This is a genomic window from Aestuariivita sp. (assembly GCF_021404545.1).
GTDB lineage: Bacteria > Pseudomonadota > Alphaproteobacteria > Rhodobacterales > Rhodobacteraceae > Aestuariivita.
Genome location: NZ_JAAWWD010000040.1, coordinates 1 through 94,899, shown reverse-complemented (window position 1 = coordinate 94,899; position 94,899 = coordinate 1). Strand labels below are relative to the sequence as shown.

The window sequence follows — 94,899 nt, the reverse complement described above, 5'->3', positions numbered from 1 at the left end:
CCTGACGGAGAGTCCCCCTTTTGCGCCCTGTCCCGCGCGGTGAACCTTGACAATTGTGCCGTCGATCATTGCCATCTCCATGTCGGGCTGGTCAGACAAGTCATTGAACATGCGTTCGAAAACGCCTGCTCTGGCCCAATCCCGGAACCGGCGATAGATCGTATTCCAGTTCCCGAAACCGGGCGGCAAATCGCGCCACGGCGATCCGGTGCGCGCAATCCAGAACACCGCTTCCATGAACAGGCGCGGATCACTGCCAGTGCGCCCAGGATGCGCCTTGAGCCCAAGGCAATGCGGTTCCATCTTCGCCCATTGATGATCGCGGATAACAAATCTGCTCGTGTCCATTCAGACCTCCCTTTTGGAAGGTTGAATCAGAACTCACGCTAGTTGGGAATCCTGAATCTCAACAGACCCCAGAGCAACGTGGATCGTTTGAGCTTTGGTTTGACCCGGAAATGGTCTGGGCACCGCCACCGGGCGGCAAGCGTGGTCGTCAACAGCTTTTCAGCGATGCTGCGATCCAGGCCTGCCTTACCCTGAAGGTTTTGTTCGGGATGCCGCTCAGGCAAACGACTGGGTTCGTGCAGAGCCTGTTGCGGCTGATCGGATTGGAGTGGGCGGTGCCCGATTACAGCATGCTATGCCGTCGCCAGAAGACCCTGAATGTCAGTTTGCCGTATCGCGGCGGTACGGGGCCACTGAACTTGCTGATCGACAGTACAGGCATCAAATCCGAGGGTGAGGGCGAGTGGAACGCGCGCAAGCATCCCTCTCATCGAAACGGCGCATCTGGCGCAAGATACACATAGGGATCGATGCAGAAACACTGGAGGTTCGGGCCGTGGAGGTCACCACCAGCACTATCGGCCCCTCTCGGCAGATTTCTTGCAGAAATCGCCTGCCGGGCAATGGACGCGCCCATGTTGCCGGAATTGCTCAACCAGATCCCGCCCGATCAGGATATCGGGTCCGTGACTGCCGACGGGGCCTATGACACGCGCAAATGCCATGACGCCATTGCCGCCCGCGATGCCCATGCCGTCATACCACCCCGAAAGAACGCCAAGCCATGGAAGCCCACCAGCCCCGGTGCCATCGCCCGCAACGATGCGCTCAACACGTCGCGCTATCTCGGTCGAACCATCTGGAAGCGCTGGAGCGGATACCACCGTCGGAGCCGCGTCGAGAGCAAGATGCATTGTGTGAAACGACTGGGTCAATCCTTGATGGCGCGAGACTTCGAGCGGCAGGTCGCGGAAATCCAAATCCGCATCGTGGTGCTCAATCGCTACACCACCCTTGGCATACCTGTCACTGTGACCGTAGGATAAATGCGTCCGGGGAAAGGGGAAGACCGCCCTTCAACCGATTTGTGCAACAAAGCCTCGTTCACCGTATCATGATGTCCAGATCACACGTTGGTTTGTCACGTGGTCAGACGCGTAGCGCCATTTATAGGCCATATCCCCGCGCATGAAATCGAACGTCTTGAAGCCCTTTGACCAGAGCCATTCGAAAATCTCCAAGTGCATGATACCGCCGGGAGAAAACCGGTTCAAACCGGTGTCGTGGGTGGGGCGGTAGCCAAAAAAGCAGCTGCAATTGAGATACCCGTAATAAAATCCGATCGGCTTATCATCCAATCTCAATTCAAACAGCGTGATCAATCCTGCACGCCCAAGCGGGCCAATTGAGTTGCGATAGAACCTCCGCATTACATGATCGTCGAAGGACAGGCCCCGGTCCTCGCGCCCGAACCATTGGCGCAGGTGCATTTGCATGAACGCATTGACGCGTTTTGCGATCGCATCGGGATCAGTGTGCACATGGCATTCAAGCTGTCCCATTCTTCTGAGACGGCGGCGTTTGATCAGATACTCCCGCTTGCCGACCGCAAGGTCATAGGCAGCGCCCTCAAGCGACAAGATCGGGCACACCGACGCGTCTTCGATGCGGTTCCTCAACTGAGCGTCCGCGCGCGCCACAGCAACGATGGAAGAATGCTCTGGCAGCTCATCAAGGACAATCGATCTGTATCGACCAGACGTCATTCCTGTCTTGAGCGCACCGACAAGGGCGGTTGAGACAGAGAAAGCATCTTCTGAACTGTCGATCACCACATCCAGATAGTCGGCCCATGGGTCGCCAAGAAACCGCAGCGTCTTGGCGCCACGCTCCAACATCAGAGGGGCGAGGCCCCGCACGACGCCATGACGTTCGACAACCAGAATCTCAAGGTCGTGGAGACCGCTTTTGGAGCCCACAAGGTGCCACCAAGCTCTGACCCACTGGTAGCTCTGGAACGGGCTGACCGAAGACGCCGACACCATCTGTTCCCAGGCTGCCTGCAGGTGGGAAAACCCGCTCTCGCTTGTGACGACCCGAACCGTCAGATCGGTTTCGATGGGAGCGGGCATGTTCTGGTCTCTTTGCTTGCCGATTGGAGCCTGTCAGATGCTGAAAACGCCTTGCCGTTTCTAAGCGGACACCTGTGTTATCCACCGATGTCCTGGAAAAAATGAGTGAGGGAGACTAATCGCCGTCGCGCCCGCCTGCAACATACTGCACCTCTTCGAATTCCCTGGCGATGTCATACACTTCGCCGCGCAACTGCGCGGGATCGGTATCGGCGAGAAGGCAGCGCTCCAAAAGCAACGCAATCTGCTGCATTTGCTCGCCTCCCATGCCCAACCTGGTGAGCTCCTGAACGCCCATCCGCAATCCTGGCTGGCCGGAGGATGGCAGAACAACAACTGTGCTCCGTATACCGGCGCGACAGAGCGCATGGCCCCACGGGATCGGATCTTGCCCCTCGGGCGGTTCGATCCAGACCTGGTGCGTTTCGCTGAATTCAAAATCGGACCCTGACACGCGAAAGCCTGTCTCTGAAAGGGCTGTCGCAAGCTTTTTTGCGTTCGACACGATATCCCGGCCGTATCTGACCCGATCGGGCTGAAGCTCGGAAAATGTTATCGCGAGGGCGCCAACATTATTGGCATGGGCACTTGAGACCTCAAATGGCATCCTGTCGCCCATCGCGCCAACGGCGTCTTCATCGTTGCTTATGAAGATGCCTTTCTGCGGACCGGGGAAAGTCTTGTGCGTACTGCCGGAAATCGAGGTGATACCTGTCTCGAGCCCGATGCGATGCGGAAAGGCCGGGACCAAACCCAGGATCTGAGAGGCATCAAGGCAGACCCTTACGGAGCGGGGTACCGCCTGACGGATTGCATCCATCCTTGGCAGTTTCAAAAGCGTCGAAACATCGAAGTACACCAGACTTGCCTGAGTTCTCTGGCAGTCCTGCGCCAAGGCGTCGATGTCGATTTCGCATCTCTGCCTATCGAAGGGGATGAAAGACGGCTTGAGACCAAGACGTTCACAGATCTCTTGCGTGGCGTAGTGACCTCCACAGCTGGGGTCCATGATCATCACTGCGTCTTCGGCACGCGCCATCGCCGATAACACCGATTTTGCCGCATGAAGCCCGGATAGGAAGTTCACAAACGCTGTATCAGCATCAAAGAACGCGCAAGCCAGCTCAGCGCAATGCTCATATAGCCGGTCAAGCGCGATGGTGTCTCCGTAAAAGAAACCAGGCCCTTCTGCCCCGGGATACCGCCCATAGGCAGCCGCACCGATTGCCTTCATCGCAGCGGGTGACATCCTGTTTTCGGTTGGAAAGAGACTTAGCCCTGGGCTGGTCTCAAGCAGCGATATCACATCGCTCGTGGACAGGCGCTGCACGGCAAAATCATCCCTCAATGTTATTGGGTTGCTGCGACAAACTCATGATATCGAGTTTTCCATCGTCGATCACACGTTCGATCTGAGCCTGCCCGTCATGGTTGCTTGTTTCGACGTCCTTTCTGAATGGACTGACTTCGGTGACATCGCAGGACGAAATGAAATACTCGAACAGATCGGGATTGTAGCTGTTCAGCTCCTGAATCAAATCAAGCGTTTCTTGCTCGCTTTGCTTGTCCATGCCGGGCACATTGACCATGAACGAGGCAAAGACCTGTATGCCCAGGTCCTGTACGGTGCGGACGAATTCGCGAACATTTTCGATATCCAGCCGTTTATTGGTGGCATCGGCAACCCTCTGCCCGCCTTCGACGCCAATCTTAACGGCATAACACCCATTCTCTGCCCAATGCCTCCAGAGGTCTCGGTCGACCGAACCATCAAGCATATAGCTGTCGGACCGCGTCAGAACCGCCCAGGGCAGGCCTGTCCGGCCCATGATGTCGCCATAGGCAATTGCATCGTCCCTTTGTCGATAAAAGTGGTTATCTGCGTCATCATAAAGCGACGTGACCCCGGGAAATGCCTCCACGAGCCCTTGAACCTCCCGCTCCAGCCGGTCTAGCGAAAAGAGTTTCTGGATCTGCGAACTCTTCGGCCAATAGGCGTGGATCCAGATGCAGAACTTGCACCTGTATTGGCATCCCCACATGCTGACAAACTGTCCTTGCGGCCCTTCAGGAGTGGTCTTGAAACGGGCCGAGTAACGCTCGAACAGGTCGGGATCGCGATAGGCAAAGGGCAAGGCATCCATCTGCTCGACGCCAAGAACTTCGCGTTGGCTGGCCATACCGACGCCTGGATTGGCCAGATAATCCGCAACGGATATCAGATACTCACCCGGGACCGCAGCCTTAACCCCTGGCCAGTTCAACAGATCCAGGCGATCCTTCTGCACATTCGGTCCAATCAACAGCACCGGCGCGATTGACGAAATCTGTTCAAGGATGACCGGATCGCTATGTTCGGTCTGCTCGCTGGTCTCGAAGATCACGATTTCCGGCTCAGAGGCCGCGACCATTTCCACAACCTGAGCGAGATCAAGCTTCATCAAACAGGCATCAACAGTCACAACCGAATGACCGGCTTTCTCAAGCAGGGAATGCAGATATGCCAGCAGGAATGGCCAGGGGAAGTACCCGGTCCCATCGTTCGCGCGGTCCGAGATCGTTGCAGGCCAGCGCGATCCGGACTTGTGCCACCATCGGGTCCCGTTGCTTGTTTGGCAAGGTTCCGGCAAGGCGTAGTTTAAGATGGTCACTCTCATGGATTTACAGCTTACATTGCTATGCCACTAGATTGATATGAGCTACTCAGGGTTATGTCCATGCTCTTTCTTACAGCCTGGGGTTGAATTGACGCCCAGTGCGAACCGATAGACCAAGCCTCGCCTCTTTGAAACCTGGCCATAACGATCTGTCCGATCCGGTCATCGCCACCTCGGTCGGCGATGCCTGATCATGACGCACCGACAAATGGCTAACGTGCAGCGGCGCGGCCCGCCGGGGACAACCGAAAGTGGAGTTCGATCTGAGCTTTGCCTGCCTTGGCAGGGTCGTTCTAGCCTGAGCCGCAGACTATAGCTGGCCTTGGTCATTCTGGTTCAACTCGACCAGATAACCATCCGGATCGCGTACGAACGCAATCACTTCATCACCAATCTCAAACGGCTCTTCGGCCACCTCAACACCCTCTGAACGCAGGCGCTCCGCCAAGGCTCTGGTATCCTGAACGGCAAAGGCGATATGCACGCCGGTTCGGACGGGTGCGGGCGCATCGCTTTCGTACCAGAGTTCAACGCCAGGCGAATTCCCGGTTGGCGAGACCTGAACGATCTCACCCTTCGGGATCGGATACCGAACGATCACCTTACAGCCCAGCTTGCCGCAGTAAAAATCCATGGCGCGGGCCATATCGGCGACATCCAGTTTGGCATGTAAGAACGCAAGAACATCCATTTCAGATCCCTTTTTGCTGTGATGGGGTCAGAACCGTGGTGGCAAACTCGAGATGATGTCCCGCAATGCGGCCGAAGCTTCGCAAAACGCGCTTTCGACACTGTTGCGCGCGCAGTGCGGCTCGATCGTGACCCAACCATCGTATCCCCTGTTGGCAAGGTCCCGCAGGATCGGTCTCCACGGCACAGCTCCGGCATCGAATGGACAGGTCTGATAGTGCCGCCCCTGATCCTGAAAAGACCGCCACCCTTGGGTGTCGATATCGGGACCGGCAATCTGAAGGGCATTTTTGGCGTGGACATATTTGGTATGGCGCGCCGTTGTCCGTGCGAAAATGAGTGGATCATTTCCGGCGATATAGGCGTTCGTCGGGTCAAGCGTCAGGCCGAAACGGGGTTCGGCCGCAGCCGCCATAAGCGCCGCCACCCCACCTGGGCGGCGCGTTGGATCACTTGCGGATGGGTCGTTCCCAAAACCGTCTGATTCATTCTCGATCAGAACGTTCACGGACGTAACGGGTGAAGAGGCCAACAGATCGGATAATCGTTCTGCATAAATCAAACTGGACCGCTCGTCGTCGCGCTTGCTTCGGTATCCGAAATAGGTGTTCACATTGGGCGCGCTCAGCGCCTTGGCTGCCAAGAGTGCGTCTTTCAGCGTGGCTGCATCCGGCGTCACGTCTGACCCCCGGCCCAGCTCGGTTGCGCTGGACACCGCAGCAACTTCCAGCCCTGCATCGGCCAAAAGAGAGGCCATCCGGGTCATGGAGTACGAGAAGTTCTTGGGGTACCACAATTCCACGCCGGAAACACCGCACCCCACGGCCAATTCGATAATGGCCTCCAACGGCTCGCCATCGTCGAGTTCTCCCGCCGATATCGCTAAGCGCATTTCACCCCCATTCGCGATCTCGCGTCACCGCATCAATCCACCGCTGTTTACCACAATGACATGGCCGGAAACGGCACGAGAGAGCTCGCTGGCCAGAAAAAGAACAACGTTTGCAACATCTTCCGGGTGCTGCGTGCGTCGCAATGCCCGGGCATTGGCGATCTCTTCCGAAAGGCTCATCAGAAATTCGCTGTCGCGCACGCTGTCGGACAATGTCAGCCCAGGTGCGACGCCATTTACCCGGATTCCGAATGGCCCCAGTTCGCGCGCCAAGCATCGCGTCATCGTATCCAAAGCACCCTTGGAAGCAAAATACGCCAGCTGACCTTCATATGCTGCCCAGATCGCATCACTGACCATATTGATGATGCAACCACCGTGCGTTTCCATCAGAGGTTTCGTCGCGCGTGCACACAGAAATGGTCCGCGCGTATTCACGGCGAAGATCCGATCCCAATATTCCGGAGACATGTCCCAGTAATCCTGGAACGGACGCTCACCCTGAACCATGATGGCGGCGTTGTTGACCAGGATATCGAGCCGCCCGAACGCGTCCCTGAGCACGCTAAACCCCTGGGCCACGGATTTCGGGTCGGACACGTCCATTGCCAGTGCCAGAGCGTTGCCACCCAGATCCTGCGCGGCAGCCGTGCAGGCCTCTTCCTCCCGATCCGCGATCGCAACGCGAGCCCCGGCATTCGCCAAGGCTCGTGCATGTGCCAGACCCATGCCCTGGGCAGCACCGGTGACCAGCGCGAACTTTCCGTCAAGTAATCCATTGATCTGAGCGGTTTGCATCATGAAGCCCCACAGGTCCGGGTTGGTTGGATGATATCGGTGAGCATTGCTGACAGCCGCGCTTCCACTGCCTGGGCATCCAAATCACCAGCAGCACATCCAAGCGCGATGTCATGTGTTTCGGAGATGATCCCCTTGACCTGGGTTTCGGGGCCAAAAATCTCCTGCGCCTGCTGTTGCTCTGGGGCTGAAGCTTCCTGCCACAGGCTGTCGTCAAACGCGATGTCCGGATCTGGCTGAACGAATTTCGGATCGTCCGGCCCAAGCCAGCCGCCCCACATCAAGGGACGGTCATTCACAAGGCTAAGAAGCGGGTTCTCGAACTGCCGACAAAGCTGAAAATGACCGAAATCAACGATCATTCCTGTGGGTGGATCGACCCCAAGCCCGGCTGCATATTGCAGGTTCACACCATCCAAGGACACCGGCGGTTTACGTCCGAGTTTTGCCAAAGCGTCCGACAGTTGCTGCGTGGTCGCTTCCAGCGGGAAGCCTGCATAACGTGCCGCCAGCCCTTTGTCGTCGTCCTCAAATATCTCCATCCGGCTGCCGGGGCTTGCACTGGTCAAGCCGTAACGCCGCAGCGCGAACTCGATCTGAAGCATCGCCCGCTGGAGGGCCGTGCCGCTGCTGGGCAATTCGACACCGTTCGGATGCCGCAGATGGGCCCTGCGCACCATAAAACCGGCGGGGACTTCTCCGCCACCTTGCCATTTCAGGTTAAACGGGCACAGCATGATTGCATAGGCGGGCAGACAGGTGAGTGGCGGCAGTTCCCGGCCGAGAACATGCGCCACCAGGCGTTGAACCACGATTTCCTCAAAAGCCTGCGACAGTGAAAACAGGCCGTTTCTATGCTCGCCATGGACCGGTTTTCTGCCAGGCTCGATGCCGCAGCCCTTTACATCCAGCAGGCCCGAAACCTGGCCCGCGGCGTTTGGAACAGTCACCACGGCTGAACGCCCATAGCGCGCGGGGCGAAACGCGCGACGCTCGGTCTGGCCGATGCGGATGTCGGTATTGACATCGTTCTTAACCAATTGCCCTTTGCTGATAACGCCCGCCATGCGTGCCATCCAGGCCCCCAGGAACGTCCGGCGCTCGGTAACGGACCGATAGTTTTCGAATGCATGGGTCGCCAGACCCGGGAAATCAGCCAAAATCGCAGCATCGTCGAGCCACACGCATCTGAGGCCGGGAAGGGTGTGCAACATCTCTTGCCGTACGCCCATGTTTACGAAGTTGTTGTATCCGGCGAGATGCAATTTTCTTAAACCTATTAATTGTGTTTAAGCTGGCAAGTTCTCCTTAAAGGGTAGGGGTGCCAGGCGTTTTTGGCAAGAGAAGCTCCTTTTGGCAGGCCAAGGCGATTCTCGAACCCGCCACGGGAAGAGGTGAATCACGGGCGCTTTTGTCCAGATCACCATCCCGTCTTGCAGTGACCCACCTCATCTCCGATTGCGTCTTAAGGTTGAGTTTAAGAGCAAACTTTCTGCTTATAAGGGGGTTTTCGTTGCAAAACCCGTCTGTTTCGGCCACTGTTAACCAATACATTCAGGAATTTTCACAGCAAATCCACCGGAGGTCCCCATGGTTGACGACAATACACAGAATGAAGCCGCGGCAGATGCTGCCGAAGCTGTTGTTGCAAGCGCCGAAGCCGCGCCCAGCACGACATCGCTCCGCGACATGCTGAATTCGGCGTTGGAAAGCCTGATCGCGCATGCAGCGGGCACGCTTGAAACAACCGGTGTCTCGGCAAAGGACACAGAGGTTATTCTGCAGGCACTGGGCGACAAGAAGTCCGAACTGGATCAGCAGCTTGGCGAAAGCCTTGCCGGTAACGGGTTCGTCGCCAGCGAGGCCGCAATCGCGCCCATCCTCGAGTCGCTGGCAGCTGAAGTGGCCCCAATGCTGGCCGCCGAGGCGCTTAACCTTGCAACCGCCGCAGAGCGCACAAATGTGCTGCGCGCCGGTTCGCTCAACCCCGAAGTGTCAGCAGCCATCCCGGCGGCAGAAATGACGGCCGTGCAATCGGCGGCTGAGATGACGGCAATGCAATCCGCAGCGGAAGTGATGGCAATGCAGTTAGCTGCGGAGATGATGGCTGGGCGCGCCGCCGCCGAAGCGTCGCCCTTTGCACCCGCCGCCGCAGAGATGGTTGCCAGTGAGGTAACTCCGAACATGATGGCGGCGGAACCGATGCCATTTGTTGCCGCTGAAGCGATGGGAATGTTGGCGGCTGAAGCCAGACGGCCTGTGGTGTTCTACGATTGAGTTCACTTCGCCCTATGTTCGCGCATCAGGATTTAGCATGACAGGCCCGGGGGTGCACTTTCTTGACGACGAGGAAATTGCCTGCGTGGTCGAAGTTCTTCGGTCGCGACAATTGTCGCGTTACCGGTTCAAAGGCGAGGGCGAGGCACAGACCTCTTACTCCAACGTCTCAAAGTTTGAGGCCGAGATGGCTGGCCAGCTTGGCGTGCCACATGCGATCGCTATGAACAGTGGCACATCCGCCCTCCTGTCAGCCCTGGTTGCCGCCGGTGTTGGCCCGGGCGATGAGGTGATCGTACCCGGATATACCTTTGTGGCAACGATGTCTGCCATCGTCCATGCCCGGGCCATCCCTGTCCTGGCCGAGATTGACGAAAGCCTGAATATCGACCCGCAGGATGTCCGACGACGGATCACGCCTGCGACCAAGGCCGTGATTGCGGTGCATATGCTTGGGGCGCCATGCGAGATGGACGCTTTGAAGGCGCTTTGTCACGAACATGGCCTTGTCCTGATCGAAGATGTGGCCCAGGCGGGGGGCGGCACCTACAAGGGAAAGGCGCTGGGATCCTGGGGGACTGCGGGTGCGTTTTCGCTCAATGTCTTCAAGACGTTTACTGCGGGCGATGGTGGCTTGCTCACCACATCGGATCCCGAGCTTTATCGCCGCGCTTTTGGATTTCACGATCAGGGATTTGAGCCCGAGCGTGCCGGGGTGCGTCCAGCTCCGGACCTGCCCTTTGGCTTGAACCTGAAGATGGCCGAATTGGTGGGCGCGGTTGCTTACGTCCAAGCAACAAAGCTGCCAAGGATCCTGGAGGCGACACGGACGCGCAAGCGCGCCTTTCTAAATGACATCGGCGACATCCCCGGTGCTCGGGAACGCGCGATACATGACCGGGACGGGGATTGCGGCACAGTGATCACCTATCTGTTCGACGACCCGAGGCAAGCTCACACCTTCGCCGAGGCGCTGGGGTGTCGTGTGCTAATCGAAACCGGACGGCACCATTACGCAAAAATGGAAGCCTTGATGAACCGTCAGGCCTGGAACGGCAAGGGCTGCCCATTTGACTGCCCCTCTCACCCCACCACGAGAAGCTATTCACAAAGTGACCTTCCCCACACGGATGATATTCTAGGCCGCGCCGTAGCGCTCTCGGTTGGTGTCAGCGACAGCTACCTTGGGCCGGGATTTGGCGTGACTCCCATGAGCTCCCCCGCAGAAATCAAGACCATCGCCGACGAGCTTCGAGAGCGTGTATCTACACGGATGGGCTGGTGAGAGGGTCCTTTGCATATTTGGACAATGCGGTTTCCGCTCCACTCGGGGAGGGGCGATCATGCCAATCGCAACACAGGGAGGGGTTTGCCGCCGCAGCGAAAGGGATCAGCGAGGTAAGGTTATGAAACTTGTCAGCATTCTTTGGCCCAGCAATTACCCTAATTTCGAAGCAGACAGCATTTTCGTTTTCAATCGAATGTTACTGCGGCACCTCGCCGAATTTCCGGGACTAGATGTCACGATTCTGGGCCCCCGGGGTATGCCCCCCGTCGCCGAGCAGGTCTCTCACCATACAATCGAACTGGGGCGCAACAAATTCTCGGTCCGGCTTGGATTCCCCTGGGCCGAGATGCGCGATGCATTGGCCGAGCTCAAGCCCGACGTTGTTTTCGTGAATATGCCTGAACAGGCCTTGGCTCTGCGCATTCTGGTGCGTGAAGAGCTGCGGCTGAACACTCGAATTGTAACTTATGTGCATTACGTGCCCGGCAATGTCACCGAAGGCAGTGGTGACATCGTCGTCGAACCAGGTATGGATCATGCCGGGGGCGGGCAATTGATTTTGGTCCGGTTACTGGAATGCCTATACGCCAGCGACCTGGTACTCACGTGCTCGAACTTCGCGCGAAACACCTTGATGTCAATGGCAGAACGCTTGTTCGGGCCAGATCAGACCAGTGCGCCTATCGAAGTCCTCCATCCCCCGATTGATCTTGCCGAAGTTGAAGCAGCCGGATGTCGTGACGAAAGCGGAGTTGCCCGGATCGTCTATAATCATCGCTTGTATAACGAATACGGCACCTGGGACATCTTCAATCTTCTGGACGAGCTCTATGACGAAGGCAACTCAGAGTTTCGCGTTCTGGTGACCAATCCAACCGGGGCCCGCAATCGGGAACGCGACACCATCAATCCGCAGGTCACCCGCAACATCGAGGTGTTGGCCAAAAAACCCTATGTGGACTTGCAGCATTTCGACCGGCGCAACGACTATTATGTGGCGCTCAAGCAATCGGTGGCCGGGATCGCTCCCATGAAGGCAAACGCGCTTTGGAGTATGAGCGTCGTCGATGTGCTGGCGGTGGGCCGACCGGTCGTTGCATTCAACATCGCCAGCTTCTCCGAGATAGGGCTACCGGTAAGGGATCTTGTCCCTGACGGATCGTCATTCAAGGCCCGCATCACCCAGATTTTGCATCAGAGCAGCAGTCATAAAAACCAACATGTCGAAGAGCTCACCAATCTGGCGAACCAGTACAGCGCCGAACGTGTTGCCTTTAGATTCAACAATCAGATTATGGCACTATGACCACGACCACCTCGAACACCGGGGACGGAACGGTCGTTCCGACCCACGCCAGATATGCACATGAATATGACCGCCGGTTGAGGGTCGGTCTGGTCGGTTGCGGCGAACAGAGTTTGCGCAACATTCTGCCCGCCTTGCGGTTCTGCCCGGTCGATCTGGTTGCGATGGCCGATATCATCCCCGAACGCGCGCGCAAAGTCGGGCAAAGCCTGGGAGTTGAACGCATCTTTGGGACCCACACTGATCTTGCGGAATCGAAAGAGGTTGACGTCATTCTGCTGGCAACCGGCTACGACACGGACGGGAGAGCCCTTCACGCCCGTCAGGCCGGAGACATCGTCGAACGAGGCTGTCACGTCTGGGCCGAGAAGCCACCGGCCTCGAATGCCGCCGAGATTGTGGCCCTGGCAAATCGGGCGGAGCGAAGCCGACGCAGTCTTGGCTTTGGGTTCATGAAAATGTTCACACCGGCGATGGCACAGATTCATCGGATTTTGGCCAGCCAACAGTTCGGTGCCGTTACCAGCGTGACCCTGAGGGACCCCGAACAGTTGATGGATATGTCGTCACGCAATGATCCTCAAAGGCTGAAATGGTTGCTCGATCATGTCGTGCATTCTCTCTCGGTCCTTGTTTCGACAGCCGGCCGAATTGAAAGGGTGATCGTGGAACGCGCCGACAACGGCGCCGCCGCGATCCTGCTGCGTTTCGAGGCCGGAGCAATTGGTACTCTGGTTCTGCCGTGGGGGCAGTCTGGCATGGCACCGAAAGAACGGCTTGAAATCGCAGGCCAGGGCGAAAGCCTGCTGCTGGAAAACACCACACGTCTTACCTATTACCGCGCTGGCGCATTGGGGCGTGGTGCGCCCGCCTATGGCAGGGTCGCAGACATGTACACCAGCTTCGAGGAAGCCCCGCTGCTGTGGGATCTGCAGACCTATTCCGGCGAACCCTACAACATGCATGTCTTCTACCAGGGCTACGCTCCGTGTCTGATCGCATTCTTCGAGGCTGTGATGGCCGGCCAACCGGTACGCCGCGCAGGGCTGCGGGACGCGCATCATATCATGGAAGCCTATGACGCCATCTTGAGATCAACTGACGGTGTTCCAGTCGATGTTTCAACCGGTGTCGACGTAAAGGATTGCTGACTATGTCGATGGGCGTTCAACTGGGTGATTTTTCTTGGCATCAGATATCTGAACGCCTGCAAACCGATTGCCGGTTGGTGCTTCCCCTCGGTGCCACCGAGCAGCATGGCGACCTGAGCCTGGAAACAGACAGCCGTACGGCAGAAGCTGCCTGCCAGGCTGCATGCAAGCGGTCTGGACTGATTATGGCTCCGGTGCTGCCATTCGGCGCCTCGGCTTTTTCTGTGAATTTCCCCGGCACAGTCTCTCTGCGAACCGCGACCATCTCCGCTGTGATCGAAGACATGATCGACGGCTTCTACCGTCAGGGGTTTCGTCGGCTCATCTTTGTCACCGGTCATGGGGGCAACGAAGTTATCACCGGCACGATCTCCGAAGCGATGCTGGATCGACCACAACTGGCGATCCACTATGTTTCGGTCTACGGCTGCATGGCCGACGAGGTCGCCGCTGTCGAACAGGGCTTGGGTGCCATACATCCCGGCGATCACGCGAGTTGGTATGAGGCATTGCCATTCAATCGTGTCGGCCCGATCCACCAGCAGGATGAAAGAATAGATTTCGATGCCGATTTCCCGGAGTTTCCGCTCAACCCGCGATTGGCACGCGCACGCCTGGGCAAAGGCGTTCTGAGCGGGCGCACCACCGCCCCTGACGCGGCGATCGAACGGGTTTGGCGAACCGCCATAGACAATCTGTGCGCATGCTTCGCGAAAATGCCGCCCGAACCACCGGAGGCCTAGAATGCCAATTGAATCCCTGACCGATATCACGGGCTTTCTCAATGCCCATGACACCCATCTCAACGCGTCTTTCGCGCTTGTCCCCAGCGAGAACCAACTGTCGCCGCTCGCTCGGATCGCTTATCAATCCGACGCCTATGCACGCTATTTCTTCAATGAAAAAGAGGTGTTCGGCCGCTGGAGCTTTGAGGGCGGAAGTATCGCGGGGAAAATTCAAACAGAGCTTTTGGTTCCGGGTTTGTGCAAAATCGGTGGCGCTAAACACGTAAACCTGCACGGGATATCGGGGTTGACCGCGATGATTGTTGCGCTGACCGCGCTGTCCGAAGAGAGCGGCGTGACCGTTTTGTCAGTCCCGGTCGAATTCGGAGGACATCCCGACACAGGCTATGTGGGTGCCAAGCTTGGCTGCCATATGAAACCGATCCCCTTCAGCGCGTTTGACCAACCTGATATCGATGCCTTGCATCAGGAATGCAAACGGTCCCGGCCGAAACTGATCTACATCGACCACGCAACTCACCTGTTTCCACTGGATTTGTCCAAGGTCATTTCGGCGATCAAGGATGCCAGTCCCGAAACAACGGTTCATGTGGACACCAGCCATGTGAACGGCTTGATATGGGGCGGGGTTTTGGACAACCCGCTGGATTGCGGGGCCGATAGTTATGGCGGCTCAACCCACAAGACCTTTCCCGGACCGCACAAGGCCGTGCTTTTCACCAATGACGATGATCTGAACATGAAGATCATCCTGACCGCGGTGAATATGATCAGCCACCACCACACTGCCTCCGTGATCTCATTGGCGTTTGCAGTGCACGAGTGGATCACGTGCGGAGGGGAGGATTATGCCAGGCAGATCGTCTTGAATGCCAAGGCCTTTGCCAAGGCGCTGGAAGAGCGCGGACTGGACATCGCGCAGCGTGACGGGCAGCATACCGAGAACCATCAAGTCTGGATGTCGGCGCCTGGCGCCTGGAATGCCTATGATCTGGCGTCAACCATGTTCCGGGCGGGTCTGGTCGTGAACCCGTTTAATCCGCTGCCGGGCTTCACTGAAGCGGCCATTCGGTTCGGAGTGGCTGAGCCGACAAAGCTCGGATTGAAGGAGGCCGACATGTCGGCGTTGGCCGATCTGGTGGCCGCTGTTTCGCTGGAGGGCGAGGACCCTGGAAAAGTCGCCGACCGAACCCGCGAATTGCGTTCGCGCTTCGAGTGCGCCTATTGTGTGCCCGCCGCCGAGGTCAAGTCTCTGAGGGACAAAATGCTTCCGTGAAAGGATCTCGTCACCCACACGCGCTGGGTGTTGTTTTCGCAGACAGCCAAACCAGGCCATGTCCGTGGGTACAATATCAGTCTCAGGTCCTCTCGTACCTCCGCATAGCACTGCAAGTGCTTGATAGACAGGTCCGGACAAAAGAGTTTTGACGGTCTCTCAGCAGACCATCGACAGTCAGGTTGCGAACCCATCCATTGTAGGACCCGGATGGTAGACAGGGCAGGCAGGTCCGTGACCGAGTTTTGAGCCGACCGTGTTGATTGGTTGGAGCATCACAAAACCGCCTTGCCAGAAAGGTTTGACGATTTCGGCTCCGGTTCAAAGTGACCATAGCAGAGGGATCGACCCGCTCTGGCTTTCTTTCTATAGCTTTTCGAGTTTAACTTGAGGCATCCATCATCATTTTTCGCGTTCGACCGAAGGGAGCGGCAGCAACCAAGGGGGTCAAGTTTTGACCGATACGCTTTAAGTCTTTGGAATATATGCAGAACGATAGCCGCACCGTGCGCGAAACAGTGCTGCGATTGACCCTTTCAGAACCTGCGCATACCGCTGGAATGAAGCTTATCGAACCGCCGAAACAGGCCCAACATTCAGGGCGTTGGCGGGTATTTCTAGACAAAATCTGAAATGGTGGGCGACCCTGGAATCGAACCAGGCGTGCGTCTCCGCGAGGGAGTTACAGTCCCCTGCCACACCTTGCGGCCTGTCGCCCACTGTTCTTGCGCATTGCGCTGAACGTGGAGGCGTGATTACAAGCGCGCCTGTGGGCCGTCAACAGGAAAAGTCAGGGTCGTTTGCAAACTGCCGACGCGGCGAAGGAAAGGGCGAAATCCCCATGAAGAAACCCAAATGGGTGGTTGAAAAAGAGCAGGCGAAGAAGGCCTCTGCGGCTGAAACCGTTTGGCTCTTTGGGTTGCACGCGGTCCGCGATGCGTTGGTCAATCCGGCCCGCGAAAAGCTGCGCCTGATCGTGACGCTGAACGCGCAGATCAAGCTCGCTCAGGCGATAGAAACGGCCGGCATGGCCCCAGAAATCGCAGATCCGCGGAGATTTCCCGCGCCTCTGGATCCCGGATCAGTGCATCAGGGCGCGGCACTTGAGGTCAAGCCGCTGGATTGGGGTACGCTGGAGGACCGCTGTTTTGATGCGCGCCGGGTCATCGTGCTGGACCGGGTGACAGATCCGCATAATGTCGGCGCGATCCTGCGTTCGGCCGAGGTGTTGGGCGCACAAGCCGTGATTGGCACGCGCCACCATTCGGCGCCGGAAACCGGCGCGCTGGCCAAGACCGCCAGCGGCGCGCTGGAGCGGCAGCCCTATCTGCGGGTGCGCAACCTGGCCGAAGCGATCACCCAATTGCAGAAAATGGGTTTTCTGGTGCTGGGGCTGGATGGAGAAGCCGATGACACAATCGAGACCGCGCTGATCGGGCTGTCGGACCGTCCGGTTGCGCTGGTGATGGGGGCCGAAGGGCCGGGACTGCGCCAAAAGACCCGTGAAACCTGCGACAAACTGGTCAGAATCGACGCCGCGGGCGGATTTGGCTCGCTGAATGTCTCCAATGCGGCGGCGGTCGCCTTATATGCGTCCCTAAAGGCGTGATCGGAGGCTGTCATCGGGTATCCTACAAGAATTGTGACCTGCTGCTATTGCGGCACGCGGGCGGCTTTGGTGCTGAAAGGCAAAGACCGTCATGAGCTGGCATGCTCGTCCTGCGGGGCGCCGCTGCATGACCTGAAGATGCTGCGCAAGGACCGGGACGGCCCGCGTGAGCTGGTTCCGCCCAGCCGGGTGCGTTCGGGGGCACCGTCCAAGCCGAAGAGGTCCAAGAAATCCCATCGCCCCAAGCCTGCGAAGCGCAAACGGCGCAAGGGGTTGATGAGCAAGATTTTCGAGGAAGCGTTCGACGTGATCGAGGATATCTTCGACTGACATCTTTCTCACGCGGTTTCAGAAGATGATCACATCACCGTGCAGAGCCTAGTCACATCGCCCCTTGCGATGCACCTTTGGCACGGGCCGTCTTTGCGTCCCGCCCAGATAGGAGGCTTGGACATGCACATCACCCGCCGCATTTTTCTGACGGCACTGACATCAACCGCCGCTTCGGTTGCGGTTCTGGGTGCGGCGACGCGCGCGCGGGCTGCGCAACCGTGGTTCTATCAGGCCGATGGCGCAGCCATCGACGGCTATGACGCGGTGGCCTATTTCGCCGAAGGCAAACCCTTGAAAGGCGAACGGTCCTTTTCTGTCATGTGGAAGGGCGCGAACTGGTACTTCGCCAGCGCTCAGAACCGCGACCGGTTCGAGATGGATCCACATGCCTATGCACCGCAATATGGCGGGTACTGCGCCTATGCGGTCTCGCGGGGGTACACCGCCCGGATCGACCCGCATGCCTGGCGCATTGTCGACGAAAAGCTCTATCTCAACTATTCGCGTCCTGTCCGTGCGCTTTGGGCGCGCGATATCCCTGGGAACATCCTCAAGGCGAATGCGAACTGGCCCGACGTTCTTGAGCGGTGATGGGCGATATTCCGCCTAACCAAACGTGAAAATCCGTCACGGCTGCGCGAGCGCCCCTTTTTTGTCTCTGAAACGCACCTATTTACTCAGGTATGACGCAGGGCCGGAACCTCTGCGATCACTTCACTGTCCCTCGTTCCGTGACTGGCGCTCAAGGCTTTTTCCTTGGGCGCTTTTTTCTTGTGCAGAACCTCGCTAGGGTCAAGTGATGACACAGTATTCCGACGATCTGCTGCGCCGCGTGCTGCGCGGAACCAAGACCATCGCGATTGTCGGTGTGTCGATGAACCCGGTGCGGCCCAGCTATTTCGTGGCGCGGTATCTGGATCTTAAGGGATTCGATATCATTCCGGTCAACCCGGCCTATGGTGGTGAGCGGATTTTCGGCAAACCGATCCTGAGCGACCTTTCGGAGATCGACCGGCCGGTGGAGATGGTCGATATCTTTCGCCGGTCCGACGCCGTGCCGGAAATAGTGGAGGTGGCGTTGGCGCATCTGAGCGGGCTTCAAACGATCTGGATGCAGATCGGGGTGAGCCATGCCGACGCAACCAGCAAGGCAGAAGCCGCAGGCCTGACCGTTATTCAGAACAGGTGCCCAAAGATCGAGTATCAGCGCCTTTTCGGTGAGCTGCGCATGGGCGGATTTGCCACCGGCGTGATCTCGTCCAAGCTCTGACGCGGTTCAAGGCGCGCGCGCGGCCTTTTCCTCCAGGCCGGAAGTTCCCTCGCGCCGGGCAAGTTCGCGCATGACTTCGTCGAGGCTGACATCGCGTGCGGCCAGCATCACCAGCAGGTGATAGAGCACATCGGCGGCTTCCGAGGTCAGCCTGTCGCGGTCCCCCTTGACGGCCTCGATGATGGCTTCGACGGCCTCCTCGCCGAATTTCTCGGCGCATCTCTCCGGGCCTTGGGCGAGGAGCTTGGCGGTCCAGCTGCTTTTGGGATCCGCGCCCTTGCGGGCGGCGATGGTGGCGGCCAGCGTGTCCAGAGCGGTCATGTCAGCCTCATCGGAATACCTGCGGCGGCCATGTGTTGCTTGGCCTCGCGGATGGTGTATTCGCCGAAATGAAAGATCGAGGCGGCCAGCACGGCGCTGGCGCCGCCCTCCCGCACGCCCTCGACCAGGTGATCGAGTGTGCCGACCCCGCCCGAGGCAATGACCGGCACATCGACCGCATCCGCAATTGCGCGCGTGAGCGGCAGATTGAACCCCGCCCGGGTGCCATCGCGGTCCATCGAGGTCAGCAGGATCTCTCCCGCGCCCTTGGCCGTGACGGTACGGGCAAAGGCCACGGCGTCGATGCCGGTGGGTTTGCGTCCGCCATGGGTGAAGATCTCCCATTGTCCCGGCGCCACGGTCTTGGCATCAATCGCGCAGACGATGCATTGGCTGCCGAACTGATCGGCGGCCTCGGCTACGACATCGGAGTTGGCAACTGCGGCGGAGTTGAAGCTGACCTTGTCCGCGCCCGCCAACAGCAGATCGCGCACATCGTCACGGGTCCGCACACCGCCGCCCACGGTCAGCGGGATATAGCATTGCTCGGCCGTGCGGGTGACCACGTCGTACATGGTGCCGCGGTTTTCATGGGTCGCGTGTATATCGAGAAAACACAGCTCATCCGCCCCGGCCTCATCATAGGCGCGGGCAGATTGAACCGGATCGCCGGCATCGACCAGATCAACGAAGTTCACGCCCTTGACCACACGGCCATCGGCGACGTCCAGGCAGGGGATAATGCGGGTCTTTAACATGGGGTCCGTTTACGGGGTCTGGGGCGGTTTGACCAGCGGTTGACGATGCGCCACGCGCGCCAGCGCATTGCGTACGATCAGGACGTGAAAGGGATAAATCAGCGCAAGGTAAGCCCGCCCGCCGAAATTGTGCGGATGCGCCCAGGTGGCCAGGGCGACACGCCCGTCCGATGCGGTGACCGAGACGCGGAAATCCAGATGCTTGTCGTCAAACCCCGCGATCAACTCGCTGTCGGTCATGGCCTCGACCGGGAAGATGCCGACCTTGTCGGGCACCTGCGGTCCTTCATTGTCGAGGCCGAAAGGGGCCGTCAACGCGCGGCGCAGCTGCACAAGCATTCGTGCCCAGCCCGGAAAGTCGGTGATCACTTCGGCGGCCTGCCGGGGCGCCATATCGGACGCCACGGCATAGCAGTCCAGAAAATCGCCCTGCCTGACGCGCCGATGCAGCGCACTGAATGGCGGCAGCGTTGCGGATCTTACGGATGCGGTCACGAACGGTTCCTTGACGGTCGGTATCGGAATGGATGAGAGCGCGCAGGGGCGGTCTTGCCCATGAGGCGCGGTGACGCGGCAAACCGGATGGGGCAGGGGATCACCCAAGCAGTGTGAGCGCTTCGGTCAGATCAATTGCCCCGTCATAAAGCGCCCGGCCCGAAATCGCGCCCGAGATCACCCCGGTGTCCCGAAGCGCGGCCAAATCCTGCAAGGATGACACACCGCCCGAGGCGATCACCGGGATCGACACGGCCCGGGCCAGATCGGCGGTGGCGGCGACATTGGGGCCCTGCATCGCGCCGTCCCGGTCGATATCGGTGTAGATGATCGCCGCCACGCCCGCATCCTCGAAAGACCGCGCCAGATCGGGGGCCATCACATCGGTTTCTTCGGCCCAGCCCTTGGTCGCCACGCGGCCCGCCCTTGCGTCGATGCCCACCGCGATCTGGCCGGGAAAGGCGCGTGCCGCGTCGCGGACGAGTGCTGGGTTTTCCACGGCAACGGTGCCCAGGATGACCCGCGCCAGGCCCTTGTCCAACCAGCGCTCGATCGTGGCCATATCGCGGATGCCGCCACCCAGTTGCGCGGGCACATGCGTGGCCGCCAGGATGGCCTCGACAGGGGCCGCATTCACCGGCGTACCCGCAAAGGCCCCGTTGAGATCGACCAGATGCAGCCAGGCGCACCCTGCCTCGACAAAGGACAGCGCCTGGGCCGCGGGATCATCGTTAAAGACCGTGGCCTGATCCATCTCGCCGCGCACCAGGCGCACGGCTTGTCCGTCTTTGAGGTCAATCGCGGGGTAAAGGATCATCGGCGCGCCCTATCTGGATGGTTTGCGCGCCCTTATCACGGGCCGCGTTTCGGAATGCAATGCGCGGCTACGTCAAGTCAGGCTTGCCTGATGGCGTGGTGCCGCGCAACATTGCGGCCCAAAGACGGGAGGACTGATGATGAAATCGACGATCTTGACCGCGCTGAGCGTTCTGGCGCTTGCAACACCGGCTTTGGCCGACCCGGTTCTGGGCACCTGGAAGACCCAGCCCGATGACGGCTCCTATGCGCATGTCGATATGACCCCATGCGGGGCGAATGTATGCGGAACCATCGCGCGCACATTCAACGACAGCGGCGAATACAGCTCGCCCAATATCGGCAGGCAGCTGGTGATCGACATGGTGCCCAACGGCGACGGCAGCTACGAGGGCAGCGTCTGGCGGCCGTCCAACGACAAGATCTATATCGGCAAGATGGATCTTGACGGCAATTCCCTGGCCCTGCGCGGCTGTGTGGCGGGCGGTCTGTTCTGCTCCAAGCAAACCTGGAGCCGGGTGAACTGAAAGCCGATCCGAACCGAGCGACCGGTAGAGGGAAGGGCAGAGCCGTTGCGCGTGTTTCGATGGTGCCGATACCCGTCGGGCCCGCGATGATCCTGATGGGCGAGGCTTGATGATCTGGCAGCGCGGGGCACCAGCCTTGGCAGGCTCCCAATCCGACCAGGAGCGTCCCTCGCCGGATCTGCGACACGCACGGCCCCATCCGGGATAGAACCCGCTATAAAACTCCAAATCCCGGCTTGCCCGGACCGGGTCGCGACCCCATATCTAGGACCATGCTCAAGGTCACACCGATCCTGCTTGCCGTGCTCTATGCGTTCGCCATGTACCGGTTTTCGGTCTGGCGCACCAATCGCGAGCTGAACACCCGCTCGACCGAATTGGCCGACCCCAAGCTCAAGGCGATGACAGACCGTCTGGCGCGGGCTCTCGACGTGCCCAAGGTGCGGGTGCATATCTATGAGATCGACCCGGTGAACGGTTTGGCGGCGCCGGATGGGCGGATCTTTATCACGCGGGGGTTTTATCGGAAGTTTCAGACCGGCGAGGTGTCCGCCGAAGAAATGACCAGCGTGATCGCGCATGAGCTGGGCCATGTCGCATTGGGCCATTCGCGCCGCAGGATGATTGACTTTTCGGGACAGAACGCGCTGCGTACGGCCCTTGCCATGGTGCTCAGCCGGTTTTTGCCCGGTATCGGCGTATGGATTGCCAACGGGCTGACAACCTTGCTGGCGGCGCGGTTGTCTCGTGGGGATGAATACGAGGCCGATGCCTATGCTGCGGCGCTCTTGACCAAGGCGGGTCTGGGCGTGCAGCCTCAAATCTCGCTTTTCCACAAGCTCGAAGCGTTGACCGAACAGCGCGCCGGCGTCGTGCCCGCCTGGCTGATGAGCCATCCCAAGACCGAAGACCGGATCTCGGCCCTGCAAGCGCTTCAGGCGCGGTGGCGATCCGAACTGACCTGATCTCGGCATGTCCGTGTGTCGGCGGAAGGGCTCAGCCCGCCAGTGCCTTGCCCAAGCGCGGCAAGCGGGCCTTTTTGAGGAGCGGCCGGATTTCCCAAGGCTCTCCGGAGAGCGCGCGCGCTTGCGCAAGAACCGCCGCGCCAACGGTTGCGATTGTGTCCGGATCGGCCTGCCAGAAATCCATCAGCACCCCATCGGGATCATAACGCTGCAATCCGTCCTCGGCCAGAAGGCCGCGCGGGAAATCCCTGGCATTCAACGTCACGATTCCATCCGCCGAGGAGGCCACCGCAACCGCCAGCACATGGATATCGCTTGGATCGGGCAACCAGAGCCGGGCCTCCAATCCCGGGGCAGGCGGCGCCTCGGCCTGGGGAAACGCGGCACGCGCAAGGGCGATCTCACCTCTGGCCTGCACCTTTTGCGCGGGGTTCAGGCGGGCTGCGGCGCGGGCCCATTCCTCCAGAATGCGCGCCGACCAGACGGGGGCAAAGAACCCGGCCTTGGCCGCGCCCAGCAACACCTCCCGCATCACGGTCGGATAGAGGACGCAGGCATCCAGCACCAGTTTCATAGACGGAAAAACAACGCCTTGAGATAGCCGCTCTCGGCCAGTTGCGGCAAAAGCGGATGGTCGGGGCCTGCCGCGCCGGTATGGATCAGCTGCGCCTGCCGTCCGGCCCGTCCGATGCCGCGCAGACAAGCGCCCCGGAACCGGGAGATTTCGGCGGCATGAGAGCATGAGCAGAGGCCCAGAAAGCCATTCCGCGCGACAAGCGGAGCGGCCAGCCGGGCGATCCGCTCATAGGCGCGCAGACCTGCCTCCAGCGCGGATTTCGATGGCGCAAAGGCTGGCGGGTCGCAGATCACAACGTCGAACTCCGCCGCCTCCGCTGCCAAGGCGGCCAGCACTTCGAACGCGTCGCCCTGGCGGATTTCAAACCTCTCATTCACGCCGCTTGCGTCCGCGCCGCCACGGGCAAGCTCAAGGGCTGCGGACGATCCGTCTACGGCCAGCGCGGAGGTGGCGCCGGCAGACAACGCAGCCAGTGAAAACCCGCCCACATGGGAAAAGACGTCCAGCACCCGCGCACCGCCACGGGCCAGACGGGCGGCAAAGGCATGATTGGGGCGCTGGTCAAAGAACAATCCGGTTTTCTGCCCCCCGGTCAGATCGGCCATGTAGGTGGCGCCGTTCATCGGCACCGGTACGGAGGCGTCGGGTGCGGTGCCACGTAATGCCAGGCTCAGGTCATCGAGACCTTCGAGCGCGCGCGTCCGCCCGCCTGCATTCTTCAGAACGGTGGTGACCCCGGTGACAGCGACCAGCGCCTCGACCAGATCGTCGAGACAGCGTTCGGCCCAGGCCGCATTGGGTTGTACCACGCAGGTCTCGCCAAACCGGTCGATGACCACCCCGGGCAGACCGTCAGCCTCGGCATGCACCAGCCGGTAGAATGGCGCATCAAACAGCGTCTCGCGCAGCGCCAAGGCGCGGCTCAACCGTGCAGCGAACCAGTCCGCGCCGATCTCCGCCGCCGGATCCGCTTCGATAAAGCGCGCAATGATCTTGGAGCGTGGGTTGATGGCGAACAGGCCCATCGGCCTGCGCTCGTCATCCTCCAGCACCGCCAACGTGCCTTCGGTCAAGGCACGGGTGCGTCGATCCGTGACCAGTTCATTGGCATAGACCCAGGGAAATCCACGCCGGATGGCGCGGGCATTGGCCTTGGGTTTCAGACGGATTGTCGGGCGGGAGGGGGATAAGGAGGCGATCATGGCGCCGTCCTAGTCATTTTCATCTGCCGGTGAAAGCACAGAACGTTCGGAAGGCGTCGATCGTCCTGCGTTTGGCTGCGCGGACAGGATCTGTCATAGGGCTTTGGCTGCGACACCTGGTGCGTCGCGCATGGGGCCACTCTCATGCTCAAAATGCATACCCCTCGGGCTCTGTGGCCGCGCACCTGTTGTCCGCTCGCTAACGTAGCTGCCTATCCGAGCGCGGGAACCGCCCACCGTTCTTCACGCAAAGCGTGCGGGCAAGGCGTTACCACCTCTGCCCCGGTCACTGACCGGTCAGATAGTGCCCCTGCACAAAGGGCGGTGTCGATCTTCCCGCACCGACCCGGCGTGGGACCAAGCGGGTTATGGTCAGGATCGTGTCCGGCTGCGCCAGCCGCCACGGCGTTTGGGGGTGGCCATGGTCACCAAGCCTTCGCGTAGCACGGCGTTCATCGGGTGATCCGGGTGATCCGCCTCGTATTGCCCCAGCAAGGCGCGCAAGGCGGTTGGGGTGTCAGAGCTGTCTGGCAGGCTCAGCGCCCAGTCGAGGAAAATCGACCGGCATTCGGGGGCGGTGATCCCCTCGATCCGGTAGCTTTCATAGATCAGCCCCTTTGGGTCCCGGTCCGGGTCACCTTTGATCATTGGTGTGTGGCCCTCTTGATTGCGGCATCGATGCATGCGGCACAATCCACATAACTTTGGCTCAGTTCGGCACGCAAGCCCTCAATGCTCTGCGCGCCGCTGACCCGCAGCAGGAACGCTGTGCCGCCCGCTCCGATGTCCTCATCCGATAGCGCATCGCCCGATAGCAGACGCGACGCGCTCTGAATTGTCCAATGCAGCGTGTAGGCCCGGGTGAGAGTGGCCGCCTCAGCCGTGCTCAGCCAACCGCTGGCTACCGCGCCATCCAGACCGGCGGAGACATCGCGGGCGGTCACTCCGGATGTCAGAGCCCCCGCCTGAGAGATCAGTTCGATATCCTGCATCCGGCCCGCGCCGGTCTTGGCGTCCCACACCCCGCCGGGCGCCTTGGCCGCCGCGATCCGGTCGCGCATATCGGCCACCGCCGCCAACACCGGCGCCGCCTCGCGGGGCTCGGCGATCAGGGCGGCGCGGAAGGCTTCGATATCCGCGCCAAGCCCGTCGTGCCCCGAAATCACACGCGCCCGCGTCAACGCCAGATGTTCCCACGTCCAGGCTTCGTCACGCTGGTAGTTGGTAAAGCTTTGCAGGCTGGTGGCCACGGGCCCCTGATTGCCCGAGGGACGCAGGCGCATATCCACGTCATAGAGCCTGCCCTGGGACATTCGGGCGGTCATCGCGGTGATCAGAGCCTGAGTAAAGCGCGCGTAATACGCCCGCGACGCCAGCGGCCGCGGCCCCTCCGACATCTCGATCCCGTCCGGGTCATAGATCACGATCACATCAAGATCGGACGCGGCGTTCAGCCGTCCCGCGCCCAGCGATCCCATGGCCATCATCGCAGCACCCCGTCCCGGCGGCGATCCGTGCTTGAGCGCGAATTGCGCCTGCACCACCGGGGTAAGGGCCGCGATGACGGCTTCGGCCAGATCGGCATAGTGCGCGCCTGCTGCGGTCCCGTCGATCAGGCCGCGCAGATGATGCACACCAATGCGGAAATGCCAGTCCTTTGCCCAGCGGCGCGCGGTGTCGAGCTGGGTCTCGTAATCGCGCTCGCGGGCCAATGTCCCGGCCAATTGGTCGCGCAGCGCAGTCATTCCGGGCCAGTCGGCAAAGAAATCTCCGCCGATCACCGCATCGAAAACAGACGCGTTGCGCGACAGATAGCTCGACAGCGATGGCGAGGTGCCGGCAATGTCGATCAAGAGGTCAATCAGCGTCGGGTTGGCCTGCAACAGCGAAAAGAGCTGCACACCGGCGGGCAAACCGCTGAGAAAGCCGTCCAGGGCCGCGAAGGTTTCTTCGGGTTTGGCTGTGGAGCTGAGCCGGGCCAGCAATTCAGGACGCAACCGGTCAAAAAGCGTCCGCGCCCGTTCCGAACGCAGCGCGGGATAGCTCAACCAGCGCGCCACCAGTGTCTGGTCGATTTCAGCGGGAATCTGGGTCATCTCTGGTCGGGGTGCCCCATGACCGGCGGCAAAGAACCCCTCGGTCAGCGCATGCACCTCGGTCAGCCGATCCTTGATCCGCGCCATCAAGGTGTCGCTGTCGCAATCCATCAGACAGGCGATCCGCGCGATCCCGTCAGGGGTATTGGGAACGATATGGGTTTGCGCGTCATGAACCATCTGAATGCGGTGCTCGACCTCGCGATGGGCGCGGTAATGGGCGCTGAGGGTGTCGGCGGCCTTGCCTTCGACCCAACCTTTCTCGGCCAGCGCCGCCAGACCGGGAACGGTTTTACGTGTGCGCAGGTCGGGATCGCGCCCGCCTGCGATCAACTGCCGGGTCTGGGTGAAAAACTCGATCTCGCGAATACCGCCCCGTCCCAGTTTCATGTCGTGGCCGGGCACGGTGATCGAGCCCACGAACCCTTTATGATCGCGGATCCTCAGACGCATGTCATGGGCATCCTGAATGGCCGCAAAGTCCAGATGCCTGCGCCAGACAAACGGGGTCAGCGTCTCAAGAAACCTGTCGCCCGCCATCAGATCTCCGGCACAGGGGCGCGCTTTGATATAGGCCGCGCGCTCCCAGGTGCGGCCCAGGCTTTCATAATAGCGTTCCGCCGCCTCCATCGCGATCACGACCGGGGTGACGGCGGGATCGGGGCGCAGCCTCAGATCGGTGCGAAACACATAGCCATTCGCGGTCCGGTCGCTCAGCATGGCGCACATCGCGCGGGTGGCTTTGACGAGGCCCAGGCGCGCCTCGAAGAAGTCGTCCGAGCCATAGCGCGTCTCGTCAAATAGGCAGATCAGGTCGATATCGGACGAGTAGTTCAGCTCATGCGCGCCCATCTTGCCCATGGCGATCACGCTCAGGCCCGCCGCCGTCTCCAGATCGTCCTGGGTCTGGCCGGGCAGCTTGCCGCGCGCGATCAGCGGGGCCATGGCGGCCTTGAGCGCCAGATCGCAGGCCAGACCGGCAAAATCGGTCAGCGTGCCGGTGACCTGTTCCAGCGACCATGCCCCGGCGAGATCGGCAAGTGCCGTCACCAGCGCAAAGCGGGATTTGGCCTGTCTCAAATCGGTTGGCAAACGGTCAGGCGGGGCCTCACGCAGTGCTGCGGTCTCGGCCGCCAGCGCGTCCAGAGGCGCGTCCAGCGCGCCCGGCAGCCATTGCGCTTGTGCCAAGATCAGGCCGTTCAGATAGGGGCTGGACCCTGCGGCGCCCTGGATCAGGTCGCGCATCGGGGCGGACAGATCCGGCACGGCTTCCGCCGCCACCCGGCCCAGGTCGGGATCGAAGGGGCGCGGGATGCGGGTGATTTCTGCGTCGAGACTCATGGCGCGACACTGGAGCTCCTGATGTGTCGCGTCAATTACCGCTCTGCCGGGGTGTCCTGGGAAAAGAGGTTCCGCCACCCCTCCGGGCCGCGTTGCCAGAGGGAGCTGACATACATCTCTTCCTGGGTGCGGCTGTCGGGGCGACGATACCGGGCCCGGTAGCTGAGCATCGCGTGATCGGCGCCAACCGGCAGGAGCCGCGCGTCGTGCAGGCTGAATGCGGCAATCGTCGGGCCATTGGCCATTTGGCCCGCGTGACCGTCGCGGTCGGAAAAGCCGCTGGGGTAGACGCCAAGAAAATCTGGCAGCAGAAGGGCGCGGTCGGCCTGTGCGTTGCCATCGGCAAGCGCCTGCCAGACCGTTGTCTCCAGCGTCAGAAGCTGGTCGAGGGTTGGCGTGACGGAGGTATCTGAATGGCTCATTTGGCCAAAGTCGGCCAGACCGTGCCGGGGGTCAAGGAGCTGATCGCGACCAAGGTTTGGGAGGAGCTTGCGGGCGATGCCGCGCAACTGGAGGCGCAGGCTTGGAAAGGGCCTGGCCGCCCCGACATCAGATTGGACAGAAGGACGGTCGGGGCGGGTGCGATGGGCTGAGCCAGGCGCGCCGAACATCCGGTCGGCTGATCCGCCTCTTCTCGACATTGCGGGGGATGTCAGCTCTCCCAGGCGACCGGCACGGAGGTGGGGCCCCGAAACGCCCAACCGGTGAAGGGGACCTCGCCCGTCAGGCGCAGCCCCGGCAGATGGGCAAAAGCAAGGGGCAGGGCGATCTCGGTGATCAGGCAACGCGCGGCAGCGGCGCCTGCGCAGAAATGCGGCCCCGCACCGAAGGGGATTGCGGGCGATGTGTCGCGGGCGATGTCGAAGCGGTCGGGCTCTTCGAAATGTGCCGCGTCCCGGTTACCGGAGCCGAACATCAAAAACACCCGGTCATCCCGGTCAAAGGCAACCCCTCCGACGGTGTCGGGCCGGGCCACCCGGCGGGGCGACATGCCGATCGGGCTTTGCCAGCGGGCGTATTCGGCAAAGGCATCGGCCCAGCTGGCCTGACCTTTTTGGATACGCTGCAACTGTTGGGGATGGGCAAGAAGCGCCCAGATGGCGCCCGCGATGGCATCGCGCGGCTCGTTCTGACCGCCTGAGATGATCAGTTTGATGTTGGCGCGGGTGCTATAGTCCGAGACACCGGCCTCGCGCTGGACCCTGAGCGCCGAAAACGCGGCGGCCCGGCCCATCATCCGGTCGATATGGGTGTCGATCAGGGCGGTGGCCTGATGGCAGCGGGCCTCGACTTCGGGCACGCCCGCGTAATTGGCGCAGCCGTCGATCATGGCCTGGCTTACGCCGTCCATGTCGGCGGCGGTCATTTCGGTTAGACCGGTGATCAGTTTCAGCGCCTCGGCGGAGACAGGCATCGCATAGTCGGTGACCAGATCGCAGGCGCCCTTGGGTCTGAGATCTCTCAGGATCTCCTGGGCCTTGGCCTCGAAGAGAGGTTTCCAGTGGGTGTTCACCGTGCGGGGAGAGACGGTGGGAAAAAGCGCGCGCCGCTCGCTCAGATGCGGGGCGCCGTCCTTGCGCATCATGTTTTGCCCCATCAGCACGGTCATCAGCCCTACTGGCTGATCGGAGGAGAACACATCGGTCCGTTTTTCCTGTTTGTGAATGTCATCGCGGCGGGTGATGAGCGTGGCCCCGAGCTGCGGCACGAAGGTGATCGGGGCGTCGGCGCGCATGGCCGCGAGGGTGGGGTAGGGATCGGCGGTAAAGGCCGCCGGGTCGATATCGGTGATGGGAGCGTTGGACATGGGCCGAGCTTAAGGGGCGATTTTGTAACTTGTAAGGGGGGTGGCCTGGAGGAGCGGCTGCGCCGCACATGTTTTATTTGCGCGGGGCCGCGCGGGCCTTGGGACGCTGTCCCAAACCCTGGGATATTTTCCGCCAGAAGAAGCGGGGAATGCGGATATCTTTCTTGAAGGATCTGGCGCGTTTGACCCACGTGTGTTCGAAGGTGGGATGCCCGGCATTTTCTGTCCGGACACTTGAAGGCTTGGGGCGTGGGTTCTGGGATCGATCCTTCGATGGGTCTGAGCCGAGCGTGATCCATGTCGAGATCGTTGAACGCGCCTGCAATGGGCTGTCGGCTACAGGTCCTGAGTGAATTCCTCGATCAGGTGTTTGACGACCGCAGGGCCGGGGGCGGCTCCACTTGCTTCGGCTTCTGCCCAGACACGGCGCTGGCGCATGGCGCTGGTGCCGCCCTCGACGATCTCCTTGAGACGCATGATCTCGTGCATGGACCCCAGGGCTTCGGCATCTTCGGCGACCATGCCGATCAACTCGTTGATCAGGTCCTCAATCGGGCGAATGCGGCGTTCGCCGAAGTCTATCAGTCCTTCGGCGGTGCCGTATCGCTGTGCCCGCCAGCGGTTTTCGGCAATGAGGAAGCGGTCATACTCGCGCCATTTCAGATTGCGCGCGCGCATCCGGCACAGCATCCGCGTGATCGCCTGGAGCAGCGCGGCAAGCGACAGCGTGTGTTCCAGCCGGGGCGAGACATCCATGATCCGCGTCTCAAGTGTCGGGAACCGGTGGGACGGGCGCAGATCCCACCAGATCTTGGTCGTATCCTCGATCACGCCCAGTTCGATCAGCGTGCCGGTGGTGCGCTGATACTCCGCCCAGCTGGAAAACTGCGGTGGCAGGCCGGTGCGGGGCAGGTTGTCGAACACGCTCAGCCGGTAGGATGCCAGGCCGGTATCCTCGCCTTGCCAGAACGGCGAGGAGGCCGACAGCGCCAGAAGATGCGGCAGGAAATAGCTGAGCTGCGGCATCAGGTCGGTGCGCAGCGTCTCGTCCTGCAGACCGATATGCACATGCATGCCCGAGATCAGCATGCGCCGCGCCACCCCACCCAGCGCCTTTTGCAGGTCCGAATACCGCTCTTTGTCGGTGTGATGCTGATCCTTCCAGTCGGCAAAAGGATGGCAGGACACCGCGATCGGGGCCAGGTTGAAGGCGGCTGCCTGTTCGGCAACGCAGGCGCGCAGGCGTCTGAGATCGTCGCGCGCATCGCCGATATCGGCGCAGACCTTGGTGCCGATCTCGATCTGGCATTGCAGAAATTCGGGGCTGACCTGCTCGTCAAGTTCGCTCTTGCAGGCCGCCATCAGGGCGTCGGGCGCCTCGACCAGGTCGAGACTGTCGCGATCCACCAGAAGGTATTCTTCCTCGATCCCGAGTGTGTAGCTGTCTTGCACTGATGGACCTCCCTGTTCCAGATGCCGCTCTGCAAATGGTAAACACCTGCCTAGCACGTGATCGGGACTGCGCAAAGGGACCCGGGGATCGGGAAGACGGCCTTGCAAGATCTTCGGATGATCGCATGGCCGGTCTGACCGGACATCAAACGCGCCCGCAGCGGCGGGCTGGGGCAGGTCTATGCAGGGATCAGCGGTTGGCTGCCCTCAGAGCAGCAGGACCTGGGTGCCGATGGCGGTCAGGCCGTACAGCTCTTCGATATGCGGGTTATAGAGACCGATACAGCCCGACGAGCTTTGCCGCCCGATCTTGCGCGTGTCATGGGTGCCGTGGATCAGATAGGCAGGCCAGCTCAGATACATCGCGTGGGTGCCCAGCGGGTTGCCGGGACCCGCGGGCATGAAGGCGGGCAGGGACGGGTCGCGTTTGCGCATATTGGCGGTGGGTGTCCAGGTCGGATCGGGGCGCTTGCGCACGATCGAACTGCGGCCCCGACGGGTCAGCTCATCGGTCATCGGCACCGACGAGGGGTAGAGGCGATAGGTACCGTCCGGGCCCCAGTAATGCACGGCACGGCTTGTGATGTCGCACAGGATCGCGCCGGTGCCGATCCTGTCAAAGTAATCCTGCCAGCGTTGGCTGCGGAAGGACGAGGTGTTGCGCCGCGCGGGCGGGCGGTCGCGGATCGCAGGTTCGGTCTGGGGAAAGGCTTCGTTCCACAATTCGGGGGTCTGTGCACGCACCAGTGCGGGCGTGGCCAGGACAGCTCCCGTACCGATCAGCATCGACCTCCGCGACATACGGATTTTCGACATGAGACGCTCCTGTGATGGCCTGTTTGGCTTTTCTCTTGCGCATATGTACAATCAACGGAGGGCGGCGAAAAGTTCCTTCTGAGTCACAATTCTGTGGGCGGTCCCCACCATCCTCACCCGTGAGGCACCGCAAAAAGGGGGTGCAGCCTGATGGCGCACCCCCTTGTCCTTGCAGGGTCTCAAGTGATCCGATCCTACAGCCGGATCCGTTTCACTCCATGACCGGAATGGAAAACTCGCCGCCCTCTTTGATCCCCGATGGCCAGCGCGCGGTGACCATCTTGGTCCGGGTGTAGAACTTGAACGCATCCGGCCCATGCTGGTTGAGATCGCCAAAGACCGATTTCTTCCAGCCGCCAAAGGTGTGATAGGCCAGTGGCACGGGGATCGGTACATTCACCCCGACCATGCCCACGTTGATGCGATTGGCGAAATCGCGCGCCGCATCGCCGTCGCGGGTAAAGATCGCGGTGCCATTGCCGTATTCGTGGTCCATGGCGAGGCCGATCGCCTCTTCATAGGTTTGCGCACGCACGGTGGTCAGGACCGGGCCAAAGATCTCTTGTTTGTAGATATCCATATCCTTGGTCGCGTGGTCGAACAGATGCGGGCCGATGAAGAATCCGTCCTCATAGCCCTGCAATTTGAAACCCCGCCCATCGACAACCAGCTTGGCGCCCTGGTCGATCCCGGTTTGAACCAGACGTTCGATATTGGCTTTGGCCGCGGCAGTGACCACAGGGCCGTAATCGACGTCCTTGCCCGCGGTGTAAGGTCCGACCTTGAGCTTTTCGATGCGCGGAACCAGCTTTTCGATCAGCCGGTCGGCGGTCTCGTCGCCCACGGGCACCGCCACCGAGATCGCCATGCAGCGCTCGCCGGCTGCTCCGTAGCCCGCGCCCACCAGTGCATCGGCGGCCTGGTCCAAATCCGCATCGGGCATGATGATCATGTGGTTCTTGGCACCGCCAAAACACTGCACCCGTTTGCCGTTCGCGCATCCGGTGGCATAGATGTATTCGGCAATCGGGGTCGAGCCGACAAAGCCGATGGACTGGATGACCGGATGGTGCAGGATGGCGTCCACCGCCTCCTTGTCGCCATTGACGACTTGCAAGATACCCTTGGGCAGGCCCGCCTCCTCCATCAGTTCGGCCAGCATCAGCGGGACCGAAGGGTCACGTTCGCTTGGTTTGAGGATGAACGCGTTGCCGCAGGCAATCGCGGGCGCGAACATCCACATCGGGATCATCGCGGGGAAGTTGAAGGGCGTGATGCCCGCCGTCACACCCAGGGGCTGGCGCATCGAATACATGTCGATGCCGGGGCCCGCTGAATCGGTGAACTCGCCTTTCAGCATCTGCGGCGCGCCGATGCAGTATTCCACGACCTCAAGCCCGCGCTGCACGTCGCCTGCCGCATCCGGCAGGGTCTTGCCATGTTCGCGGCTGAGTGCTTCGGCCAGTTTGTCCATGTCGCGATTCAGCAGATCCACGAATTTCATCAGCACCCGTGCCCGACGCTGCGGGTTGGTGGCAGCCCAGCCGGGCTGGGCGGCGGCGGCCAGTTGCACGGCCGCGTCAACCTCGGCGGCCGAGGCGAGCGGCGTTTGGGCCTGCACCTCACCGGTGGCGGGGTTCATCACATCGGCAAAGCGGCCAGACGTCCCTTTGACATGGGCGCCGTCCAGATAATGGGTCAGTTCCTGCATCGGTCTTCCTCCCGAGAAATGAGTGGCGAAACGATAGGCTTGCAATAATCCAATGAACAGAGGCAAGATTTCAAAAACACTTTGCAGAAATGACGGGATAGGGGGAGGGACATGGATCCGCATTGGGACGATCTGCGTGTATTTCTGTGTGTTGCGCGCGAAGAAAGCCTGTCGGGTGCGGGCAAGCGGCTGATGATGGATCCGGCCACGGTGGGGCGCCGCATCGCGCGGCTGGAAGCGGCAATAGAGGCGGCGCTGTTTCTGAAATCGCCCCAGGGCTATCTGCTGACGGCCGCTGGAGAGCGCCTTCTCGGCCATGCCGAAGAGGCCGAGCGCGCGATGCGCGCGGGTGTCGAGGCGCTGAGCGGTCCGGACGATTCGCTGGCCGGACAGATCCGGATCGGCGCGCCGGATGGCTGTGCCAATTACGTGCTCTCGCGGGTCTGCTCACGCGTGGCGCGGGCCAATGTCGATCTCGACATCCAGATCGTCGCCCTGCCGCGCGTGGTCAATCTCAACCGGCGCGAGGCGGATATGGCCATTACCGTCAGCCCGCCGACCGCGGGGCAGTTCCACGTCGAAAAGATCACTGATTATAAGCTGCACATCGTTGGCGCGCGGCCATATCTGCGCGCCCGCCCGGCGATTGAGACGATTGCGGACCTCAGAGCCCACCGATTCATCGGCTACATCCCGGATATGATTTACGATGCTGAGCTGGACTATCTGCGTGATCTGGAGCTCGACCGCTTGGCGCTGGCGTCGAATTCGGTGCTGGTGCAGCTCAGGCTGGCGGCTCAGGGCGACGGTCTGTGCGTCGCCCATGATTTCGCGCTGTCTGCGCATCCCGATCTGTGCAAGGTGCTGCCCGATCAGATCAGCCTCACGCGCAGCTTTTATCTGGTGCGCCACAAGAGCGACCTGCGCAGTGACCGGCTCACCCGGATGTCGGAGATTATCCGCTCAGAACTGCGCGATGAGGTGGCCCGGCTCGAGGCCGAGGCGTGAAATCCTTGACAGGTCGTGCCATTATGGCAACCCTTTGAGATAGGGACGGTTATTTCGGAGAGAGGCCATATGCGCGTTCAACAGATCCTCAAGTCAAAGGCCAGCGCCGATGTGTTCACGGTCAAGCCCGGTGCCCTGGTGTCGGAGGCGGCCGCCGTTCTGGCCGAAAACCGTATCGGCGGCGTGGTGGTGTCGGCCGATGGCGTGACCGCCCAAGGCATCTTGTCAGAACGCGATATCGTGCGCGAACTGGCCCGGACCGGTGCGGGCTGTCTGGCCCGGCAGGTGTCGGATTTCATGACCCGGGACCTGGTCACCGCCACGGTCGAGATGCGGGCCGATGAGGTGCTGGGCCTCATGACCGATGGCCGTTTTCGGCATATGCCCGTGGTCGAGGACGGACGGATGATCGGATTGATCACATTGGGCGATGTGGTCAAGGCCCGGCTGTCGGAACTGGCGATGGAAAAAAACGCTCTGGAAGGGATGATCATGGGCCATTGAGCCCGAGAGCGTCTTTGGCCATGTGCCCGTGAGGCAGCCACCCGGCCACGGCCTGCCAATCTGCCCTTGCACTGATCTGCCGTTCATGTTTGCGTGCGCGGCAAAATCAGGGACATGAAGGAAGACCCCATGCGCATCGGCCTTTATCCGGGTACCTTTGACCCGATCACGCTGGGACATATGGACATTATTCGCCGCGCCACGCCATTGGTGGACCGCCTGGTGATCGGGGTTGCGATCAATCGCGACAAGGGGCCGCTTTTTTCGCTGGAAGAGCGTGTGGCCATGATCGAAAGCGAATGCGCGGCGTTGTCCGAGCATACCGATACTGAAATCGTTGCCCATCCGTTCGAGAACCTGCTGATTGACTGCGCGCGCGATGTGGGCGCGCAGGTGATTATCCGGGGTCTGCGCGCGGTGGCGGATTTCGAGTATGAGTTTCAGATGGTCGGCATGAACCGCGCACTGGACAACAGCATCGAGACGGTCTTTTTGATGGCCGAAGCGCGCCACCAGGCGATTGCGTCCAAGCTGGTCAAGGAGATCGCACGGCTGGGCGGGGATGTATCGAAATTCGTGACCCCGCCGGTCAATACCGCGCTGAAAGACCGCCTCGGCAGGTAAGCGGATGCGGATGCCGGATGCGGTGCAGGCGGGCTTTCGGCCCTCATGCGTTTGACATTTGTGGGGGGGAGGCGTTGGCTCTGCACGGTTCTCCGGGCAGATCCTAGCGCCAGAAGGCCAACCACTCCAGAAGATCGGCGAATTTGCGGGCCAGAAACAACAGATGTTCGGTCTCGTAAAAGGCCACATCTATGGCCAGCGCAATCAGGATCAGGGCGCCCAATACGGCTGCGATGGGGTTTGTCATGGGCGGCGCGCCTGTTGAATAGCTCTGAGCGGGTATGCCTGAGCGGGCCGGTCTCTTCAAGCGCAACGGCCCGTAGGGCGGGGTTCACCCCGCCGCCCGTCCGGGGGGGGCGGGATAAATCCCGCCCTACGACATCAGCGCATTTGGTCAGGCACGGGCCATTGCCACGGCGACGTCGGCCATGCGCACCGAAAAGCCCCATTCATTGTCATACCACGCCAGAACCCGGACCAGACGTCCCCCAACGACCCTGGTCTGATCGGGCGCGAAGATCGAGCTTTCCTCGGTATGGTTGAAATCGATCGATACCAACGGTGCGGGCTCGTACCCCACCACGCCTTTCATCCGCCCTTCGGCGGCGGATTTGACAGCGGCATTGACCTCTTCGGCGGTCACGTCCCGCCCAGCGGTAAAGGTCAGGTCCACGGCACTGACATTCGGCGTGGGCACGCGAATGGCCGACCCGTCAAGCTTGCCCTTGAGTTCGGGCAGCACCTCGCCCAGAGCCTTGGCCGCGCCGGTGGATGTGGGGATCATCGCCATTGCCGCCGCGCGCGCGCGGTAGAGATCCTTGTGACGCCGGTCCAGTGTCGGCTGATCGCCCGTATAGGCGTGGATCGTGGTCATGATCCCGCTTTCGATGCCAAAGGCGTCATTGAGCACCTTTGCCACGGGCGCCAGGCAGTTGGTGGTGCAGGACCCGTTCGAGATCATCCGGTCCTGTGCTGTCAGCAACGCATCATTCACACCATAGACGATGGTCTTTTCGACATTCTTGGCCGGGGCCGAGATCAGAACCTTGCCCGCGCCTTGATCCAGATGCACGCGCGCCTTGTCGCCATCATTGAACTTGCCGGTGCATTCCAGCACCACATCGCAGCCCGACCAGTCCAGCTCGGACGGATCGTAGGTCGACATCACCTGCATCGGCCCACGTCCCAGATCGAGCGTGCCGTCGCCCACGGTGGCCGCGCCCGGAAAGCGGCCATGCACGCTGTCGTATTTGATCAGATGTGCGGCTGTCTCCAGCGGTCCGGTTGCATTGATCTTGGCCACACGGATATCGTCACGCCCGCTTGCGGCGATGTGAGACAGAGTGCACCGGCCAATACGGCCAAACCCGTTGATCCCGACAGTGATGGTCATCCCAGAGGTTCCTTTCGCGTGCGTTTTGGCAGAGTGTTGTGGCGGCGTATAGACAAGCCTGACCTGCCTCAAAAGGGCAAAAGAGCCATAATTTGAAGGTGGTAGCGCAAACTCTTTCCGATTGCGCTAACGAATGGGATCGCATCGAGGCCGATATGCGTTAAGCTGCGTCAATCAGGCGAAAGGGCAGGCGATGAGCGGACTATTGGCATTGTTGGATGATGTGGCCGCGATCGCCAAGGTGGCGGCGACCTCCATCGACGATGTGGCCGCTCAGGCGGCCAAGGCGGGGACCAAGGTCGCCGGTGTTGTGATTGATGACGCCGCCGTGACCCCCAAATACGTCACCGGGTTCGAGGCCAAGCGCGAACTGCCGATCATCTGGAAAATCACGCGCGGATCGCTTTTCAACAAGCTCGTGATCCTGCTGCCGGCACTTTTGGCGCTGAACGCGTTTGCGCCGTGGGTGATTACGCCGCTCTTGATGCTGGGTGGCGCATATCTGTGCTTTGAAGGGGCGGAGAAAGTGTTTCATTGGCTCTTTCCTCACCGCAGTAAACATGTCGAGGAAGACCTGGATGTGGGCGATCCGGTTCATCTGGAGGAGACGCGGGTCAAAGGGGCGATCAAGACCGATTTCATCCTCTCGGCGGAAATCATGACCATCATTCTCAGCAATATCGACGCCTCCAGCCTGTGGTTCGAGGCGGCCGCACTGGCGCTTGCCGGGGTTGCGGTCACTGCCTTTGTCTATGGCGCGGTTGCGCTGATCGTGAAGATGGATGATGTCGGGCTCTGGATGGCGCAGAACGCGCTCACCCGCGCGGGTCGGGGCGCCGGTCGCGCCCTGGTGCGAGGTATGCCAAAGCTCCTGACGTTGCTCACGGTGGTCGGGACGGCCGCGATGCTCTGGGTCGGCGGGTCGATCTTGATCCACGGCCTTGAGGTGCTGGGCTGGACCTGGCTCTATGACACAATCCATCATATCGCCGAAACCCTGGCCCATGTCGTCTCTCAAGGGGCCCAAGGCGTTGTGGAATGGGGGGCGACCGCGCTGATGGACGGCATTCTGGGGCTGGCCCTTGGCCTTGCGCTGATCCCGGTTGCACATAACCTGCTGGTCCCGGCCTATGAGGCCGTGACGGGCAAAACCTCCCGCGCGCCCCATTGATCAGCGCGCCCACCGCCACAGACCCCCGAGGCGCCTTTGTCGCGGTTTGGGGCCCGTGTCGCTGACCTGCGCCAGCAACTCGGCCTCGATCTCGTAGGGTTTCGGCGTGTGCTGAGGTTCCCACAGGCCAAGCCGCAGTTTCATCAAGACGGCGTTATCATAGTAAGACATTGTGCTCTCCTCTGTGTCGTGGGCTGAGAAGACCACATCCCCCCTGACAGACAGGTGTCAGGGGCGTGTGTTAACGTGTCAGCAGCGTCAGGGAGTTTTGTAATGCACCGCTCAAATCGTCTGTTTGAAATCATCCAGTTGTTGCGCGCCGCGGACCAGCCGCTGCGGGCAGAGGATCTGGGCGCCAAGCTGGAGGTTTCGACCCGCACGATCTATCGCGATATCGCCGCGTTGCAGGCGATGCGGACCCCGATCGAAGGTGAGTCGGGTGTCGGATACATGATGCGCCGGGGCTATGACCTGCCGCCGCTGAATTTCGACCGCGAAGAGGTAGAAGCGCTGTGGGTCGGCCTGTCGATGCTGACCCGGACGGGCGATATCGCGTTGCAACGCGCCGCGCGCCGCATCTGCGCCAAGATCGAGGCGCTGCACGACCCGGCGGATTGGTTGCAGGTCGCACCCTGGGGGGCGCCGCTGGACGATCCCGACAAGGGCTGCGTGCCGATGTCGCTGCTGCGCCAGGCCGTCCGCGAAGAGCGCAAGCTGCGCCTCACTTACCGCGACGACAAGGGGCACGAGACCACGCGCGACATACGGCCTGTCGCGCTGATCTATCATCTGGAATGTGTGATGCTGGGCGCCTGGTGCGAGCTGCGCGACGGGCTGCGCCATTTTCGCACGGACCGCATACTGGGCTGCGAGGTACTGGAGGCGCGGTTTCAGGGCCAAAGCGCCACGTTGAGGGCACTCTGGCTGGAGCAGAACGGCTGGAGCGATCCAAGCGCGGCTCTTTCGGGCTGAAACTCAGAGCCCGAGCAGCTCTTTCACCGCCGCGACAGTGGCCTCCGGTGTGATGCCGAACTCGTTGTAAAGCACGTCCGCCGGCGCCGAGGCGCCGAAATCATGCATGCCGACAAAGCTGCCCTTTTCGCGCCGTCCCCGCTCGCCATAAAGCCAACGATCCCAGCCAAAGCGCACGCCGGCCTCGATGGCGACCCGCACGGGGCCTGCGGGCAACACGCGTCTGCGATACGCCTCGCCCTGCTCCTCAAACAGTTCCCAGCAGGGCATGGAGACGACGCGGGTCCCGATCCCCTCGGCCTCCAGCAGCGCGCGCGCAGCCATGGCAATCGACACTTCGGACCCCGTCGCCATCAGGATCGCCTGACGCTTGGCCTCGGCGTCCTTGAGGACATAGCCGCCTTGCGCGGTCAGGTTCTTGGTCTTGTGCTCGGTGCGCACCGTGGGCACGCCCTGGCGCGTCAACGACAGAACCGACGGCGTTTGCTTGGAGGTCAGCGCCAGCTCCCACGCTTCTGCCGTCTCAATGCTGTCGGCGGGGCGGAACACGTGCATATTCGGCGTGGCGCGCAGCATCGCCAGATGCTCCACCGGTTGGTGGGTCGGGCCATCCTCGCCCAGGCCGATGCTGTCATGGGTCATCACAAAGACCGTCGGGATCTTCATCAGCGCGGCCAGACGCATCGACGGGCGCGCATAATCGGTGAAACACATGAACGTGCCGCCATAGGGGCGCACCCCGCCATGCAGCGCCATGCCGTTCATCGCCGCCGCCATGCCATGCTCTCGCACGCCGTAATGCACATAGCGGCCCTTGCGCGTCTCGGGCGTGAAGATGCCTAAATCGCCGGTCTTGGTGTTGTTCGAGCCGGTCAGATCGGCCGAGCCGCCCACGGTTTCGGGCAGGATCGGGTTGACGACCTCCAGCACCTTTTCCGAACTGGCGCGGGTGGCCAGTTTCGGGGCGCTCTCGCTCATCTGCTTTTTCAGCGCGCGGATCGTGGCCGAGAGGCGCTTGGGCACCTCGCGCGCGTAAACGCGGGTAAACTGCGCCTGGCGACTGGCCGAAAGCGTGGCAAAGCGCGCCTCCCAGTCGCTGCGGGCGGCAGCGCCCCGGCGGCCGATCTCTTCCCAGTCGGCTTTGACGTCGTCGGGCACCTCAAACGGTCCCCAGGTCCAGCCATAGGCCGCCTTGGCCTCCAGGAGCTGAGCCGGATCGGTCAGCGCCCCATGGCCTTTTGCGGTGTCCTGGGCCGCGTGACCCAGCGCGATATGGGTCTTGCAGGCAATCATGCTGGGCTGCGGGGTCGTCTTGGCCGCCGTTATGGCGGCATCAATCGCTGCCGGATCATGACCGTCGATTTCCTGCACATGCCAGCCCGAGGCCCGGAACCGCGCCACCTGATCGGTGCGATCCGCGATATCGACGGTACCGTCGATGGTGATGTTGTTATTGTCCCAAAAAACGATGAGCTTTGACAACTCCTGCCGTCCGGCCAGCGCGATCGCCTCCTGGCTGACACCTTCCATCAAACAGCCGTCGCCCGCGATCACATAGGTGTGGTGATCGACGATCTTGCGCCCGTACTGGGCACGCTGGATCTCTTCGGCCATTGCAAAACCTACGGCATTGGCGATGCCCTGACCCAAGGGTCCGGTTGTTGTCTCGATCCCCTTGGCATGGCCAAATTCGGGGTGGCCGGCGGTACAGGCACCCCATTGCCGGAAATCCTTGAGCTGCTGGAGCGTCATATCCGCATACCCGGTCAGGTGCAGCAGGGAATAGAGCAGCATGGATCCGTGCCCGGCCGACAGGATGAACCGGTCCCGGTCCGGCCAGTCGGGCGCTGAAGCGTCGAATTTCAGGTGTTTGCCATAAAGAACGGTGGCCACATCGGCCATGCCCATCGGCATCCCGGAATGACCGGACTTGGCGGCGGCCACCGCATCGAGCGTCAGCGCGCGGATGGCGGTGGCTTTGAACCAGTGATCGGGGTTTTCAGTGCGCAGGGCGGTCAGGTCCACGGGGGTCTTCCTTTGGCAGAGGGCAAGCTTGGCGCTGCATATCAGCCGCAGGCCAAAGATCAAGCGCCCTCGCGGCGCCCGGCTCATGGACTGGATGAGCCGCGCCATTCAAACCCTTGAAAGCAAAGGGGGCGCATTTCCTGTATGCATTGAGTAAACTGCGACCAGCGTGGCGTGGGGTATGATTCGACCCGACGGTGCGCGGAAATCCGATGAACAGGACCATCCAGGGGCACAAAGGACAGGGCATGAGCGAGATAGACGAGCTGCAACGCCGGATCATGGCCGCGATGGAGCGGATCGGCCAGGGGGCGGAGGCGTTGCAAAGCGCCCCTCCGGTCGTCGATACGGATGCGATAGAGGCGCTGCGCCAGGCACTCGATGAAGAGAAGCTGGTCACAGCCCAGCTCGAAGAGCGCATCAAAAAGCTGAAAGCCGCCCATGCGGCGGAACTGGCCGAGGCCACGGCCCAGGCGGCCGGGCCCGATCCCGAGAAACTGGCCGATCTGGACCGCGAATTGCAGCGGCTGCGCAAGGCCAATCAACAATTGCGCGACAGCAACGCGGCTCTGCGCGAGGCCAATGAGGCCGGGGTGGGCGAGCCGCATCTGATCAATAGCGCGATGCTGGCCGAGCTGGAAGGGCTGCGCGCCGAACGCGCCGCCGATGTGGCCGAGGCAAGTGCCATCATGGATCAACTGGTGCCGCTTTTGGAGAATGTGCGCGATCTGCCAGACGGGGAGGAGGTCTGATGCCCGAAGTGACCATTCATATCGGCGGCCGCGGCTTCGAGGTCGCCTGCCAGGAGGGTGAAGAGCAATACCTGCACTCAGCCGCCAAGATGCTGGATGACGAGGCGCAGGTGCTCTCCGATCAGATCGGCCGCATGCCCGAGGCGCGGATGCTGCTGATGGCAGGTCTGATGCTGGCCGACAAGACCGCAGCGGTCGAGGACAAGATCAAGGTCGTGGAAGCCAAACTGGCCGAGCGGGAGGCCGAGATCGACAACCTCAAGGCCATGCCCGCGCCGGAGCCCGAGCGGATCGAAGTGCCGGTGGTGCCCGACAGCGTCACCGACACGCTGGCCGAGCTGGCCGCGCGCGCCGAGGCGCTGGCCGCGTCATTGGAGGAAAAGGCAGGGGATGATCAAACACCGGACTCTGCCTGACCGTTGAGCCATTGGGCCAAGGCGCGGGCGGACGCGCCAAGACGGCGTGGCGCAAGAAGGTGGAACCCGTCCGATATCTCCAGCCGATCCGGTCGCGCCTGGACCAGGCGGCCGTCCCTGAGATCGCGCGCAACCAGGAACCGAGCGGCAAGTGCGATCCGGTGACCTGCCTGCGCCGCATCCAGACACAGCGCCGTCCAGCTGAAATGCAGCGATGCGGCGCGGTTTTCGGCGGTGTCGGCACCGAACGCCAGCTCCAGATAACGATCCTGCAACTCATGGCTGTCATGCAGGCGGGTGTGGTTTAGAAACAGATCGCGCGGCATCCGGTCCGCTCCGGGCGGCATCAGGATCGGAGCGCAGAGCGCGATTACCTCCGTGCGAAAGAGCCGCGTAGCGGTAAGTGAGGCCGGGAACGGTCCCTGACCCTGCCGGACCGCCAGATCGATGCCATCGCCGTGACATCCGGTCACGCGATCGGTTGCCTCCACGTGCAGGTCGATCCCGGGCAGAGCGGCGGTCATTTCAGGCAGGCGCGGGATCAGCCATTTGGCGGCAGAGCTGGGCGTGACGCTGATGGTTACACCGGTCGGCGCCGGACGCGGTGCCGCGACGCAATGCGCCCAGGCTTTCGCCCACCGCCAGATGACAGGCGCGCGCGGCGTCGGTGAGCGTGACCCCGCGCGGATGACGGTGAAAAAGGCGCAGTCCCAAATGTCCTTCCAACAGCCGGGTTTGCTGAGCAATCGCGCTTTGGCTGACACCCAGCTCTTCCGCTGCGGCCCGGACATTCAAAAGACGCGGCACTGCCTCGAACGCATGCAGGGCGTTGAGCGGGGGCAACGGAGCCTGTGTCATGACAACGGTTTTTCTACAGTCACTTCATAGCAAGACTGCCGCGCGCGCCGTCCGCAGGGGCATGGGGGCGGCGGCTGGCGGCAGATGGCCATGAGCGGGCCGTTCCGTCCTCGTCAGGCAAGGGAGAGGCCCTGGCCAGGGATCTGGGCGGGATCGGGGTGACCGGCTCGAACCTGGATCCGTGGGCTCTTTTGGATGGCGCGATGGAGGCCTGGGTGCGAATCGACGTTCTGGTCAATACCGCGGGTCACGGGCCAAAGGGCCCGATCCTGAATATCTCCGATGAGGACTGGCATGACGGGGTGGAGGTCTATTTGATGAACGTGGTGCGCCCATCGCGGATCGTCCCCCCGATCCTGATTGCCCAGAGCTGCGGAGCGATCAGTAACGTCTCGGCCTCCGCGGCGTTCGAGCCAGACCCGCCGTTCCCGACAGCGGGCGTGTTTCGGGCGGGTCTTGCAGCCTTTTCCAGGCTCTATCCCGAGAGATATGCCGCCGAGAATATGCGGATGAACACTGTGCTGCCCGGTTTCATCGACACCCTTGCCGGAGACGGAGGATCGCCGGGCGCGGATCGCAATGGGCCGATAAGGGCACACCGATGAGGGGAGCCCGCTTGTCGGCTGGCTGGTCGCAGAAGGGATTTATGTAACAGGGCAGACCTGGCGGATCGACGGCGGGGTGACCGCGTCGGTGTGATCCAATTGAGCGCGCTTTGCGCGCACAGGATTGATTTGGCGCGCAGATGCGCGCGGCCCGGCCTGTCAGACAGCACCCGGTAAGGTTTGCGTCGTGCTGGTGTTGTCCCTTCTTGGCCCGCAGGGGGGCAGGGCGGTCAGGTTCGCGCAGATCCGATGGCGGGCCGGGCGTTGTTTGTGGCAGATCCGCGTCCGAAGTTCAGGTGAGGGTATCCACCGCCCTACGGTCTATCTTCGCCGACCCGTCGAACGATCGCCGGCCGGGATGTGAAGGAGAGGTCCGCCATTTTGGCAAGCTTGCCTGCCTGAAGCGCGCCTTGGCCTGCGCAGAGGGCCCTCTTGCTGGCTGCCGATCTGTGGCCGCGCCGCTGAGCGCGGCGCGGGATCGGTCCGATCAGCCGTTGGCTTCGCGGATCTTGTCGGCGGCGTCCTTGTCATAGGTCACGCCGTTTTCTTCAAAGAGCGTGTCGAGCTCGCCCGACAGCGTCATCTCGGTGATGATATCGCAGCCGCCGACAAACTCGCCCTTGACATAGAGCTGCGGGATGGTCGGCCAGTCGGAGAAATCCTTGATCCCCTGGCGGATGCCATCGTCGCTGAGCACGTTCACATCGGCAAATTCGACGCCCATGTAGTTCAGAACGCCCGCGACCCGGCTGGAAAAGCCGCATTGCGGCATGGATTTGGTGCCTTTCATGAACAGCACCACATCATTGGCGGTAATGGTTTCTTTGATCTGGGTGGATGCGTCAGTCATTTCCGTTTCTCCCTTGGGACGAATCTTTTTGCGTATTCCTGTGGATCGCGTGGGATGGTGTAGGTGGTGGCATGCCCGCCCCCGCCCGCGCCCGAGCTGTAATCGGCCTCGATCACGTGATCGCCCTCGCCCGGAAGGCTGCCGCGCTCGGTGCCTTTTGTGCGTTTCAACGCCACTGCGCCAGTGATCACCGCGACCAGGGCGATCGCGAGTGACAGCAGCGTGATGGCGACGATATCCACGGATCTAGTCCGGAACCCGGGTGGTCAGAGCCAGCGCGTGCAACTCCCCGCTGGGGCCGTCCATCTTGCCTTTGAGCGCGGCGTAAACGGCGCGCTGTTGCTGCACCCGATTCTTGCCACGAAAGCTCTCATCGACGACCATGGCGGACATATGCACACCGTCCTCGCCCTCGACCACGATCCGGGCGTTGGGAAAGCTTTCGCGAAGCAGGTCTTCGATTTGTCGGGCGTGCATAGGCATGATCTGTGCTCCGGTCCTTGGCTTGGATTAATGATGTAATCTGCCCGTAGGTTTAAGGCAAGACGGGGTCAGGCCAATGCCTGTGCAAAAGCGCCACGATAAAGTGCCGCGAGGCTGTCGAGATCGGTCTCCGATCCGCCCATGCGCACGGACTGGCCGGTGAAGCGGCCGACGCTGGCAATCGGCACCTCGGCCTGACCGGCGGCGACCATGAGCGCCTCGGCCTGATCGAAATTGCACGCGATCAGATAGCGGCCCTGATCCTCGCCAAAAAGCGTGGGGGTGTCTTCGGCATCCAGGCAGACGCCGACGCCCGCGGCTTCGGCCAGCTCGAACGCGGCCAGCGCCAGACCGCCATCGGAGAGATCGTTGCAGGCCTTGATATGCTGGCGGTTGGCGCGAATGAATTCGCCATTGCGCCTTTCGGCCTCCAGATCGACGGCGGGGGCATCTCCATCCTCGCGGTTGAACAGTTCGGCCAACAGGGCGGATTGGCCCAGATGGCCGGCGCTCTCGCCGAGCACAAGCGCGACATGCCCGTCGCGCACCTCTGAGCCGATGATCTCCTCGGCATTGTCAAGCAGCCCCACGGCGCCGATGGTGGGCGTGGGCAGGATCGCCTGGCCGTCGGTCTCGTTATAAAGCGAGACATTGCCTGACACGATGGGCATATCAAGTGCTGCACAGGCCGCCCCGATGCCTTTGATCGCGCCCACGAACTGGCCCATGATGTCCGGTTTCTCCGGATTGCCGAAATTGAGGTTGTCGGTGCTGGCCAGCGGCCGCGCGCCGACGGCGATGAGGTTGCGATAGGCCTCAGCCACCGCCTGTTTGCCGCCTTCGACAGGGTTGGCTTTGACATAGCGCGGCGTCACATCGGAGGTGAAGGCCAGCAGTTTGTCGGTCCCATGCACCCGGACCAGCCCGGCGCCAAGCCCCGGTGTGCGGGCCGTGTCCGCCATGACCATGGTGTCGTATTGCTCATAGACCCACTGTTTGGCCGCATAGTTGGGCGAACTGATCAGACCCTTGAGCGCGTCGATGGGATCGATCTGCGGAACATCCGCCAGCGGCTCGATTGCAGGCGTTTCCACCCAGGGGCGATCATATTCGGGCGCGTTGCCCGACAGCGCCTTGAGGGGAAGATCGGCTTTGACGCTGTTGTTGTGCATCACCAGGAACCTGTCCTCGGCGATGGTCTCGCCGACGATGGCGAAATCGAGATCCCATTTGTCGAAAACCGCCTTGGCCTCGGCCTCCTTTTCGGGGCGCAGCACCATCAGCATGCGCTCCTGGCTTTCCGACAGCATCATCTCATAGGCGGTCATGGCCTCTTCGCGTACCGGCACCTTCTCCAGGTCGAGACGCACGCCCAGATCTCCCTTGTCGCCCATCTCGACCGCCGAACAGGTGAGGCCCGCCGCCCCCATGTCCTGGATCGAGATCACCGCACCGGTCTGCATCAGCTCCAGCGTGGCCTCCATCAGACGTTTTTCGGTGAAGGGATCGCCGACCTGCACGGTAGGGCGTTTTTCTTCGATCGTGTCGTCGAACTCGGCGCTGGCCATGGTGGCGCCGCCGACGCCGTCACGCCCCGTCTTGGCACCCAGATAGACCACCGGCATGCCCACGCCGGAGGCGGCGGAGTAAAAGATCTTGTCCGCATCGGCAAGACCGGCGGCAAAGGCATTGACCAGACAATTGCCGTTATAGGCGGGGTGAAACCGCACCTCGCCGCCCGCGCAGGGCACACCAAAGCAATTGCCATAGCTGCCGATGCCTTCGACCACACCATGCACCAGTTGCCGGGTCTTGGGATGCGCGGGCTCGCCAAAACTCAGCGCGTTCATCGACGCGATGGGCCGCGCGCCCATGGTAAAGACATCGCGCAGGATGCCGCCGACGCCGGTGGCCGCGCCCTGGAACGGCTCGATATACGAAGGGTGGTTGTGGCTCTCCATCTTGAAGACCACCGCCTGTCCGTCGCCGATATCCACGACGCCCGCGTTCTCTCCCGGGCCGCAGATCACCTGCGGGCCGTCGGTGGGCAGGGTGCGCAGCCATTTCTTGGAGGATTTATACGAGCAATGCTCGTTCCACATGGCAGAGAAGATGCCCAGCTCGGTGAAGCTCGGCGCGCGACCGATGATCTGAAGGATCCGCTCGTACTCATCAGGCTTAAGCCCGTGGGCCTCGATCAGCTCGGGCGTAATGGCCGGTTCCTGCATGTCTCAGTCGTCCCCCTTGGCAGTTGCCGCTGTCTTTAGCGGCTTACGCGGACGGGGGAAAGAGGGGGATCGCGCGGCAGCAACCTTGCCGCTTTTCCCAGGCGGGATGGCCTGTTAAGCAGGCGCATGCCGCTGCCAGATTTGATCCCGGACGCGATGCTGACCCGGTTCCGGATCAGCGATCCGACACTGATCGCCGAGACCGCGATTGCACGGATCTTCAAAGTGCGGCGCAGACAGGGTGGCGTCGCCGCGCTCAAGCACTACTGGCGGGGCCATATGGGCAATGAGACCGCCGGGCGCGCCGTTCTGGAGGCCTGGGACGGTCACGGGGTCGTGCGGGTTTTCGACCATGATCAGGCGGCGCTTTTGATGGAGTGGCTAGAGGGGCCGTCGCTGGGCGATCTGTCCAGACAGGGCCGGGATGCGTGCGCCGCAACAGAGTTGCTGAGCGTTGCGTGCCATTTGCACCGGTCGCCGGTGACCACATCACAGCCATTGCCCCGGCTGCATGCCTGGTTCGAGGGGCTTTTGGGATTGTCCTTTTCCGCCGACTGCGCGCCTCAATTGCGCCACGATATGCAACGCGCCATGAGGGTCGCCACGGAGCTGATGGCCAAGGCCGTCGATATGCACCCGCTGCATGGCGATCTGCACCATGACAATATCCGGGCCTCGGCGCGGGGCTATGTGGCCTTTGATGCCAAGGGTCTGTTCGGTGACAGGGCCTATGAGCTGGCCAACGCGTTCCGCCACCCGGCGGATCAACCGGATCTGGTGCGCGATCCGCGCCGCATCCTCAGCCTGGCCGAGCAATGGGCAGGCGGGTTCGACGTGCCGCGCGAACGGCTGTTGGGTTGGGCGGCGGCAAAATGCGCTTTGTCCATAGCCTGGCGCAATGGCACGGTTCTGCGCGCTGATCCCGAAGCCGATCTTCTTGCGGTTTTGCTGGAGTGTTCTGGGGCGCCTTGAGCGACCGCCAAAAAAAAGGCCGAGCACTAAGCTCGGCCGAAGTCCAACAGGGAGGTATGAAGATGATGTGCCGTTGGGCGCCATCACCTTCAATTGATGATTTAGGGTGCAGTCTGTGTCCGATCAAGAGATTTTCTGCCGCAGTTGCATCATGTCCGCCATGCGCTGGATGCATGGCTCAGAGCTTGCCAAGCTGCCTGAGCTGCTTGCGATGCTGGATGATCTCATCCTGTACGAAGTCCCGAAAGGCAGCGATCCGCTTGGATTGGCGCAGCTCTTCGGGGTAGGCCAGAAACACCGGCACCTCGGCGCTGGCCAGATCGGGCAGCACGCGTACCAGATCGGGGAAATCCTCGGTCACGTAATCGGGCAGCACGCCGATGCCCAGATGATGGATCACACCCTGAAGCACACCGAAATAGTTGTTCACGGTCAACAGTGACCGGATGTCAAATGTCATCAGGTGCTGGACCAATGACGCCCCGGCGCCCACCTGGGCCGAGCTGGGGCTTTGGCAGATCAGTCGATGATCAGCAATATCGTCGATCTCTTGCGGGGTGCCTTCACGGTCAAGGTAGTCGCGTGATGCAAACAGCCCCATGCGGATCGACATCAGTTTCTTGCGGATCAGGTCGGCCTGGCTGGGCTCTTTCATGCGGATGGCCACATCGGCTTCGCGCATCGGCAGGTCCAGGACCCGCTCCTCCAACATCAGATCGACCTTGAGGTCGGGGTATTTCTCGTAAAGCTTGGGCAGGCGCGGGGCGAGCCACAGCGCGCCAAAGCCGAATGTGGTGGTGACCCGCAATTCGCCAAACACCTCCTCCTCGCTGTCGCGGATGCGCGCGGCGGCGGCGTCGAGCCGTTTGGCCATCGCGGCGGTGGCGTCGAACAACAGTTCCCCCTGTTCGGTGAGAATCAGGCCCCGCGCATGGCGGTGAAACAGGGTGGCATTCAGCGCCTCTTCAAGTGCGCGGATCTGGCGGCTGACCGCCGATTGTGACAGATTCAGCTTGTCACCCGCATGGGTCAGGCTGCCCGCATCCGCCACCGCGTGAAATATTCTGAGTTTGTCCCAGTCCATGTTTGAAACTTTCTTATACTTCGTCCCGATTTATAGGAACGCTTTGCCAAGGTCAGCCCCGCCAGGGGCAAAGCTGCGGTTTTTTTGCAGGTTTTTGTGGTCGGGTCAGTATTTGTGACCTATTATCCATAGTAGAATATGCAAGTCCATCCGCGTTGGGAGGCGCAAGATGAGCACTCAAAAAATCTCGCTAAATGACCGGTTCGATCTTGAGAAAGATCAGGTTCTGTTGAACGGAACGCAAGCCCTTGTGCGGCTGATGCTGATCCAGAGAGAGCGGGATCGTGCCGCCGGGCACAATACCGCCGGTCTGGTGACCGGGTATCGCGGCTCTCCGCTGGGGGCGGTCGACATGCAGATGATGCGCGCCGCGAAACATCTGGCGGCACAGGATGTGACGTTTCAGGCCGGCCTGAACGAGGATCTGGCCGCGACCGCGATCTGGGGCAGCCAACAGGCCGAACTGCGCGGCGAGGGCAAGTATGACGGGGTCTTTGGCCTGTGGTACGGCAAGGGGCCCGGGGTGGACCGCACCGGCGATGTGTTCCGGCATGCCAATATGGCAGGGACCAGCGCTCTGGGCGGTGTGCTGGTGGCGATGGGCGATGACCATACCGGCGAAAGCTCCACCGTGCTGCATCAATCGGAATGGGCGCTTATGGATGCCTATCTGCCGATCGTCAGCCCCGCAGGCGTGCAGGAGATCCTGGATTACGGGATCTACGGCTATGCGCTGAGCCGGTTTTCGGGGCTCTGGGTCGGCCTGAAAACGATGAAGGACACGGTGGAGGCGACCGCCGTGGTCGATGGCCGCCCGGATCGGATGCGCCTTCTGGCGCCCGCCTTCGATATGCCCGAGGGGGGGCTCAACATCCGCCTCGTCGACGACCGGCATCAACAGGAAGAGCGTCTGGTGCGCCACAAACGCTTTGCGGCCGAAGCGTTCTCGCATGCCAACCAGATGGACAAGCGGATCTGGGGCAAGCCCGGTGCCAAGATCGGCTTTGTCGCGGCGGGCAAGAACTGGCTCGATCTGATCCATGCGATGTCGCTGCTCAATATCGACGCCAACGAGGCGGAGCGTCTGGGCATCACGCTTTACAAGGTGGGTCAGACCTTCCCGCTGGATATGAAAGGGTTCAACGACTGGGCCGAAGGGCTCGACCTGATTGTGGTGGTCGAGGAAAAGCGCAAGCTGATCGAGGTGCAGATCAAGGAAGCGATCTTTGACGACCGGCGCGGGCGGCGCGTCTATGGCTGGTACAAGGGCGGGGCGGGATCGCTGCACCGCGAGGAGCTGTTCCCGACCCATGGCGATCTCAACCCGCATCTGATCGCCCAGCAACTGGGCGATATCCTGCTGGAGGAGGGGCGCGAGACCGCTGGCATCCGCGCGGGTCTGGCCGAACTGGATGCGGCGCGCCGCTCTGACAATGCCGAGGAGATCACCTCGCGGCTGCCCTATTTCTGCTCGGGCTGTCCGCACAACACCTCAACCAAGGTACCAGAAGGCAGCCGCGCCTATGCCGGGATCGGCTGCCATTTCATGGTCCAGTGGATGGATCGCGAGACATTGGGCTTTACCCATATGGGGGGCGAGGGCGCCAACTGGATCGGCGAGGCGCCGTTTTCCAAGCGCGATCATGTGTTTCAGAACCTGGGCGACGGCACCTATAATCATTCCGGCGTGCAGGCGATCCGTGCCGCTTTGGCCGCGGGCACCAAGATCACCTACAAGATCCTTTACAACGATGCGGTCGCCATGACCGGAGGGCAGAGCAACGAGGGCGATCTTTCCGCCCCCCAGATCGTGGCCGAGCTCAAGGCGATGGGGGTCGAGCATCTCGCCGTCGTTTATGACGAGAAAGAGGATGTCGATCCCAAGGCCTTTCCCGCCGGTGTGCCGCTGCATGAGCGCATCGAGATGATGAAGGTCCAGCAGGAGATGGAGACCAAGGACGGCGTCAGCGCCATCGTCTATGTCCAGACCTGCGCCGCCGAAAAGCGCCGCCGCCGCAAGCGCGGCACCTTCCCCGACCCCGATCGGCGCGTCTTCATAAACACCGATGTCTGCGAAGGCTGCGGCGATTGCGGGGTGCAGTCGAACTGCGTCTCTATCGTGCCGAAGGAAACCGAACTGGGGCGCAAGCGCGCAATCGACCAATCCTCATGCAACAAGGATTTTTCCTGCCTCAAGGGGTTCTGCCCCTCCTTTGTCACGCTGGAAGGGGCCAAGGTGAAGAAAGAGGCGACCACGGCGCTGGAACTGCCCGAACTGCCGCTGGCCGAACTGCCCGTGATCGATGGCACCCATAACGTGGTGATCACCGGGGTGGGGGGCACCGGCGTTGTCACCATCGGCGCGGTGCTGGCGCAAGCGGCACAGATCGACGGCAAGGGGGCGGGCATGATGGAGATGGCAGGCCTCGCCCAGAAAGGGGGCGCTGTGCATATCCATTGCCGCATTGCCGAAAACCCCGACGATATCAGCGCCATCCGCGTGGCGACCGGCGAGGCGCATGCCCTGATCGGCGGCGATCTGGTGGTCAGCGCAGGATCCAAGACGCTGGGGCTGACGCGCACCGGCCAGACCGGAGCGGTGGTCAACAGCCATGAGATTATCACGGGCGATTTCACCCGCGACACAGAATTTGCCCTGCCTTCGGATCGGTTGCAGGTGGCCTTGCAGGCCCGGTTGCAGGATCGTGTCGATCTTTTCGATGCGTCGGATCTGGCCAAGGTGACGATGGGTGATTCGATCTTTTCCAACATGATGGTCTTTGGCGCGGCCTGGCAGCGCGGCCTGATCCCGCTCAGCCTCGATGCGATCCAGGCGGCGATTGATCTCAACGGGGCTGCGGTCGAGAAAAACCTGCGCGCCTTCGATATCGGACGCTGGGCGGTGCTCTATCCAGCCGAGGTCGAGAGGATCCTGAAACCCACGATCATCTCCCTGCCCAAGACGCTGGAGGAAAAGATCGCCTATCGCGCCGATCATCTGGTGGCCTATCAGGGCAAGCGGCTGGCCAAGCGCTATGCCAAAATGCTGGGCCAGATCGGGGATCCGGCGCTGAAAGAGGCGGTGGCCAAGGGCTATCACAAGCTGCTGGCCTATAAGGATGAATATGAGGTCGCGCGGCTGCATCTGTCGACCTATGAAAAGGCGCGCGCCGAATTTGACGGGGATTTCCAGATGAAATTCCATCTTGCCCCGCCGATCTTGTCCAAGATGGGGCCCGAGGGACGTCCGCTGAAAAAGGAATACGGGCCGGGCATGATGCGCAATTTCCGCATCCTGGCCAAGCTCAAGGGTCTGCGGGGCACGCCGCTCGATCCGTTTGGGCGCACGGCGGAACGCAGGATGGAACGCGCGCTGATCAAGCAATATGAGGCGGATATGAAAGAAGTTCTGCCCAAACTGACCGATCAGACCCGCGAGGCGATCATCGCGCTGGCCGAGCTGCCGCTACAGATCCGGGGCTTTGGCCCTGTCAAGGAGGCCAACGAAGCCAAAGCCGCCAAACGCCGCGAAGAACTGTTGAGCGTGATCCGGCAGGGCGGGCCGCAGATGGCAAAGGCTGCCGAGTAATACCGTCACACGGATGTCACAGGGGCTGGGCAGAACGTGATTTCAATCGTAAGAAGCGGTTGAGATAACGGAGGGCGGCTCATGCCCGCACGTCGGCACATCGCCCGCGACATCAGCTATGCCCATTCCGCCGAAACGCGGGGTGGTCGGGTTATGATCCGCCTTATGGAAAACACCACAGGGCGGCTGCGGCTGATCAAGCGCGCGGATGGGTACGAGCGTGAAGTGGCCAAGGGCCGTGATTTCTGGGAGGTGATGACCGACCGCTATGGTCTGACGCTTGATGTCGCGGGCGGCGCGCTGTCGAACATTCCCCAGGACGGGCCGCTGGTTTTGATCGCGAACCACCCTTACGGCATTCTGGATGGCCTGATGATGGGCCATATCCTGAGCGAGACGCGCGGCGATTTCCGTATTCTGGCGCACCGGGTGTTCCGCAAGGCCGAGGATCTGAACCGGATCATTCTGCCGATCTCGTTTGACGAGACCAAGGAGGCCGTCAAACAGAACCTGAAGACGCGCAAGAGCGCGTTGAATTACCTTTCGGAGGGGGGGGCCATCGGGATCTTTCCCGGCGGTACGGTCAGCACGGCGGCCAAGCCGTTCTCGCAGCCGATGGATCCGGGCTGGCGCGGGTTTACCGCGCGGATGATCGCCAAGAGCCGCGCCACCGTGGTGCCGGTGTTCTTCGAGGGGCATACCTCGCGGCTGTTCCAGATCGCCAGCCACATGCACAACACGCTGCGGATGGGTCTGTTGATCAAGGAGTTCAAGAAACGTGTCGACACTCCGGTGCGGGTGGTGGTGGGAGAGCCCATCGGTCGCGATATTCTGGATCCGATGTCGAAAGACACCAAATCGCTGATGGATTTCCTGCGAAAAGCGACGTATGAGCTGTCGCCAGAGCCGCTGAGGTCTTATGACTACGGCTATGAATTCGAGGAACGGCATCGCGCCTGAACACCATGGCTGTTGGTATTTTTGATTCCGGTCTGGGCGGTCTGACCGTTCTGGACGCCGCGCAAAAGCGCCTGCCCGAGATGGAGTTCCTCTATTTCGCCGACAGCGCCCATGCCCCCTATGGTGTGCGCGATGCCGACGATATCCATGATCTGACCCAGACGGCGGTACGCGCGTTGTGGGACCGGGGCGTCGATCTGGTGATCCTGGCCTGTAACACGGCCTCCGCCGCCGCGCTGCGGCGCATGCAGGAGGGCGGTCTGCCCCCGGGCAAGCGCGTGCTGGGCGTGTTCGTGCCGTTGATCGAGGCGCTGACCGAACGGCAATGGGGCGACAACTCCCCCCCGCGCGAGGTCGCAGTGCAGCATGTGGCGCTTTTTGCGACCCCCGCCACGGTGGCGAGCCGGGCGTTTCAGCGTGAACTGGCCTTCCGCGCCATTGGCGTGGATGTAGAGGCGCAGGCCTGTGGCGGCGTGGTCGACGCCATTGAAGAAGGCGACATGATCCTGGCCGAGGCGCTGGTACGTTCCCATGTGGATGCGCTCAAACGCAAGATGCCCGATCCGCAGGCCGCCGTTCTGGGCTGCACGCATTATCCGCTGATGGCGGACGTGTTTCAGGATGCATTGGGCGCGCATGTCAGGGTATTCTCTCAGGCCGATCTGGTGGCCGACAGCCTTGCCGATTATCTGACCCGGCATCCTGACATGCTGGGCAGTGGCGATGCCGGGTTCCTGACCACGGGCAATGCGCGCAAGGTGTCGGATCGCGCGACGCAGTTCTTGCGACGACGGATCGCTTTTGACCCGGCCTGATGGCCTCTTCCTGCTTTTTGACAGTTGACCTGACGCTGGACCTCATTCAGCGCATCCGAGAACGGACACGAACATGACCCATAACGTCGCTATTCTGGGCGCCTCCGGCTATACCGGCGCCGAACTCATCCGGCTGATCGCCGGACATCCCACGATCGAGATCGCGGCCCTGGCTGCGGACCGTAAGGCAGGCATGCACATGGCGCAGGTTTTTCCGCATCTGCGCCATATGGAGCTGCCAAAGCTCTGTAAGATCGACGAGATCGACTTTGCGGCGATTGACCTGTGTTTTTGCGCGCTGCCCCACAAAACCAGCCAGCAGGTGATTTCTGCCCTGCCTGCGGATCTAAAGATCATCGACCTTTCGGCGGATTTCCGGCTGCGCGACCCGGAGGCCTATGCCACATGGTACGGCAACGCCCATAGCGCGGTGGAGATGCAGCGGGAGGCGGTTTACGGGCTGACGGAGTTCTACCGCGAACAGATCGCGCAGGCCCGGCTGGTGGCGGGCACGGGGTGTAACGCGGCCGCGGGGCAGTTCGCCCTGCGGCCGCTGATCGCCGCCGGTGTGATCGATCTCGATGAGATCATTCTGGACCTGAAATGCGCAGTGTCGGGGGCAGGGCGGTCGCTGAAGGAAAACCTGCTGCATGCGGAACTGTCCGAGGGCTATCACGCCTATGCGGTGGGCGGCACGCACCGGCATCTGGGGGAGTTCGATCAGGAGTTCTCGCGCCTCGCGGGGCGGCCCGTGCAGGTTCAGTTCACCCCGCATCTGATCCCCGCCAACCGGGGCATTCTGGCTACGGCCTATCTGAGGGGCGAGGCGCAGGCGATCCACCGGGCCTTTGCCGAGGCCTATGCCGATGAGCCGTTTCTTGCCGTGCTGCCTCTGGGCGAGACACCTTCGACCCATCATGTGCGCGGCTCGAACTTTTGCCATATCGGCGTGGTGCCCGACCGGATTACGGGCCGGACCATCGTGGTCACGGTGCTGGATAACCTGACAAAAGGTAGCAGTGGGCAGGCGTTGCAAAATGCTAACCTGATCTTAGGTGAGTCGGAGACGGAAGGGCTGTTGATGGCCCCCCTGTTCCCATGAGGGTGACATGAAGAGCTTGAAGAAACAGCGGCGGATCCAGGTGATCGCGGTGGCGACCGTGGCGCTGATCCTGTCGACGGCAATGATCGGCTATGCGATGCGCGACGGCATCAACTTTTTCCGCGCACCCAGTCAGATCATGGCCGAACCGCCGGGGCCCGATGAGGTATTTCGCATCGGCGGGTTGGTCGAGGAAGGCTCGATCATACGCGGTGAGGGCAAGACCATTCGGTTTTCGGTGACCGATGGCGGGGCCTCGGTGCCGGTGACGTTCACGGGGGTCCTGCCGGATCTGTTTACCGAGAATGAAGGCATGGTGGGCACAGGAAGCTATATCAACGGTGTCTTTGAAGCCACGGAAATCCTTGCCAAACATGACGAAACCTACATGCCCGCCGAGGTGATCGACGCGCTCAAGGAGCAAGGTATCTACAAAGAGCGGGGCTCGGAGGGCGCGGGTTACGGCGAGACCGGGTATGGGGCGGCCAGCGACAGCTGAATGGCCCCTGCGGGGCCATGCCTTCGGCGCGTATTTTTGGCAAGAAGAAGCAGGGGACTGTTTGAAGCGCGCGGTGCTCTAGCCGCGCGTTAATCATTTTTGGGCAGCGTCGGGCCGTGAAAACACGGGAGCTGCGCGATGATGACAGTACGGCAGATTGCCGAAGAGATTGTTGACCGGGAGGGCGGGTTTGTGAACGATCCCGACGATCCCGACGATCCCGGCGGGGCGACCAAGTTCGGTGTCACGATCCACACCATGCGGCGGTTGGGTTTGGATCTGACCGGCGATGGTGAGATCGACGTGGCGGATATACGTGCGCTGAGCCGGTCGCAGGCGGTCGAGATCTTCATCACGCATTACTTTGACAAACCGCGGATCGGCCTTCTGCCGGAGATTTTGCGGCCCAGCGTGTTTGACATGTATGTCAATGCGGGCGGCAACGCGGTCAAGATCCTGCAACGGCTTTTGCGCGACATGGGTTACGCGGTAGCGGTCGATGGCGCGCTTGGCCCCCAGACGGCCGGGGCGGCGCAGGATGCGGCAGCGCCCGATCCGATTGCGCTGCGCGATGCCTATGGGGTGGCGCGGCGCAACTATTACTTCCGCATCGCGGATCGCCGTCCGGCCAGCCGCAAATACGCGCGCACCCGGGCGGGCGGCAAGGGCGGATGGATCACGCGCGCCGAAGAGTTCCTGAGCCCACGTTATCATCTGAGTGGGGACGCGTTCCGCGCGCGGGTGGCGTCATGGGTCTGATCGGGCGTCTGTTAAGCGCGCTGTTTGGAGATGGGCGCAATGTGGTGGTTGAGACGGCGGAGGTCTTTCGCGAAAATGCCGAGGCCGGAGCCGCGCGCGCGGTGGCGGCGCAATCCCAGGCGATGCAGCAATTCGGGGCGGAATTCGCGGGCGCCCGCCGCGGCGGGTTCGACCGGATCATGGATGCGGTCAACCGGGTGCCGCGCCCTGCGCTGGCACTGGGGACCTTGGGATTGTTTCTGGCCGCGATGATCGACCCGCTGTGGTTTGCCGAGCGGATGCAGGGCATTGCCCTGGTGCCCGAGCCGCTTTGGTGGTTGCTGGGGGTGATCGTGTCGTTTTACTTTGGGGCCCGCCACCAGACCAAGTCCCAGGATTTTCAACGCGAACTGGCAACAACCATCGCGCGGGTGCCAGAGGTCATGGCCAATATCGGCACATTGCGCGAAATGCGGGCAGACACACCCGGCGTTGCCGGTACCGGCGTCGATGCCGATCTGGGCGTTGCGGCGATGCGCGCGGATGCCAATCCCGCCTTGGATGCCTGGAAGAACGCGCGCCTGCGCTGAGCCTGCCCGCGACAATGTGATCTATTCGCACCGAAAGCGTTTGGCGCGGCCTGCGGCGGTCTCTATATTCGCCATATGATTACAGAGCTTGGACATTTCGCGCTCATCCTCGCCTTTATGGTGGCGATTGTGCAGACCGTCGTTCCCCTGGTCGGGGCGCATAAACGCTGGACAGGGTGGATGGCGGTGGCCGAACCGGCCGCGATGATCCAGTTCTTGTTGACCGCCTTTGCCTTTGCGGCGCTGACCTGGGCTTTTGTGACTTCGGATTTCTCGCTCAGACTGGTGACGCTGAACAGCCATTCCGCCAAACCGATGATCTACAAGATCACCGGCACATGGGGGAACCACGAAGGGTCGATGCTGCTTTGGGTGCTGATCGTTGCCCTCTTTGGGGCGATGGCTGCATGGTTCGGGGGGAATCTGCCGCCCACGCTCAAGGCGCGGGTGCTGGCGGTGCAGGCGTCGATCGGCGTTGCGTTTTTCGCCTTTATCATCTTTACCTCGAACCCGTTTTTGCGACTGGCCGTGCCGCCGCTGGACGGGCAGGATCTGAACCCGCTTTTGCAGGATCCGGGTTTGGCGTTTCACCCGCCGTTCCTCTATCTGGGATATGTCGGCCTTTCGATGGCGTTCTCCTTTGCGGTGGCTGCCCTGATAGAGGGGCGCGTGGACGCCGCCTGGGGACGTTGGGTGCGCCCCTGGACACTGGCGGCCTGGGTGTTTTTGACCATCGGCATCGGCATGGGGTCCTGGTGGGCCTATTACGAGCTGGGCTGGGGCGGTTTCTGGTTCTGGGATCCGGTCGAGAATGCTTCGTTCATGCCCTGGCTGCTGGCGGCGGCGCTGCTTCATTCGGCGATCGTGGTGGAAAAACGCGAGGCGCTGAAAAGCTGGACCATCCTGTTGGCGATCCTGGCATTCGGGTTCAGCCTTGTGGGGACGTTCATCGTCCGCTCGGGGCTGCTCACCTCGGTGCATGCCTTTGCAAATGACCCTGAGCGGGGCGTCTTTATCCTGATGATCATGGTGTTCTTCACCGGTGGCGCGCTGACCTTGTATGCCCTGCGCGCCCGCGCGATGGAGGCCAAGGGCGTCTTTGGCGTCGTCAGCCGCGAGAGCGCTCTTCTGGCCAATAACGTCCTGTTGGCGGTGAGCTGTTTCGTGGTCTTTGTCGGCACCATGTGGCCGGTGATTGCCGAGATGTTCTTTGACCGCAAGCTGACCGTCGGGCCGCCGTTCTTCGACATGGCGTTCACGCCGTTCATGGTGGTGTTGGGTCTGATCCTGCCGGTTGGGGCGATGATCCCCTGGAAACGCGGATCGCTGGGCAAGGCCTGGCGTCCGTTGCGCATTCCCTTTGTGTTTGCGCTGGCCCTCGGTGCGCTGGTCTGGGCAATCCAGACAGATCGCAGTGCGCTGGGTCCGCTGGGCGTCTTTATGGGCGCATGGATCACCATGGGTGCGGTGATCGATCTGTGGTCGCGCACAGGAAAAACCCGCGATCTGAGCCGGTTGACCCGTCTGCCGCGCGCCGATTGGGGCAAGGCTACCGCGCATTTCGGCATGGGTGTGACCTTTTTCGCCATCTGTGGGCTGGTCGCATGGAAACAGGACGACATCCGCGTGGTCCAGATCGGCGAAACCTTCGAGGTGGCCGGGTTCACCATGACGCTTGACGATGTGCGCGATGTTCAGGGACCCAATTACTACTCCACGATGGGCTTTATCACGCTCGAAAAGAACGGGCGCGCGCTGGGTCAGCTGCGCCCGGAAAAGCGGGAATATCCAGTAGCCCAGATGCCCACAACCGAAGCGGCGATTGATTACCGCGTGTTCCGCGACGTTTATGTGGTGATCGGCGATCCGCAGGCCAATGGCGGCTGGGTGATCCGGACTTACGTCAAACCGTTCGCGAACTGGATGTGGGCAGGCACGCTTCTGATGTCACTGGGCGGGCTTCTCAGTCTGACCGATCGGCGGTTCCGGGTGGCGGCAGGGGCGCGCAAGGTGCCGGACGGGGTGCCCGCGGAATGAGGGGCTGGATCCAAGCGACGGTGCTGGGCCTTGTTCTGGCGTTGCCGGTTCTTGCAGTACCCGTGCAGGCCGTTCAACCCGACGAGATCCTTGCCGATCCGGCCCTTGAGGAGCGAGCGCGCGAGCTTTCCAAGGGGCTCAGATGTCTGGTTTGCCGGAACGAAAGCATCGATGAAAGCAATGCCGATCTGGCCCGTGACCTGCGCCTTTTGGTGCGTGAACGGCTGGTGGCCGGAGACGATGATGACGAGGTGATCACCTTCGTGGTCGACCGGTATGGCGAATATGTGCTGCTTCAGCCCAAATTCACCGGCTCGAACTGGCTTTTATGGGCGGCGGGGCCCTTCATGCTGCTGCTGGCGGCGGCGGTCGCGTTCACCTATCTGCGTGGCCGCGAAAAGGCCGAACCCTTGCAGGAGGCCGGGCTGAGCCCGGAAGAGAGCGCGCGGCTCAAACGTATTCTAGAGGAATGACGCGCGGTTGGGCTGGCGCTCCGGCGCGCGATCCGTAGAGTGTCCCCCGAACGACAAGGATCGCAGGGGAGACCGGTCATGGACTACCAGACCATCACGCTTGAAACCACCGACGGCGTGGCCGTTCTGACGCTGAACCGGCCGGAAAAGTACAACGCGCTGACCACGCAGATGCGGGCCGAGGTCGCCCATGCCGCCAGGGCGGCGGGGCAGGCGGCGCGGGTGCTGGTGATTACCGGCGCAGGCAAGGCCTTTTGTTCGGGCCAGGATCTGGGCGACCGGGCAAGCGCCGCAAACCTCGATCTGGAACGGACGCTGCGCGATGAATACGGTCCGATGCTGCGCGCGATCTATGATTGCCCGGTGCCGACGATCGCGGCGGTGAACGGTGCGGCTGCCGGGGCCGGGGCCAATATGGCGTTGGCCGCCGATGTGGTCATCGCGTCCGAAGAGGCCTATTTCCTCCAGGCCTTTACCCGGATCGGTCTGATCCCCGATGCGGGCGGAACCTATTTCATGCCGCGCCAGATGGGATCGGCCAAGGCGATGGGCGCGGCCCTGTTCGCCGACAAGATCACCGCGCGTCAGGCCGATGACTGGGGCATGATCTGGGAAGCGGTGCCTGCGTCGTCATTTGAGGCCAGTTGGAAGGCCCGGGCCGCCCATCTCGCATCGGGTCCGACCGAAGCCTACAGGGCGGTCAAGGAGGCCATTCGCGGCAGCTGGGACAACACGCTCGATGCACAGCTGACCCAAGAGGCGAAATTGCAAGGTGCCTGCGGCAAGTCGCGCGACTTCAAGGAAGGGGTCCTGGCCTTTACCGAAAAACGCCCCGCCCGGTTCGAGGGGCGCTGAGGTCTCGCTCATCGTGGGATGATCTGCCGTTGCGCCCGGGTCAGTCAGACCGGGCGCGCATGGCAGTGCGCACATCGCGCCGATAGCTGCGCCCGACGGGAATCGCTTCACCTGATCTGAGCATCAGTTTCGGCGCGCCGTCGCGGTAGACCACCCGGTCCATTTGGGCAAAGGCAACCCACCAGGATTTATGTACGCGCATTCCAAGCGGGCCCAACGCGTCTGCGGCCTGGGTCATCGAGCTTCGGACAAGCGCCTCTCCAAGGGTGGTTTGCGCTCGGACATAGTGATCCTGCGCATGCAGCAGGATCAGGTCCTGCCCGATCTGCGCTGGAAGCCGTGCACGCCAATCGGGGCCAGTCCCGAGGGTTTCGGGGTGCGGGGGAGGATCTGCCTGCCTTGTCGCGATCACCTCGTATAGCCCCGCGATCATCACGGCGATGATGCAGGCATTGGGCAGCATCCGCCAGGTGGCGCCCAGGAATGGGTCGCCGGAGAACACGACCTCCAGCCCACCCAGCAGGACCGCGATCGCGCCACCCCCACCGAGCCCGCCAAGACCGATGGAAAGGTACGGCCCAAGCCCCAGATCCTCAAGCCACGTGGACAGGGTCATCGACGTGAGCAGGCCCAGCCAGAACCCGCCCAAGGCAGCGCAGGTCCAATAGAGCACGCGCTCGGGCAGGGACATCGACAGATAGGTGCCAAAGGGCCCGGTCAGCGCGATGAGGGCCGTCACCGTAAAAAGGATCAGCCAGAAGCGCGCGCTTTGGCCCAGCGTTCGCGCCTCGCTCAGGGCAAAGCGGATCGGCGTATCGTTCACGAGATTCTATATGTCATTGACGACTCGCCGCTTTGAAAAGGGATTGCGCGATCATACCCAAAGGCCGGACATGACCAAAAGCACGAAAGGCATACAAATATCGCGAAACGCCTGGCCCTGCGCATCGGCCTCGGCGTTCTTGGCCTTCTCCTCATTCTCGCGATCGGCGGCGGGATCTGGCTGCGAGATTCGCTCTATTGGGCGGGCAATACGCAGTTCTTCGAGGCGAACAGGGTGGAGGCTTTCCGCGCTATGGACAGGGCCTTGCCGTATCGCGACGTTCAGGCAAGGCCGTCTGTCTTGGGGGGGTGAGAAGGCCACGCACCCCGTGCCAGAGACATATGTCTATCATGGCGAACCTCACCAGATCTCCGGGTTTCTGGACGAGACGGTCACAACCGGTCTCTTGGTCATCCGGCAAGGCGCCATCACGCATGAGGAGTACCGGATGGGCGTGACGATCCGCGATGCGCTGACCATGTCCTCTGGCGTGGCCTTCGACAAGGCCTATGACAGTCCGATTTCGGATGTGAACCGGCTCTTTTTCACGTTGGCGGTCGGCATACCGATGACAGAGACGCTGGCCGGGTTGGAGCGCGTGCGTGTGCCTGGCGCCTATAACGACCATATCAGCTCAGACAGTATTGCCTTGGGCCTGGTGCTGGAGGCCGCGACAGGCATGCCTGCGCAGAGCTATCTCGAAACCCGTCTCTGGGGGCCGATGCGGACGCGTTCTGGGGCACCGGGCGGGCCGGGGTTGTTCTGCTGTTTTGCTGTCTGAATGCCGCGTTGCGCGATTACGGTCGGTTCGCGCGCCAGTTTCTGGAGGACGGTGGGCGGGACGGCACGCAAATCGTGCAACGCGATTGGGTCGCGCGGTCGACCCGGCCCTTTGCGCCGCATCTGGAGCCGGGCGACAACCCGGCCTCGTCCTGGACCTTTGGGTAGGGGTATCACTGGTGGGTGCCCGAAAACCCGCGTGACGAGGTCCTCGCTATCGGTATCTGGGGCCAATACCTCTATGTGGACCGCACCCGCGCATTGGTGATCGTAAAAACCAGCGTGGATTACGATTTCGACATCCGCGATCACGAAACGGTCGAGGTCTTTCGCGCGATTGCCGGGGCCGGGGATCCAGGGGGGGGTAGAGGTCCGGCGCGGCGGGCCCTTCCGGACAAGGAAAAAAGCCGCCCCAATCCGGGACGGCTTTCAGCGCTTTGAGAGGTCGATCAGCGGTTCTCGATATCCACATAATCCCGCGCGGTCTCGCCCAGATAGAGCTGGCGCGGACGGCCGATCTTGTTTTGCGGATCGGCGATCATCTCTTTCCACTGGCTGATCCAGCCCACCGTGCGGCTCAGCGCGAAGATCGGCGTGAACATCGACGTGGTAAAGCCCATCGCCTCAAGAATGATGCCGGAATAGAAGTCGACATTGGGGAAGAGCTTCTTTTCGGCGAAATACTCATCCTCCAGCGCGATCCGCTCCAGTTCCTTTGCGACCTGCAAAAGGGGGTTGTTCTCGATCCCCAGCAGATCCAGAACCTCATCGGCGGATTGCTTCATCACTGTCGCGCGCGGATCGAAGTTCTTATAGACCCGGTGGCCAAATCCCATCAGGCGGAACGGGTCGTCCTTGTCCTTGGCCCGCGCTATGAATTCGGGGATCCGGTCAACCGTCCCGATTTCCTTGAGCATTTCCAGACAGGCCTGATTGGCACCGCCATGGGCCGGGCCCCAAAGGCAGGCGATGCCTGCCGCGATACAGGCAAACGGGTTGGCCCCGGAACTGGACGCAAGCCGCACGGTCGAGGTCGAGGCGTTCTGCTCGTGATCGGCATGCAGGATAAAGATGCGGTCCATCGCGCGGCTGAGGATCGGATCGACATGATATTCCTCGGCCGGGACGGCAAAGCACATATGCAGGAAGTTGGCCGCATAATCGAGATCGTTGCGCGGATAGACGAAAGGCTGGCCGATGGAGTATTTATACGCCCAGGCGGCAATTGTGGGCATCTTGGCGATCAGCCGGTGCGAGGCAATCTCGCGCTGCTGGGGATCGGCGATATCGGTGCTGTCATGGTAGAACGCGGACATCGCGCCCACGACACCCACCATGATCGCCATCGGATGCGCGTCACGCCGGAAGCCGCGGAAGAAATTCACCATCTGTTCGTGCAGCATGGTGTGCCGGGTGATCGTCAGCTCGAAATCTTCGAGCGCGGCGGCAGTCGGCAATTCGCCGTAAAGCAACAGATAGCAGATTTCGAGGTAATGTGATTTGCTGGCAAGCTGATCAATCGGATAGCCGCGGTGCAACAGCTCTCCCTTGCCGCCATCAATGAAGGTGATGGTCGAATCGCACGATGCGGTCGATGTGAACCCCGGATCATAGGTGAACACGCCCGCCTCGCCATAAAGCTTGCGGATATCGATCACGTCCGGCCCTGCGGTGGGCGAGAATATCGGCAAGGCATAGCTTTGATCGCCAATTGTCAAAGTGGCGGATTTCTTGGCATCAGTCATGGCTGTCCCTTTCTTTGTCCAGCGGCGCGGCCCGGCCCCTGCCGGTCCCACGCTTGGGCCAATATCGCGCCAAAAAACTCAGACGCATGGCCGGTGTTACTGTGGCAGTGTGAACGGTTTGTTACGCACCGCCCTGTGCCGCCTGTGCCAGACGGGCGAGGCTTTCCTCTTGTCCCAGAACCAGCATCATGTCGAAAACCGAAGGGGTCACTGATCGTCCGGCCAGCGCAGCCCTCAGCGGACCTGCCAATTTGCCGAACTTGGTTCCCTGCGCCTCGGCAAAGGCATTCAGAACCTCCTCCAGGTCGTTCCGCGTCCAGCTAGCACTTTGCAGATGCGGCGTCAATTCTGACAGTATACCACGGGATACTGAATCAAGGGCCTTGGCGGCCTTCTCATCCGGTTCAATCGGACGTGACGCCAGAACAAAGTGTGCCTTTTCAAGGAGTTCTGAAAAAGTGCGCGCGCGATCCTTGAGGCAATACATCGCACGGCCCAAATCGGTTACCTGAGCCTCGGTCAGGGCGTTTTGCCCAGCCGCATGCAAATAGGCGACGATGTCACGCTGCAATGCAGCATCATCCGTGATTGCGATATGCTGGCCCGACAGGTTTTCCAGCTTCTTGATATCGAAACGTGCGGGGCTTTTGCCGATGCCATCCAGATCGAACCAGTCGCGGGCCTGGGCATCGGTGAAGAACTCGTCATCTCCGTGGCTCCAGCCCAGCCGCGCAAGATAGTTGCGCATGCCTGCCGCCGGGTATCCCATGGCCTGATACTCCTGCGCGCCCAGGGCGCCGTGGCGTTTGCTCAGTTTTTTGCCGTCGGGTCCGTGGATCAAGGGAATGTGCGCCCAAACGGGGATCTCCCAGCCCATCGCCCGATAGATCATCATCTGCCGCGCCGCGTTGTTGAGGTGATCGTCGCCCCGGATCACATGGGTCACGCCCATATCGTGGTCATCCACCACAACCGCCAGCATATAGACGGGCGTTCCGTCCGACCGCAGCAATACCATATCGTCCAGCTGATCGTTGCGGATCGTCACATCTCCCTGCACCTGATCGGCGATCACTGTCCTGCCCTCTTGCGGGGCCTTGATGCGAAGGACGAAGGGCGCATCGGGATGGGTCGCGGGATCGGCGTCACGCCAGGGCGAGCGATAGAGGGTCGAGGTTCCCTTGGCCCGGGCAGCCTCGCGAAAGGATGTAATGTCCTCCTGGGTGGCAAAGCATTTATAGGCATGGCCCTTGGCCAGCAGATCCCGCGCCACCTCCGCATGCCGGTCGGCGCGTGCGAACTGGCTGATCGGGTCCCCATCCCAGTCAAGTCCCAGCCAGCTCAACCCCTGAAGGATGGCATCCGTCGCTTCGGGCGTCGAACGGGCGCGGTCCGTATCCTCGATCCTGAGCAGGAATTTGCCGCCCCGCCCCCGTGCGTAAAGCCAGTTGAAAAGCGCCGTGCGCGCGCCGCCGATATGCAGAAATCCGGTGGGCGAGGGAGCAAAACGGGTGACGACAGGCGCGGACATGAGGCGAGTTTACCTTTTGATAACCATGTGGGGAGTAGGGTCCGGAACTGTCTAGCGATCCCGGCCTTTGGGGGCAAGTATGCGTCTTGTTGCGCGGTTGGATCTGATCCTGCTGACCCAGCGCGGGCATCTCTTTCCGTGGGCGCCGATCTGTTTGGCCTGCGGCATCGGGGTCTTCTTCGCGCTGCGGTTCGAGCCGGGGCCGATCCACTATGCTGTGGCCCTGTGTGTGGGGGTGGCCGCGGCGCTGCTGGCGCTGCGCTGGCCTGGTGGCCTTGCGGCGCTGGGATGGGCCGTCTGCCTTGCGGTATTGGGGTTTTCGGCGGCCGGTCTGCGCACCCATGCCGTCGCCGGTCCGGTGCTCGACTGGCGCTATTATGGCCCGATCGAAGGGCGGGTCGTGGGTCTGGACCGCTCATCCTCGGACGCAGTGCGCGTGCGCCTGGACCAGGTCGTGCTGGAGCGTGTCTCGCGGGCCAAGGCCCCGGATCAGGTACGCATTGCCCTGCATGGGGACGCGCCCGGATTTGCGATCCGGCCCGGTCAGCGGATCATGACCACAGGTCACCTTTCGCCCCCCGGCGGGCCGGTGGAGCCGGGAGGGTTCGACTTTCGCCGCCATGCCTGGTTTCAGGGACTTGGGGCCGTCGGATATACGCGTAACCCGGTTCTGCTGGCCGCCCCGGCGCAAGAGGGACGCGCGGGCGTGCGGGTGCTGGCGCTGCGAATGGCGGCATCGGCCCGCATCATCGAGGTGCAGGGCGGCGATATCGGCGGGTTTGGCGCGGCAGTCACGACCGGTGATCGCAGCGGGGTCAGTCAGGAGGCGCTGGATTGGCTGCGGGCGTCCAACACTGCGCATCTGCTGGCAATCTCGGGGTTGCATATGGGGCTGTTGGCCGGGTTCGTCTATGCCATCCTGCGCTATGGGCTGGCGCTGATCCCCTATCTCGCACTGCGCTGGCCGACGCGCAAACTGGCCGCAGGCGGTGCATTGGCCGCCGCTGCGGGGTACCTGACGCTTTCGGGCGGAAATGTCGCGACCGAGCGGGCCTTTGTCATGGCCGCCGTCATGCTGGTGGCCGTGATGGTCGACCGCCGGGCCTTTTCCTTGCGGTCGGTGGCGTTGGCGGCGCTGATCGTGCTGGCTTTGCGCCCCGAGGCGCTGATGGGGCCAGGGTTCCAGATGTCCTTTGCCGCGACGACCGCATTGGTTGCGACCTACGGGGTGATGCGCGACCAGAACTGGAGCCTGCCGGGCCCCGGTTGGCTGCAGGCCGCTCTGGGCGTGCTCCTGTCGTCGTTCATTGCGGGGGCGGCGACGGCACCGGTGGGGGCGGCGCATTTCAACGCCATCGCGCATTATGGTCTCTTGGCCAATTTCCTCTCAGTGCCGCTGATGGGGACCGTGGTGGTGCCGGCGGCGGTGCTTGCGGTGTGCCTTGCCCCGTTCGGGCTCGAGGCAGTGGGCCTGTGGGTCATGGGGTGGGGGATCCGGTGGATCCTCTGGGTGGCGGAACGTGTTGCCGGTCTGGAGGGTGCGCGGTCGTTTGTGGCCAGCCCCGATGGCCCGGTGCTGCCGCTCCTGGCTCTGGGTGCGCTCTTTGTGGTGCTCTGGCAGGGGCGGGCGCGGGCCCTGGGGGTTGTGCCGATGGGTCTGGCGGTCCTGTTGTGGGCGGCGTCGGAGCGGCCCCAGGTCCTGATCGCCGAAGGCGGGCAGTTGATCGGCATCATGACCGAGGCGGGGCGGGCTGTCTCAAAACCGCGCGGGGCAGGATTCGTGGCGCGGACCTGGCTGGAAAACGATGGTGATCCGGTGCCGCAACCGACGGCCGCCGCGCGTTGGGCCGACAGTGGTGGCGTCGCGCGTGCACGGGTCGGCGGATGGGAAGTGATCCACCTGACCGGCAAGCGCGCCGCACGCGGGTTCAACGAATGCAGGCCGGGTCAGCTGATCGTGAGCGCCGCCGAGGTCACCGTTTCGGGCGCCTGCGATCTTTATGGCCCCGCGCGTCTGAAATCACTGGGCAGCATGGCGCTGCACAATGGTATGCTGATCACGGCGCGGGAGGTGACGGGAACCCGCCTCTGGAGTGGCACACGCGCCCCTGCAGGGGCCTTGCGGACTGCGTCATCGGGCTCAGGCGGCGATCAATAGGTGCGGATCAGACCCACGAGCCGACCTTGCACCTTGACCTTATCATCGGGCAGCAAGCGCGGTTCATAGGCCGGGTTGGCTGCCTCCAGTGCTATGGCGTTGCCTTTGCGGAAAAAGCGTTTCAGCGTTGCCTCCTGATCCTCGACCAGGGCCACGACGATATCGCCATTATCGGCGGTCGAGGTCTCGCGGATCACCACCACATCGCCATCGTTGATCCCGGCGTCGATCATCGAATCGCCTTTGACTTCAAGCGCATAGTGATTGTCCGAGCCCGACAGCATCTGTGCGGGCACCGCGACCTGATGCAAGACCTCACTGATGGCGGCAATCGGCACACCGGCGGCGATCCGTCCCATGACAGGCAATTCGACCGCATGAATGTCCACAGGCTGTGCATTGGCGGGCGTGGTATCGGGCCGATCCCCCTCGATCACACGCGGGGTAAAGCCTGCGCGGGCGTTTCCACTCAGCGAGTCGGGCAATTTCACAATCTCAATCGCACGGGCGCGGTGCGCGAGACGCCGGATAAAGCCACGCTCCTCCAACGCGGTAATCAGGCGATGGATGCCTGATTTGGAGCGCAGATCCAGCGCCAGTTTCATTTCATCAAAGCTGGGCGGCACACCGTCGCGCTGCACGCGCTTGTGGATGAATTCCAGCAGATCCAGTTGTTTCTTGGTAAGCATGCTCGGTTACCTCATCTGAGTGGGTTACCGTTTGTTCTAGTCATGTTCACGGTTTGTGTCAACTTGGGATGTTGAGATCCGTATGGATGAACCGACAACGTGCCAGGAAGGGCGCCGCACCCGCGATCAAATGGGCATATAGTGCACAATCGTTCCGGTCGCTTGCGCAGGATCATGGGGCGCGCGGATCAAAAGGGCATTGGCGCGCGACAGCACTGTCAGCAGGCTGGAATCCTGGCTGTCAAAGGCCGTGACCTCTGCGTTCTCGACCACGGCACGCATGTAATGCATGCGCGGACCGTTTGGCCCCAGCGGTTCGGCCAGCCTGGCTGAGTGCAGGGCAGGGCGCGCCTCTCCCAATCCCAGCATCTTGTGGATCACCGGCGCCACGAAGACATGGCCGCAAACCATGGCCGAAACCGGATTGCCAGGCAGGCCAATCATCGCCATGTCGCCCAATCGCCCGGCCATCAACGGTTTTCCCGGGCGCATGGCGACTTTGTAAAACGACCGCTCCATCCCCAGTTCGGTCGCGACCCGGCCCACCAGGTCGTGATCGCCCACCGACGCCCCACCGATGGTCAGAACGAGATCGGCGCCCTGCGCCAGATCGAACGCCATGTGCAAAGAGGCTGCGGTATCGCGCGCGATGGGCAGCACGCGTGGCTGGGCGCCCATCGCCTCCAGCATCGCCTTGAGTCCGAATGTGTTCGACGCAATGATCTGATCGGGGCCGGGATCCTGCCCTGGCAGGACCAGCTCATCCCCGGTGGAGATCAGCGCCACATCCGGTTTGCGCGTCACCGGCACCAGCGGCACATTCATCGAGGCCAGAAGGGCCACGTCCTGCGCGCTCAGCCTGCGGGGTGCGTCGATGGTTGTGCCGGTGGTGAAATCGACACCGGCCGGGCGGATATTGGGTTTGGCGCCGGGCTCGTCCGTGATCGTGATCAGATCCCCGTTGCGCGTTACATCTTCCTGAATAACAACGAAATCCGCGCCTTCGGGCATCGGGGCGCCGGTAAAGATGCGCACCGCCTGGCCTGGCCCTACGGGGGCTGGGAACCGGCGTCCTGCGGCGGCCTCTCCGATCACCTTGAATTGGGCATGACGTTCCGCTTCGGCCGCCTTGATCGCATAGCCATCCATGGATGACGCCGCGAACGGCGGCTGATCCCGCCGCGCGATCACCGGCTCGCTCAGGACGCGGCCCGCGGCGTCGGCCAGCGGGACGGTTTCCTGCGGCAGCGGACGGGCAAGGGCCAGTACCTGCGTGAGCGCCGCGTCAACCGAGATCATTGTGCCTCGTACCGCCCTGATTTTCCACCGTCTTTCAGGGTAACATGGATGCCGCCGATCTCCATCGCCTTATCCACCGCCTTGACCATGTCATACACGGTGAGTGCGGCGGTGGAAACAGCCGTCAACGCCTCCATTTCGACACCCGTCTGGCCCGTTGTCTTGACCGTGGCCCTCAGACGGACCCCCGGCAAGTCGGGATCGAGGGTCAGATCGACCGCAACCTTAGTCACCGGCAGCGGATGGCACAGCGGGATCAGATCCGGGGTCTTCTTGGCGCCCATGATGCCAGCCAATCGCGCAACCGACAGAACATCCCCTTTCTTGGCCCGACCTTCTGCCACGATATCAAAGGTTTCGCGCGCCATCTTCACCCAGCCCGCTGCCGTGGCCACCCGGTCGGTCACGGGCTTGTCGGAGACATCCACCATATGGGCGTCGCCCTTGGCGTCGAAATGCGTCAGCGGCATCACATCGCCCCTTGCGTCAGCGGATTGGCCAGCAGCGCAATGGTGGCCGCCGTCACATCGTCCTGACGCATCAGGCTTTCGCCGATCAGGAAACTGCGCACGCCATAGCGCGCCATCTCGGCCAGATCGCCGGGTGCGGTCAGCCCGCTTTCCGAGATGATCATGCGCCCCTCGGGCACATGTTTGGCCAGCCCCCGCGTGATATCGAGGCTGGTCTCGAACGTCGCCAGGTTGCGGTTGTTGATCCCGATCAGGGTGGAGTTCAGCCGTGCGGCCCGGTCCAGCTCGGCCCGGTCATGGACTTCGATCAGGCTGTCCATGCCCCAGTCGGTGGCCGCCGCCTCCAGTTCGGCGGCCTGCGCGTCCGATACGGTGGCCATGATGATCAGGATGCAATCGGCGCCCAGGCTGCGCGCCTCGGCCACCTGATAGGGATCGTACATGAAATCCTTGCGCAAAACCGGCAGATCGCAGGCCGCGCGGGCCTGGGTCAGATAGTCCTTGGCGCCCTGAAAGCTGGGTGTATCGGTCAGCACGCTCAGGCACGCGGCCCCGCCTTGCGCATAGGCCTCCGCCAGCGCGGTCGGGTCGAAATCGGGCCGGATCAGCCCCTTGGAAGGGCTGGCTTTCTTGATCTCGGCGATCAAGCCATAACCGGAGCGGCTTGCACCGAGCAGCGCGTCGGCAAAGGGGCGTACAGGGTCGGCGGCGCGCGCCTCTGTCTCCACGGCCTCCATCGGTTTCGCGATCTTGTCGGCCTCCACTTCGTCGAGCTTGTAGGCTTTGATCTTGTCGAGGATGGTATCGGTCATGTCTCACCTTGAGTGATGCGTGCGAGGGCCGCGATCTTGCCCTTTGCCGCACCGCTGTCAATGGATTGGGCGGCGATCTGGACGCCCTCGCGCAGGTCTGTGGCGCGTTCGGCCACCACCAGCGCGGCGGCGGCATTCAGCAGCACTGCATCGCGGTAGGCCGAGGGTGCGCCATCAAGAAGCGCCCGGAAAGCGGCGGCATTGTCTTCAGGCGTGCCGCCCAGGATATCCTCGAACCGATGGACCGGCAGGCCGGCATCTTCGGGATGCAGCTCAACCTCCTTGATCACACCGTCCTCAAGGGCCGCGACCCAGCTGATCCCGGCAATGCTCAGCTCATCGGTACCATCCGATCCATGCACCAGCCACGCCCGGTCCGAGCCAAGCTGCGCCAGCGTTTCGGCCATCGGGTGGATCAGGTCGCGCGAAAACGCGCCGGTAAGCTGGCGGGTGACGCCTGCGGGGTTGGTCAGCGGGCCCAGGATGTTGAAAATCGTGCGCGTGCCCAGCTCGGCCCGGGTGGGCATCACATGGGCGGTCGCCGGGTGATGCATGGGCGCCATCATAAACGCGATCCCGGCCTCTTTCAGAGCTGCCTCAACCACTTGAGGGCCGACCATCACGTTGATACCCATCTGGGTAAGCGCATCCGCCGCCCCGGATTTCGAGCTGAGATTGCGGTTGCCATGCTTGGCCACGACAACGCCCGCACCGGCCACCACAAAGGCCGTCGCGGTCGAGATATTCAGCGTGCCCTTGCCATCGCCACCGGTGCCGACAATATCCATGGCCCCCTCGGGTGCGCTGACAGGGTTGCACTTGGCGCGCATCACGGCAGCGGCGGCGGCGAATTCGTCCACCGTTTCGCCGCGGGTGCGCAGCGTCATCAGAAAGCCGCCGATCTGACTTGGCGTGGCCTCTCCCTCAAAAAGGATCGCAAACGCTTCCTCGGCCTCGTCGCGGGTCAGCGGGCCATTGGCCGCAGCCCCGATCAGCGGTTTCAATGCGTCACTCATGCGGGCACCTTCATCTCGGCCAGAAAACTCTTCAACAGCGCATGCCCGTGTTCCGAGGCGATGGATTCGGGATGAAACTGCACACCGTGGATCGGCAGTTCCCGGTGTTGGAGCCCCATGATCGTGCCATCCTCCAGATAGGCGGTCACGGCGAGAGAGGCGGGCAGGCTGTCGCGTTCGACAACGAGTGAGTGATAGCGTGTCGCCTTGAACGGCGTCGGCAGACCCGCAAAGATCCCTTGGCCGGTGTGATGCATCGCGCCGGTCTTGCCATGCACGACCTCATGACAGCGCACCACCTTGCCGCCAAAGGCCTGCCCGATGGTCTGATGTCCCAGACACACGCCCAGAAGGGGGATACCCGCGTCAGCCGCGGCCTGGGTCAGCGACAGGCAGATCCCCGCCTGATCGGGATCGCAGGGGCCGGGCGACAACAAAATGCCCGACGGGCGCAGGGCAAGGGCCGCCGGAACATCCAGCGCATCATTGCGATGCACGACAACGTCTGCCCCCAGCTCTCCCAGATAGTGGACCAGGTTCCAGGTAAAGCTGTCGTAGTTGTCGATCAAAAGCAGCATGGGCCGGACGGATATCCATTAGGAAAGGGCTAGAGGTTTGCACCCCGCTCGCGGTATAAGGGCATACATGTTCAGGGTTGCGCGGCAGCGTCAAGAGGGGCCAGGCACGCAACACATGACGAGGCAAAGGCCGCCAAGACGGCCCTGTCGTCGCTGAACGGGACCGAGGTGGGCAAACCGGCAGGAGCGTGGCGTGGCACGAGGATTATTGAGTGGACTGATTTGGGGCAGTGTGATCGCCGCGGGCGGAGCGGTCGCCATATCGCTCAGTACGCCGTTGCCGCAACCGCCTCAGGTGGGCATGGCAGACCCCGAAGTCGACGCCCCGACAGAGCCGGACGGAACCGATATGGTCCAAGGCACGGCCGCGACGGGTACGCAGGCTGCCGCACCGGCGCAGCCCGGCAGCCCCAGCGCGCCCCAGGCCGACAGCCTTGCCGCGCTGGACGCGGCCGATACCGCCCCGGCCGAGGCGCCAGCGGTGGGTGGTGCCACGCCTCTTGCGGGGGCGGCGGCGCCTGACACGGATGCGCCCGCCATTGCATCCCGTGCCCCAACCCAATCCAGCCCGACACCCGTCGTTCCAGCGCCCGCGGCGCCGGAGGGCGAAGGAGATCTGCGGATATCCACCGAACCGGCTCAACCCGCGCCGCCGGAAGTGATCGAGGGGCCGCCCGGCTTTGCCGAGGTGCCTGCCGAACCGGCGCAGCCCGCCCCCCCACCAGTGCCCGATCAAGGGTCGGGCTTCGGGTCGGGCACGCAGGAGGAGGATGCACCCGAGACCGAGCAGGTGCAGGACAGCGGCGACACAGACCGCGCCTCAGATCCGCCACGCGTGGCAGCCTTGCCAACGGTCGATGCGCAGAGCCAGCCCGATGCGTCTGCAACGCCCGTACCCTCAATCGGCCAACGGGTGGTGCCTTTGACCGACCGGGACACAGGCGCGGACAGGCTTCCCTCCGTGGTCGACCCCGCACCCCCGGCAGAGGCCGCGCCCGACCCGGATCTGCCTCCGCTTGAGCGTTTTGCCGCGTCCTTTGAGAACCCCGAGGGCAAACCGCTGATGGGAATTGTTCTGCTTGACGTGGAAGGGTCGATCGGGGCCGAAGCCTTGGCGAGCTTTCCCTATCCGCTGAGTTTTGCGGTCGATCCGCAAGATCCCGACGCGGCGGAAAAGATGGCGCGCCACCGTGCGGCCGGGTTTGAGGTGCTGGCGCTTGTCGATTTGCCCAGCGACGGGGCGGCGCAAGACGCCGAAACCGCGCTTGAGGCCGGGCTGAGCACCTTGGACCAGGTGATCGGTGTCATGGAAGGGCCGGGCAGCGGTATTCAGGGCAATCGCGCGCTTTCGGATCAGGTCACGGCGATCTTGCGGGATGGAGGTTTTGGGTTGATCACCCAGAATGCGGGCCTGAACACCGTGCAGCAACTGGCCGCGCGTGACGGCGTGCCATCGGCCTTTGTGTTTCGCGATTTCGACGGCGCGGGGCAGACGCCCACGGTGATGCGCCGGTTTCTGGACCAGGCCGCATTTCGCGCGGGTCAGGACGGGGCGGTGATCATGATGGGCCGGGTGCAGCCCGATACGATCAGCGCTCTGCTGCTCTGGGGGTTGCAGGATCGTGCCAGCCGTGTGGCGCTCGCCCCGGTCTCGGCTGTCCTGACGGCCGAGTAGGGGTCGTCGGGCGTTCCCGGTCGAAACCCGGCCGTCTGGCGGTGCCGGGTCGCGCGGATCTGAGTGGGTTCAGGGCAGGGGCCGTTGCAGGCGCTCAGGCGCACTCATAGTCAAAGCCTGCCGCCACCAGGTTTCGCCAGCGATTTTGGCGATGGGCATAAAACCGGCGGGCAAAGGCGGCGACGATTGGTGTGATCAGCCCGGCCTCGATCTCGATCCGATCAGTATAGCATGTGCCGTTCCCGTCCGGCGCAATGGTGATCAGGTGATCCCAGCGCCGGATCAACGCGCTGTGTCCGTTGTCGCGGATCTTGAGACCTTCGCCCTCTGGCGCGGGCCAGGAGATGCTCACGACCTGACGTCCCAGCGGCAGAACACCGTAGAGTGCCATGCGCACCACATAATCGCCCTCCTTCCAGCGATCGGGAAACTGTGGTGGCGCGACCGGGGTAAAGCGGATCATCGGATGGGTGACATATTGCAAAAGGCGCGGGGTCCCGACCGCGTCCCAGACCCGATCTGGCGGAGCATCAAGATAGGTGCTGATGGTGTGTTCTGCCATAAGCCAAGACGTAGCGGCCTTTCAGGGGCGCGGCAAGGCCAGGATCGCCGGTATGGTCCAGCGCTCTCAATCTGGTTCGGTCGCTGCCATCCTAAAGCGTCTGTTCTTCGGAACGTCTTGAGCGCGTTTGAATGGCACGCGGACAGGCGGCTTTGCTATGGCCCTCATCAAACGGAGGGTACGCCTGCCGGGCACCCTCGCCCAACTCGGGATCAGCTGGGGTTGCGGGCCAGATGGGCGGTGAAGGCGTCGCGCAGGAGCCCTCTGTCCTGAACGCCGTTGATCACCTGCTGCACTTGGCCTGCGCCATCCAGCAAAAGCAGCGTCACATGGGGCTGGCCGTGCCGGTTGGCAAAGGCCGCCCCTTCGTTATTGCGGATATTGGCCACCAGATAGGTAAGCTGATCGTCGGGGATGCCGCGCAGCGCTTTGCGGGTTTCGCGCTGAAGGGCGGTGCAGAGGCTGCATTGCGGGTCATGGATCTGCACAATTGCGGGGGTGCCGGTACCGATCCGGCTGAGGTCATGCTCGGCCGCGGTGGCCTGCACCGCATTGACCGAAAAGACGCCGACACCCGTGACCACGGCCACGCCCCCCAGCATCATCAACCGCCGGGAGAGGCCGTTCTTGCGCGCCCCCTCTACCGAAGCGGCTGGCTTTTTCTTGCGTTTGGAGGATTTGGCCATGTCCTGGGTCCCGATGATCCCTAATGTGCCGTCAGTCTGCGGATCTGGGAGGGGCGAGACAAGTCACGCTTGCGTCATCGCAGCACGCCGCGCCCATCGGGTGCGTCGGATTGCCTTGGGCTGGGCCTCGCACGTCTGAGGTTGTCTGTTCCGGCGCCCCCTCTGCGCGGGCCCGGGTCAGGAGACCTCAGCGGTTGCCCGAGCGGGTGAAGCGCGCCGCATCTTCGACCGCGCGGCGGATGGCGTTGGATTTATGCACCGTCTCTTCGTATTCGGCCTGTGCGTCGCTGTCATAGACCACGCCGCCGCCTGCCTGGATATACAGCGTCTGATCCTTGACCACTGCCGTGCGCAGCGCGATGCACATATCCATGTCACCCCCCGCGCTGAAATAGCCCACGCCGCCGCCATAGATGCCGCGCTTTTCCGGCTCCAGCTCGTCGATGATCTCCATCGCGCGCACTTTGGGCGCGCCCGAGACGGTGCCTGCGGGCATGCCGGCAAAAAACGCATCGACCGCGTCCTTGCCCTCGTCCAGCTCTCCCACCACGTTCGACACGATATGCATCACATGGGAATAGCGCTCGATGATGAACTGTTCGGTCGGGCGCACGGTGCCGATCTTGGCCACGCGTCCCACATCGTTGCGCCCCAGATCGAGCAGCATCAGATGCTCGGCCAGCTCCTTCTGATCGGCCAGCAGATCGGCCTCAAGCGCGCGATCCTCCTCGGGGGTGGCACCCCGGCGCCGGGTGCCCGCGATGGGGCGGATCGTGACCTCGCGGCCAAAGACCCGCACCAGGATCTCGGGCGAGGCGCCCACCACCTGAAACCCGCCGAAATTGAAATAGAACATGAAAGGCGATGGGTTGGTGCGGCGCAGCGAGCGATAGAGCGAAAAGGGCGGCAGGGTGAAATCCTGCGCCCAGCGTTGGCTGGGCACCACCTGAAAGATATCGCCCGCGCGGATATACTCCTTGGCGGTCTCAACGGCTGCGCGATAGGCCTCGGGCGTGACGTTCGAGACCGGTTCTGCCGTCTCCATCGCGTCGCCCAGATCGCGGCTTTCGGACGGCATCGCGCGTTCCAGATCGCGCACCGCGTCCATTACCCGTTCGGCGGCCTGCGCATAGGCGGCGCGCGCGGTCTGTTTGTCGCTGGCCCAGGCGGGGGCCACGACGGTAACCTCGCCTTTCACGCCATCCAGCACCGCGATGACCGTGGGGCGGATCATCACCGCGTCGGGCAGGCCAAGCGGGTCGGGGTTCACATGCGGCAGATGTTCGACATGACGCACCATGTCATAACCGAGATAGCCAAAAAGCCCCGCCGCAGCCTGGGGCAGATCCTCGGGCAGGTCCATCCGGCTTTCGGCGATCAGGCGGCGCAGATTGTCCAGCGGGTTGCCGTCTTGCTTGTGAAACCCTTTGGGATCATAGCGGGCACTGCGGTTCAACTCGGACACCGGGCCCCGGCTGCGCCAGATCAGGTCGGGTTTCATCCCGATGATGGAATAGCGCCCACGCACCTCTCCGCCGGTCACCGATTCCAGCATAAAGGCGTTCTCGGCCGCGCCCGTCAGCTTGAGCATCAGCGAGACGGGCGTGTCCAGATCGGCGGCAAGCCGGGTAAAGACGATCTGGTTTTCGCCCGCCTCATAGGCGCGCGAAAAGCTCTCGAACTCGGGCGTAAGCGCCATCTTACTGAAAACTCGTCAGCACCGCGTTGAGCGCGCGCTCATCTATCCGGGGTTCGGCGCGGAACTGGACATCGCGCACATAGGCATCGAAAAGCGCCCGCGCCAGCGTCTGGTTCAGCTCCTCGCTCAGCGCCTCGCGCAGCCGCGCCATGTCGCCGGTCGTTTCTGCCGGTTTCACCTCGTCCAGACGCAGCACGATCACCGCACCTTCGGCCGGCACAATGCGCAGATCACCCTGCTCCATCTCGAACACGTCGATGATGAGGCCGGGCGGGATCCCTTCGATAAAGGCGGTGCGGGTCAGATCCGTTTCGGTGACGGGCGAAAGACCGACAGCGGCAAACTCGCCCTGAGTGGCCAGTGACGCGACCATTCCTGCGGCCTGCACCTCCAGCGCGGCTTCGGTCGCCGCGCGGGTCGCGTCCGTCAGAACCTCGGCGCGCGCGTCCTCAAAGGGCTGCGGACGCTGCGGCAGGGTACTGTCGAGCCGGATCGCAAAAAGGCCGCCATCGTCGAGAAACGCGATTTCCGGGAAATCGTCCTGGGTCAGAGCAGCGGCGGCCCCCCGGAACGCCCCATAAGCGGCAATCCCGTCGAGCGTCTCATCGGTCCAGGCGATCTGGCCCAGCTGCATATCGGTCTCGGCCACCAGCTCTTCCAGTGTGGCACCGCCTGCCAGCAGATCTTCATAGTCCTGGCTCAGCACTTCGATCTGACGGCGGGCGCGGTCCTGGGCCAGTTCGTCGCGCAACATCGGCTCGGCCTCTTCAAAGCTGATCGCTTGCGCGGCGAGGACCGCGTTGACCCGAAAGAGGGCAGGGCCCAGAGAGCTGGGCAGAGGCCCCACCACATCGCCCACGTCCGCCGAAAAAACTTCGGCCGAGGCCGCACCGAGATCTGAGGCGGTCACATCGCCCAGATCCACGTCCGCCAGATCAAGCCCGCGATCTTGCACCAAAAGCTCGAACCTGGTGCCGCCGACCTCCAACTGGGCCATGGCGTCGCGCGCGGCGGCCTCGTCGGCAAAGACCAGACGCTCGACCAGCCGACGCTCAGGCTGATTGAACTCGCTCTCGCGGGCGGCATAGGCGTCGCGCAGGGCGGTCTCGTCAACCTCGACCGTATCGAGCAGGTCGGCAGGATGCATATGCGCATAGGTAATCTGGCGCGTCTCGGGCAGGGTGTAGCGGTCGATATTGCTGTCGTAAAAGGCGCGCAGCTCTGCTTCGGTCGGGGTCGGGACAGGCGCAGTCAGGGACGTCTCGTCCAGCAGAGCCCAGGTAAAGCTGCGGCGCTCGCCGATATACTCGACGATCACGTTATTGAGCGTGTCGGGCATCCGTACCCCGCCCAGAATAGCGGCCTGTACAAGGGTCCGTGCGGCCTCGTTCCTCAGATCGGCCTCGAACTCTGCCTCCGACAGGCCCGCGCTTTGCAGAGAGAACCGGTACGCTTCGCGGTCAAAGGTCCCGTCAAGCCCCTGAAAGGACGGGATGCGCACAATCTCCTGTTGCAGGTTCTGATCGCCGATGGAGATGCCCATCTCCGTCGTCTCATGGTCCAGCGAGGCCAGCGCCACAAGCCGCGCCAGCACCTGTTGGTCCAGACCGATCGCGCGGACCTGGTCCATCGGCAGGGCGCGCCCGGTCTGGGAGATCACGGCATTGATCTCGCGCTGCAATTCGCGGGCGAACTGATCGACGCCGATGGATTGCTCCCCGGCCTTGCCCACGGTGCGTACGGTGCCCGACAGGTTTGTCGCGCCGAAGCCCGCGAGACCCACAAAGAGCAGGCCCAACAGGATCCAGACAAAAGTTTTCGACAGGCTGGTACGTGCGGCCATGATGCCCCCGATTTGTGCAATTCGCCCCGTCAATACGATGCAGGGCGAAGGGGGGCAAGATCAGATGCTCAGGCTTGTCAAACGTGTGAAGAGCTGGCCGATCCCGGCCCGGTCGAGATTGGCAAAGGCGATGCGGAGCTGGCGCGCGCCGACGGGATCGTCTGCGGGCGTGAACATGGTGCCGGGCAACAGGAGGATCCCGGCCCTTTTGACCAGCAGCGGCGCGAGCTCAGCCGAGGTCATGTCAAACGGGTGCTCGGTATAGGCGAAATAAGCGCCCACGCCCATCAGCCGCCAACCCTGCGCGGCAAGGGGGCCGAACCCTTCTTCGATGGCCGCGCGCCGGTCGAGGATTTCGGCCCGTTCGCCCGCCAGCCATTGGCCCAGATTGCGCATGCCCCAAAGGGCGGCGATCTGGCCGATCTGGTTGGGGCAGATCGCCACCGTGTCGAGGAATTTCTCGACCTCCGCCAAGCGGCTCTGGGCGGCGACCATGGCGCCGACACGGTGCCCGGTCAGCCGGTAGGCCTTGGAGAAGGAATAGAGGTGGATCAGCGTATCGGACCAGTCGGGATCCTGGAAGAGATCATGCGGCGCGCCAGACCGGCTGTCAAAATCGCGATAGGTCTCGTCGACGATCAGCGCGATGCCGCGTGCGCGGCACAGGTCGAGAAAGGCGCGCATCACCGCGGCGGGGTATTCGACGCCGCCAGGGTTGTTGGGTGAGACCAGCGATATCGCCCGGGTCCGGTCGGTGATCAGCGCCGCGGCCCGATCGGGATCGGGCAGCAGATCGGGACCGGTGGGCAGCGGCACAGCCCGCACGCCGGACATGTCGAGCCACATCTTATGATTGAAGTACCAGGGGGTTGGCAGGATCACCTCATCCCCTTCGGCGGTCAGGGTGCTGATCGCGGCGGCAAAGGCCTGATTGCAGCCCGAGGTGATGCAGACCTGATCCGGCGCGATGTCACCGCAATAGGCCACCGCCCATTGCGCAGCCAGTTCCGCGCGCAGTTCGGGCAGGCCCAGAACGGGACCGTAAAGATGCGCGGCGTCGTTGGTCAGCGCCGCATCCGCCATCGCCTGGCGCAGAGCCCGTGGCGGGGGATCGACCGGGGCGGCCTGGCTGACATTGATCAGCGGCGCATCGGTGGGGAAGGTGACTCCGTCGAGCCAGCGCCGTGCCTCCATCACCGGAGGGGCAAACGTGGTTGCGGTGCGGGCAAGGGGCATCGGCGTGATCCAATTGAGCGCGCGTGCCGCGCGCATACGATATTTTGAAAAGGCGCTTCGGGCTCACCAAAGCAGCAGCATCCGAGCCGCCCACGCATTCGGACCTTGTCTGCCAGAGCGTCAGCCCCCGCTCAAGAGAAATAGCCGTCTCCCCGTTCCGGGGCCCCTCGGCGATGTCTCTTGCCCGCGTGCCGCCGCTCCGACCGACCGGCCTCACGCGGGGGCGGCTCCGAAGCAGCGGTTGAGGTCAGTCCGTTCCGCGATAGGGTTCGACATATTGCAGCGCCATGTCCCAGGGGAAGAAGATCCAGGTGTCCTGGCTGACGCCGGTGATGAAAGTATCGACCTGCGGCTCGCCTTTGGGTTTGGCATAGACGGTGGCGAAATGCGCCTTGGGGTAGAGCGCGCGAACCAGCTCTAGGGTTTTGCCCGAATCCACCAGATCGTCGATCACCAGAATGCCGGTGCCATCGGCCATCATCCCCGCGTCGGGGGATTTCAGCACCATGGCCTCGGCCTGGGACTGGTGGTCATAGCTTTTGACGCTGATCGTATCGACGGTGCGGATATCGAGCTCGCGCGCGACGATCATCGCGGGCGCCATACCGCCGCGGGTGATGGCGACGATCGCGCGCCACCGCCCGTCATCGGGGCCTTTGCCGTCCAGCCGCCAGGCCAGGGCGCGGGCGTCGCGGTGGATCTGGTCCCAACTGACATGAAAGCCTTTTTCATGGGGCAGGCGGTCGGACATCGGATTTCTCCTCAGGCTTTGGTGATGTCGGGGGCGTCAACCGCCTTCATGCCGACCGCGTGATAGCCCGCATCCACATGCAGCACCTCGCCGGTGACGCCCGATCCCAGATCCGACAGCAGATAAAGCGCCGTCTTGCCCACGTCATCAATAGTTACATTGCGGCGCAGCGGCGAGTTATACTCGTTCCACTTCATGATATAGCGGAAATCGCCGATGCCGGAGGCGGCCAGCGTCTTGATCGGGCCGGCACTGATTGCATTGACACGGATGCCGTCCTTGCCCAGATCCTCGGCCAGATAGCGCACCGAGGCCTCAAGGGCGGCCTTGGCCACGCCCATCACGTTGTAATGCGGCATCACCTTTTCGGCGCCGTAATAGGTCAGTGTCAGAGCCGTTCCGCCGGGGGCCATCATCTTTTCTGCACGCTGCACGACGGCGGTGAAGGAATAGACCGAGATATCCATCGACATCTGGAAATTGGCACGGCTGGTGTCGACATAGCGCCCGCGCAGCTCGGACTTGTCGGAAAAGCCGATGGCATGAACGATGAAATCCAGCCCGTCCCAACGTTCCTTGAGCGCCGAGAAAAGCGCGTCGATCGAGGTCTCGTCGCCCACATCGCAGGGCAAAACGATGTCGCTGCCCAGCTGCGCGGCCAATGGATCGACGCGTTTTTTCAACGCATCGCCCTGATAGGAGAAGGCCAGCTTCGCGCCCGCATCGGCGGCGGCCCGCGCGATCCCCCAGGCGATTGACTTGTCATTCGCCAGCCCCATGATAAGGCCGCGTTTGCCTGCCATAAGTTGATTTGACATTGCCCGGTCCTCACCTGCTCTTCTTGACTGATCCAGACCTTTAGGCGATTGACCGATCCGCTTCAAGTGCGTGCGGTGCGCAGGGCACGGAGTCGATGAAAGGGAACGAGAATGAGCGATCGAGCCGGAATTTTTGCGGGCGATGACCCGTTTGAGATCGCCCGCGCCTGGCTGGCCGAGGCAGAGACAAGCGAGACAAATGACGCCAATGCCATTGCCCTGTCGACAGTGGATGCCGATGGCCTGCCCAATGCGCGGATGGTGCTGCTGAAAGAGATCGAGGCGGCGGCCTTTGTTTTCTACACCAATTACGAAAGCCGCAAGGCCGCCGAGATTGACCAGGCCGGCAGGGCGGCGTTCGTGATGCATTGGAAGTCGCTGCGCCGACAGATCCGCGTGCGGGGCCTGGTGACCAAGGAGGACGGTCCGCAGGCAGATGCCTATTTTGCCTCGCGCTCGCTCAAGAGCCGCCTGGGGGCCTGGGCTTCGCGCCAGTCGCAACCGCTGTCGGGGCGTGGTGCGCTGATGGCCGAGGTGGCGAAGGTCACCGCTCGGCACGGCCCAAATCCAGCCCGTCCGCCTTTTTGGGGCGGCTACCGGATCACCCCGGTCGAGATCGAGTTCTGGGCAGATGGGCCGTTTCGGCTGCATGATCGGTTCGTTTGGCGCCGCGCCGAGCCCACGCAAGAATGGGGCGTTGAGCGTCTGAGCCCCTGAATTTCGCGTGACGCGAAATGCAATACATTGATTATTAAGTGTTTTTAGCGCTTGAAATCCATGGTCGATTTCGCGCAAGACTAGGAATGGGCGGGCCAATCAATACTATGGAACCAATGCGTTGGCAGACGATCAAGATAACCTCAAGCACGTTAAAGGCCATGTGAAATGGTTCGACCCTTCCAAGGGGTTTGGGTTTGTGGTCGCCGATAGCGGCGGGCCGGACATCCTGCTGCATGTCAATGTGCTTCGGAATTTCGGGCAGAACTCGATTGCCGACGAGGCCCGGATCGAGCTTGTGACCCATCACACCGAACGGGGCGTGCAGGCGGTCGAGATTGTCTCCATCGCGCCGCCCGAACGCGATGACAGCGCGGGTCTGCGCGATCTGGCCGAACTGCCCGCCGATGTGGTCGAGGATATCCCGCTGGAGCCGGGCCGGGTCAAATGGTTCGACAAGGTCAAGGGATTTGGATTTGCAAATGTCTTTGGTAAACCGGAAGATGTGTTCTTGCATATCGAGGTCCTGCGCCTGTCGGGCCTGGCGGATGTGCAGCCGGGAGAAGCATTGGCGATGCGCGTGATTGATGGCAAGCGGGGGCGGATGGCGGCTCAGGTTTTTCCGTGGGAGATGGGCCTGCCGGCAGAGGAGCCCGGCGGGTGATCGGCGGGATGGCGCGCTTTGCGCCGCTTGTGCTGGCCTGGATGCTTGCGGCAGGTGCGGCGTGGGCGGCGTGCGCGCCGGACCGTGTGGCGCTGCGCGGGGCATGGGGGCAGGCCCAGTTCGGCGTGGAGGTGGTGGACGAGCCTGCAGAACGCGCCCAGGGTCTGATGTTTCGCGAGACCCTGCCGCTTTCCTCGGGCATGCTCTTTATCTACGACTATCCTCAGCCTGTGTCCTTCTGGATGAAGAACACGTTGATTCCGCTGGACATGATCTTTGTGGATGAGACCGGACTGGTGCGCGCGGTCAAACACGAGGCTCAACCCGGCGATCTGACGCCGATCCCCGGGGGCGATGAGATCTTGGTCGTGCTTGAGATCAACGGCGGATTGGCGCGGCGCCTGGGGATCGGGCCGGGCAGCCAGATGCAACATGAGGTTTTTCAGGATCGCGGCGCTCTTTGGCCCTGTTAGGGCTTTTCAAAGCGCGGCGGGGTCGCTAGGAACGCGCATGGTTCGGGGCGTGGCGCAGTCTGGTAGCGCACCTGTTTTGGGTACAGGGGGTCGTGAGTTCGAATCTCGCCGCCCCGACCATTTCGACACTTTCCTGCGGATGTGATCCAATTGCGCGCCCTGCCGGGCGCATTCTTTTTTGTGATCGGCGCATCGATCCGAGCGGGCACGCGCCGGTGGTCCCGGGCGGGTTTTCAAGATACGAACAGGCTTTGGCGGGCGAGGCGCCTAGGGTTCCGGCACGCCACCAGCGCTGAGGTAGAACGCATCGAGCCTGCGGCGCAATTCCGCATCCACGAAGGGAACCTGCCGCGGTGCTCCGGCCTTTTGCGGAATATCTATGTAGATATCGTTGCGCACCAGATAGCCCGGGGCGTTCCGCTCGGCGCTGAAGCGGATCACCATGCGCGGCAAGGCCTCGGTTGTTCCGCCATAATCCAAGATGAAGGCCGCCGTTACGGGCGGGGACATCAGTTCGCGGCATTCCGCGGTGTTCGGGCTGGGCAGCCTGAAGTCCTGACCGGGTCCGGCGCAGGATGCGCGCACGGCCTCAAAGAGCGCCTCCGGGAACACAGAGAATCGCGCTTTACCGGATGCGGGCCCTACATCTTGTGGCGTGCAGGCACCCAGCAACAGGATAAGGGGGCCAATCAGGGCTTTCATATGGTGTCTCCTGGCCACATCCGAGGCGGGCCGCTTTGGTTTTGATCTGGGCTGCGACGGGCCGGGTTCAAGTCCCCCGAAAAGGGCCGCGCTTATCGCGGCCCCCTAACTGCCGTCTCTAAACGATTTGTGACAAAGGACAAAACCCGATTGCTCTCCGGGTGCACCCTGGGGGCAAGTTTGGGGATGAATCACTGCCCCGCGTAACCCGGATCAGCGGGGGCTTTGGTCAACAGAAAAGAATCCCGATTTACGAAAAATTCTCGTTGACGGTATGGGGCAGAATACGCCAAGTTGTGTTGGCCGGTCGCATCGCCACTACATCTGGTAGTCAGAAGCCAGGGAGGCGACGACGGTTGGGACGGTAACACGCCGAGACAGTCTGAGAAGATGGATGCTCCGCGCGCTCTGAGCGTTGTGGAATGCCGGGACAGGCATGGCCGGACCGATCCGAGGCGACGGGACACGCGCAAGAACTGCGCGGACAAAAACTGGGACGAGCTGAACAGAGGCAGCGCAGATGCAAATTGAGAGAAAATTCACCACAGCCGGTCAGGATGCCTATGCGGATCTGGATTTCATTCAGGCCACGTCGGAGATTCGCAACCCCGATGGATCCATCGTGTTCCGGTTGGAGAATATCGAAATTCCGTCCAGCTGGTCGCAAGTCGCAAGCGATGTGATCGCGCAGAAATACTTCCGCAAGGCGGGCGTTCCCAGCCGTCTGAAAAAGGTCAAGGAGAAGGGCGTTCCCGAATTCCTGTGGCGCTCTGTCCCGGATGGCGATGATGTGGCGTTCGGCGGAGAAACGTCCTCCAAGCAGGTGTTTGACCGTCTCGCAGGCGCCTGGGCCTATTGGGGCTGGAAAGGCGGCTATTTCTCGACCGAGGAGGACGCGCGCGCCTATTTCGACGAGATGCGCTTCATGCTGGCCACGCAAAAGGCGGCCCCGAACTCGCCCCAGTGGTTCAACACCGGTCTGCATTGGGCCTATGGCATCGACGGGCCCGCACAAGGCCACCATTATGTCGATTACAAGACCGGCAAGCTGACCAAGTCGAAATCCTCCTATGAGCATCCCCAGCCGCATGCCTGCTTTATTCAGGGCGTGCAGGACGATCTGGTGAATGAAGGCGGCATCATGGACTTGTGGGTGCGTGAGGCGCGGCTGTTCAAGTACGGCTCAGGAACGGGCACCAATTTCTCGCTGTTGCGCGGCGAGGGCGAAAAGCTGTCGGGCGGCGGGAAATCCTCCGGTCTGATGGGCTTTCTGAAAATCGGCGACCGTGCGGCGGGGGCCATCAAATCGGGTGGCACCACGCGGCGCGCGGCCAAGATGGTGATCGTCGATGCGGACCATCCCGATATCGAGGAATTCATCAACTGGAAGGTCGTGGAGGAGCAGAAGGTCGCCTCGATCGTCGCAGGCTCCAAGATGCATGAGCAGCGTCTCAACAGCCTCTTTGCCGCGATCAAGGCCTGGGACGGTGCGGTCGAGGATGCCTATGATCCCAAAAAGAACGAGGCTTTGAAACAGGCCATCCGCGAGGCCAAGAAGGTCGCGATCCCCGAGACCTACGTCAAGCGCGTGCTGGATTACGCCAAGCAGGGCCATACCAGCATCGAATTTCCGACCTATGACACCGATTGGGATTCCGAGGCCTACAGCTCGGTCTCGGGGCAAAACTCCAACAACTCCATCCGCGTGACCGATGCCTTCCTCTATGCGGTGGAAAAGGATGCCGATTGGGAGCTGATCAGCCGCGTCAATGGCGAGGTGATCAAGACCGTCAAAGCGCGCGATCTGTGGGAGAAGGTCGGGCACGCGGCCTGGGCCTGCGCCGATCCGGGCATCCAGTACCACGACACCGTGAATGCCTGGCACACCTGCCCCGCTGACGGGCCGATCCGTGGGTCGAACCCATGCTCGGAATACATGTTTCTTGATGACACGGCCTGCAACCTGGCGTCGATGAACCTGCTAACCTTCCTCAAGGACGATGCGTTCGAGGTCGAGGATTACATGCATGCCACGCGGCTCTGGACCGTGACGCTGGAAATCTCGGTGCTGATGGCGCAGTTTCCCAGCCGCGAGATCGCGCAGCGGTCCTATGATTTCCGCACGCTGGGTCTGGGATACGCCAATATCGGCGGTCTTCTGATGAATATGGGATATGGCTATGACAGCGACGAGGGTCGTGCGCTGTGCGGGGCGCTGACGGCGATCATGACCGGCGTGTCCTATGCCACCAGCGCTGAGATGGCCGGAGAGCTGGGGCCGTTCCCCGGCTATGCCAAGAATGCCGACAACATGCTGCGCGTGATCCGCAATCACCGCAATGCGGCCTATGGCGCGACCTCCGGCTATGAGGAGGTGAACGTCACGCCGGTGCCGCTGGATCACGCCAATTGCCCCGATGGCCGCCTGGTCGATATCGCGATGTCGACCTGGGACGAGGCGCTGAAACTGGGTGAGGCGCATGGGTTTAGAAACGCGCAAGCGACCGTCATCGCGCCCACCGGCACGATCGGCCTGGTGATGGATTGCGACACCACCGGGATCGAGCCGGATTTCGCACTGGTGAAATTCAAGAAGCTCGCGGGCGGCGGTTACTTTAAGATCATCAACCAATCCGTTCCAGCCGCTTTGGAAAAGCTGGGCTATGGCTCGGCCCAGATCGAAGAAATCGTCTCCTATGCGGTGGGTCACGGCACCATCGGGAACGCGCCGGGGATCAACCACACCTCGCTGGCGGGTCACGGGTTTGGGTCAAACGAACTGGCCAAGGTGGACGCGGCGCTGGCGCAGGCCTTCGACATCCGGTTCGTGTTCAATCAGTGGACGCTGGGTGAGGAGTTCTGCACTCAGGTCCTGGGCATCCCGGCGGCCAAGCTGAACGATCCGACCTTTGATCTTTTGCGGCATCTGGGCTTTTCCCGGGCAGATATCGAGGCGGCCAACGATCACGTCTGTGGCACCATGACCCTTGAAGGGGCGCCGCATCTGAAAGAGCAGCACTATCGCATCTTCGATTGCGCCAACCCTTGCGGCAAGAAGGGCAAGCGCTTCTTGTCGGTCAACAGCCACATCACCATGATGGCCGCCGCGCAGAGCTTCATCTCGGGCGCGATCTCCAAGACCATCAACATGCCCAACGATGCCACGATCGAGGATTGTCAAAAGGCCTATGAGCTGAGCTGGTCCCTGGGTGTGAAAGCCAACGCGCTCTACCGCGACGGCTCGAAGCTGTCGCAACCCCTGGCGGCGGCCCTGGTCGAGGATGACGAGGACGCAGCCGAGATCCTGGAAAGCGGCAGCCCCGCCGAAAAGGCCGCGGTGCTGGCCGAGAAGGTGATCGAAAAAGTCATCGTCAAGGAGATCGTGCGCAGCCACCGCGAAAAGATGCCGCAACGGCGCAAGGGCTATACCCAGAAAGCCATCGTCGGCGGGCACAAGGTCTATCTGCGCACGGGCGAGTATGAGGATGGCAACCTGGGCGAGATCTTCATCGACATGCACAAGGAAGGTGCGGGCTTCCGGGCGATGATGAACAATTTCGCCATCGCCGTCTCGGTTGGCCTGCAATACGGCGTGCCGCTGGAGGAGTTCGTGGATGCCTTCACCTTCACCAAGTTCGAACCGGCCGGCATGGTCCAGGGCAACGATTCGATCAAGAACGCGACCTCGATCCTGGACTACGTGTTTCGCGAATTGGCCGTGTCCTATCTCGACCGGACCGATCTGGCACATGTCAAACCCGAAGGGGCGAGCTTTGACGATCTGGGCCGCGGCGCCGAGGAAGGGGTGGCCAACATTTCCGAGCTCAGCGATACGGCAGCGTCCAAGTCATTGGAGGTGCTGAAACAAATCAGCTCAACGGGCTATCTGCGCAAGCGCCTGCCACAGGAACTGGTGGTGCTGCGGGGCGGCCAGACGGTCGGGGCGACCGCGCTCGACACCTCTGGCAACCCGGTCGAGGCGCTGCAAAGCCTGGTGCCTGAAACGGTGACGGCAGAGCTGACCACGACGACAACCGCGATGGCCATCGGCACGGTGGAAATCGACCCGCGCACCAAAGCCAAGATGCAAGGCTATGAGGGCGAAGCCTGCGGTGAGTGCGGCAACTATACGCTGGTGCGCAACGGCACCTGCATGAAATGCAACACCTGCGGTGCGACATCGGGGTGTAGCTAGACGGATCGCACCCCTTTTTGGGATGTGAAGGGGCAAAGGGCCTTTGGTCCGGCCCCGACGACACAAGGGGACGGGCCGGATCGGCCCTCCCAGACACCCGGCGGGGTGAGGCTCCGCAGGTTTTCTGTCGAAAACCGGCTCTGTCTCACTCCGCGAGAAATCCCGGATTTCTCACGGGACAAGGGGTGGGTGCGCTCACCCCGGACGACGCTCAGGCCGCAGGCAAAAAACACCGGGCGGTAAACTACTGAGCCTGAGTGGCGAAACTCACAAGGGGGGCTCTGGCCCCCCTTTTTTCTGGCGCGCGAACCGGGCCCTCCGGGACGTCCCAATAGGGCTTTTTCTGGCCATAAATATTCCCGGAGCGCGAGGCAGAGCCTCGCAATACCCATCCCTTATCCGATCGCTCAGGTTCCGCAGAACGTGGCGGCGACGACCTCCTCCGGGGTCGGAGGGCGTTGCAGATCCGCATGTTCCGGTTGATCTTCGAAGGGTCGCGCGAGCACCGCAGTGAGCCGGTCGAACAGCGTATAATCCCCGCCTACCGCCGCTTCGATCATCTGTTCGATCCGGTGATTGCGCGGGATGAACGCGGGGTTGGCGGCCTCCATCACACGGGCCGGATCGGCCTCGCGGGTCAGCCGCGCATGCCATGTCTCCGCCCACTGATCAAACGCGCCCGGATCGCTGAATTGATCGCGCGCGGCCGCGCCGGGGAGGCTGCGGAACGTGTTGGTAAAGTCGGCCTGGTGTTTCGCCATCCGCTCCAAAAGCCCCGTCACCAGGTCAAGATCGCCGTCCTGGGCATGTGCGATACCGATCTTTCGCAAGAAAATCTCGGACCAATGCGTTTGGATCAGTCCGGGCATGGCGTGGACGATCGCGGTGGCCTCTTCGACGGCAGCTTCTTTATCGACCATCTGCTGGATCAGCGCGGTGGCCAGCTGCGCCAGATTCCAGACCACGATATCGGGCTGGTTGGAATAGGCATAACGTCCAAACCGATCTATCGAGGAGAACACCGTTTCGGGGTGATAGATATCCAGAAACGCGCAGGGCCCATAATCAATCGTCTCACCGGATATCGCGCAATTGTCTGTGTTCATCACCCCGTGGATGAAGCCCACGCTCATCCAGGCCGCGATCAGCCGCGCCTGCGCATCCCGAACCGCGCTCAACAGGCCCATCGGACCCTCGGCATCCGGGTAATGGCGGGCGATGGCGTAATCGGTCAGCGTGCGCAGGTTGTGAACCTCTCCGCGCGCGGCGAAGATCTGGAATGTGCCCACGCGCACATGGCTGGCCGCCACGCGCGTCAGGACCGCGCCGGGCAGGGCGCCATCCTCGCGATAGACGGGTTCTCCGGTTTCCACGGCTGCCAGCGCGCGCGTGGTGGGGATGCCCAGCGCATGCATGGCCTCGCTCACCACATATTCGCGCAGCACCGGCCCCAACCAGGCGCGCCCGTCGCCCATGCGCGAATAAGGCGTCGGGCCGGAGCCTTTGAGCTGAACATCGCGGCGGATCCCATCGGCGCCCAGCACTTCGCCCAGAAGGATCGCGCGCCCGTCGCCCAGCTGCGGGTTCCAGTTGCCGAACTGATGTCCGGCATAAAGCTGGGCCAGCGGGGCCGCGCCTTCTGGCACCGCATTGCCGCCAAAGATCGCGGCGAGATCCGGCAGATCGGCGCGCGAGATCCCCATCACCGCGGCCAGATCGTCGTTGAACGCCAAAAGCCGCGGCGCACGCACTGGTGTCGGGTCGAGCCGCGAGAAAAACGCAGGCGGAAGGGCGGCATAGCTGTTGTCAAAGCGCAAGGTCATGGGGCTGAGATAGACGCATTTCGCCTCAAGGAAAAGGGCGTGTCATCAGCATATAGCGGGGCCGCGCGGCAAACCCGGTTTTGGCATAAAGGCGCTGTGCCGCCGTGTCGTCGCGATCCACTTCCAGATGCAGCGCCCGTAACCCTGCACCGGCCAATGCGCGCGGCAGGGCCAGCAGCACTTCGCTCGCAATGCCGCGCCCGCGCACCGTGGGACGAATGAAGATCTCGTCGACAAAGCCATCGAGCCCGCCAAACTCAACCGACCAGCCAAAGGTGATCACCACATATCCGATGGGCGCCCGGCCCGGCCCGATCAGATAGGCCGCGCCATGTGGGCTGCCCTCCAGCAAGGGGTGCAAGGCGGCGCGGCGCGTCGTGTCGTCCTGGACAATGTCCATCTCGGAATGAAAGGCGGCGACAAGCGGGATCAGCCGGTCCAGGTCCGCTGGCCCCGCCAGATGGAGAGAGGCGCTCACAACCGGGCCAATCTGTCTGTCAGCAGGTCAAAGAACGCATCCGCCTGCACATCGCCCATGAACATCGCGTTGGGCGCACGATCCGTGACACCCCACCAATCCGCGACCGTCATGCCCAATGTCAGGGGGGAAGTGGTCTCGACCTCCACATTCACATGGCGCCCGGAAAAGAGATCAGGCTGAATGAGATAGGCAATCACGCAAGGGTCGTGCAGCGGCGCACCGGCGGAGCCGTATTTCTGCTTATCGAACCGCTCAAAGAAATCGGTCCATTCGGCCACCATTCGGCCAACCTGCGTGCCCATTGCACGAAATGCCGCGACACGTGGCGCTGTGATCAGCGCCCCATGGGTCACGTCAAGCGGCATCACCGTGATCGGAATGCCAGATTTAAACACGATATCAGCCGCTTCCGGATCGACATAGATGTTGAATTCAGCCGCAGGGGTAATGTTGCCCACCTCGAAATAGGCGCCCCCCATCAGCGCGATTTCCTGCACTTTCGCCGCGATATCGGGGGCGCGTTCCAACGCGGTCGCGATATTGGTGAGCGGGCCCAGCGGGCAGAGTGTGACGGTGCCCGCTGGAGCGTTCCGCAGCGTATCGATAATGAAATCCACCGCGTGCCCCTTCTGCAAGGGCATCACCGGGTCGGGCAGTTGCGGGCCATCGAGACCGGTCTTGCCATGCACATGTTCGGCCGTGATCAGCGCACGCGACAGCGGCGTGTCACAGCCTGCGAAGACCTGCATATCGGGCCGCCCGGCCAGTTCACACACGATGCGGGCGTTGCGCTCGGTCAGGGTCAGGGGCACATTGCCTGCGACCGCTGTGATGCCAAGAACCTCGATATGTTCCGGGCTGGCCAGCGCCAACAGGATGGCCACGGCGTCGTCCTGCCCGGGATCGGTGTCGATGATGATCTTGCGCGGTGCCATGAAACCTCTCGCTGGCTATCGGGGATAGGACGGACATGTTAAATCCTGTATGAGACCATCATGCAATGCACAGGGGCCGCGATCCGGGCGGTGCCCCCTCACGACGAAGACGGAGCAGACCGATTTCCCCAGATCCCGAAGACGAACCGGTGGCCGATGCGGCCATGGATGCCAAGATGCGCCAGATCTGGTCGCTGTTTGAAAAACCCTGGGCCAAGCGGTTGTTGCGCGCCTATCTGCCGCCCACCCAGGTGCGGTCGATGGGCTGCGACTTCATCGTGCATCCGCGCGACAATTTTACCGAGTTCACGATGTGGGAGACCGGCCTGCCGCCCGAGCATGAGGCGACCGCCCATATCGCCGACCGGCTGCGCGGCACCGCCCCCGTGATCGTCGATGTGGGGGCGAATGCAGGCGCGTTCTTTTTGCCGCTGCATGTGGCGGGCGGGCCGGGGACGCGCTCGGTCGTGTTTGAGCCCAACCCGGTGATGCGCGCCCGGCTGGAGCGCAACATCGCGCTCAACACCGGCCAGGGTGTGACAGTGTTCGAGTGTGCCGTGAGCGATGAGGAGGGGCGGTCTGCGCTCTATTTCCCGCGCAACGGCAATCTCGGCCAGGGGCGCGTGACCAAGGCCTATCCGCACAAGAAAGGCGCCGAAGGGGCCGAGGTGGCGCTGCGCCCCTTGCGCGATTGTCTGGCCGAAGCCGGGGTGGGCCGCATCGATTTTCTCAAGGTCGATGTGGAGGGGCTGGAAGACCGTGTGCTGATGCCCGTTCTCACCGGCGATGCGGCGCTGCATCCGGGGCTGCTTTACTTCGAAACCGTGCATGATCGGGTCTGGTCGCTGCCGCTGATGAAGACACTGGGCGAGGCGGGGTATGCCCTTGTTCAGGAGTTCGACGGCAACAGCCTTTTTGAGCGGGGCGTTTGACGCGTCCAATAGCTTTTCGAGTTCAACCTGACATTTATCATCACTTTCTGCGTTCGACCGAAGGGAGAGGCGGCGACAAAGGGGGTCAGGTTTTCCTCGAAACGCTTTGGGCTTGTTGCATCGTCTGGGCTCAAGAACCGAGACCCGCCCCCGAGCCTGGGTGGGGGCTGGTCGGCGGTGCCGACCGGGCAAAACGGCAAGGCGGAGCGCCACAAGTCTCCGCACCGTGTCAGGCCGTGTCGCGTTCGGCGGCCTTGGCCGCATCCCAAAGCGCGTCCATTTCCGCCAGATCGCTGTCCTCGGGGCGTTTGCCGCGCGCGGCCAGCGCCGCTTCGACAAAGGCAAAGCGCCGGGTGAATTTCGCGTTGGTGCGGCGCAACGCGGCTTCGGGTTCCACCCCCAGATGGCGGCCCAGATTGGTAACGACAAAGAGAAGATCGCCAAACTCCTCCTCGATCTTGTCGGGGCTCAGATGGTCGCGCGCCTGCGCCAGCTCGCCTGCCTCCTCGACGATCTTGTCCAGCACCTGCGCGGTCTGGGGCCAGTCGAAGCCCACGCGCGCGGCCCGTTTTTGCAGCTTGTAGGCGCGCAACAGCGCAGGCAGGCCCACGGCCACACCGTCCAGCGCGCCTTTTTGCGCCTTTCCGGCGCGTTCGGCGGCCTTGATCGCCTCCCAGTCGCGGGTTTGCTGGTCCGCGGATTTGTCGCGGCTTTCCTCGCCGAAAACATGCGGGTGACGTGCAACCATCTTGTCCGAGATCGCCCGCACCACCGATTGAAACGTGAAATGCCCGGCCTCTGTGCCCATCTGGGTATGATAGACGGTCTGGAGCAGCAGATCACCCAGCTCCCCTTCCAGCTCGGCCCAATCGGCGCGCTCGATGGCGTCGGCGACCTCATAGGCCTCTTCGATGGTGTAGGGGGCGATGGTGCCAAAATCCTGTTCGATATCCCACGGACAGCCCGTTTCGGGATCGCGCAGGCGGCGCATGATCTCCAAAAGCCGTTCAATCCCGGCGGTTTGGTCGTGGATCAGAGGGGTGTCAGGCATTGCGGGCGGCCTCGGTCTGGTGTCAGATGCATGTGACGGAAACAACAGCCCCGAGTCCAGCCCATGCCCGTGATCAACCGAATCTCATCCTTTGCCGAGGATATGGCCGCCTGGCGCCAGCATCTGCATACCATTCCCGAGCTGGGGCTGGAGTGCCCCAAGACGGCGGCCTTCGTGGCCGAGCAGCTGCGCGGCTTTGGTGTGCACGAGATCCACGAAGGCATCGCCCAGACCGGGATAGTGGCAATCATCGAGGGCCAGGGGGAGGGGCCTACGATCGGCCTGCGCGCAGATATGGACGCGCTGCCTATCGAAGAGGCAACGGGAGTGCCCTATGCCTCGACCCATCCCGGGCGCATGCATGCCTGCGGGCATGACGGGCATACCGCGATGCTGCTGGGGGCGGCGAGATATCTGGCCGAAACGCGCAACTTCTCGGGGCGGGTGGCGCTGATCTTTCAACCCGGAGAGGAAGCGGGCGGCGGGGGCGAGGGGATGGGGCGGGGGGGGATCATGGGCCGGGTCGGGGGGGGCAGGGGCTGTGGGGGGCAAAAC

Annotated in this window: 95 protein-coding genes, 2 tRNA genes and 2 pseudogenes; 45 read left to right on the top strand and 54 right to left on the bottom strand. The window is 62.3% G+C overall.

What is annotated here, in order from left to right; translation table 11 throughout:
• A partial coding sequence (locus HEP69_RS14115) for an IS5 family transposase (protein ID WP_290559186.1) occupies positions 1-348 on the bottom strand: 348 nt, incomplete at its 3' end.
• Between HEP69_RS14115 and HEP69_RS14110 the strand changes: the two are divergent.
• Positions 333-1,334 (top strand): annotated as a pseudogene (locus HEP69_RS14110) (IS5 family transposase). The gene HEP69_RS14115 and the pseudogene HEP69_RS14110 overlap by 16 nt on opposite strands.
• 66 nt (positions 1,335-1,400) lie before the next feature.
• Here the strand turns inward: HEP69_RS14110 and HEP69_RS14105 are convergent.
• The 7 genes from HEP69_RS14105 to HEP69_RS14075 all read right to left on the bottom strand — a co-directional run bounded on the left by HEP69_RS14105 (position 1,401) and on the right by HEP69_RS14075 (position 8,722).
• A complete protein-coding gene (locus HEP69_RS14105) occupies positions 1,401-2,420 on the bottom strand; it encodes a GNAT family N-acetyltransferase (RefSeq protein WP_290559185.1) in 1,020 nt (339 codons plus the stop codon).
• 115 nt (positions 2,421-2,535) lie between these two features.
• Entirely contained in the window at positions 2,536-3,726 is a 1,191-nt protein-coding gene (locus tag HEP69_RS14100; RefSeq protein ID WP_290559190.1) for an aminotransferase class I/II-fold pyridoxal phosphate-dependent enzyme, read from the bottom strand.
• Between the two features lie 31 nt (positions 3,727-3,757).
• Positions 3,758-4,861, bottom strand: coding sequence for a radical SAM protein (locus HEP69_RS14095; RefSeq protein ID WP_290559184.1), 1,104 nt, complete (start codon positions 4,859-4,861; stop codon positions 3,758-3,760).
• 526 nt (positions 4,862-5,387) lie between these two features.
• Complete coding sequence (locus tag HEP69_RS14090) at positions 5,388-5,768, bottom strand: VOC family protein (protein ID WP_290559183.1); 381 nt, start codon at positions 5,766-5,768, stop codon at positions 5,388-5,390.
• A gap of 27 nt (positions 5,769-5,795) precedes the next feature.
• Positions 5,796-6,659, bottom strand: coding sequence for a sugar phosphate isomerase/epimerase (locus HEP69_RS14085; RefSeq protein WP_290559182.1), 864 nt, complete (start codon positions 6,657-6,659; stop codon positions 5,796-5,798).
• A 24-nt stretch (positions 6,660-6,683) separates the two neighbouring features.
• On the bottom strand, positions 6,684-7,457 hold the full coding sequence (locus tag HEP69_RS14080) for an SDR family oxidoreductase (protein WP_290559181.1): 774 nt from the start codon (positions 7,455-7,457) through the stop codon (positions 6,684-6,686).
• Entirely contained in the window at positions 7,457-8,722 is a 1,266-nt protein-coding gene (locus tag HEP69_RS14075; RefSeq protein ID WP_290559180.1) for a hypothetical protein, read from the bottom strand. Before HEP69_RS14075 ends, HEP69_RS14080 begins: the two co-directional genes overlap by 1 nt.
• A gap of 325 nt (positions 8,723-9,047) precedes the next feature.
• On the opposite strand from HEP69_RS14075, the gene HEP69_RS14070 reads away from it, so the two are divergent.
• The 6 genes from HEP69_RS14070 to HEP69_RS14045 all read left to right on the top strand — a co-directional run bounded on the left by HEP69_RS14070 (position 9,048) and on the right by HEP69_RS14045 (position 15,501).
• Complete coding sequence (locus tag HEP69_RS14070) at positions 9,048-9,734, top strand: hypothetical protein (protein WP_290559179.1); 687 nt, start codon at positions 9,048-9,050, stop codon at positions 9,732-9,734.
• Between the two features lie 37 nt (positions 9,735-9,771).
• Positions 9,772-11,019: a DegT/DnrJ/EryC1/StrS family aminotransferase gene (locus tag HEP69_RS14065; protein ID WP_290559178.1), complete on the top strand. Its 1,248-nt coding sequence runs from the start codon at positions 9,772-9,774 to the stop codon at positions 11,017-11,019.
• Between the two features lie 121 nt (positions 11,020-11,140).
• Complete coding sequence (locus HEP69_RS14060) at positions 11,141-12,328, top strand: glycosyltransferase (RefSeq protein WP_290559177.1); 1,188 nt, start codon at positions 11,141-11,143, stop codon at positions 12,326-12,328.
• The gene (locus HEP69_RS14055) at positions 12,325-13,479 is read left to right on the top strand and encodes a Gfo/Idh/MocA family oxidoreductase (RefSeq protein ID WP_290559176.1); all 1,155 of its coding nucleotides are present in this window, start codon (positions 12,325-12,327) and stop codon (positions 13,477-13,479) included. The genes HEP69_RS14060 and HEP69_RS14055 overlap by 4 nt, the downstream gene beginning before the upstream one ends.
• 2 nt (positions 13,480-13,481) lie before the next feature.
• Positions 13,482-14,222, top strand: coding sequence for a creatininase family protein (locus tag HEP69_RS14050; RefSeq protein WP_366111453.1), 741 nt, complete (start codon positions 13,482-13,484; stop codon positions 14,220-14,222).
• Between the two features lies 1 nt (position 14,223).
• The gene (locus tag HEP69_RS14045) at positions 14,224-15,501 is read left to right on the top strand and encodes a hypothetical protein (protein WP_290559175.1); all 1,278 of its coding nucleotides are present in this window, start codon (positions 14,224-14,226) and stop codon (positions 15,499-15,501) included.
• Positions 15,502-16,135: 634 nt separating this feature from the next.
• Here the strand turns inward: HEP69_RS14045 and HEP69_RS14040 are convergent.
• A tRNA-Tyr gene (locus HEP69_RS14040) sits at positions 16,136-16,219 on the bottom strand.
• A gap of 123 nt (positions 16,220-16,342) precedes the next feature.
• On the opposite strand from HEP69_RS14040, the gene rlmB reads away from it, so the two are divergent.
• The 4 genes from rlmB to HEP69_RS14020 all read left to right on the top strand — a co-directional run bounded on the left by rlmB (position 16,343) and on the right by HEP69_RS14020 (position 18,713).
• The gene (gene rlmB, locus HEP69_RS14035; RefSeq protein WP_290559174.1) at positions 16,343-17,110 is read left to right on the top strand and encodes a 23S rRNA (guanosine(2251)-2'-O)-methyltransferase RlmB; all 768 of its coding nucleotides are present in this window, start codon (positions 16,343-16,345) and stop codon (positions 17,108-17,110) included.
• Positions 17,111-17,179: 69 nt separating this feature from the next.
• Complete coding sequence (locus HEP69_RS14030) at positions 17,180-17,440, top strand: hypothetical protein (RefSeq protein ID WP_366111451.1); 261 nt, start codon at positions 17,180-17,182, stop codon at positions 17,438-17,440.
• Between the two features lie 123 nt (positions 17,441-17,563).
• Positions 17,564-18,034, top strand: a complete 471-nt coding sequence (locus HEP69_RS14025) for a YHS domain-containing (seleno)protein (RefSeq protein ID WP_290559173.1) — start codon at positions 17,564-17,566, stop codon at positions 18,032-18,034.
• Between the two features lie 208 nt (positions 18,035-18,242).
• Positions 18,243-18,713 carry a CoA-binding protein gene (locus HEP69_RS14020; RefSeq protein ID WP_290559172.1) on the top strand — a complete coding sequence of 157 codons (471 nt, stop codon included), beginning with the start codon at positions 18,243-18,245 and terminating at the stop codon, positions 18,711-18,713.
• A 6-nt stretch (positions 18,714-18,719) separates the two neighbouring features.
• Here the strand turns inward: HEP69_RS14020 and HEP69_RS14015 are convergent, their stop codons facing one another.
• From HEP69_RS14015 to hisA, 4 genes are all read right to left on the bottom strand, one after another.
• Entirely contained in the window at positions 18,720-19,034 is a 315-nt protein-coding gene (locus tag HEP69_RS14015) for a phosphoribosyl-ATP diphosphatase (RefSeq protein WP_290559171.1), read from the bottom strand.
• The gene (gene hisF / locus HEP69_RS14010; protein ID WP_290559170.1) at positions 19,031-19,792 is read right to left on the bottom strand and encodes an imidazole glycerol phosphate synthase subunit HisF; all 762 of its coding nucleotides are present in this window, start codon (positions 19,790-19,792) and stop codon (positions 19,031-19,033) included. Before hisF ends, HEP69_RS14015 begins: the two co-directional genes overlap by 4 nt.
• A 9-nt stretch (positions 19,793-19,801) precedes the next feature.
• Positions 19,802-20,287 carry a DUF2867 domain-containing protein gene (locus HEP69_RS14005; protein WP_290559169.1) on the bottom strand — a complete coding sequence of 162 codons (486 nt, stop codon included), beginning with the start codon at positions 20,285-20,287 and terminating at the stop codon, positions 19,802-19,804.
• Between the two features lie 100 nt (positions 20,288-20,387).
• Entirely contained in the window at positions 20,388-21,104 is a 717-nt protein-coding gene (gene hisA / locus HEP69_RS14000) for a 1-(5-phosphoribosyl)-5-[(5-phosphoribosylamino)methylideneamino]imidazole-4-carboxamide isomerase (RefSeq protein WP_290559168.1), read from the bottom strand.
• Between the two features lie 139 nt (positions 21,105-21,243).
• Between hisA and HEP69_RS13995 the strand changes: the two genes are divergently transcribed.
• A complete protein-coding gene (locus tag HEP69_RS13995) occupies positions 21,244-21,630 on the top strand; it encodes a DUF2147 domain-containing protein (RefSeq protein ID WP_290559167.1) in 387 nt (128 codons plus the stop codon).
• Between the two features lie 272 nt (positions 21,631-21,902).
• Complete coding sequence (locus HEP69_RS13990; protein ID WP_290559166.1) at positions 21,903-22,595, top strand: M48 family metalloprotease; 693 nt, start codon at positions 21,903-21,905, stop codon at positions 22,593-22,595.
• 31 nt (positions 22,596-22,626) lie between these two features.
• On the opposite strand, the gene HEP69_RS13985 is transcribed toward HEP69_RS13990, so the two are convergent.
• The 5 genes from HEP69_RS13985 to HEP69_RS13965 form a co-directional block, all read right to left on the bottom strand.
• Positions 22,627-23,169: an RSP_2648 family PIN domain-containing protein gene (locus tag HEP69_RS13985; RefSeq protein ID WP_290559165.1), complete on the bottom strand. Its 543-nt coding sequence runs from the start codon at positions 23,167-23,169 to the stop codon at positions 22,627-22,629.
• Positions 23,166-24,374, bottom strand: coding sequence for an RSP_2647 family RNA methyltransferase (locus HEP69_RS13980; protein WP_290559164.1), 1,209 nt, complete (start codon positions 24,372-24,374; stop codon positions 23,166-23,168). Before HEP69_RS13980 ends, HEP69_RS13985 begins: the two co-directional genes overlap by 4 nt.
• Positions 24,375-24,746: 372 nt before the next feature.
• A complete protein-coding gene (locus HEP69_RS13975; RefSeq protein ID WP_290559163.1) occupies positions 24,747-25,022 on the bottom strand; it encodes a hypothetical protein in 276 nt (91 codons plus the stop codon).
• Positions 25,019-27,811 carry a glutamine-synthetase adenylyltransferase gene (locus tag HEP69_RS13970; RefSeq protein WP_290559162.1) on the bottom strand — a complete coding sequence of 931 codons (2,793 nt, stop codon included), beginning with the start codon at positions 27,809-27,811 and terminating at the stop codon, positions 25,019-25,021. The genes HEP69_RS13975 and HEP69_RS13970 overlap by 4 nt, the downstream gene beginning before the upstream one ends.
• Before the next feature lie 35 nt (positions 27,812-27,846).
• A complete protein-coding gene (locus tag HEP69_RS13965; RefSeq protein WP_290559161.1) occupies positions 27,847-28,233 on the bottom strand; it encodes a nuclear transport factor 2 family protein in 387 nt (128 codons plus the stop codon).
• Here HEP69_RS13965 and HEP69_RS13960 point away from each other — a divergent pair.
• Positions 28,225-28,404, top strand: a complete 180-nt coding sequence (locus tag HEP69_RS13960) for a hypothetical protein (RefSeq protein WP_290559160.1) — start codon at positions 28,225-28,227, stop codon at positions 28,402-28,404. The genes HEP69_RS13965 and HEP69_RS13960 overlap by 9 nt on opposite strands.
• 59 nt (positions 28,405-28,463) lie before the next feature.
• On the opposite strand, the gene HEP69_RS13955 is transcribed toward HEP69_RS13960, so the two are convergent.
• From HEP69_RS13955 to HEP69_RS13940, 4 genes are all read right to left on the bottom strand, one after another.
• Complete coding sequence (locus tag HEP69_RS13955; protein WP_290559159.1) at positions 28,464-29,618, bottom strand: cytochrome P450; 1,155 nt, start codon at positions 29,616-29,618, stop codon at positions 28,464-28,466.
• Positions 29,619-29,954: 336 nt separating this feature from the next.
• A complete protein-coding gene (locus tag HEP69_RS13950; protein WP_290559158.1) occupies positions 29,955-31,070 on the bottom strand; it encodes a carboxylate-amine ligase in 1,116 nt (371 codons plus the stop codon).
• A 207-nt stretch (positions 31,071-31,277) separates the two neighbouring features.
• Positions 31,278-31,886 (bottom strand): L,D-transpeptidase, encoded by a 609-nt coding sequence (locus tag HEP69_RS13945; RefSeq protein ID WP_290559157.1) that lies wholly within the window; start codon positions 31,884-31,886, stop codon positions 31,278-31,280.
• Positions 31,887-32,097: 211 nt separating this feature from the next.
• Positions 32,098-33,597, bottom strand: a complete 1,500-nt coding sequence (locus HEP69_RS13940; RefSeq protein WP_290559156.1) for a CoA-acylating methylmalonate-semialdehyde dehydrogenase — start codon at positions 33,595-33,597, stop codon at positions 32,098-32,100.
• Positions 33,598-33,708: 111 nt separating this feature from the next.
• On the opposite strand from HEP69_RS13940, the gene HEP69_RS13935 reads away from it, so the two are divergent.
• The 3 genes from HEP69_RS13935 to coaD all read left to right on the top strand — a co-directional run bounded on the left by HEP69_RS13935 (position 33,709) and on the right by coaD (position 35,733).
• On the top strand, positions 33,709-34,605 hold the full coding sequence (locus HEP69_RS13935) for a LysR family transcriptional regulator (RefSeq protein ID WP_290559155.1): 897 nt from the start codon (positions 33,709-33,711) through the stop codon (positions 34,603-34,605).
• 69 nt (positions 34,606-34,674) lie between these two features.
• Complete coding sequence (locus HEP69_RS13930) at positions 34,675-35,109, top strand: CBS domain-containing protein (protein WP_290559154.1); 435 nt, start codon at positions 34,675-34,677, stop codon at positions 35,107-35,109.
• 129 nt (positions 35,110-35,238) lie between these two features.
• A complete protein-coding gene (gene coaD / locus HEP69_RS13925; protein ID WP_290559153.1) occupies positions 35,239-35,733 on the top strand; it encodes a pantetheine-phosphate adenylyltransferase in 495 nt (164 codons plus the stop codon).
• A gap of 103 nt (positions 35,734-35,836) precedes the next feature.
• Here the strand turns inward: coaD and HEP69_RS13920 are convergent, their stop codons facing one another.
• Together HEP69_RS13920 and gap are read right to left on the bottom strand one after the other, a co-directional pair.
• Positions 35,837-35,980: a hypothetical protein gene (locus HEP69_RS13920; RefSeq protein WP_290559152.1), complete on the bottom strand. Its 144-nt coding sequence runs from the start codon at positions 35,978-35,980 to the stop codon at positions 35,837-35,839.
• 147 nt (positions 35,981-36,127) lie between these two features.
• On the bottom strand, positions 36,128-37,126 hold the full coding sequence (gene gap / locus HEP69_RS13915) for a type I glyceraldehyde-3-phosphate dehydrogenase (protein ID WP_290559151.1): 999 nt from the start codon (positions 37,124-37,126) through the stop codon (positions 36,128-36,130).
• 193 nt (positions 37,127-37,319) lie between these two features.
• On the opposite strand from gap, the gene HEP69_RS13910 reads away from it, so the two are divergent.
• The gene (locus tag HEP69_RS13910; protein ID WP_290559150.1) at positions 37,320-38,297 is read left to right on the top strand and encodes a DUF808 domain-containing protein; all 978 of its coding nucleotides are present in this window, start codon (positions 37,320-37,322) and stop codon (positions 38,295-38,297) included.
• Here HEP69_RS13910 and HEP69_RS13905 read toward each other — a convergent pair whose 3' ends face one another.
• Complete coding sequence (locus HEP69_RS13905; RefSeq protein ID WP_290559149.1) at positions 38,298-38,468, bottom strand: hypothetical protein; 171 nt, start codon at positions 38,466-38,468, stop codon at positions 38,298-38,300.
• A 102-nt stretch (positions 38,469-38,570) separates the two neighbouring features.
• Here HEP69_RS13905 and HEP69_RS13900 point away from each other — a divergent pair, with 102 nt between their 5' ends.
• On the top strand, positions 38,571-39,269 hold the full coding sequence (locus tag HEP69_RS13900; protein ID WP_290559148.1) for a YafY family protein: 699 nt from the start codon (positions 38,571-38,573) through the stop codon (positions 39,267-39,269).
• A 3-nt stretch (positions 39,270-39,272) separates the two neighbouring features.
• Here HEP69_RS13900 and tkt read toward each other — a convergent pair whose 3' ends face one another.
• Positions 39,273-41,294: a transketolase gene (gene tkt, locus HEP69_RS13895; protein WP_290559147.1), complete on the bottom strand. Its 2,022-nt coding sequence runs from the start codon at positions 41,292-41,294 to the stop codon at positions 39,273-39,275.
• Positions 41,295-41,542: 248 nt separating this feature from the next.
• Between tkt and HEP69_RS13890 the strand changes: the two genes are divergently transcribed.
• Positions 41,543-42,046, top strand: a complete 504-nt coding sequence (locus HEP69_RS13890) for a hypothetical protein (protein ID WP_290559146.1) — start codon at positions 41,543-41,545, stop codon at positions 42,044-42,046.
• Positions 42,046-42,462, top strand: a complete 417-nt coding sequence (locus HEP69_RS13885; protein ID WP_290559145.1) for a cell division protein ZapA — start codon at positions 42,046-42,048, stop codon at positions 42,460-42,462. The genes HEP69_RS13890 and HEP69_RS13885 overlap by 1 nt, the downstream gene beginning before the upstream one ends.
• Here HEP69_RS13885 and HEP69_RS13880 read toward each other — a convergent pair.
• Together HEP69_RS13880 and HEP69_RS13875 are read right to left on the bottom strand one after the other, a co-directional pair.
• Positions 42,441-42,986, bottom strand: a complete 546-nt coding sequence (locus HEP69_RS13880; RefSeq protein ID WP_290559144.1) for a LysR substrate-binding domain-containing protein — start codon at positions 42,984-42,986, stop codon at positions 42,441-42,443. The two genes, HEP69_RS13885 and HEP69_RS13880, sit on opposite strands and share 22 nt — an antisense overlap.
• Before the next feature lies 1 nt (position 42,987).
• Positions 42,988-43,320: a LysR family transcriptional regulator gene (locus HEP69_RS13875; RefSeq protein ID WP_290559143.1), complete on the bottom strand. Its 333-nt coding sequence runs from the start codon at positions 43,318-43,320 to the stop codon at positions 42,988-42,990.
• A gap of 26 nt (positions 43,321-43,346) precedes the next feature.
• Between HEP69_RS13875 and HEP69_RS13870 the strand changes: the two are divergent.
• Positions 43,347-44,019: pseudogene (locus tag HEP69_RS13870) on the top strand (SDR family oxidoreductase).
• A 393-nt stretch (positions 44,020-44,412) separates the two neighbouring features.
• Here the strand turns inward: HEP69_RS13870 and grxD are convergent.
• From grxD to purL, 4 genes are all read right to left on the bottom strand, one after another.
• Entirely contained in the window at positions 44,413-44,775 is a 363-nt protein-coding gene (gene grxD, locus HEP69_RS13865; protein WP_290559142.1) for a Grx4 family monothiol glutaredoxin, read from the bottom strand.
• The gene (locus tag HEP69_RS13860; RefSeq protein ID WP_290559141.1) at positions 44,772-45,017 is read right to left on the bottom strand and encodes a hypothetical protein; all 246 of its coding nucleotides are present in this window, start codon (positions 45,015-45,017) and stop codon (positions 44,772-44,774) included. The genes grxD and HEP69_RS13860 overlap by 4 nt, the downstream gene beginning before the upstream one ends.
• A 4-nt stretch (positions 45,018-45,021) precedes the next feature.
• On the bottom strand, positions 45,022-45,258 hold the full coding sequence (locus tag HEP69_RS13855) for a BolA/IbaG family iron-sulfur metabolism protein (protein WP_290559140.1): 237 nt from the start codon (positions 45,256-45,258) through the stop codon (positions 45,022-45,024).
• Between the two features lie 68 nt (positions 45,259-45,326).
• Complete coding sequence (gene purL / locus HEP69_RS13850) at positions 45,327-47,486, bottom strand: phosphoribosylformylglycinamidine synthase subunit PurL (protein ID WP_290559139.1); 2,160 nt, start codon at positions 47,484-47,486, stop codon at positions 45,327-45,329.
• A 126-nt stretch (positions 47,487-47,612) separates the two neighbouring features.
• On the opposite strand from purL, the gene HEP69_RS13845 reads away from it, so the two are divergent.
• Positions 47,613-48,458, top strand: coding sequence for an aminoglycoside phosphotransferase family protein (locus HEP69_RS13845; protein WP_290559138.1), 846 nt, complete (start codon positions 47,613-47,615; stop codon positions 48,456-48,458).
• Between the two features lie 178 nt (positions 48,459-48,636).
• Here HEP69_RS13845 and HEP69_RS13840 read toward each other — a convergent pair whose 3' ends face one another.
• Complete coding sequence (locus HEP69_RS13840) at positions 48,637-49,542, bottom strand: LysR family transcriptional regulator (protein ID WP_290559137.1); 906 nt, start codon at positions 49,540-49,542, stop codon at positions 48,637-48,639.
• A gap of 169 nt (positions 49,543-49,711) precedes the next feature.
• On the opposite strand from HEP69_RS13840, the gene HEP69_RS13835 reads away from it, so the two are divergent.
• The 10 genes from HEP69_RS13835 (at position 49,712) to HEP69_RS13790 (ending at position 61,200) form a co-directional block, all read left to right on the top strand.
• Entirely contained in the window at positions 49,712-53,131 is a 3,420-nt protein-coding gene (locus HEP69_RS13835) for an indolepyruvate ferredoxin oxidoreductase family protein (RefSeq protein WP_290559136.1), read from the top strand.
• A gap of 81 nt (positions 53,132-53,212) precedes the next feature.
• Positions 53,213-54,091, top strand: a complete 879-nt coding sequence (locus HEP69_RS13830; protein ID WP_290559135.1) for a lysophospholipid acyltransferase family protein — start codon at positions 53,213-53,215, stop codon at positions 54,089-54,091.
• A 5-nt stretch (positions 54,092-54,096) separates the two neighbouring features.
• Entirely contained in the window at positions 54,097-54,906 is an 810-nt protein-coding gene (gene murI / locus HEP69_RS13825; RefSeq protein ID WP_290559134.1) for a glutamate racemase, read from the top strand.
• Between the two features lie 73 nt (positions 54,907-54,979).
• Positions 54,980-56,008, top strand: coding sequence for an N-acetyl-gamma-glutamyl-phosphate reductase (gene argC, locus HEP69_RS13820; protein WP_290559133.1), 1,029 nt, complete (start codon positions 54,980-54,982; stop codon positions 56,006-56,008).
• A gap of 7 nt (positions 56,009-56,015) precedes the next feature.
• On the top strand, positions 56,016-56,507 hold the full coding sequence (ccmE, locus tag HEP69_RS13815) for a cytochrome c maturation protein CcmE (RefSeq protein WP_290559132.1): 492 nt from the start codon (positions 56,016-56,018) through the stop codon (positions 56,505-56,507).
• Positions 56,508-56,645: 138 nt separating this feature from the next.
• Positions 56,646-57,266, top strand: coding sequence for a holin-associated N-acetylmuramidase (locus HEP69_RS13810; protein ID WP_290559131.1), 621 nt, complete (start codon positions 56,646-56,648; stop codon positions 57,264-57,266).
• The gene (locus tag HEP69_RS13805) at positions 57,257-57,835 is read left to right on the top strand and encodes a holin family protein (RefSeq protein ID WP_290559130.1); all 579 of its coding nucleotides are present in this window, start codon (positions 57,257-57,259) and stop codon (positions 57,833-57,835) included. The genes HEP69_RS13810 and HEP69_RS13805 overlap by 10 nt, the downstream gene beginning before the upstream one ends.
• A gap of 75 nt (positions 57,836-57,910) precedes the next feature.
• Entirely contained in the window at positions 57,911-59,872 is a 1,962-nt protein-coding gene (locus HEP69_RS13800) for a heme lyase CcmF/NrfE family subunit (protein WP_290559129.1), read from the top strand.
• The gene (locus HEP69_RS13795) at positions 59,869-60,345 is read left to right on the top strand and encodes a cytochrome c-type biogenesis protein (protein ID WP_290559128.1); all 477 of its coding nucleotides are present in this window, start codon (positions 59,869-59,871) and stop codon (positions 60,343-60,345) included. Before HEP69_RS13800 ends, HEP69_RS13795 begins: the two co-directional genes overlap by 4 nt.
• A gap of 78 nt (positions 60,346-60,423) precedes the next feature.
• Positions 60,424-61,200: an enoyl-CoA hydratase-related protein gene (locus HEP69_RS13790; RefSeq protein ID WP_290559127.1), complete on the top strand. Its 777-nt coding sequence runs from the start codon at positions 60,424-60,426 to the stop codon at positions 61,198-61,200.
• Positions 61,201-61,240: 40 nt separating this feature from the next.
• On the opposite strand, the gene HEP69_RS13785 is transcribed toward HEP69_RS13790, so the two are convergent.
• Positions 61,241-62,023 (bottom strand): LytTR family DNA-binding domain-containing protein, encoded by a 783-nt coding sequence (locus tag HEP69_RS13785; RefSeq protein ID WP_290559126.1) that lies wholly within the window; start codon positions 62,021-62,023, stop codon positions 61,241-61,243.
• A gap of 328 nt (positions 62,024-62,351) precedes the next feature.
• On the opposite strand from HEP69_RS13785, the gene HEP69_RS13780 reads away from it, so the two are divergent.
• From HEP69_RS13780 to HEP69_RS13770, 3 genes are read left to right on the top strand one after another with little or no spacing between them, the layout of a single operon-like run.
• Positions 62,352-62,804: a serine hydrolase gene (locus HEP69_RS13780; protein WP_290559125.1), complete on the top strand. Its 453-nt coding sequence runs from the start codon at positions 62,352-62,354 to the stop codon at positions 62,802-62,804.
• 8 nt (positions 62,805-62,812) lie between these two features.
• Positions 62,813-62,971 (top strand): hypothetical protein, encoded by a 159-nt coding sequence (locus HEP69_RS13775; protein WP_290559124.1) that lies wholly within the window; start codon positions 62,813-62,815, stop codon positions 62,969-62,971.
• A gap of 15 nt (positions 62,972-62,986) precedes the next feature.
• Positions 62,987-63,244 carry a hypothetical protein gene (locus tag HEP69_RS13770; RefSeq protein ID WP_290559123.1) on the top strand — a complete coding sequence of 86 codons (258 nt, stop codon included), beginning with the start codon at positions 62,987-62,989 and terminating at the stop codon, positions 63,242-63,244.
• 8 nt (positions 63,245-63,252) lie between these two features.
• Here the strand turns inward: HEP69_RS13770 and gltA are convergent, their stop codons facing one another.
• Both gltA and gltX read right to left on the bottom strand, forming a co-directional pair.
• The gene (gltA, locus tag HEP69_RS13765; RefSeq protein ID WP_290559122.1) at positions 63,253-64,548 is read right to left on the bottom strand and encodes a citrate synthase; all 1,296 of its coding nucleotides are present in this window, start codon (positions 64,546-64,548) and stop codon (positions 63,253-63,255) included.
• A 121-nt stretch (positions 64,549-64,669) separates the two neighbouring features.
• Positions 64,670-66,079 (bottom strand): glutamate--tRNA ligase, encoded by a 1,410-nt coding sequence (gene gltX, locus HEP69_RS13760; protein ID WP_290559121.1) that lies wholly within the window; start codon positions 66,077-66,079, stop codon positions 64,670-64,672.
• Between the two features lie 79 nt (positions 66,080-66,158).
• Here gltX and HEP69_RS13755 point away from each other — a divergent pair, with 79 nt between their 5' ends.
• Positions 66,159-68,237: a ComEC/Rec2 family competence protein gene (locus tag HEP69_RS13755; RefSeq protein WP_290559120.1), complete on the top strand. Its 2,079-nt coding sequence runs from the start codon at positions 66,159-66,161 to the stop codon at positions 68,235-68,237.
• On the opposite strand, the gene lexA is transcribed toward HEP69_RS13755, so the two are convergent.
• From lexA to HEP69_RS13725, 6 genes are all read right to left on the bottom strand, one after another.
• On the bottom strand, positions 68,231-68,926 hold the full coding sequence (gene lexA, locus HEP69_RS13750) for a transcriptional repressor LexA (RefSeq protein WP_290559119.1): 696 nt from the start codon (positions 68,924-68,926) through the stop codon (positions 68,231-68,233). The genes HEP69_RS13755 and lexA overlap by 7 nt on opposite strands.
• Before the next feature lie 126 nt (positions 68,927-69,052).
• Complete coding sequence (gene glp, locus HEP69_RS13745) at positions 69,053-70,225, bottom strand: gephyrin-like molybdotransferase Glp (RefSeq protein WP_290559118.1); 1,173 nt, start codon at positions 70,223-70,225, stop codon at positions 69,053-69,055.
• Positions 70,222-70,695, bottom strand: a complete 474-nt coding sequence (gene moaC / locus HEP69_RS13740) for a cyclic pyranopterin monophosphate synthase MoaC (protein ID WP_290559117.1) — start codon at positions 70,693-70,695, stop codon at positions 70,222-70,224. The genes glp and moaC overlap by 4 nt, the downstream gene beginning before the upstream one ends.
• The gene (trpC, locus tag HEP69_RS13735; protein WP_290559116.1) at positions 70,695-71,507 is read right to left on the bottom strand and encodes an indole-3-glycerol phosphate synthase TrpC; all 813 of its coding nucleotides are present in this window, start codon (positions 71,505-71,507) and stop codon (positions 70,695-70,697) included. Before trpC ends, moaC begins: the two co-directional genes overlap by 1 nt.
• Positions 71,504-72,523: an anthranilate phosphoribosyltransferase gene (trpD, locus tag HEP69_RS13730; protein ID WP_290559115.1), complete on the bottom strand. Its 1,020-nt coding sequence runs from the start codon at positions 72,521-72,523 to the stop codon at positions 71,504-71,506. The genes trpC and trpD overlap by 4 nt, the downstream gene beginning before the upstream one ends.
• Positions 72,520-73,101, bottom strand: a complete 582-nt coding sequence (locus HEP69_RS13725; RefSeq protein WP_290559114.1) for an aminodeoxychorismate/anthranilate synthase component II — start codon at positions 73,099-73,101, stop codon at positions 72,520-72,522. The genes trpD and HEP69_RS13725 overlap by 4 nt, the downstream gene beginning before the upstream one ends.
• 193 nt (positions 73,102-73,294) lie before the next feature.
• Between HEP69_RS13725 and HEP69_RS13720 the strand changes: the two genes are divergently transcribed.
• Entirely contained in the window at positions 73,295-74,776 is a 1,482-nt protein-coding gene (locus HEP69_RS13720) for a polysaccharide deacteylase family 2 protein (RefSeq protein WP_290559113.1), read from the top strand.
• 94 nt (positions 74,777-74,870) lie between these two features.
• Here HEP69_RS13720 and HEP69_RS13715 read toward each other — a convergent pair whose 3' ends face one another.
• From HEP69_RS13715 to fabI, 7 genes are all read right to left on the bottom strand, one after another.
• Entirely contained in the window at positions 74,871-75,338 is a 468-nt protein-coding gene (locus tag HEP69_RS13715; protein WP_290559112.1) for a hypothetical protein, read from the bottom strand.
• 212 nt (positions 75,339-75,550) lie between these two features.
• A complete protein-coding gene (locus HEP69_RS13710) occupies positions 75,551-76,024 on the bottom strand; it encodes a hypothetical protein (protein WP_290559111.1) in 474 nt (157 codons plus the stop codon).
• A 187-nt stretch (positions 76,025-76,211) separates the two neighbouring features.
• A complete protein-coding gene (gene trpE, locus HEP69_RS13705) occupies positions 76,212-77,723 on the bottom strand; it encodes an anthranilate synthase component I (protein ID WP_290559110.1) in 1,512 nt (503 codons plus the stop codon).
• Position 77,724: 1 nt separating this feature from the next.
• Complete coding sequence (locus HEP69_RS13700) at positions 77,725-79,566, bottom strand: peptidyl-prolyl cis-trans isomerase (RefSeq protein ID WP_290559109.1); 1,842 nt, start codon at positions 79,564-79,566, stop codon at positions 77,725-77,727.
• A gap of 60 nt (positions 79,567-79,626) precedes the next feature.
• A complete protein-coding gene (locus HEP69_RS13695) occupies positions 79,627-80,802 on the bottom strand; it encodes an aminotransferase (protein ID WP_290559108.1) in 1,176 nt (391 codons plus the stop codon).
• 247 nt (positions 80,803-81,049) lie between these two features.
• The gene (gene gpt, locus HEP69_RS13690; RefSeq protein ID WP_290559107.1) at positions 81,050-81,553 is read right to left on the bottom strand and encodes a xanthine phosphoribosyltransferase; all 504 of its coding nucleotides are present in this window, start codon (positions 81,551-81,553) and stop codon (positions 81,050-81,052) included.
• Between the two features lie 11 nt (positions 81,554-81,564).
• A complete protein-coding gene (fabI, locus tag HEP69_RS13685) occupies positions 81,565-82,371 on the bottom strand; it encodes an enoyl-ACP reductase FabI (protein ID WP_290559106.1) in 807 nt (268 codons plus the stop codon).
• Between the two features lie 111 nt (positions 82,372-82,482).
• Here fabI and pdxH point away from each other — a divergent pair, with 111 nt between their 5' ends.
• From pdxH to HEP69_RS13665, 4 genes are all read left to right on the top strand, one after another.
• The gene (pdxH, locus tag HEP69_RS13680) at positions 82,483-83,088 is read left to right on the top strand and encodes a pyridoxamine 5'-phosphate oxidase (RefSeq protein WP_290559105.1); all 606 of its coding nucleotides are present in this window, start codon (positions 82,483-82,485) and stop codon (positions 83,086-83,088) included.
• 121 nt (positions 83,089-83,209) lie between these two features.
• On the top strand, positions 83,210-83,752 hold the full coding sequence (locus HEP69_RS13675; RefSeq protein ID WP_290559104.1) for a cold shock domain-containing protein: 543 nt from the start codon (positions 83,210-83,212) through the stop codon (positions 83,750-83,752).
• A gap of 41 nt (positions 83,753-83,793) precedes the next feature.
• Entirely contained in the window at positions 83,794-84,225 is a 432-nt protein-coding gene (locus HEP69_RS13670; protein WP_290559187.1) for a DUF192 domain-containing protein, read from the top strand.
• 43 nt (positions 84,226-84,268) lie between these two features.
• Positions 84,269-84,345: transfer RNA gene (locus HEP69_RS13665), tRNA-Pro, on the top strand.
• A 147-nt stretch (positions 84,346-84,492) separates the two neighbouring features.
• On the opposite strand, the gene HEP69_RS13660 is transcribed toward HEP69_RS13665, so the two are convergent.
• Positions 84,493-84,927: a hypothetical protein gene (locus HEP69_RS13660; RefSeq protein ID WP_290559103.1), complete on the bottom strand. Its 435-nt coding sequence runs from the start codon at positions 84,925-84,927 to the stop codon at positions 84,493-84,495.
• Between the two features lie 520 nt (positions 84,928-85,447).
• Here HEP69_RS13660 and HEP69_RS13655 point away from each other — a divergent pair.
• Positions 85,448-89,122: a vitamin B12-dependent ribonucleotide reductase gene (locus HEP69_RS13655; protein WP_290559102.1), complete on the top strand. Its 3,675-nt coding sequence runs from the start codon at positions 85,448-85,450 to the stop codon at positions 89,120-89,122.
• Positions 89,123-89,529: 407 nt separating this feature from the next.
• Here the strand turns inward: HEP69_RS13655 and HEP69_RS13650 are convergent, their stop codons facing one another.
• From HEP69_RS13650 to HEP69_RS13640, 3 genes are read right to left on the bottom strand one after another with little or no spacing between them, the layout of a single operon-like run.
• On the bottom strand, positions 89,530-90,945 hold the full coding sequence (locus HEP69_RS13650) for a protein adenylyltransferase SelO (protein ID WP_290559101.1): 1,416 nt from the start codon (positions 90,943-90,945) through the stop codon (positions 89,530-89,532).
• A gap of 25 nt (positions 90,946-90,970) precedes the next feature.
• Positions 90,971-91,423, bottom strand: a complete 453-nt coding sequence (locus HEP69_RS13645) for a GNAT family N-acetyltransferase (RefSeq protein ID WP_290559100.1) — start codon at positions 91,421-91,423, stop codon at positions 90,971-90,973.
• The gene (locus tag HEP69_RS13640) at positions 91,420-92,361 is read right to left on the bottom strand and encodes a nucleoside hydrolase (RefSeq protein WP_290559099.1); all 942 of its coding nucleotides are present in this window, start codon (positions 92,359-92,361) and stop codon (positions 91,420-91,422) included. The genes HEP69_RS13645 and HEP69_RS13640 overlap by 4 nt, the downstream gene beginning before the upstream one ends.
• 149 nt (positions 92,362-92,510) lie before the next feature.
• On the opposite strand from HEP69_RS13640, the gene HEP69_RS13635 reads away from it, so the two are divergent.
• Complete coding sequence (locus tag HEP69_RS13635) at positions 92,511-93,293, top strand: FkbM family methyltransferase (protein WP_290559098.1); 783 nt, start codon at positions 92,511-92,513, stop codon at positions 93,291-93,293.
• Between the two features lie 229 nt (positions 93,294-93,522).
• On the opposite strand, the gene mazG is transcribed toward HEP69_RS13635, so the two are convergent.
• Positions 93,523-94,344, bottom strand: coding sequence for a nucleoside triphosphate pyrophosphohydrolase (gene mazG / locus HEP69_RS13630; protein ID WP_290559097.1), 822 nt, complete (start codon positions 94,342-94,344; stop codon positions 93,523-93,525).
• Positions 94,345-94,407: 63 nt separating this feature from the next.
• Between mazG and HEP69_RS13625 the strand changes: the two genes are divergently transcribed.
• Positions 94,408-94,899: amidohydrolase (locus tag HEP69_RS13625; protein WP_290559096.1), on the top strand; the 492-nt coding region annotated here is incomplete at its 3' end.

Coding starts and splice junctions, on each gene's coding strand:
- ccmE (WP_290559132.1), top strand. CDS start 56,016: ATGAAGAGCTTGAAGAAACAGCGGCGGATCCAGGTGATCGCGGTGGCG.
- HEP69_RS13920 (WP_290559152.1), bottom strand. CDS start 35,980: ATGACAAACCCCATCGCAGCCGTATTGGGCGCCCTGATCCTGATTGCG.
- coaD (WP_290559153.1), top strand. CDS start 35,239: ATGCGCATCGGCCTTTATCCGGGTACCTTTGACCCGATCACGCTGGGA.
- murI (WP_290559134.1), top strand. CDS start 54,097: ATGGCTGTTGGTATTTTTGATTCCGGTCTGGGCGGTCTGACCGTTCTG.
- HEP69_RS14060 (WP_290559177.1), top strand. CDS start 11,141: ATGAAACTTGTCAGCATTCTTTGGCCCAGCAATTACCCTAATTTCGAA.
- HEP69_RS13670 (WP_290559187.1), top strand. CDS start 83,794: ATGCTTGCGGCAGGTGCGGCGTGGGCGGCGTGCGCGCCGGACCGTGTG.
- HEP69_RS13940 (WP_290559156.1), bottom strand. CDS start 33,597: ATGCAGGAACTGACCCATTATCTGGACGGCGCCCATGTCAAAGGGACG.
- HEP69_RS13935 (WP_290559155.1), top strand. CDS start 33,709: ATGGATCCGCATTGGGACGATCTGCGTGTATTTCTGTGTGTTGCGCGC.
- hisA (WP_290559168.1), bottom strand. CDS start 21,104: ATGATCCTTTACCCCGCGATTGACCTCAAAGACGGACAAGCCGTGCGC.
- HEP69_RS13840 (WP_290559137.1), bottom strand. CDS start 49,542: ATGGACTGGGACAAACTCAGAATATTTCACGCGGTGGCGGATGCGGGC.
- HEP69_RS13990 (WP_290559166.1), top strand. CDS start 21,903: ATGCTCAAGGTCACACCGATCCTGCTTGCCGTGCTCTATGCGTTCGCC.
- trpD (WP_290559115.1), bottom strand. CDS start 72,523: ATGAGTGACGCATTGAAACCGCTGATCGGGGCTGCGGCCAATGGCCCG.
- rlmB (WP_290559174.1), top strand. CDS start 16,343: ATGAAGAAACCCAAATGGGTGGTTGAAAAAGAGCAGGCGAAGAAGGCC.
- HEP69_RS13995 (WP_290559167.1), top strand. CDS start 21,244: ATGAAATCGACGATCTTGACCGCGCTGAGCGTTCTGGCGCTTGCAACA.
- HEP69_RS14025 (WP_290559173.1), top strand. CDS start 17,564: ATGCACATCACCCGCCGCATTTTTCTGACGGCACTGACATCAACCGCC.
- HEP69_RS13930 (WP_290559154.1), top strand. CDS start 34,675: ATGCGCGTTCAACAGATCCTCAAGTCAAAGGCCAGCGCCGATGTGTTC.
- trpE (WP_290559110.1), bottom strand. CDS start 77,723: ATGGCGCTTACGCCCGAGTTCGAGAGCTTTTCGCGCGCCTATGAGGCG.
- HEP69_RS13875 (WP_290559143.1), bottom strand. CDS start 43,320: ATGACACAGGCTCCGTTGCCCCCGCTCAACGCCCTGCATGCGTTCGAG.
- purL (WP_290559139.1), bottom strand. CDS start 47,486: ATGCAGGAACCGGCCATTACGCCCGAGCTGATCGAGGCCCACGGGCTT.
- hisF (WP_290559170.1), bottom strand. CDS start 19,792: ATGTTAAAGACCCGCATTATCCCCTGCCTGGACGTCGCCGATGGCCGT.
- HEP69_RS14105 (WP_290559185.1), bottom strand. CDS start 2,420: ATGCCCGCTCCCATCGAAACCGATCTGACGGTTCGGGTCGTCACAAGC.
- HEP69_RS13900 (WP_290559148.1), top strand. CDS start 38,571: ATGCACCGCTCAAATCGTCTGTTTGAAATCATCCAGTTGTTGCGCGCC.
- HEP69_RS13960 (WP_290559160.1), top strand. CDS start 28,225: ATGGCTCATTTGGCCAAAGTCGGCCAGACCGTGCCGGGGGTCAAGGAG.
- HEP69_RS13700 (WP_290559109.1), bottom strand. CDS start 79,566: ATGGCCGCACGTACCAGCCTGTCGAAAACTTTTGTCTGGATCCTGTTG.
- HEP69_RS13755 (WP_290559120.1), top strand. CDS start 66,159: ATGCGTCTTGTTGCGCGGTTGGATCTGATCCTGCTGACCCAGCGCGGG.
- HEP69_RS13790 (WP_290559127.1), top strand. CDS start 60,424: ATGGACTACCAGACCATCACGCTTGAAACCACCGACGGCGTGGCCGTT.
- HEP69_RS13945 (WP_290559157.1), bottom strand. CDS start 31,886: ATGTCGAAAATCCGTATGTCGCGGAGGTCGATGCTGATCGGTACGGGA.
- HEP69_RS13975 (WP_290559163.1), bottom strand. CDS start 25,022: ATGATCAAAGGTGACCCGGACCGGGACCCAAAGGGGCTGATCTATGAA.
- HEP69_RS13880 (WP_290559144.1), bottom strand. CDS start 42,986: ATGACCGCCGCTCTGCCCGGGATCGACCTGCACGTGGAGGCAACCGAT.
- HEP69_RS14020 (WP_290559172.1), top strand. CDS start 18,243: ATGACACAGTATTCCGACGATCTGCTGCGCCGCGTGCTGCGCGGAACC.
- argC (WP_290559133.1), top strand. CDS start 54,980: ATGACCCATAACGTCGCTATTCTGGGCGCCTCCGGCTATACCGGCGCC.
- grxD (WP_290559142.1), bottom strand. CDS start 44,775: ATGACTGACGCATCCACCCAGATCAAAGAAACCATTACCGCCAATGAT.
- gap (WP_290559151.1), bottom strand. CDS start 37,126: ATGACCATCACTGTCGGGATCAACGGGTTTGGCCGTATTGGCCGGTGC.
- HEP69_RS13715 (WP_290559112.1), bottom strand. CDS start 75,338: ATGGCAGAACACACCATCAGCACCTATCTTGATGCTCCGCCAGATCGG.
- HEP69_RS13655 (WP_290559102.1), top strand. CDS start 85,448: ATGCAAATTGAGAGAAAATTCACCACAGCCGGTCAGGATGCCTATGCG.
- HEP69_RS14070 (WP_290559179.1), top strand. CDS start 9,048: ATGGTTGACGACAATACACAGAATGAAGCCGCGGCAGATGCTGCCGAA.
- HEP69_RS14050 (WP_366111453.1), top strand. CDS start 13,482: ATGTCGATGGGCGTTCAACTGGGTGATTTTTCTTGGCATCAGATATCT.
- gpt (WP_290559107.1), bottom strand. CDS start 81,553: ATGTCCGACCGCCTGCCCCATGAAAAAGGCTTTCATGTCAGTTGGGAC.
- gltA (WP_290559122.1), bottom strand. CDS start 64,548: ATGACTGATGCCAAGAAATCCGCCACTTTGACAATTGGCGATCAAAGC.
- HEP69_RS13885 (WP_290559145.1), top strand. CDS start 42,046: ATGCCCGAAGTGACCATTCATATCGGCGGCCGCGGCTTCGAGGTCGCC.
- lexA (WP_290559119.1), bottom strand. CDS start 68,926: ATGCTTACCAAGAAACAACTGGATCTGCTGGAATTCATCCACAAGCGC.
- HEP69_RS13810 (WP_290559131.1), top strand. CDS start 56,646: ATGATGACAGTACGGCAGATTGCCGAAGAGATTGTTGACCGGGAGGGC.
- HEP69_RS14090 (WP_290559183.1), bottom strand. CDS start 5,768: ATGGATGTTCTTGCGTTCTTACATGCCAAACTGGATGTCGCCGATATG.
- HEP69_RS13650 (WP_290559101.1), bottom strand. CDS start 90,945: ATGACCTTGCGCTTTGACAACAGCTATGCCGCCCTTCCGCCTGCGTTT.
- HEP69_RS14065 (WP_290559178.1), top strand. CDS start 9,772: ATGACAGGCCCGGGGGTGCACTTTCTTGACGACGAGGAAATTGCCTGC.
- HEP69_RS13830 (WP_290559135.1), top strand. CDS start 53,213: ATGCCCGCACGTCGGCACATCGCCCGCGACATCAGCTATGCCCATTCC.
- HEP69_RS14015 (WP_290559171.1), bottom strand. CDS start 19,034: ATGACCGCTCTGGACACGCTGGCCGCCACCATCGCCGCCCGCAAGGGC.
- moaC (WP_290559117.1), bottom strand. CDS start 70,695: ATGCCGCTGACGCATTTCGACGCCAAGGGCGACGCCCATATGGTGGAT.
- HEP69_RS13835 (WP_290559136.1), top strand. CDS start 49,712: ATGAGCACTCAAAAAATCTCGCTAAATGACCGGTTCGATCTTGAGAAA.
- HEP69_RS13905 (WP_290559149.1), bottom strand. CDS start 38,468: ATGTCTTACTATGATAACGCCGTCTTGATGAAACTGCGGCTTGGCCTG.
- mazG (WP_290559097.1), bottom strand. CDS start 94,344: ATGCCTGACACCCCTCTGATCCACGACCAAACCGCCGGGATTGAACGG.
- HEP69_RS13710 (WP_290559111.1), bottom strand. CDS start 76,024: ATGGCCAAATCCTCCAAACGCAAGAAAAAGCCAGCCGCTTCGGTAGAG.
- HEP69_RS13660 (WP_290559103.1), bottom strand. CDS start 84,927: ATGAAAGCCCTGATTGGCCCCCTTATCCTGTTGCTGGGTGCCTGCACG.
- HEP69_RS13965 (WP_290559161.1), bottom strand. CDS start 28,233: ATGAGCCATTCAGATACCTCCGTCACGCCAACCCTCGACCAGCTTCTG.
- HEP69_RS13910 (WP_290559150.1), top strand. CDS start 37,320: ATGAGCGGACTATTGGCATTGTTGGATGATGTGGCCGCGATCGCCAAG.
- HEP69_RS13985 (WP_290559165.1), bottom strand. CDS start 23,169: ATGAAACTGGTGCTGGATGCCTGCGTCCTCTATCCGACCGTGATGCGG.
- pdxH (WP_290559105.1), top strand. CDS start 82,483: ATGAGCGATCGAGCCGGAATTTTTGCGGGCGATGACCCGTTTGAGATC.
- HEP69_RS14085 (WP_290559182.1), bottom strand. CDS start 6,659: ATGCGCTTAGCGATATCGGCGGGAGAACTCGACGATGGCGAGCCGTTG.
- HEP69_RS13805 (WP_290559130.1), top strand. CDS start 57,257: ATGGGTCTGATCGGGCGTCTGTTAAGCGCGCTGTTTGGAGATGGGCGC.
- HEP69_RS14055 (WP_290559176.1), top strand. CDS start 12,325: ATGACCACGACCACCTCGAACACCGGGGACGGAACGGTCGTTCCGACC.
- HEP69_RS13725 (WP_290559114.1), bottom strand. CDS start 73,101: ATGCTGCTTTTGATCGACAACTACGACAGCTTTACCTGGAACCTGGTC.
- HEP69_RS14045 (WP_290559175.1), top strand. CDS start 14,224: ATGCCAATTGAATCCCTGACCGATATCACGGGCTTTCTCAATGCCCAT.
- HEP69_RS13795 (WP_290559128.1), top strand. CDS start 59,869: ATGAGGGGCTGGATCCAAGCGACGGTGCTGGGCCTTGTTCTGGCGTTG.
- HEP69_RS13855 (WP_290559140.1), bottom strand. CDS start 45,258: ATGCCTATGCACGCCCGACAAATCGAAGACCTGCTTCGCGAAAGCTTT.
- fabI (WP_290559106.1), bottom strand. CDS start 82,371: ATGTCAAATCAACTTATGGCAGGCAAACGCGGCCTTATCATGGGGCTG.
- HEP69_RS13800 (WP_290559129.1), top strand. CDS start 57,911: ATGATTACAGAGCTTGGACATTTCGCGCTCATCCTCGCCTTTATGGTG.
- HEP69_RS13955 (WP_290559159.1), bottom strand. CDS start 29,618: ATGTCCAACGCTCCCATCACCGATATCGACCCGGCGGCCTTTACCGCC.
- gltX (WP_290559121.1), bottom strand. CDS start 66,079: ATGTCCGCGCCTGTCGTCACCCGTTTTGCTCCCTCGCCCACCGGATTT.
- HEP69_RS14095 (WP_290559184.1), bottom strand. CDS start 4,861: ATGAAGCTTGATCTCGCTCAGGTTGTGGAAATGGTCGCGGCCTCTGAG.
- HEP69_RS14080 (WP_290559181.1), bottom strand. CDS start 7,457: ATGCAAACCGCTCAGATCAATGGATTACTTGACGGAAAGTTCGCGCTG.
- HEP69_RS13970 (WP_290559162.1), bottom strand. CDS start 27,811: ATGAGTCTCGACGCAGAAATCACCCGCATCCCGCGCCCCTTCGATCCC.
- HEP69_RS13845 (WP_290559138.1), top strand. CDS start 47,613: ATGCCGCTGCCAGATTTGATCCCGGACGCGATGCTGACCCGGTTCCGG.
- glp (WP_290559118.1), bottom strand. CDS start 70,225: ATGATCTCGGTTGACGCGGCGCTCACGCAGGTACTGGCCCTTGCCCGT.
- HEP69_RS13890 (WP_290559146.1), top strand. CDS start 41,543: ATGAGCGAGATAGACGAGCTGCAACGCCGGATCATGGCCGCGATGGAG.
- trpC (WP_290559116.1), bottom strand. CDS start 71,507: ATGACCGATACCATCCTCGACAAGATCAAAGCCTACAAGCTCGACGAA.
- HEP69_RS13695 (WP_290559108.1), bottom strand. CDS start 80,802: ATGCCCCTTGCCCGCACCGCAACCACGTTTGCCCCTCCGGTGATGGAG.
- HEP69_RS13640 (WP_290559099.1), bottom strand. CDS start 92,361: ATGGCACCGCGCAAGATCATCATCGACACCGATCCCGGGCAGGACGAC.
- HEP69_RS13980 (WP_290559164.1), bottom strand. CDS start 24,374: ATGATCGCCTCCTTATCCCCCTCCCGCCCGACAATCCGTCTGAAACCC.